Consider the following 108780-nt stretch of genomic DNA (forward strand, 5'->3'; position numbering starts at 1 on the left):
CGCCAAATCCAGTGAATACTCAGTTGTGGGGCGGGCGTTGACCCATGATCGCACTGCCGACGCGCACGCTGGTCGAACCCCATCGTATCGCTTCGCTCATATCGGCGCTCATCCCCGAAGAGATCTTCCACGCCTGCGGATATGTCTGCCGAAGTTTGACGCTCAGCCCCCACAGCTTCTCGAAGGCCCTCGCCGGGTCCTCGCCGAGTGGTGCAACGGCCATCAGGCCGCCGAGCACGAGCCCATCGGTCGCCGCAATGCGGTCGGCGATTGCTTCGAGGTCCTGCGGGTCGGCACCGCCACGGGCTCCCTGAGCCGCAGCTCCCGGGGTTGCTGCGGCATCGTCGAGGCCCACTTGGACCAAACATTCGAGGCCACCGCGCGAGGCCGCCGCCGGTGCCGGCCCTTCCTCCGCTTCGAACCGCTCCGTCGCGGTGCGATAGGCCTTCCCCAAAGCGTTGACCAGTGAGATCCGATCGATTGATTGCACGCTCGAGGCATATTTGACCACGGACTTGGCCTTATTGGACTGCAACTGCCCTATATAGTGCCAAGCCGGCGGATCTTCTGACGTGTACTGGCTGAGCTCGAAAGCTTTGGCGGAGGCCTCCTGGTCACGGTTCTCCCCGAAAGAGCGCACCCCGGAGTCGTAGAGCGCGGCCGCATCCGATGCCGGAAAAAATTTGGTCACCACAATGAGCTCGACGTCCCGTGAGGACGAGCGGACATCATCGGGCGCCTCCGCGGCCAATCTTTCAACATCAGCTTGAACGCGAGCATATGCATCGGCTAGCTCGTGACAGCGTTCGGGCGAGTACGCCAGACTATCCATCAGCTCTGAATCCTTCCGTGTCCTGGAATTCCGATGATAGTTGAGGGGGTCCGGCTCGCTCAGGTTCCGGGAGTCCAGACGAGCCCCGCGATACGGCCTCGACCCGGGGCGCGTCGGTGAGAATACAGACCTTCGTCCTCGTAAGTGCACTCGTTCAGGACTTCCCGATGCACCTCGACTCCCAAACCTTCAAGCTGGGCTTGCGCCGCAGCAGGCAGGTCCAGCCCCGGCGTATTCCATCGCGTCGTTGCGGCGATGCCGGGATGCCCGGGAGCCGAAGCCTCGAGCATCTGACGAGGGACTTCGTAACACCGACCACAAATCGCGGGGCCCACCCAGGCGTGAATCTGACGCATGCCCAGTTCGTGGAGGGCCTCCACTACGTTCGGAAGCACGCCGGCCAACAACCCCTTGCGGCCGGCATGAGCGACACCGAAGGTCGAGTCATGTTCGGTCGTCAGGACGATGGGCAGGCAGTCTGCCGTCATGATCGCCAGAGGACGGCCAGTCGCCGTGACGGCCGCGTCGGCCACCGGAGCGAGCTCACGTTCTTGGTGCGGAGTCAGGCCGGGTGGTATTACGGGCGCGTCGTCGGCTCGGGCCACATGCGTTCCGTGGACCTGCTCCAGGAACAACAAGCTGCCGGAGCGGACCGCCATGGCCCGTTCCAGGCCACGGCGATTGTCTTGCGGGTCGGAGGACCCCTGGACATGTAATCCCAGGTTGCCGGCCTCGACGCCAGTGAATCCCACACAGACGCCGTGGGCAAGGCGGACACGATGACGAAGCGGTGCCACGAACCGGTCCTTCGCCGTTTCGGTCTTCTCGGTAGTGCGGTCGTTGCTCATGCGTTCCCCTCGGCCCCGTCGACGGATCCACCAACGAAGAACGGGACGGGACGAATTGACCGTCCCGCCCCGCTGGCTTCACACGCGCGTTGTTATTGAGTTACTTCAGGAAGTCGGGGACGTCCAGCGAGTCCTTCCCCGATTTCTTGGAGGTGGACTCGCCGTCGGTGCCCACGACCGGGGGCAGGTCGACGTCGAAGCCGGCGTTCGCCGGGACATCCGAATCGTCCTGCCACTGTGAGGCCGAACCGTTGGAGAAGGAGTTGCTCGAGTAGGAGCTGCTCCCGCGCTGCGGGTTGTTGGCAACCTTGGCCGGCTGGGAAGCGCCGCCACCGAAGGTCTGCTGAGTCCTCTGAGCCTGGTTGGCCGCGGCGTTGTTGTCGTTGCTGTTCGTCTCCGGGTTGAGGGAGTCGAAACCTGCGGCGATCACCGTGACGCGAGCTTCATCACCCAGGGCGTCATCAATGACGGCACCGAAGATGATGTTGGCATCCGGGTGCGCGACCTCTTGGACAAGGCGGGCCGCTTCGTTGATCTCGAACAGACCGAGATCGGATCCGCCTTGGATCGACAGCAGCACGCCGTGCGCACCATCGATCGAGGCTTCGAGCAACGGAGACGCTATTGCCAACTCGGCCGCTTTGACAGCACGGTCCTCGCCCTGCGCCGAGCCGATACCCATCAGCGCCGAGCCGGCTCCCTGCATCACAGACTTGACGTCCGCGAAGTCGAGGTTGATCAGGCCCGGAGTTGTGATCAGATCAGTGATGCCCTGGACACCGGACAGCAGAACCTGGTCGGCCGACTTGAACGCATCCAGCATGGATACGTTGCGATCCGAGATGGAGAGCAGACGATCGTTCGGGATAACGATGAGGGTATCGACCTCGTCGCGCAAGGACTCGATGCCGGTCTCGGCCTGATTCGAGCGCCGACGGCCCTCGAACGTAAACGGACGAGTCACGACACCAATGGTCAGGGCGCCGAGCGAACGGGCGATGCGGGCCACGACGGGGGCGCCACCGGTACCGGTGCCGCCGCCTTCGCCGGCCGTCACGAAGACCATGTCGGCCCCCTTGAGGACCTCTTCGATCTCTTCTTCGTGGTCCTCGGCAGCCTGGCGGCCGACCTCGGGATTGGCTCCCGCGCCGAGACCGCGAGTCATCTCGCGCCCGACGTCGAGTTTGACATCGGCATCCGACATCAGAAGTGCCTGGGCGTCGGTATTGATCGCGATGAATTCAACACCGCGAAGCCCGACCTCGATCATGCGGTTTACCGCGTTGACGCCGCCGCCGCCGATGCCGACGACCTTGATAACGGCGAGGTAATTCTGGGGAGTTGTTACGTCCATGGGGTTCCTCGTTTTAGCGTGTGAAGCCGTAGCGCATGATTCCGCTGATTAAACCTTCACCCGAAGGTTGAGGTTCAATATTCGGCATCTGCACCCAGCCGGTTCCTATACCAAACCTACAGTACCAACGACCGGATACCGTGTCGCACTTATTCGCCGTCTGAAATCTAAGAATTTCCGGCGAATGTTCTCAAGTCCAGAATAAAACATAAACCTTTACTTTAATGTTTAATTCTGTCTCTGGCGGACTATTTGGTGACGGGGTGATCCGGGCTCGAGACGTCGTACACGGATGCGCCACCCGAGTCCTTCAGACCTTGGACCAGACTAGTAAGGACTTCGGCCTTGTACTCGCTCTGATCACCGGTCCCCCAAACCACCTCGGACCCGTCCTTCATGTCCAACCGGATGTTGTTGGACGAGCTGGCTTCGACCTTGTTGAGCTGGCCCAGCAAAGACTGCGGCAGCGTCTGGAGGGCCTGGACGGCCGACTTGAAGGAATCGCCCTTGACCGCATCAGGGCCACCATCCAGCAACGGGACGCCTGCCTCCTCGACCGACTTCTTGGCACCTATCGCAACGCCGTTCTTGTCGACCATGACGTACTGGTCCCCGGACTTGACCACAGCCACTGGCGCTCGTTCGTGGACCGTCACCACGAGTTCGTGCGGAGGGTGCGCCTCGATGCTGACGTCCTGAATCACGACGTCATCTCCGATGCGATCCTTCACGTCCTGCGTCGTGACGCGAGTCAGAGGCTTGCCTTTCAAAGAATCCAACGACTTCTGCAGCGATGTCTTATCAGTCAGATGAGCGCCTTGCACGGTGACACTCTGGGTCGCCAACAGTGGAGAGAAGAAAACGATCCCGAAGAAAAGTACGGCAGCGATCAATACGGCCCCCAGTCCTACGACGACCTTCTTCCGCCGAGAGGCTCGTGGCTTTCCACCAGTCGGGCGTGGCTCTCCAGGAGCGCGTCGTTCGCGAGACGTCGTCTCTCGGTCCCCGCCCTTGGGGCGACGTCCGGGGAAAGCGACGATATTGTCGGCCGCCTCATCGCCGTCTGGACTCGGCTTCTGGTCTCCTCTGGCGGTCCCAGCCTCCCCGTCCCGGTGCCCGTTGTCCGCCGATCTCGTATCGGCATCGTTGTGCTCAAGGTCCGAGTCCGAGAGCACCTGGACTTTCGACTCATCGTTGACTCGCACAGCGGCCGGCCGTGGCTGCGTGCCCTGGGCCGAACTGCGGATGGCCTCCGAGCGCTGGGCATCGGGGCCTGCATCGCCTCGTGCGGTCGCCTCGGCAAGCTTGCTCCGCGGATCAGTCTCGCCCTGGGGCAGGCCGGAGGACTTCCCATTCGACTGCTGCTCCTTGGAGGTCTTCTTGCCTTCCTGACGCCGGGGCAAACGCGGCCGGTGCGCGGGGCTCACGAGGAATCCCGGGCGCCGGTCGGCCCGCCTTCCGACAACTCGCTGAGGATCTTCTCGGCAAAAGTGGTCACGTCTCCCGCGCCGATGGTCATGACGATGTCCCCGCTCGACGCCGCGGAAGCGACCCGGCCTGCCGCCTCGCCCGGGCTCGACGCATAGCGAACCTCGGTGAAGCCCGCCTCCGTGATGAGCCGGCTCGTCACTCCTTCAAGGGGTTCTTCGCGCGCTGGGAAGATATCGACGACGTACGCACGATCGGCCAACGACAATGCCTCAGCGAATTCACCGGCGAATTCCTTGGTGCGCGAAAACAGGTGCGGCTGGAAAATCGCATACACATTGTGACCTTCGGAAACCGTCCGAGCAGCTTCGAGCGCCGCGGCTACTTCCGTGGGATGGTGCGCATAATCGTCGTAGACCTGGACTCCGCGACATTCGCCGCGGAATTCGAACCGGCGGGCGGAACCAGTGAACGAGGTGAGCGCACGCGCCGCGCGAGAGGGATCGAACCCGCCCACGAGAGCGCACGAGACAGCCGCCGAGGCGTTCCGGAGGTTATGTTGGCCCGGCACCGACAGCTCAAGCGTGCATTTGCCGACCAGGTCTTCACCTCGTAACCGGACATCCCACTCGAGCTCGGCACTGCTGCGCGTGCCCTCGCCGCTGATATCTCTGATGAGCACGTCGGCGCCGTCGTCCGAACCGTAGGTCACGACGTTCTTTCCCAGCTTTCGCTGGCTTTCCGCGAGACGACGGGCACCGGAATCGTCCCAGCACGCGACCAACACGCCGTCAGGCATCATCGTGTCCGCAAAACGGTCGAACGCCGCGGTGACGGCCTCAGGGCTTCCGTAGAAGTCCAGGTGGTCCGGTTCAACGTTTGTCACGACGGCGATGGTCGGCTCGTATTTGACGAAGGAGCCGTCTGATTCGTCGGCTTCTGCGACGAACCAGCTCTCCGGCCCGGTGGCGCCCAATGCGGCATTCGATCCCAAAGAAGCGATGGTCGAACCGACCGCGTACGACGGATTCACATTCAGTCCGTCGAGCATGACGGCGATCATCGAACTCGTCGTGGTCTTTCCGTGAGTTCCCGCAACGGCGATCGTCTGGGAGTCGGCCATCGACGCGGCGAGTGCATCCGAGCGGTGCAGGATACGCAACCCGGCGGCCCGAGCAGCGCTCAGTTCAGGGTTGGATTCCTTGATGGCCGTTGAGATGACCACGGTGTCGGCGCCTTCCACATTGGCGGCGTCCTGAGGGACAAAGACCAGAGCACCTTTCTTGCGCAGCACGGCCAAGGCGGCGTTGTCCTTCATATCGGAACCACTGACCTCAAGCCCGCGGGAGACCAGGAGATCAGCGACCGCTGACATACCGGTACCGCCCATCCCAATGAAGTGGACTCTTCCCAGCTCCTCCGTCTTGAGGCGGCGTGGGAACGGTGGGTTCATGAAGTCGGGCAGCAGACTCGACCCGTCGTCTCGGTGATGCACAGAACTCATGGGTTAGGCATTCCCTTCGTGTCGCGCCGATTGGGCTATCAACCGGGCCATTTGCTGGGCCGCATCGCGGATACCGTGTCTATACCCATTCTCCGACATTTCCCGAAGTCGGTCACGGTCCGTGACGGTGGAAAGAACATTGGTCAGGAACCACTCGACGGTGAAATTCTTGTCTTCCACCATAAGTCCGGCCCCTGAATCGACGAGATCCGCCGCGTTCAGAGACTGCTCCCCGTTGCCGATGGGCAGAGGTACGAAAATTGCCGGGCAGCCCACGGCCGCAACCTCGCTCACGGTCGCGGCACCGGAACGAGCGACCAAGAGGTCGCACGCGGCGTAGACGTTTTCCATTCCGTCGATGTATTCGACCTGCTGGTACCCGGGAGCTTCAAGTGGTGCCCCATGGGAATCAAGGAGTTGTTTCCCGCGCCCCGTAATGTGAAGCATTTGAACGGCCGAGTCCCGCCACTCAGGACGGTCGAGAACGCCGGCAATAGTCCGGTTCATGTTCTGGGCCCCGAGCGAGCCACCCGTGACGATGATGGTCGGCCGATCCGCTTGGAGGGAGAGAAGCTGACGGGCCCCTTCGCGTTCAGCGGCCCGGTCGCATCCGGAGATCTGACGGCGCATCGGCATCCCGACGTGCTGCCCCTTGGCTATCGGCGTCCCCGCAAATGCCGTTGCAACAACGGTGGCTCGCCGGGCCCCGACCTTATTCGCCAGGCCTGGCCGCTGGTTGGCTTCGTGGATCACGATCGGCAGCCCTTCTTGCGCAGCCGCCAAGTACATTGGTGTGCACACGTAACCGCCGACACCGACCAAAACGTCGGCTTGGTTCCGGCGGAGGATTTCCCTTCCCTGTCTGACGGCCTTCCGAAGCCTGAAAGGCAATTTGGCCAAATCCAATGTTGGCTTTCGCGGCATGGGCACGCGGTCGACGAACTCGAGATCGTATCCAGCGTCGGGGACCAAACGGGTTTCCATGCCTGAAGCCGTACCCACCGCCACAATACGAGACTCGGGATCGAGCTCCCGTATGGCATCTGCGATAGCGAGCATCGGGGAGATGTGCCCCGCAGTCCCGCCTCCCGCTACAACAACGGACAGTGGCTTGGTCATGGTCGAATCTCCCGGAATGTCAATGGTCTGTGTGCCCGCGCAAGGGTCAACGAGCGATCTCTAGTTTACGTCCGCGTTTTCGTCGTCGAGGGACTTCAAACTGATGGCAGGGTGCGTGGGTGCCTTGGCCAAAGACATCGCGAATCCCGAGGTGAACAGGGACATCATGAGCGATGTGCCTCCGTAGGAGACGAACGGCAGAGGAACGCCGATCACCGGCAGCAAACCGGTCACCATGCCGATATTCACGAAAGCCTGGCCGATGAACCAGGCGAGAATGCATCCAGCGGCCAGCCTGACGAATCGGTCGGTCGAGCGCAGAATGATGCGTGCGAGGCACAGCGCGAGGACGACGAAGAGCGCCACGACAACACAGGTTCCGATGAAACCGAGTTCCTCGCCCAGAATCGCGATGATGAAGTCATTGTGGGCTTCGGGAAGATAGCTGTATTTCTGGCGTGATTGCCCTAAACCCTCGCCCCACCACGACCCCGTGGCCAACGCGGCCATACCGGAATTGGCCTGATAGCACTCCTGCCCTTGCGTGCAGGTCGACGGCACGAGCCAGGTGATCACGCGAGACAAGCGGTGTGGGCGCGCGATGACGACCAACACCATCACGACCAAACCGATGAGGAACGATCGGGTGAAAATCTTGCGCGGGGCACGCGCGAACCATAGGGCGCTCGCGTAAATCAGCACGAAGACGATGCACGTACCGGCGTCTCCGCCGATAATCACCAAACCTGCAACCGCCAAGAAGCCGAGGCTCGACGGCAAAAGGGCATCGTGAGCGCTTTCGGAGACCCGAGTGGATTTGACCAGGGACCATACGACCCACAACATCAACGAGAACTTGGCGATCTCGGAGGGTTGGAAGCTGAAGGCACCCACGGCGAGCCAGTTCTGGTTGCCGTTGACTTCTTTGCCCATCGGAGACAAAACCAGAAGCAGTAGAACAAGGGAAATTCCCATGAGCCAATAGGTGAGCCTCTGGTTCTTCCAAAAAGAGATCTTGATTCGGGATGCCACGAACATCGCGACAATCCCACCGAGTGCAAAGATCCCCTGGCGCAGGAACAGCCCGTAGGGCGAGAGGCCCCGGCTGAGTTGCTCGACTGAGGATGCGGACAACACCATCATGCAGCCGAGGACCGTCAGCCCGATCGAGGACACCGCAATCCCGATCGATGCGCTCGACATCGAACCGGTAGCCACCCATCGGTAAAGTGGTCTGGTCACGTACCGGTAGCCCTCGGCCACTCTGGTCCACAGGGTGTCCTTGCGGCGATTCTGCGGGCGTTCCGGGGCTGGGGTGCTCATGAGGAATGGTCCCCTTCTTCGCTCTCATCGTTCTGGATGCGCTCCACGAGTTCGGTCACCGACTCTATGAATGCGTCTCCCCGTTCGGCGTACGACGTGAATTGGTCCATCGAGGCAGCCGCCGGCGCCATGAGCACGGTGTCGTCGGGCTTCGCGAGCCCGTGCGAGATTCGGACGGCCTGGGCCATGATTGACCGACCGTCGTCCCGGGAGACACCGGTCCCTTCGACTGCGCGAAGCACAGTGACGTTCGGAGCGTGACGGTTCAGGGCCTCCGTCAAGGATTGCGTATCCGTCCCGATGAGCACCACGGCTTTAAGGCGCTCGGCGTGTTTGGCCACCAGGTCGTCGTAAGCCACACCTTTGGACAGACCGCCCGCAATCCAGATCACCGGCGAGAAAGAACTCAGCGAGGCGTCGGCGGCGTGCGGGTTGGTCGCCTTGGAGTCGTTGACCCACAGCACCCCATGCGTGTTGGCAACGGGCTGGATGCGGTGGGCTCCAGGTTCATAGGACCGAAGGCCATCCCGTACGGCAACCGGCTCCACGCCGGCGGCCCGCGCGAGTGCCGCCGCCGCCAAAGCGTTCTCCACGGTGTGTCTGGTCGGCAGCTCACCGGTGTCCTGCACTCCGGCCAACTCCGCGGCAGAGCTTCGGCGTTCTTCGATGAAAGCCCGATCCACGAGCAAGCCGTCCACGACGCCCAACTGGGAAAGGTACGGCGTGTCCGTCGTGAACGAAATCGCGCGGCACCCCTCCTGGACGTCTGCTTCTTCGACCATTTTTTCGGTCAAGGGCACCGACGCATTGTAGACGCAGGCGACCCTCGTGTTTTCGAATACTCGGGCTTTGTCCGCCTGATAGTTTTCGTAACTGCCGTGCCAGTCAATGTGGTCTTCGGCGATGTTGAGAACGGTCGAAGCCAAGGGCGCGACCGAATACGACCAGTGAAGCTGGTAGCTGGACAGTTCGACCGCGAGGACGTCGTACTCGACCGGATCGCGCAGAGCATCCAGGATGGGAGTTCCGACGTTGCCCACGGCGATGGCTTTGAGACCCGCAGCCTGAAGGATCGATGCGGTCATACCGACCGTCGTCGTTTTCCCGTTGGTCCCGGTAATGCATACCCACTCGGCGGTTTTGCGCCCTTCGCGCTTGCGCAAACGCCATGCGAGTTCGACTTCACCCCAGATCTGCACGCCTTCCTGCGCGGCTTGGGCGAGAATGCCCAAGTTAGGGCGCAGGCCGGGTGAGGTGACGACCACATCGGGACGCTCGCCGTCGACGTCGGGCAGTCTCTGCATGGCGCCTTCGCCCAGAACGATTTGCGCAGCGCCCACGATCCCCAAGGTCTGCTGCTTGTAGCGGTTTTCCTCATCGTCCTTGCCGTCCACGACGACGACACGCGCACCAAGCTCGATCAGGGTATCGGCTGCGGCGAATCCCGAAACGCCGATCCCGGCAACGACGACCCGCAGACCGGTCCAATCCGAGTCCCAGCTGGTCAGCGACTCGAGCCGGGGATTGTCGACGAGAGGGTTCTCTTGGGTCGAGCGCATTATACGGTTACACCTCCGTGGCCGATGAGCCAGTCGCCGTAAAAGATTCCGAGAGCAAGGGCCACGAAGAGGCCGGCGATGATCCAGAAACGGACCACCACGGTCACCTCTTTCCAACCTTTGAGTTCGAAGTGGTGCTGCAAAGGCGCCATCTTGAACACACGTTTGCCTCCGGAGAGCTTGAAGTATCCGACCTGAATGATGACCGATGCGGAGATCATGACGAACAGTCCGGCCATCAGGACGAGAAGGATTTCGGTGTGGGTCAGGATCGCGAATGCGGCCAGCGCACCACCGAGACCCAAGGACCCGGTGTCCCCCATGAAAATGGTGGCCGGAGAGGTGTTCCACCATAGGAAACCGATCAGGGCTCCCACGAGCGCGGCGGCAACAATCGAAAGTTGCGCCGGATCGCGCACCTCATAACAGACCGATCCGAGGGTGTGCGGTTCGCACAAGTGGTTCGTCTGCCACATCGAGATCATGAGGTACCCGGAAAAGACCAGGATCGAGGCGCCCGTCGCGAGTCCGTCCAGACCATCCGTCAGGTTAACGGCATTGGTCGTGGCGGTCGAGATCAAATTGGCCCAGACGACGAACAAGATGATGCCCAGCACCGGTATACCGAAAGACAGATCCAGCCAAGGGATGTCCCGAGTCCAGGAGATGTGCGTCGATGCGGGGGTCCAACCGTTCTCGTCCGGAATCGTCAGTGCGAGAACGCCGAAGACGATGCCAACCGTGCCCTGGAGAATGATTTTCCCCTTGGCCGTGAGACCAAGGGACTGCTTCCGGGCAATCTTCTTGAAATCGTCGATGAAGCCCACTCCGGCCATGCCCACCATGAGGAAGAGCAGGAGGAGCGCGGAGACCGACGGTACAGGGTTGCCACCGAAGACGAGACCGTTGATGACAAGTGACAAGAAGAACGAGGCCAAGGTCGCGGCGATGATCACAACGCCACCCATGGTCGGTGTCCCGCGCTTGGTCTGGTGGCTCGTGGGGCCATCCTCGCGTATGAATTGGCCGTACTGTTGCCTGACCAAGAACTTGGTGAACAGTGGCGTCCCGATGAGGGAGAGGATGAGGCCAAAGGCCGCCGCCAACAAGATGGAAATCATGCGGTACTTTGCGCCTTTCTACCTAGATTCGTTTCCGGGCCGATGGACGCCGGTCTGGTCCTGAGCAACTCTATCCCCCAAGAACCGCAAGCCAGCGCCGTTGGAGGATTTGAAGAGGGCGATGTCGCCCTCACGTAGTTCTCGCTGCAGGATTTCGAAGGCCTGGTCGGCAGTCTCGACCCATACCGCTTCTTCGCCCCACGAACCTTCCAGATGAGCGGCGTTGAAGATCGGTGCGGCTTCCTTCCCGATCGCGATCAATTTGGGGATGTTCAGGCGGACGACGTCGCGCCCGAGCTTATCGTGTTCTTCCCTCGAGGACTCACCCAGCTCGAGCATCGGGCCCAGAACAGCCCACGTTCTCCGCGGGGGTCGGGCATCGCGGCCCATCTGGGCGAGCGTTCTCAACGCCGCAGCCATTGATTCGGGGTTCGCGTTGTAGGCGTCGTTGATGATAGTCACTCCGTCCGCACGATCTGTCCGTTCCATGCGGTACCGGCTTCCGGCGGCGAGCGTATTCAGTCCTTTCGCAATGTCGCTGGTCGGAACCTTCGCGAGGAACGCAAGGGTCGCCGCTGCCAATGCGTTGTACACATGGTGCTCACCGATGAGCTTCGACGTGACCTCATACTCATTCCCGTCGGGGAAGCACAGCCGAAACTGAGGACATCCGGTCTCATCGGTACGCAACTGTCGGGCCTCGACGATCGGCGTGTCGGCTTCGCGAACGTGCCGGTCCTCGACGCCGAAGTACATCACGGGCGCCGAAGCTTTGGACGCCATTGCCGCGACTCGTCCGTCGTCGATATTGAGGGCCACTCCCCCAGTTTCCGCGACTCCGTCGGCGAGCTCGGACTTCGTGATGGCGATGTTTTCCACCCCGCCGAATTCCCCGGCGTGCGCCGTTCCGACCTTGAGGATCGCCCCGAAATCGGGAACGACCATGTCGCAGAGGTACCGGATGTTGCCTAGATGATTCGCGCCCATCTCGATCACGAGATAGCGGGTATCGCGGTCCGCTCGGAATACTGTCAGAGGCACCCCGACCTCGCCGTTGTACGACCCGATGGGGGCCACCGTGGGCCCGTGCTGGCTGAAAATACCCCGAAGCAGATCCTTGGTCGTGGTTTTTCCTGCGGATCCGGTGATCCCGACGACGGTCACGTCACCCTCTGCCCGCAGTCGGGAAACGACTTCGTGCGCCAACCGTCCCATGGCGTCGACCACGTTCGGGACGATCACGGACGGATACACTTGGCTGTTTTCGTCAGTGACCTGGCGCTCGGCAAGAACCAGCGGAGAACCGGCTTCCCGAGCGGTTCCGATGAATCGATGGCCATCCGTCACCTCACCCGGTTTCGCAATGAACAGCGACCCGTGGGTCACTTCCCGTGAATCTGTCGTCGCGGAGGTGCAGAGAACCGCGTCGGTGGACGCCTCATCGAGACCAGCAATCGTCCCTCCGACGGCGTCGGCGATTTCTCGGGCTGATAATTCGATCATCGTTTTCCTCCTGCGGCGTCCTGACGGGCTTCCCAAGAGCGAAGCGCACTCCGCAATTCCTCACGGTCGTCGAGAGCATTGTCAACGCCTGCGATATCTTGGCTGACCTCATGGCCTCGACCGGCCACCAGAATTGCGTCTGCCGGATCGGCCAGCTCGACGGCTCGGGCAATCGCTTCGGCCCGAGGCGCGATGTTTTCGACCGACTGGGCGCGGGCGCCCTCGTTGCTGGCTTGTCGAGCTCCTGCGGCCACTGCTTCGCGTATAGGGCCGGGCGCTTCGTTATGAGGGTCGTCGTCCGTCACGATCACGATGTCCGCGTGTCGTGCAGCGACCGCGCCCATGATCGGTCGTTTCGTCTGGTCTCGTTGGCCGGTTGCGCCGAAGACGACGATGACCTTGCCCGGGCCGTCTTCTCCGGGGTCAACGGCCGCGAGGGCACGTTCCAGAGCGTCAGCATTGTGCGCGAAGTCCACGATGGCAACGGGTTTCTGTGCGATTACCTGCATCCGACCGGGCACGAGGGGGGTCAAGGTCGCAACGTGTGACAACGCTTCGGAAAGGGCTTTCTGATCGACGCCCGATTCGGCGACCATCGCCACGGCCAACGCGGCATTCGACACGTTGAAGTCCGCGGGCAGGCCGGTTTTGGCGCGGAACTCTCGCCCGTCACGGTGCCTGAGTTCGAAGCGATGACCGATTCCGTCCGGCTCAACGGACGTGAGTCTCCAATCGGCATCGGGAACAGGCTGGGATCCCCGGTCGCCGGTGCCGTATCCGGTCCAGAGGGTCACAACCGATTCGTCGCCCTGCTCGCCCCGGGCGGTACTGGCCATCCAATGGCCCCAGTCATCATCTATCGTCACAATGCTGCGTCGCGAATGGTCGGGGCTGAAAAGCTGCGCTTTGGAAGCGGCATAAGCTTCCATGGTCCCGTGGAGGTCCAGGTGATCCTGTGTGAGATTGGTGAACCCCGCGACGTCGTACACCAATCCGTCCACGCGCTTGTAGTCCAGGGCGTGAGAGGACACTTCCATAGAAGCTGCGGTGATCCCGTGTTCCCTCATCACGGAAACCAGAGAGTGAACGTGAGTGGATTCCGGCGTCGTGAGTTGGCTCGGGATGGCCTGTCCCCCGGCAAGTATTTCAATTGTTCCGATGAGTCCCGTGGTATGGCCGAGAGCCGCCATGATCGAGTTGATCATGTAGGTGGTCGTGGTCTTGCCGTTGGTTCCGGTGACCGCGAAAAGTCGCTGTACCTCCGGCGATGCTGGTTGGCTGGCATAGATATGCGCCGCCAGCGGACCTACGACGTCACGGACCCGTTCGACGATCACGACGGGCAGGGTCACGGTCAGCGCCCGTATCTTGGACAAGCCGGCCTCGTCCGTCAGGATTGCGACGGCTCCTCGGGCGGCGGCAGCTTCGGCAAAATCTGCGCCGTGTGCGTTGGCGCCGGGCAGCGCAACGTAGAGGTCGCCGGACTGAACTTCCCGAGAATCCATGCTGATTCCGGCCGCTGATACCGCGGGGGTGCCTTCGATCCGGGCCCGCTGGCCGCGGTGCTCGATGGCTCCAACTAGTTCTTCGAGGGTCCGCGGAGCTACATTGCGAGGACGCAGAGTCTGTGCGGTACCGTCCAGGCTGTTTTCGCCCGAACCGGGTTCATGGCCCACGGACTGATCCTCAAGGGGCATGTGAGCGATCCTTCTCTCATGGTTGGGAGTGTGTGATGTGGTTCTTCGGTGTCGTGATCTTTGTCGGGGCACTGAGCCGTCCGATGAGGCTCATCCCCGCGCAATAGCTTAGTATCGCTCTCTATCCTTGTTCCCCATCTGTGAACTTCGGAAGCGCAACAGGCTTGGACGTCGAGTGGGGAACCTTGTAGTACTGCAGAACTTTCTCCATGATCTTAGAGAAGACGGTCGTGCATCCGATCGCGGTCACCTCGCCCTGCGGACGCTGCAGCACGATCCCTACCAAATACTGAGGGTCCTCTATGGGCGCGACGCCGATGAAGGAGGTCGTGTAACCGTCGTACCCACCGCCCTTGTCCGCAGGGGCCTCCGCGGTGCCAGTCTTTCCGCCGACGCGCCATCCTTTGACTGCAGCTTCCTTGGCGCCGCCCGCGGTGATGACGGTTTCCATGATGTCCTTGACCTGTTGGGCGGTCTTCTCTGAGATGATCCGTTTGCCCTCGGACACTGGACGTTTATCCTCGTTGCCCTGGTGATCCACGACCGCGTCCACAATGCGTGGCTTGAGCTGGACCCCGTCGTTGGCCACGGCCTGATAGGCCATCATCGTCTGGAGAGGCGTTTGAGAGACGCCCTGGCCAAACAGAACGGTGTACTGCTGACGGACGTCCCAGTCCTTCGCTTTGGTCAGGATGCCGCGGTTCTCACCCGGAAGCTCAATTCCTGTGAGGCTTCCCACGCCGAATTTCTTGAGCCAATCATGGCGTTGGTCCTTGCTCAATTGCTTGCCGGCCAGGACGGTACCGGTGTTCATGGAGTCAGCGATGATTCCCGCCAAAGTGCGCTTCTCTGGTCCATGGTCGAAGGCGTCCGTGATCGTTTGGCCCTCAATGTGCAGTTCTGCGGGAACGTCGAACCCGGACTTCGGCGTCGAAAGTCCTTCTTCGATCACGGCGGAAGTCGTCAGGATCTTCTCGGTCGAACCCGGCTCCGTGGCCGCGCTCACTGCCCTAGCGGCAAAATCCCCGGTATTCGCCTTTTCGTAATTGTTGGGATCGATCATCGACGAATCGGCCAAGGCCAGGAGGGAACCGTCTTTAATGCGCATGACCACGGCGGTACCCCACTCGGCTCCTAGCTCATCCGCACGGGCTTTGACCTGCTGTTGCGCAAAATATTGGATATCCCGATTGATGGTCAGGCGAATGGTCTTGCCATCCTCAGCGGGCTGGTTGATGTCCTCGCCGACCGGAATCCGGATTCCGTCGGCGCTGATCTCATAGACCCGTTCGCCGTCTTGCCCGGTCAGGTCGGAGTTGAACTGCAACTCGATACCGCCGGCAGCACCTTCGGAATTAAGGAACCCTACAACGGAGCCGCCAATGGATCCGTCCGGGTAACTACGTTTGGACACCGGTTCGGAATAGATGAATTCGGCGCCGATGTCCATGATCGCGTTGTAGACGTCCGGAGTGACTTCCTCGGCGATAACGGCGTACTTGCTGTCACCGTCCAGACTGTCCTTGACCTCGTTGTCCGGCTTCTTGAGGATGTCGGCGAGCTTGTACACGACGTCCTGAACGCTGAGCTCTTCGGCTTTCTTGTCCTTGTTGTACCGCTTAACCGGAGCTACTGCCGTCTGGTCCGCCGTGATCTTGTAACGCTGAATCGATCGCGCCAGAACATTGCCGTCCACATCGTGAATTTCACCCCTCAAGGCAGGAATCTTCTGGGTACGACGACGATCATCCAACGCTTTCTTCGCCCGGCCAGTCGGGTCAATCGCCTGTACGTAGAAAAGGCGCCCCACCAAAAGGGCCAGCATCGCCAGGAAAGCGGAAATTCCGATAAAGCTTCGACGGAGTATTCCCTGTGCCTCAGGGGACTGAGAGTCCTGTGCCCCATCGATGTAGCGGTCATCGCGGGGACCCTCTGGACCAGGGTCGCCCGACCGATCCTCCGTAGAATCCACTGACTCCTCTTCCTGCCCCAATGCCTAGCGGCCGGGGGAAACGTCGCGACGGTTGGTTGGCTCGCGCCTCACTCCACGGTCTGCGGCATTCCTCCGAGGGGAACGCCGTGGCGGAAGTCCTCAGTCTAAGGCCTCGGCCTCACCTGTGTTGCTCAAGCCAACCTATGGGGTCTGCCACGGGCAGACGTCCAATCTTTCGAAAGGGTTAGTTATTTCCCCGGTCCTGGCCGTTATGGGATTGTTGTTCGGAGTCCGACGACGAGCTCGAGCTCTGAGAAGGCTTGGATGAGTCCGAATCCTTCTCCTCGGTCTTCTGCTTCTGCTTCTCCGCCTGCTTCGCGGCATCCGTTTCGCTGTTCAGAGGCGGATCGATCAAGTTGGTCTGACCGTTCTTTTTGGCTTCTTCCTTGTCAGCAGGAGCTTTCTCGGCCGGAGTCGGGGTTCCGGAGACCGAAGAGTTCTTGAGATCCAGTTGCGCTTGATCCGATGCGGAGACCATTCCCAGCTGGGAAGCCCGAATCGCCAGGTTCTGGGGAGCCTGGTGATATTCGATCTCCTGGCTGGCCTTCTGATTCTGTTCGGACAACGAACGCTGCTCATCCCGCAATTGCACCAAATCATACTGGTTCGAAGACATCGAGATGTTCAGCAGCAAGACCACTCCCAACGTGACGCAGACGCCCAGAACCGTGGCGACAACCAAGGACAATCGACGGCGACGACGCGCCACGGGCTGAACCGCGAGCGGTTTCCGACGGCGAGGTTCCCCGCCTTCGGCAAGCTCGTGCTCTTCCTCGTGGACCTCGGTATCGCCGACGACGCGGAGGTTGCGTCGCTCTTTAACCGCGCTCAGGTGGAGGGCGGCGGGTGCATCATTCTCGGTTTCCGAGTCTGTGTACTGCGGTTCTGCACTCATGCTGCCGTCCTAGGTTCACGGATACGTTCTGCGGCGCGCAACTTGGCGGATGCCGCTCGGGGATTGCTTTCTATCTCCTCGTCGGTTGGGCCTTCAGCCCCGCGTGTCAAGATCTTGACTTCGGGCTGGTGCTCTTCCAACTCGACCGGAAAACCTTTTGGAGCTTTGGAGACGGACAGGGCCGTCATTGCTCGCTTCACAATTTTGTCCTCAAGTGAGTGATAGCTCATGGCTACGACACGGCCGCCGAGGCATACAGAATTCAAGGCTTGTGGCACAGCCCTCTCAAGAGCTTCAAGTTCATGATTAACTTCAATACGTAGAGCCTGAAAGGTTCGCTTGGCCGGATGCCCTGAATTTCTCTGGACGGCCATGGGAATCGACTTCTGGATGATGCTCACTAGCTCGCCCGTACTGGTAATCCGGCGATCCTGGCGAACCTCAACCAGAGATTTAGCTATACGCCCGGCAAATCTTTCTTCACCCCAGTCGCGCAAGATCTTGCGCAAGTCACCTTCGTCATATTCGTTAACGATTACCTCAGCGGTCAGCTCGTCGTCCGAGTTCATGCGCATATCGAGGGGAGCATCGTACGAGTAGGCAAAGCCTCGCTCCCTCTCGTCGAGCTGGAGTGAAGATACGCCGAGGTCGAAGAGAACACCGCTGACGGTATTGAGGTTGTTGTCCTCGAGAATTTCGGGGATTTCGTCATAGACGGCCCGAACCGGAATAAACCGATCGCCGAAGCGCTCGAGCCGTTTCCCGGCGAGCGCGTGTGCTTGAGGGTCGCGATCAACGCCCAAGACCGTGAGATCGGGAAATCTGTCGAGCAAGTATTCCGTGTGACCCCCCATGCCGAGGGTCGCATCGATGACGACGGGATGATTACCACGAAGAGCGGGGGCCAAGAGGCTGATGCAGCGTTCCAATAGGACAGGAACGTGTCTTTCATGCGCAGGCCGCGACCCAGGTGAGGTCTCCGCGTCCATCAAGGCCTCCGTTCCATGGTCCGACCAACGCCCGACATTTGACTATTGCTCGCTGGCATTCCATGCCGGTAGCGACCTCTGATACCTGATCCCCATCCAAACAAGCTCGGCCCTCATTCGGCCTGGCTCAGGGGAAGTTGAGCCAGGACGATTCCGAGCTGCCGGCTGGAGATCACGCACCAGAGATCACATCAGGCCGGGAATAACCTCTTCGTCAGTTTCCGAGAATTCCGATTCCTTTTCCTGCAGGTATTCGTCCCAAGCCTGAGCGTCCCAAATCTCGGCCCGGGTTCCGGCACCGATCACGGCGAGCTCCTTCTCGAGTCCTGCATATCCCCTCAGCGAGGACGGGATGGTCACCCGTCCCTGCTTGTCGGGAACTTCATCCGAAGCTCCAGAGAGAAACACACGAATGTAATCTCGGGCCTGCTTGGAGGAAATCGGAGCCTCGCGCATTTGTTCATGCACCCGCTCGAATTCCGCCTGGCTGAAGACGTAAAGGCATCTTTCCTGTCCCCTGGTCAGAACCAAGCCCTCCGAGAGCTCGTCCCGGAACTTGGCAGGCAGGATAAGACGCCCTTTGTCATCAAGGCGAGGCGAGTACGTTCCGAGGAACATTCGCCACCGCCTCCCCTGATTACTTTCAGTGCACCCTCTGCTTCAGATGCGAGGGAAGATAAGGAACCACCCTTGTCTCCCCTGCGTGCCCCACTTTACTCCACTTCCCTCCACACGCAATACTCTCTCGTCAATACTCTGAGTCTCGTTGCACTTTTTCCCCCACATTCCGCGAATTCATGGGGATCGAGGTGGCCTCAAGAATTTGCTGTACATGCTGATTCATCCCGCAGAACTCCCGAAAAAGCGCACAAAAGAGGGCCGATACCGTATTCCGGTACCGGCCCTGGCGTTGAGTGGTGGGAAGTGGGGTGCGAAGTGGAGGGGGTTAGCCCATTCCTCCTCGCTCTTCCCATTTCCGCTCGAGTTTTTGCATCAAAGTGGATTGCCCTTGGTTCGATGTGGAGTGGGACCCAGTGGAGGATTTCGACTTTTGCTTGCCCTTCCGGGATTTCCCTCGCATCGTCGCGATGTAGACGCCAAGACCCATAAGGACAAACCCTACGACTCCGACAATGATCAGTTTGGAAGCTACCCCTACCAGCACACCAGCCAGGCCGACGACGGCGATGACGATGCCCAGGACGAGATGTCGTATAGAAATGCCTCCGGACGTTCGAGGGGATGAAGCCTCTGAATCCATCGACTGAGCGAATGCCGGATCCTCGGCATTGAGCTGCTGTTCCAACTGCTCAAGAAGCTTCTGCTCGTGTTCAGACAGTGGCATGGTCATCTCCTCTTCCCGGGGTGGGGGATGTCAATACGGCCGGGACAACCGTGTTCCATCCGTCTATTAAGAATAGTGCCTATCGCTGACAATTTCATGACGATTTTTTCGGGCCCTCGCGGGCAGACTCGTCTTCCGCTTTCGTCTTCTCAGAACGTGGTGCCCGTTTGTCGTACCGGGGCGAAATACTGCCTCGTACAAGGCTGGCCGGCCGCAATCCTGTGGGCCCGAATTTTTGCCAAATCTGGTCCATCGCGGATTCGGCCTGGTCCCATTCTGCTTCGGCCACGAGCTGGTCCTCCGAGACCGAATCCCATAGGGAGAGTTGGCGTCCCGCATCGTGTGCGTCGAGCTTTTCCACCCGCACGCCGATCAGTCTCATTCGAGACGGCAACGGGCCAAGATCATTGAACAGCCGGACGGCGGCGTCGTAGACCTCTCGGCCCGTAGTCACGCCTTGCTCGAGGGCGCGCGCTCGGCTGACTGTATGAAAGGACTCGTCTCGTACTTTGATCGCTACGCCGTACGCGCGTCTGCCCGAAGCCCGCAGCCTTCGCGCGACATCGTGGCTGAGCTGGAGCATGGCCGATTTGATCTCCCGCACGTCATCCGTGTCGTATTTGAACGTATGTTCGGCACCCATTGATTTCTCGACGCGTTCGGTCACTACCGGGCGATCATCGAGGCCTCGGGACAACTCGTAAAGATGAGCGCCCGCAGCTTTGCCCAGCCTCCTCTGCAAGAAGCTCAGCGAGGCTTGCCGAACCGCCCCAACGGTATTGAAGCCAGCCTCGTGCAGATTCTGAGCGGTCTTCTCCCCCACGCCCCAGAGCTTGCGGACGGGAAGCGGATCAAGGAAATCGTGCACGCGGGCGTCGGGAACTATCCACAAGCCATTCGGTTTGGAGCCGGTGGAGGCCATCTTGGCGAGGAACTTGTTTCCCGCGATCCCGACGGAGGCGACCAACCCGGTTGCCTCATGGATTCGATGTCGAAGGTCCCGGGCGATCGCTACCGGACGGCCCAAACGCCGGATTGCTCCGGTGACGTCCAGGAAGGCTTCGTCCACGCTGACCTGCTCGACCTGATCCGTCACGGATCGAAGAATACTCATGACCTTTTCGGAGTATTCCCGGTATGCGCCGTGGGAGGGGTCGATATACACCGCGTGGGGTGCGAGTTGGCGAGCTCTGGCCGTGGGCATCGCGGAACCGACTCCCAGGGCACGGGCTTCGTAAGAGGCCGAAAGAACCACGGAACGAGGACCCGACCCAGCCACGACGACCTGCCGACCGACAAGCTCGGGCCGCGTCAGCAACTCGACGCCGACGAAAAACGCGTCCATGTCAACGTGCATGATGACACGGCTGCCGAAACCTGGTGATACTTCGGTCATGGCTCCTCCAATCCGATCTCGAACCCGTAAAATAGTAAGCACTCTCCACCCCCTACTATTCCTGGTCGCGAGGCCGTCACCAGGGAGTCAGGAATCGCCGCCGTGAACAACCCCGATCCGAATTCCCCTACCGGGTCGAGTCCTGCCATGGACCCGGCCGGTGTGGACCGTGAGACCGCCGAGCGGGAATACATTCAGGCTGTCGATGAAGCGATCGCGGATTACCTGGGCCGCCAACGACTCGTGATGCTGGAAATCTCCCCTGAAGCCATGACACTGGTGGATCACATCGAGGCTTTGTGTTCGGGCGGAAAGAGAATGAGAGCCCTTCTAGCATATTGGGGGTGGCAAGCCGCAGGGGGTGGTCCGTCGGCTCCCGAAGTCGTCCTGGCCGGAGCTGCCATAGAGCTGTTCCAGTCTGCGGCGTTAATCCACGATGACATCATCGACCACTCCGACACCCGACGAGGGAAACCGTCCGTCCACCGTTCTTTCCAGGCAATGCATCGGGAAGAGCACTGGTCCCTCAGCGGAGAAGAATTCGGGATCATGGGCGGTATCGTCGCCGGGGATCTCTGCCTTTCCTTCTCCGAGGCCGTCTTCGCCTCAATAGGCACCCCGCAGGCCGCAACCGGCAGGGCCCGCCGGATTTTCGACATCATGCGCACCGAGGTCATGGCCGGCCAGTACCTCGACGGTCTTTCCGAAGTCATGGGGACCGAAGATCCAGAAGAAGCCATTGACCGTGCGTCGACCGTCATCCGTTACAAATCCGCCAAATACTCGTGCGAGCATCCGTTGACTTTGGGCGCTGCCCTCGCCGGTGCCGGTGAGCCACTGCTCGGTCAGCTCAGCGATTTCGGCCTGCCTCTGGGCGAAGCATTTCAACTGCGCGACGACGTCCTCGGAGTATTCGGCGAACCACACGTCACGGGAAAACCCGCAGGCGACGACCTGCGAGAGGGAAAACGCACGGTACTCGTCGCTCTGGCGGAAAGAACCGCGTCGGCAGAGCAGGTCGCGTTCCTCGAAGAACGCTTGGGACGGCCCGATCTGGACGAAGAGACGGTCAACAAGATGCGGGATATCATCCGTGAGTCGGGAGCCCTGGACGAAACCGAGCGAATCATCCAGACCACGCAGCGCCAGGTACAGGCTGCCCTGCGGAAAATAGATACGTCCCCAGGGGTCGCAAAAGCCCTGGAAGACGTGGCTTCCAGGGCCTTGCATCGTTCTTCCTGAGGTTCTTCACATCACCTCGGTACGGACTCGCAGAGGGTTACCAAGCCAGGGCCTGGGCCCGACGCCGAATTTCCGTCTTGCGCCCCTCTTGCAGCGCATCGATCGGCCGGCCGGGCAGGGAATCGTCTTCGGTGTAGAGCCACCGAATTGCTTCTTCATCGTCGAAACCCGAGTCTCTCAGAACAGTCAGGGTTCCCTTGAGGGACTCCAGTACACGGTCTTCACGCATGAACAACGCGGGGACGCGCCGAACGCCGTCATCGTCGCGGACGGCAATCAGCTGGCCCTCGGTTATCAGGGCATGGACTCGGGTGACCTTGACGTCCAGGGTCTCGGCTACGTCGGGGATGGTTGTCCATTCCCCTACGAGATCGAACAGATTGGCAACGTTTTCATTGGAACTCACGTGTCCAGGCTAAACCAGAGAAGGCCCTAGCTCCTCATTCGACGCCGATCCCCTAGAATCGATTCAATGAAAAGGACTGCACCGGGACCCTTGACAGGGCGAAAACTCGAGGGCCGATACCTCCTCGGTGACCTCATCGCTCGAGGCGGTATGGGCGTCGTCTACCGCGGACGAGATACTCGTTTGGCCCGACCCGTCGCGGTCAAGGTACTCAAGGAATCCTTGGGGCCCGCGCCGGAGACGAAAGAACGCTTCGTTCACGAGGCCCAGGCTGCGGCCGCCATAGCAGATCCGCACGTCGTGTCAGTGTGGGATCAAGGCGTCGACGAGTCCGGCCCGGACCCGGTCGTCTACTTGGTCATGGAACTCGTCGACGGGGCCACCCTGCGCGATCTCATCAAACGGCGGTCTCCCATGACCGTTCGTGAGGCCCTGAGAGTTGTGATCCCCCTGACCCAGGGCTTGGCCGCGGCACACGGAACCGGCCTGGTGCACCGCGACGTCAAGCCCGAAAATGTCTTGACCTCCCCCGAAGGCTCCGTCAAGGTCACGGATTTCGGCCTGACTCGGCATGTTCAGGCGGAGTCAGCGACCCTCAGCCTCGTGGGGTCGGCGAATTACATTGCCCCCGAGCTCGTCCGCCGCCAGCCTGCGGGCAAACCTGCCGACAACTACTCCGTCGGAATCATTCTGTACGAAATGCTGACTGGCGTGCCCCCATTCCGTGGCGACTCCCCTTACGCGGTGTCCATGGCTCACGTCGATGACGACATGCCTGATCTTCGGCGACGCTTCCCGGAGGTGGATCCCGAAATCGTCGAGATCATCTCATGGTGCTGTGCCAAGGAACCGGAGAACAGGCCTCAGGACGCTGCCGCCCTTCACGGAGAACTCGAACACATCCAACGGCGCCTGACGGACGCAGCGTTGGACCGCCGCCCACCCGGATACCGTGAAGATCCGTCGGATCTCTTCAGCGGACTTGAGACCGCGAGCCACACGCGGCCCGTTCAACTTGCGCCGTTCGGCCAGCAGGACTCGGCGAATACGTCGGAGGGAATCTCTGCCACGCGGTCGCATCCCGAGGATGCGGACGCAGAATCCACAGGGCCCGACTCGTCCACGAGTACTCACATGTCCGAACCGGACGTGACAAGCGTTCACGCCCAAAGGTCTCTCGACGATGCGACGCGTGTCCTCCCGGAGAACTCTCCCGGAGCAACCAGGGCGTCTCGGCCAGCTGCTCACACCGAAGGAAACGGCACAGATCCAGAGACGTCCCGGGACCCGCAGGACCCAAGGATTCCGACGCATGTCCTGGGCTCGGCGGAACCTTACCGGGCGTGGGTGTGGCTCCTCGTGTTCATTCTGTCCGCCTGCATGGTGGCTTATCTGGGTTGGCTCGTCGGCGTGAGCATCCTGTCGGATCATTCGGCGGCCCTGTCCCTGGGAACCGGCATCGCGATGGATGTCCGGCCCGGGCCCGGAACGTGAGTTGGCGGGCGACGCCGTTCGGTGACGTCGTCGCCCGCACGAGGTGTTATCTCTTGGACAAGTACTCTGCGACGAGGAAAGCAACTTCCAGCGACTGCATGTGATTCAAGCGGGGGTCGCACAAGGTCTCGTAGTGGTCCGCGAACGCCGTCTCGTCGACAGCGTCCGAACCGCCCAAGCATTCGGCGACATCGTCGCCCGTCATTTCGACGTGGATGCCGCCCGGAACGGTCCCCAGGGCCTCGTGGACCTCGAAGAAGCCGCGGACCTCGTCCACGACATCATTGAACCGGCGTGTCTTGTACCCCGAAGGGACTGAAATGGTGTTGCCGTGCATTGGATCGGTCACCCATACGACCTTGGCTCCAGAGTCCCGTACACCTTCAACGATCTTCGGGAGGTTCTCCCTGATCTTGGACGCACCCATGCGCGTGATGAACGTGAGACGACCTGGCTGTCGTTCCGGGTCGAGCTTGTCGATCAGACGCAAGGTGTCATCCACGTCAGTAGTCGGGCCGAGCTTGACCCCAATCGGGTTGTGAACCTTCGACAGGAAATTGACGTGCGCGTCCTCCAGACCGCGTGTACGCTCACCGACCCACAGGAAATGACCGCTCGTGTCGTAGGGCAGATGAGTCCGGGAGTCGATACGAGTCAGAGCGCGCTCGTAGTCCAGGAGCAGGGCCTCGTGGCCGGCGTAGAACTCGGTCCCCTTGAGAGCTTCGAAATCGGCTCCGCACGCGTCCATGAATCTGATCGCTCGATCGATTTCCCGTGCCAGCGACTCGTATCGCGCGTTGGCGGGATTCGACACAAACCCCTTGTTCCACTCGTGGACCAGGCGCAAATCGGCGAAACCGCCGGTCGTGAACGCACGGATGAGGTTCAGGGTCGACGCGGAGGTGTGGTATCCGCGCAGCATGCGGTTAGGGTCGTGCTCCCGTGACTCCTCCGTGAAGTCAAAACCATTGACCATCTCGCCCCTGAAGGACGGAAGCGTCGTGTCTCCGCGGGTCTCCATATTCGCGGACCGCGGTTTTGAAAACTGACCGGCCATACGGCCCATTTTGACCACAGGCATCGATGCGCCGTAAGTCAGGACCACGGCCATCTGCAAAAGGGTCCGGACCCGGGCGCTGATCTTGTCGGCCGTGGCATCTACGAAAGTCTCTGCGCAGTCGCCCCCGGTCAGGAAGAATGCCTGGCCTTCGGCGACGGCGGCGAGACGTTGACGCATCTGGTCGACCTCACCCGCAAAAACCAGGGGCGGGACAGTTTCGAGCTCGGAGACGACTTTCTTGAAATCCGGGTGCTCGGCCCAGGTCGGCTGCTGGTCCACAGACAAGTGACGCCACTCGTCCAGACCCGGATAGTTCTTGGCCTCGGGGGCGGGTTGGGTCTGGAATTGAGCGAAATGGGATTGTGTCTGTTCAGCCATGCGCACCAGTTTACGGATACTCGTCAAAACACGCGCGCCGGGCACATATGTGTCGAATATCGAGACACCGGGGAACCGCTGCCGGACAGGCCTCGGGCTCGGTTCGTCGAACGGCCTGAGCCCTCCCGGCTCTACTACTCTGTTTCTCCGTCCGAGGTTTCGTTCGAGGAATCGGGATTGCCGGAACGGCGGTACTGTGCACTCTTGACGCCTTCCTCGACGCGAGCACGGGCTTCGTTGAGCTTTTCCTCGACGCGGTCCAACCCAGGCTGGATTCGTTCCCGGGCCGAGTCCAATCCAGGCTGGATCTTCTCGCGCGCGGATTCGACGCTGGCTTTGGCGGAGTCCACCGAGGCCTGCGTCCGCGACTTCGCGTTCTCCAGAATTTCGGCCACGGCAGCCTTAGCATCCGCAACGCGTTGCTTTTCCATGGCTGCTTTGACTGTGGACGCATACACGTCCACATACTCCTGGCCGGAAAGGTCTTGGATCGCCTGGATGATCTGGTCGGCCACGATCCGTTGCGCCGAGTGCTCAGACTCGCGTCCTGCGTACTGCGAGAAATCCAAGGGTTTGCCGATGACGGTCCTGACGGGAGCGATCCTTCGGCCGTCCGTCGAGGTTCGCCGTGGGAGCTTGTGTCCGGTCGGCTGGACCTTTTCCGTGTTGATCATGGCCACGGGGATGACGGGCACTCCGGTCTGAATCGCCAACCGCGCAACACCAATCTTTGACCTGTACAACCGGCCGTCCGGGGACCGGGTCCCTTCCGGGTAGATTCCGAGCAGTTTTCCGTCGCGGAGGGTCTGAGCTGCCTGTCCCAGAGACTTGGCCGATTTGTTGCCGCCCGACCGATCCATGGGGATCTGGTTGATTCCCTTGAAGAAAGCCGCGGTTGCCCGCCCAACGATTCCCTGGCCGGTGAAGTACTCGGATTTCGCTAGGAAATACACCTGGCGATCCAGGGCGACAGGCAAGAAGACGGAATCCGCGAAGGAAAGATGGTTGGAGGCCAAAATCGCGCCGCCTGTGCGCGGGATGTTCTCAAGGCCCTCAGCTTCGGGGTGAAACACTCGGTTGATCAGTGGCCCGACGACGAACCGCTTGAGGAACATGTAGAGCACGTGGTGTTTTCCTTTCGAGCAGATGCCGCAGGTTCCGTCTCCCGCTGCGTGACGTATATGAGCCTATCCGCTCAACTTGGCGATTCCCACGTTTCAGGATTCGTCGTCGTCTGTGTATTACGTGACACAATGTACTTATGGGCCACATCACAGATCACTTCGGGAAGCGTCGTGCGGAAGACCCCGTGGGACGAGGCTACTCCGGCGATGTCGATGTGTCACCGGCTCAGTGGATGGGAGGTCCCGACGGCGTGCTGGTTCTTCACGGTTTCACAGGATCCCCGCACAGCGTCCGCCCCTTGGCGCAACACCTCGCTGACGCGGGATTCTCCGTGGAAATGCCACTCCTACCCGGCCATGGAACCACGGTCCACGACATGTCCACGAGGACGTGGCGAGAATGGGTTCAAGCAGTCGACGAGGCCTATTGGAACCTCCGGTCCCGTTGCGAGAAAGTCGCCGTCGCAGGCCTTTCGATGGGCGGAGCTCTCGCCCTGCACCTGTCCGCGCGTCGCTCGGTCGAAGGAATTGTTTTGGTCAACCCTGGTGTCGTCGATCCGCAGAAGGGCATGTCGTTTGCCCGGTGGCTCGCGTACGCGATTCCAACCATCCGGGGCGTGGGCGATGACATCGCGAAGCCCGGGAACACCGAGGGCGCATATGCTCAGACGCCCCTGAAGGGGGCAGCGCAATTGCACCTGCTCTTCAAGGAAACACGCAGGGTGCTCCCAGCGGTAACCGCGCCGGTGCAGATATACAGGTCCCTCGTGGACCATGTGGTTTCGGACGCGAGCCATGAATATCTCATGGCCCACCTGCCATCCGAGCCCGACCTCGTTCCTTTGTCGTCGAGCTACCACGTAGCGACGCTCGATTACGACGCCCCCAAAATTTTCAATGGATCAGTTGAATTCTTTGCCCGTTGTGGCCTCCGGGTCTCTGGCTCGGCCTCTGGGCCGGATTCGGTCACAACCCGCGAGGCTTCAGGAAGGACGTCATGAAAGAAACCACGGTTGAACTACGTCAGCAGTTCGATCCTCAAACCAACACGACGGATCTGCTCGAGTCGAAATTCCCCGACTTGGCCGATCAGCCGTTGTTCAAGGTTCAGCGCGCTGAAGGCGAATGGGAAGAAATAGCGGCTCGATCATTCCGACAAGACGTCACAAGCATGGCCAAAGGCCTCATCGCCGCGGGGATCAAACCGCGGGATCGTGTCGGAATCATGTCACGCACACGGTATGAATGGGCCGTCGCAGACTTCGCAATCATGTATGCGGGCGGCGTGACCGTTCCCGTCTACGAAACGTCCTCTCCTTCTCAGGTCTCGTGGAATCTGGGCGATTCGGGGGCCAAGGCAGTGATCGTGGAAACCCGCCAGCACGCTGCTGCGGTTCAAAGGGCCACACAACATGAGGACCTGAAGGTCGAGAATGTGTGGCAGATCGAGGCAAAAGACTCCGAGAAGTCCTCGCTGTCCTCTCTCCGCGCTCTCGGATCGGAAATCGATGATTCGGTCCTCGAAAAAGCCCGAACAGCGAATGGCCTCGAGGACGCGGCCACCATCATCTACACATCCGGAACCACCGGGAGACCCAAAGGCTGCGTCATCACGCATGCCAACTTCGTGAAGCTCTGCGCCTCGGCAAAGCAAGCGATCCCGGAGGTTGCGAGCTCCGAGAACTCGACCCTGATGTTCCTGCCGCTGGCTCACGTCTTCGCTCGATATATTCATGTCCTTTCCATCGACGTCGGTGTCGTGGTGGGGCACAGCCCGGATCTCAAGAACCTCACCCAGGATCTCAAATCATTCGCACCGACCTTCCTCCTCGTGGTGCCGCGTGTATTCGAGAAGATCTACAACGGAGCCCGTGCACAGGCGCACGACGCGAGTTCGATCAAGGGAAAGATCTTCGATATCGCCGAGAAGGTAGGGGTCACATGGTCGGAGACGGTCATGTCAGGTTCCAAGCCCTCCCCCGTGCTGAAGGCCCAGTACGCGTTGGTCAATCGCTTGGTCTTCTCCCAGTTGCGCGCCGCCATGGGCGGCAGGGTCCAGTACGCGGTCTCGGGCGGCGGGCCCTTGGGCCAGCATTTGGCTCACTTCTTCCACGCCGTCGGCATCAAGATTCTGGAAGGATACGGACTCACCGAGACCACCGCGCCGGCTTCCGTTGGGACCGTCAAAGACTTCCACATTGGGACCGTCGGACCGCCGTTGCCGGGAATCGAGATCAAAATCGCCGACGACGGCGAAATCCTGTGCCGCGGGGTCGGGGTCATCGAACGTTATTACAACAACCCCGAGGCCGACCATGAGAGTTTCACGGAGGACGGCTGGTTCCGCACCGGCGACGTCGGCGAGCTGACAGGCCGAGGAATGCTGAAGATCACCGGGCGAAAGAAAGAAATCATCGTGACGGCCGGGGGCAAGAACGTGATCCCAGGGCTCGTCGAGGACGAGATCCGCAAGTCCCCTTTGGTCTCGCAGTGTCTCGTGATCGGCGATCAACGCCCGTTCATCTCGGCTTTGGTGACCCTCGACGAGGAGGCCCTCGAACGAGAGCTGCCTCGTCTCGGCCTCGACGCGAATCTCAGCGTGGAGGAAGCCGCGAGAACGGATGAGGTCCAGGAGGCCATCCAGGATCTCATCGACCGCACCAACAACAACGTCTCCAGAGCGGAGTCGATCCGGGCCTTCCGAATTATCCCTCGGGACTTCACGGAAGAGTCGGGGCATATGACGCCGTCCCTCAAAATCCGCCGCCCACAGGTCCTCAAGGATTATTCGGAGGTCATCGAGGGGATCTACTCACAGAAAAAGCCTTCCTGAGAACCTCGTGGAAGAAACTCGGCATGTGAGAGAGGGCGTGGCACGCAACCATTGGTCCGGGACCGGAGGCTGCGCTCCACGCCTTCGTGCGTTCCGAGCCGACGAGGGTGTCGGCCTACATCAGTTCCCGGGGACCTCCAGCCCCAGCAGCGCATTCTCGACAACCTCGGTCAGTGCGGGGTGGATCCAGAACTGGCCCCGAGCCATGTCGTGAGCAGCGAGCCCGAAACTCATCGCCTGGATCAAGGGCTGAATCAGCATGGACGCCTCGGTGCCGATGATGTGGGCGCCAAGGAGCTCGCCGGTATCTCGGCGGGCAATGAGCTTGACCAGACCGTGCTGGTCCTCCATCGCCCAGCCGTACGCGACGTCGCCGAAGTCCTGAACCTTGACCGTAATCTCGAATCCCTCGGCCCGTGCGGTGTCGCGGGCCTCCGCTTCGCTCAGACCGACCGCCGCGATCTGAGGGTTCGTGAACACGGCGTGCGGGACGTGACGTTGGTCGGTTGTGCGCAGATCCTCGGGATTAAGCAGATTGTGCTGGACGGTTCGCTCCTGAGCATTCGCGAGGTGCTTGAGTTGAATGACCGAGCTGACGTCGCCCAGCGACCAGACGCCCTCGACCGGTTCGCCGCCCGAAAGGACGCGCTGGTACGCGTCCACGGACAGAACGCCGTCTTTCACGTCGAAGCCGGCGCTTTTGGCATCGAGACGATCCACGTTGGACACGCGACCCGTCGCGACCAGGACGACGTCGGCCTGGACGGTCTCTGACTCGCCGTGGGATTCCAGCGTGACCTCAAGCCCGCCCCGGGATTGCTCGATCGAGGTGATGTTGGTATTGAGCCGAAGATCCCACTGGCGGGATGCCTCGCGAACGAATCGGTCAGCGATCTCGGCGTCGTGGTCCCTCAGGAGTCGCTCGGAACGATTCACTTGAGTAACGTGCGAGCCCAATCCGTGGAATATTCCTGCGAACTCCGCAGCCACGAATCCCCCTCCCAGGATCACGACGCGGCGGGGCAGGTCGTTGATCCGCATGACGGTGTCCGAGGTGTGCACGCCTGGCAGCTCGATTCCGGGAATGTTCGGGAGGATAGAGCGGGAGCCGGCGGCCAGGACGAGCTGACGGCCTCGGATCACTTCGCCGGATTCCGTGACCAACGTGTGAGGGTCACGGAGTGTCGCGAACTCGGTGTAGACATCCACGTTTTCCGCATCCTCACGGTAGTCGAGACCGCTCTGCGAGATCGAATCGATCCGTCCGAAGATCCGGTCCCGAATTTCTTGCCACCGCACCTCGGTACGTTGCATGCTCACACCGAGCCGGTCGTCGTCGAGACCGTGGATTGCGGTCGCTGCGGGATACGCGAACATCTTGGTCGGGATGCACCCCTTGTTGAGGCACGTTCCACCGAAGACTCCGCCGTCGACGATTGCGACCTTCTTGTCTTGCCAATGGTGATCGATCAGGCTGTTTCCCGAGCCCGACCCGACCACGATCAAGTCGTATTCACGAATCTGCTGCGCCGAATCCGCCACGTCTACTCCTTATTCCGATTTTCCGGCACCCGCGGCACGGTTCTATGACGACCGTCGGGGCCTCTCAATCCTGCCAACGCCGTGGGCCCCGGCTTCATTCCCAATGAAACCGGGGCCCGCATGAGTGTACGCCTCGCTCTCTGAGGCGAGACCTACTGGTCCTACTTCGTCTCCACCGCGATCACGAGATCTCCGCCGGCGACCTGACGGATGTCGTTGAACATCACCCGGGACACCTTGCCGGAAATCGGGGAGGTGATCGACGCTTCCATCTTCATGGCTTCGATGGTTGCGATCTGATCGCCTTCCTTGACCTCGTCGCCTTCGGAAACCGAGATCGTCACGGCCCCTGCGAAGGGTGCCGCCACGTGTCCTGGATTCGACGTGTCTGCTTTCTCGGCCGCCTTGAAGTCGGACTCAACCGATTCGTCCCGCACCTCAATCGAGCGTTGCTGTCCGTTGAGCGTGCACATGACTGAACGGAAGCCCTTCTCGTTGGGTTCGGAGATCGCCTGCAAGGTTGCGAGCAGGCGAACGCCTTTGCCTAGCGAGATGACGTGCTCGCGCCCCTCCACCATTCCGTACAGGTAATCGCGAGTATGCAGTACCGAGATATCGCCGAATTCCTCGACGGCTTCCTCGAAATCCTTGGTCGGGCCGGGGAACAGCAGACGGTTCAAGGTCGCTCGGCGTGTTTGCGAATCACCGCGGAGCGCCTCCTTGTCCTCCTTGGACAACTCGGTGATTTCAGGCTCGGCTTTGCGCCCTTCGAGCGCTTTGGACCTGAAGGGTTCGGGCCATCCCGCGGGCGGGGTCCCCAGCTCGCCATTGAGGAAGCTGATGACCGACGCCGGAATATCGAACTTTGCCGGGTTCTCCTCGAACTGAGCAGGATCGACCTTCATGCCGACGAGCTGAAGGGCCAAGTCGCCAACGACCTTGGAAGAGGGTGTCACCTTGACGATGTTGCCGAGCATCCGGTTCGCCTGGGTGTACATGTCCTCGATCTCTTCGAAGTGTTCTTCGAGGCCCAAGGCAATAGCTTGCTGACGCAGGTTGGTCAGCTGGCCGCCGGGGATTTCGTGTTGGTACACGCGACCGGTAGGGGCCGTGAGTCCCTTCTCGAACGGCGCATAGATCGAGCGGACGGATTCCCAGTACGGTTCCAACGAGGACATGGCATCGAGGGAGATCCCCGTGTCGCGCTCGGTATTCGCCATGGCCGCGACCAGCGCCGAGGCCGAGGGCTGGCTCGTGGTCCCGGCCATGGCCGCGCAAGCCACGTCGACGGCGTCGACCCCAGCTTCCGAAGCCGCGAGCAAGGTAGCCAGCTGACCACCGGCGGTATCGTGCGTGTGCAGATGGACCGGGATGTCGTGGAACTTCTCCCTCAACGCCGTAACCAGTCGGCGAGCCGCCTCAGGACGCAGCAGCCCAGCCATGTCCTTGATCGCAAGAATGTGCGCCCCCGCATCCACAATCTGCTGGGCCAGATCGAGGTAGTAATCCAGCGTGTAGATCTTCTCGTCCGGGTCCAGCAGATTGCCGGTGTAGCACATGGCGACCTCGGCTACAGCGGTCCCCGTCTCGCGAACTGCCTTGATGGCAGGTTCCATCTGCGAAACGTCGTTGAGCGCATCGAAGATCCTGAAGATATCGACGCCCGTCGCCGCGGCTTCCTGTACAAAGGCATCGGTCACGTCCGTGGGGTACGGCGTGTAACCGACGGTGTTGCGACCGCGCAGAAGCATTTGGATCGGGATATTCGGCATTGCTTCGCGGAGAAGACGAAGGCGCTCCCACGGATCCTCGCCGAGGAAGCGAAGGGCGACGTCGTACGTTGCGCCTCCCCAGGCCTCCATGGAGAACAACTCGGGCGTCACGTGAGCGACGGCGGGAGCCGCGGCCAACATGTCACGCGTGCGAATACGCGTGGCCAGCAGCGACTGATGTGCGTCCCGGAAAGTCGTGTCTGTCACGGCTAGCGGTTTGTACTCGCGCAGGGCCTTGGCGAATCCTTCGGGCCCCACCTCGAGGAGCTTCTGGCGCCAACCGTTCGGAGGAACGTGGTCGGATCCGTCGAAAGGACTGCGGAATGGTTCCTCGACCTTGTCCCCAGGGAAGCGGGGAAGTTTAGTACGAGGATCAATGCCTTCGATGCGCGGACCATGGGGCTGATTGACCGTGACGTTGGCCAAGTAGGTCAGAGCGCGGGTCCCGCGGTCCGATGAATGCTTCTTGGTCAGGAGCTCGGGATGCTCGTCGATGAACGGGGTCGAGACATCGCCCGCTTGGAATACCGGGTCCTCGAGTACGGCCGCTACGAAGGGGATGTTGGTGGCCACGCCGCGGATACGGAATTCAGCGAGCGCACGTTGTGCGCGCTGGACAGCGGTTTGGAAATCCTTGCCTCGACAGGTGACCTTGCAGAGCATCGAGTCGAAGTGGGGCGAGATTTCGGCCCCCGCGTAGACCGTGCCGCCGTCCAGGCGCACCCCGGCGCCACCGGCGGACCGGTACGCATTGATCTTGCCGACATCCGGCCGGAATCCATTGGTCGGATCCTCGGTGGTAATGCGGCATTGCAGGGCTGCGCCGCGAATGCGAAGCGTGTCCTGACTGATTCCGAGATCCTCGAGGGTCTCCCCTGCGGCGATCCGCATCTGGGACTGGACGAGGTCGATATCCGTGATTTCCTCGGTCACGGTGTGCTCGACCTGGATACGCGGATTCATCTCAATGAATACGTGCTGACCGGCCCGTTCGCCCACGGTATCCACGAGGAATTCCACGGTTCCCGCATTGGCGTAGCCAAGTTCCTTCGCGAACTTGACGGCATCTCGGTACAGCGCCTGGCGGATCTCCTCGTCCAGATGGGGCGCCGGCGCGATCTCGACGACTTTTTGATGGCGACGCTGCAGCGAACAATCGCGTTCGAAGAGGTGGACCGTATTCCCGTCACCGTCTGCCAGGATCTGGACCTCGATGTGGCGGGGCCGGAGTACCGCTTGCTCGAGGAATACCGTTGGATCCCCGAAGGCGGTTTCTGCCTCGCGCATTGCTGCCGATAGCGCATCCGGGAGTTCTTCCCGCGAATTCACTCGACGCATACCGCGACCGCCGCCTCCGGCTACGGCCTTGACGAATATTGGGAAGCCGATTTCTTCGGCTTCCTGGATGAGCTTTTCCTTGTCCGCGGAGGGCTCGGTCGAGTCCAGGACGGGAATCCCTGCGCGGCGGGCCGCTTTGAGCGCCTCGACCTTGTTCCCTGCCAGATCCAGGACGTCAGCCGGGGGCCCGATGAAGGTAATGCCTTCTCGTTCGGCCGCTTTGGCCAATTCAGGGTTTTCCGAGAGGAAACCGTATCCCGGGTAGATGGCGTCGACGCCGGCTTCCTTGGCTACGCGGATGATTTCCTCGACATCGAGGTAGGCCCGTACGGGATGCCCTTCTTCACCGATCGGGTAGGCCTCGTCGGCCTGCTGACGATGTATGGAGTGACGGTCTTCGTAGGGAAACACGCCAACCGTCTTGGCCCCGAGCTCATATGCGGCTCGGTATGCGCGGATCGCGATCTCGCCACGGTTGGCGACCAGGATCTTAGAGAACATTGATAACCGTTTCCGTCCGCCTTGAAGGGGTGATTCTGCAAGGATCGGACTTGTCTCGACGATCAGAGCTGTTCAGCTCATGGGTATGTCGTATCTTACGGGCATAAGTGATTCCTCTAACCTAATGGAACGACGCGCCAGCCATAAACTCTGTGACGTCTGAACGTGTCACGAGGATCCGCCGCATACGGGCAACGGTCTGCCGCGTCAGTAATTGCTCCCCGGTGCCGATATGATGGTGAGGCATTTCGTACTCAAAGTCATCGCGAGGTTTGTGTGACGCAGGTTGTCAGTATCAGCTCCCTCAAAGGCGGGGTTGGAAAGACCTCCGTTACCTTGGGCTTGGCCTCTGCCGCGGCCACCCGGGGTCTCAGCACGTTGGTCGTGGACCTGGACCCTCATGGAGACGCCAGTACAGGTTTGGCCGTCTCCACGCACACTTCCGACGGGGCCGACGCTGCCACGGTATTACGCTCCCCCAGGAAGAAATCCGTCGAATCGAGCTGCGTACCCGCCGGATGGCAATCGGACCGCTCATCGGCCGGGAATCCTCGGCTTGATGTGGTCGTCGGTTCTTCCGGCTCGGTAGCATTCGATCATCTGCCTCCGACCCGAAAGAACCTGAGTCGACTGCGGAACGCGCTCTCTCACACCAATCGCTACGATTTGGTGCTGATCGACTGCCCGCCAACACTCAACACCTTGACCATGATTGCCTGGGCCGCGTCCCAGAAGGTTCTGGCCGTGGCAGAACCGAGCCTGTTCTCCGTGGCCGGCACCGAGCGGACTATGCGCGCTATCGCGCGATTCGAGTCGGAGAGCGAGTTCAAAGTTCAGGCGGCGAGCGTGGTGGTGAATAAGGCGCAACGCGATTCCGCAGAACATCAGTACCGCGTCGAAGAGATGCAGGGCATGTTTGGCAAACTCATGGTCGCACCGACCATCGCGGACAGCACCGTGTGGCAGCAAGTTCAAGGGTCCGCATCGCCCATTCACGCATGGACGGCGAATGAGGAAGCCGCGGCGATGGCCGAAGCCTTCGACACGATCCTCGAAGGACTCGTCACAAGCTAGTCGGACTGGCTGAGCCTACAGAAGCAGTCACAAGGCAAGGCGGGCTCAGAAGACGAATACATTCCGGTAGGTGACGAAAATTCCGCTCCTCACGCTGAAGGGAAGAGGAAGCGAGGTCCTCATCTCGAAGTCCGCTGGGGAGAAAGCCTGACGGCTCGGAGCTCCTCGGGTGAGGATCTATTAGGCCGGTTGGGCCGCTCTGCGAGGAGTTCTAGCCCGCAACGTTATTGCGCGCCGCGCGCCGCGCGGACAGCTCGTCCCCAGGAAAATCCTCTTCGGATTCCTCGAGCGGTCCCCGCATATCCTCCCCAGGCATGGTTGAGAGGTTGTTCTCGAGTTCGCGCCAGACCCTTCCCACGGCGATCCCGAAGACCCCCTGGCCTGCCTGTACGAGATCGATCACTTCGTCGGGTGAGGTGCACTCGTAGACGCTCGCACCGTCCGACATCAGCGTGATCTGAGCCAGGTCTTCCACACCGCGGGTACGCAAGTGCTCGACGGACGACCGGATCTGTTGGAGAGATACACCGGTGTCTAGAAGACGTTTGACAATCTTCAGTACCAGGACATCTCGAAAGGAGTAAAGGCGCTGGGTGCCCGACCCCTTGGCCCCCCGGACCGTCGGTTCAACGAGTTTGGTCCGAGCCCAATAATCCAGCTGACGGTACGTGATACCCGCGGCTTTGCAGGCTACGGGGCCTCGGTATCCGATATTCTCATCGAGGGCCACGAGGTCGTCATCGAAAAGCATCCCCTGTCGGCCAGTAGGGGGCGCCGGAACGATCCCTTCCATACCAGGAAGCAACTGCTCGTCGAATTCCGGAGGCTCCGCCGCACGAGGACCCTCAGAGCGCGCGCCTTTGAGACGATCCCGCTGCGGGTCGTTGTGCGATCCATGCTGGCCCACGCGGGTCCTCCTTAAAACCAGTGAGGTCATCGTCCGAATTAGACGTTAGAGGGACAGACCGGACGAATCAAAGACATTCGTCCGTGTCTTGCTGGCTCCCTCGTTCAGTGACACGTCCCGCGCGTTTCCGTGCGAGTGTGCCCTAGTCTACCAAGACTTCTCCACTTGGTCGGCGACCAGCGTGGCGTGAAGATTGGTGCACAGGGCTGAGATTTCACGCGCAGTTTCCGAAGCTTTCTCCCGTGATCGCTCGTCACGACGGCTGGCCATCGGCGCAATAGTCTGCGCGACCAAGGCGACCTCACGATCCGCGGCTGCCCGGAACGGGCGCAAATGCCTGGGCTGGAGCCCATGGGCGGTGAGCTGGGAACACAGGGCCGTGACCCGTGCGGCGTACTCATCGAAGGTCCCGTCAGGCCCTTCTTCGATCAACCCGTAATTGATCAATTCCCGCAGCATCGGCAAGTCCACCGACGTGTGGCGTGACAGCTCCCGGATGGTGTACCGGCGATGCTTCTCCGGCCGGGGCGGAGTATCCGCGACACCGGGCTCCCCAGCTGCGGATGCCTCGCCGTCCCGGGGAAAACCTTGGCGTTCGAGCTCATCGACTTTTTCCTTGATGACTTTCAAGGGAAGATACTGGTCGCGTTGCAGGGTCAGCACGTAACGCAAGCGTTCGATGTCTTCGCTCGAGTACTTGCGGTACCCCGTATTGGTCCGTTGGGGAAACACGAGACCACGATCTTCAAGGAACCGGATTTTGGACGCGCTGAGCCCGGGAAACGAGCCCTCAAGATGGCTGAGCACCTGACCAATAGTCTTGTCCTTGGCCTGCCTCGCGGAGTTTTCTTCGGAAGGCTCCTCAGTAGCTTGCTGTTCGGGTGTCGTCGACATTTCGACGCCGCCCTACTGAGCGTCGCTCGCGTAGTAGATGAAGGCGAATTTTCCGATACGCACCTCATCGCCGTTCTTGAGAGTCACATGATCCACACGGTCCCCGTTGACGTAAGTCCCGTTGAGGGAGCCGACATCGGTGAGGTCGAAACGACCCGCGTTGAACTGAAACAGGGCGTGTCTGCGCGAAACCGTGACGTCGTCCAGGAATATGTCGGCTTCGGGATGCCTGCCTGCGACGATTCCGTCGTCAGCTCCGCCGGACTGGGCCATTCCTGCGTCGAGAAGGAACCGTGCGCTGTGCTGCGGTCCCTCTTGGGCAATCAGGAGCGCAGATTCCGAAGGCAGCGCTTTGATAGCGGCGATCTCTTCCTTGGCAAGCGGACGCTTGTGGCCAGCACTCGCGCTCGTTGAGGTGACGCCGAAGACGGTTGTGTCAGGGCTCGGTTCACGATGATCGGTCATATCTTTCCCCTTTTGTCATGGGCGCGTTCAAGCGCCAATCGAGGCTCGCCCAGAAGAGGCTGAGGGGGCCTCGTTCTGTGAACCTCAAGATTCTTGCGCGGTAGTGCTTCGTGCGAGGCCGCCTCACAACCGCGCACAGGAACCAAGCTTGGACCTGGACCTGAGACTTAAAGTCTAGCCGGCGGACCTGTGAAGGTCGGCCAGCTAGACCTAAAATTAATCCTTAAATCGCTGAGAGCTCAGCTGGTTCAGGCGATTTCGCCTTCATAGGCTGCCGCATCCAGGAGACCCTTGAGCGACTCGGGATCGGATGGGCGGATCCTGACGAGCCAGCCGGCGTCATACGGATCGGAATTCAAACTTTCGGGCTGGTCAGCGAGCGCCTCATTGACGTCAACGATCTCACCTGAAATCGGCATGTAGAGGTCAGAGACGGACTTGGTGGACTCCACTTCTCCAAAGGACTCGCCGGCTTCGAAGGTTGAGCCGTTTTCCGGAAGGTCGACATAGACGACATCGCCCAGAGAATCCTGTGCGTGATCGGTGATGCCTACGGTGACGACACCCTCGGAATCGGCGGCCGAGACCCATTCGTGCTCGGAAGTGTAAGAAAGCTCGGCGGGAATATTGCTCATGAGGCGCCTCTCGACAAGTGATGGAATGCAGTGATGATGCCGGTGCCGAATCGAATCGGCACCGGCATCAATATTACACGGGACACTTAATATCGGGTGCTAGATCACACCGTCGGAGAAGTGGTTGGGGTTGCCAAAGCGGTGGGCCGTGATGGACACTGCTTGCTCGCGGACGAACGGAAGCATCTCGATCCGACCGGCTTCGGTGACCTGGCCGTGATAGACGGCCACGTCCGGGCGGCCATTGAGCGCCTCGAAAACCGATTCGGGATCAGATCCGACGTACCGAATGCGGCAGCCCTCGAATCGCGTTCCGTCGAGATCGGCGGGCTTGATGTCCCGGATCCCGCGCAGAGCAGTGCGCCACGCGTCGTCGGTTTCCACGGTTATGTTGACGCCCGCCGAATCCAGTGCGCCACGAACGTAAACCGGCAGCTGACGAGAGACCGACAACTCGATCGGTGCTTCTGTGGCCAGTCCCGCAGCAACGACACGCAAGGTCTCGGCGAGCGAGGCGTCGTCGTCGGCGCGCACGTGCACCTTTTGCGGAACATAACGAAGAATGTTCCGCTCAATGCCGAGCTGTGACGGGTCGTGCCGGACCCCGAATTCGGTGCCCCATGCCTCCGCGTCGGCCGATGCGGCGCGGGAGAGGAACTCGATTTGCTCGCGCGTCAGGGCGTGGGGTTCCCGTGCACGGTTGAGCAGTTGCTTCACATTGTCATTGGACGGAGAAGCGATTGCCGTCGCCGGTTTGGTCGTCCACTCCCCCAAGGCGACCAGGTAATTCGGTCCGCCCGCCTTAGTTCCCGAGCCAACAGTCGATTTCTTCCACCCGCCGAATGGCTGACGTCGAACGATCGCACCGGTGATCCCGCGATTGACGTACAGGTTGCCGGCCTCGACACGGTCGAGCCAGACCGCCAGTTCGTCCGAATTGAGCGAGTGGAGACCCGCAGTCAGCCCGTACTCGGGAGCGTTCTGCAACTCGATGGCTTCTTCGAGCGTCTTGGCCGTCATGACACCCAGGATCGGGCCGAAGTACTCGGTCATGTGATATTCGCTGCCGGGCTTGACCCCGGCACGGACACCGGGAGACCACAGCTTGCCGGATTCGTCCAGTTGTTTGGGCTCAATGATCCACTGCTCGCCCTCGCCCAAAGTGGTCAGCCCGCGGAGCAGTTTGCCCTCCGGTGCCTTGATGACGGGCCCCATCTCGGAACGAATATCCGTGGGGTATGCAATGTGCAGCGACTTCACGGCGTCGACGAGCTGATTACGGAAACGCTTGGAGCTGGCGGCAGAGCCAACAAGTATCACGGTCGAGCAGGCCGAACACTTCTGTCCCGCGTGGCCGAAGGCCGACGCGACGACGTCTTTGGCAGCCAGGTCCAAGTCCGCGTTCGGTGTGACGATGATCGAGTTCTTTCCTGAGGTCTCGCCGAGAAGCGGGAGATCCTTGCGGAATGAACGGAACAGTTCCGCCGTCTCGTATCCGCCGGTAAGGATCAAACGATCGATATCGGGATGGGAAACCAGCGTGCGCCCCAGATCGCGTTCGGACAACTGCACGAGTTGCAGGACGTCCTTCGGCACCCCCGCTTCCCACAGAGCGTCCGCGATGACGGCACCGCACCTCTTCGACTCGCCGGCCGGTTTGAAGAGCACTGAGGAACCGGACGCGAGCGCGGCCAGGGTCGAGCCGGTCGGAATCGCCACGGGGAAGTTCCACGGAGGGGTCACGACCGTGACCTTGGACGGGTGGTACTGCGCACCATCGACGTTCTCGAGAGCCTCGGCGAGCCCCGCATAGTAGTTGGCGAAGTCGATGGCTTCAGAAACCTCGGGGTCTCCCTGGTCAAGCAATTTGCCCGCCTCGGATGCCATGACCTCGAGCAACTCTGCCCGTTTGGCACCGAGTACACGACCGGCCTTTCGCAAGATTTCTGCGCGCTCATGAGCGGGACGAGCGCCCCATTCCTCACCCGCCTTTTTGGCGCGGGCGATGGCTTCCTCGACCTGTGATTCGCTCGTGAGGACGGAATCCTGAATGAGCTTCTTGCCGAGATCCGAGGTTCTGGCGCGTTCCAGGATCTGGTTGCCCCAGGCCCGGTTGTGCGCGAGCGATGTATCCGTATCCGGGGTGTTGTCGAAGGATTCTCCCGGCGAGAACACGTTGTCCACGTTCTCCTCCGCACGGTTCTGCTGACGGTTCGGCGGAGGAACCTCGCTCGTGACTTTCTCAAGGGAGCGCTCGAAGCGGGCCTTTTCTCGGTCGAACAGGAACTGACTGTCGTTCAGATCGAAGATAGCCGACATGAAGTTCTCACTCGAGGCGTTCTCCTCGAGGCGACGGACCAGATATGAGATGGCGACGTCGAATTCCTCGGGCCGAACGACTGGGGTGTAAAGGAGCAACTGGCCAACGTCACGGCGGACGACCTCGGCTTGCTGGGCGGCCATGCCAATCAGCATCTCGTATTCGACATCGTCGAGGACTCCACGGTGTTGAGCCAACAGCCAGGAGAATGCGATGTCGAACAGATTGTGACCGGCCACGCCCACGCGAATGTTCTTGGTGTGCTCCGGTCGGAGAGCGTAATCGAGAACGCGCTTGTAGTTGGTGTCGGTGGCTTCCTTGGAATCCCACGTTGTCAGCGGCCACTTGTGGACTACGGCTTCGACCATTTCGAGGGACAGGTTGGCTCCCTTGACCAAACGAACCTTGATCCGTGCCCCACCGTTGTCAACGCGTTTTGTGGCCCACTTTTGCAAGCGCTCCATGGCTTCGAGAGTGTCCGGCAGATAGGCCTGAAGGACGATCCCTGCCTCGAGATTCTTGAGCTGGGGCTGATCGAGGATCCGGGTGAAGACCTCCATCGTCATGTCGAGGTCCTTGTACTCCTCCATGTCCATATTGATGAACTTCGGGGTGCCGGATTGAGCAGCGTATTCGTAGAGCGGAGTCAGGCGTTCGACGGCGCGCTCGACCACAGCATCGAAAGACCAGGGAGAGTGGGGGCCGGAAACCGCAGAGACCTTGATCGAGACGTAATCGACGTCGTCCCGACGCAGCAGTCGCTCGGTTTCGCGCAGACGGCGTTCGGCTTCCTCGTTGCCGAGGACTGCTTCGCCCAACAGGTTGATGTTGAGCTTATTTCCGCCGGCCGTTAAGTGCTTGATGGCCGGTCCGAGCTTCTCGTCCCGGGCATCCACGATCAGGTGTCCGACCATGTCCCGCATGGCCTTCCTGGCCAGAGGGATCGTGGGCCAAGAAACCTTGGGGGCGACAACACCGCCCGCTTTCACGGCCGCGCGCAGATGGGGCGGGAGGAATTTGGGAACAATGGGGGCCAGGCGGCCGAGGTTGCGTCCGGCCGCTGCGTCGTCCTCTGGACGTATGACCTCGTCAACGAAGCCAACAGTGAATTCGAGTCCGTGTGGATCTTTGAGAACTCCGGCAAGCTGAGCTGCTGCCTTGTCCTCGGGAACGTCGCGGGAAGCGTTCAGCCACCCTTTGACGATTTTTCCGGCCTCTTGGGCCATCTTCTGGTACTCGACGGAAGCGAATGGGTTCGATGACAAGAATGCCTCCTCTAAGCGAAATCGTGCCGAAGGATTCTTCGGCATCGTGCGTCGTCTTTGACGTGTGCGCATAGCGCGCTTGTTCACCAGTATGTACCATGAATTAGGTAAGAAAAAGTTACGGGAATTTACGATTATCCGTAAGTTCTACTCACGAAATGGGGTCTCATGCTGGACGTCAAAAAACTCCGCGTCCTCCAGGAACTTTCGACTCGGGGAACTCTTGCGGAAACTGCTGACGTCCTGGGCTATACGCCTTCTGCCGTGTCTCAACAGTTGACTGCCTTAGAGCGCGAATGCGGCCACCATCTGCTTCAGAAACAAGGGCGCACGGTAAACCTCACGCCCAAGGCGCGGATCCTCGTCGAACATACGGAGAAGATCCTTCACGAGCTCGAACTCGCGCAAACGGCCCTGGAGTCCACCGACCAGACGCCCGCAGGGACCGTTCGGCTGGCCATTTTCCAGACCGCCGCCATGGCCCTGCTCACCGATACGCTCGAAGCCCTCTCCGGGCGCTACCCCGATCTAAGGGTCGAGGCCTTGCAACGCGAGCCGGAAGCGGCGTTGGAACACACGCACATGAGAGACGTCGATCTCGTGGTCGCGGAACAGTATCCCCACCATGCCGTGCGAGAGTTCCCTGAGCTGGACTCTCGCCCCCTCAACGAGGATCCGGTCATGCTCGCGGTCGCACCGGAATCCGACGTCTATTCGATCGCCGATGCCGCTCGGTCCCCGTGGGTCATGGAATCGAAGTCGAATGCGAGCAGAAGCTGGGCCGAGCACGTGTGCCGCACCGCAGGCTTCGAACCTCACGTCCGATTCGAATTCGACGACGTTCGAGCTCACATCGACCTCGTGGAATGCGGACTGGCGGTGGCGCTCCTTCCTGGCTTCGCCTGGGCCGGCTCGACGCCGCGCGTCAGACTCATCGAATTGCCCAATCTGCCTCACAGACATGTCTTCACGTCTGCTCGTCGAGACATGGCCCGTCGCCCCGCGATCGAGGCGGTTCGTCGCGCCCTGGAAGAGTCCGCCGCGAAGGTCAAGCTCCTATAGAGGTTCAGGGCCGCAATTCGCCGGGACGCCGTCCAGCGAGCTTGTCCAAGAGTATTTTGGCGGTCAAGGAATCGACCACGAGATCCGTTACCGCACGAGCGCGCAACGCCCCCAACAACGCGCCTGCCCGGTGAGGCCCAGAGACCACGCACAGGCGCCTTTCGATACGCGACAGCTCGAACGGCGTCGGCCCCGATGCCCTACGGTTCATTTCGATGTCCTGCCACGTACCGTCCTCCCGCAGAAGAACGGTGCAGATGTCCCCCACAACTTTCTCCGCGGACAGCAGGGCAAAGTCCTCGTCATCGAAATACCCCGAGCTGTAAACGTGTGACGGCACGGGACCGTCAAGTGCTCCCACACCGAAGACCGCGACGTCCGTCTGCGATTGAAGGTGCAAAACACTGCGGATGCTCCGCTCTCGCCACAATGCTTGTTTCGTGTCGGCGTAGTCGAAGAACGCTGGAACAGGAAAATGCACAATTTGCGAGCCGAAGGCCTCCGCGACTGAATTGAGGATCGCCCCCGTGTACGGAATCCCCGAACGCCGCGCGTTGCCCGCCCCATTGAGCTGGACCACCACGGAATCAGGCACCTTTCGCGGGGTCAGATGACGGGAGATTTCTGTGACGGTTGAACCCCACGCCATGCCGAGAACGGTTCCGGGTTCCATCATCGCGTCGAGAGCTGATGCGGCCACACGCGAGACTTGTTCCATCTGGCTAATCGGCGAGGAACTGCCTCTGATCGGGACCACTTGTGCGTTGATGCCAAAGATTTTCTCCAGACGGCCGCCCAGCTCATCCCGTTCGCTGGGAACATCCGCCAGAGTGATGCGAACCAGTCCGGATTCCCGCGCATATTTCAGGAGGCGGGAGACAGTCGCTCTCGAGACCTCGAACTCGCTGGCCACGGCATCCATCGTCTGATCCTGGAGGTAATACATGGTTGCGGCTTTGTGAGCCAAGTCATCACGTTTGTTCATACCCTCATCTCATATCTGCACGTTCGTGCATCAGTGATGATCATTCTTTCACGATTGTGTAGAAATGAAATTAACACGTCATAGGTGCCACCGCGCCTCGGGCGTCATCGGAAATATCCGCCAGTATCTAGGAGGCTCCATGAAAAACGCCGCAACTCATCTGACCGCGGCTTCCCGCCAGAATGCACTGGACGGCATGTCGGACGCCGAAGGCGTAGACGTCCTCGTCATCGGAGGCGGGGTAACTGGAGCCGGAATCGCACTGGACGCCGCAACCCGTGGTCTGCGCACCGCCGTCGTCGACGCCGGCGACTGGGCATCAGGAACGTCCGCATGGTCATCAAAGCTCGTCCACGGCGGCCTTCGCTACCTGTTGAACCTTGATTTCAAGCTGGTTGCCGAGGCTCTCAAGGAGCGCGGCTTGCTCCTGACCAGCTTGGCCCCGCACCTCGTCAAGGCACAACCGTTCTTGTGGCCGCTCAAGATGCCGGTCATCGAGCGCAGCTACTCCGCGATCGGGATCGGCATGTACGACGCCATGGCCATTGCTGGGGCTCGGGGCCACAAGACCGTCCCGACGCAGAAGCATTACTCGAAGAAGGGCGCCAAGCAGATCTTCCCGGACATCAAGGACTCCGAGCTCTCCGGCGCGATCCGCTTTTACGATGCTCGTGTCGACGATGCCCGCTTGGTCATCGATCTCATCCGAACCGCAGCCGGTTATGGGGCACTCGCCGCCAGCCGCACGCAGGTCACAGAGGTGATCAAGTCGGAAACCGGCCGCGTGGTCGGTGCCAAGATCACGGACCTGGAGACCCAAAAGGTACACGAGGTCAAGGCGAAGCACGTCATCAACGCAACCGGCGTTTGGACCGAGGAAACCGAGGCCTTGACCGGTGAGGACCGTGGTCTGCAGGTGCTCGCGTCCAAGGGCGTTCATATCGTCGTGCCGAGGGAGCGCATCAACGCCGAATCCGGCATCTTCCTCCGTACGGAGAAGTCTGTCCTGTTCATCATTCCGTGGCAGCGCTACTGGGTCATCGGTACGACCGACACCCCTTACGATCAGGACGTCGCACGCCCGGTCGCCACTGCGGATGACATTGACTACATTCTCGATCATGCCAACGCGATCCTCGAGAAGCCGTTGACCAGGGACGACATCATCTCTACCTACGCCGGGCTCCGCCCGCTTCTCCAACCCGGCGTCAAGGGCGAGAGCTCGACGCAGTCCACCAAGGTTTCGCGCGAGCACACCGTGGCCGAGGTGGCTCCGGGCATGTCCGCCATCGCCGGGGGCAAGTTGACCACCTATCGGGTCATGGCCAAAGATGCCGTCGACTTCGCCCTGGGATCCGTCGCAGGTGCACGTCCCTCCGTAACGGAAGACATTCCGCTGGTCGGCGCCCAGGGCTACCGAGCTGCTCTGGCACGCGCCAACGACATCGCGGAAGAAAACGGCTGGACGGCCGCCCGAGTGGACAGCCTTCTGGACCGCTACGGATCGGAAATCGATGACTTGCTCGACCTCATCAGCGAGAACCCGGAACTCGGTCAGCCCCTGGCCAAGGCTCCGATGTTCTTGCGCGCGGAGGTCCTGCTGGCCGTCCGGTACGAAGGAGCGCTCCACCTCGAGGACGTTCTGATGCGCCGTGTCCGTTTGGACCTCGAGCAGAAGGACCGCGGTCTTTCCGCTGCACCGGAGATCATCGACGTGATGTCCGCCGAACTCGGCTGGGGCCAGGAAGATCGCCAACGCGAGTTGGACAGCTATGCCCAGCGGGTTCATAACATCGCCCGCGCGGAAGAGGAACGCGACGACGCCGGCGCTGCCGACGTCATCACATCCGACCCCGAGATCATGCCCCGCAAGGTTTTGGGTTCGCGCTAGTCATCCATATCTGGCCGGGCGGAAAGCGCCCTTCAGGCCGACCGCCCGGCCCTAGTTTTCATCCATCAATCATCGACCCGCTGGCTGAACACCGGCGATTGAGAACAATAAGGCACGACGAAGTGCCGGAAAGTGAGCGGTAATGACCGGATCATTACTCGCCGACGGATCCACCGGGATTCTCGGTATCGCACCTCAGCTCATGGATAATGGCGTTCCCACGACACTCGGAATGTTCACGTCCGAGTTCATAGGAACGCTGATCCTCGTGCTCCTCGGTTGCGGCGTCGTCGCCGGCCAGGTCCTTCCGCGAACAAAGAACAACGCAGGCGGCTGGCTCATGGTTGCATTCGGCTGGGGACTTGGCGTCTACGCCGGCGTCTACGCCGCATATGCGACGGGCGGGCATCTGAACCCCGTGGTGACATTATCCTTCTGGGCCGCCCACAAAGACTTGGCAGATGGTATCCCGGCGACCGCGGGCAACGTGTTCGTCTACATCGTCGCTCAACTCCTGGGTGCCATCATCGGCGCGATCATCGTCTATCTGACCCACAAGAAGCACTTCGACTTGGAATCCCCCGCAGCCAACAAGCTCGGCGTCTTCTCGACCGGTCCGGAGATCCGCTCTTATGGCTGGAACTTCCTGACGGAGGTCGTCGCGACCTTCGTGCTGATCGCCTTCATTCTTTTCTCCGACAAAACTCCGAGCGAGATGGGTCCACTTCCGGTCGCGCTCGTGGTTTTGGCCATCGGCATCTCCCTCGGCGGCCCGACAGGTTACGCCATCAACCCCGCTCGTGACCTCGGTCCCCGCATCGCCCACGCTATTCTGCCCATCCGAGGCAAAGGACCGTCCGATTGGGCATATTCTTGGGTACCCGTGCTGGGTCCGATCGTCGGCGGCCTCGTCGCTGCCCTCGTTGTCCCCCTCCTCGTGGCTCTCTAGAAGATTGGGCCGCAAAGAGGCGGCCCCTCAGGAAAGGCAAGCGAAATGACCGACCAGAAAGACGGAAACAGGAACGACGCGCTGTTCTCCAAAACTATGAATACTGACAAAAAATACATTCTCGCCATCGACCAGGGCACCACGAGTTCCCGGGCCATCGTCTTCGACAAAAAGGGCCAGATCATCACGGTCGGCCAGTATGAACACGAGCAGATTTTCCCCAGAGCCGGTTGGGTCGAACACGATCCGCTGGAGATCTGGCGCAACGTCCGGAGATCCGTTGCGGATTGCTTCTCCGACGTCGAAATCAACCACCACGATGTCGCTGCGGTAGGCATCACCAACCAGCGCGAGACCGCCGTGGTCTGGGACAAGAACACCGGAGAACCGGTCTACAACGCGATTGTCTGGCAGGACACCCGTACCCAGAAGATCTGTGACGAATTGGCCGGGGACGAAGGCTACGACAAGTACCACGACCGCGTGGGCCTTTCGCTGAACACCTATTTCGCTGGTCCCAAGGTCAAGTGGATCCTGGACAACGTAGAAGGTGCGCGCGAGCGCGCCGAGAAGGGCGATCTGCTGTTCGGCACAACCGACTCGTGGGTCCTGTGGAACCTCACCGGCGGCACCGAGGGCGGTGTTCACATCACGGACGTGACCAACGCGTCCCGTACGATGCTCATGAATATCCGGACCCTCGAGTGGGAAGAAGACATCGCCAAGGACTTCGGCATTCCGATGTCGATGCTCCCGGAGATCAAGTCCTCGGCTGAGGTCTATGGTCGGGGTCGAGCGCGTGGATTCCTGCGCGGGACTCCCATCGCTGGCATCCTCGGCGACCAGCAGGCGGCAACCTTTGGGCAGGCTTGCTTCAAGGAAGGCCAGTCCAAGAACACCTACGGCACCGGCAACTTCATGTTGATGAACACCGGCGAGGAGCCCGTTTTCTCGGAGAACGGTCTCCTGACCACGGTTGCGTACAAGATCGGCGACGAGAAGCCCGTGTACGCGCTCGAGGGTTCTATCGCCGTTTCGGGGTCGTTGATCCAGTGGTTGCGTGACAACCTCGAGCTCATCGACAACGCCGCAGATTCTGAGGCGCTCGCGACGTCGGTCGAGGATTCGGGCGGGACGTACTTTGTCCCGGCCTTCTCCGGGTTGTTTGCGCCGTATTGGCGTCCGGATGCCCGTGGTGTTCTGGTCGGCATGACGCGCTACGTCAAAAAAGCACACATTGTGCGTGCGGCCCTCGAGGCGACTGCTTTCCAGACTCGCGAGGTTATTGACGCGATGAACGCCGATTCCGGTGTGGACCTGACGGAGTTGCGCGTGGATGGTGGCATGACAGCCAACCAATTCCTGATGCAGTTCCAGGCGGATCTGCTGCGGGTTCCCGTAATCCGGCCGAAGGTTGTTGAGACCACGGCCTTGGGTGCTGCGTACGCCGCCGGCATTGCCGTCGGGTTCTGGGACGGCGAAGAAGACGTCGTCGAGAACTGGCAGGAAGACAAGCGCTGGACTCCCCAGATGGACAATGAGGAGGTCGAACGCCAATACCGGCTTTGGAAGAAGGCCGTTACCCGTTCCTTCGACTGGGTCGACGAGGACACATCCACCGAGTAATCGTCCTCCACGAAGAACCCCGGGCAACCCGGTCCCTCACTCTGATGAGGTGATCGGGGCCCGGGGTTTTTGCGTCGCCGGGTATCGTGTCTCGGCACGGCCCGGGGCGCGTCGGCAAGCCGCGCGAAAAGGAGTTCACTCGGCAGATAATGGCGGAATCATCTCGGCTCGACGCGGGAACAGGTTTCGGCCCCGGCAGGTTGTACGACTCAGGCACATAGACGGTAATTCGTTGTGGGTACACAGGTCGGACAGGTCGGACAGGGCCGGCCTCGGGATATTCGACCGAAAGGAGATCACAATGGCTGAGGACGAGACGGGGCTCTTCTCCGACGACGCCTTCCAGCGGCAGCCGCGGGAAATCGTTGCGGGTGTCGTCCACGTTCCAGGTTGGCTGAGCGCCTACCAGCAACGGTGGATCGCTGGTCAATGGGAACAGTGGGGACGTGGACCGATCCCTCCGCATTCGCCTCTGATCAATGGCCACCCCATGTCGGTCAGACTGACGACTTTGGGATGGCATTGGGAAGCCGGTCGCCTGACCAGGCGGGCCAGAGAATTCGGCGACGCCGCTCCCCTGCCGATACCGGATTGGCTGATTCGCCTCGGCCGCAAGGCCGTAGAAGATGCTTTCTCACCACTGACCGCACAGAGCTGGCCCGGCCTGGGGCAGCAGGAACTCAAGGCGTGGGCAGATTCCTATGAGCCCGACGTGGCCCTCATCAATTATTACGAGCCCAGCGCCAAAATGGGCATGCATCAGGATAAGGATGAGCGTTCCTCCGAGCCCGTTGTCAGCGTGAGTGTTGGGGATACTGCACTTTTTCGCGTGGGAAATCCACGGACCAAGAGCAAGCCATACCAGGACATCCGATTGGCCTCCGGAGACCTGGTAGTTTTCGGTGGACCGAGCCGTTTCATGTTCCACGGCGTGCCCAAGATCCTGCCGAATACAGCGCCGAAGGGATGCCCCGTGGAGACGGGCCGGTTCAACATGACTTTGAGAATGACTGGATGGGACGACCGATGACTCAAATTCACCCCGCGCCGGAAGGCACCGCTTCAGATGCGGTCCTTCAGGAGGCACTCCCGCGCACGGAATGGGCCAACGGCAGCGCCATGATGCGCGACTACTACGACCACGAGTGGGGCTTGCCCGTGATCTCGGAGGCGGGCCTCTACGAGAGAGTGTGTCTGGAAGGTTTCCAGGCCGGTCTGTCATGGGCCACGATCCTCGCGCGCCGAGATGCTTTCAGGAGGGCCTTCGCGGCCTTCGACCCGGAAGCCGTCGCCGAGTTCTCGGACGACGACGTCGAGCGACTCGTCGAGGACGCCAGCATCATCCGCAGCCGACCAAAGATTCTCGCGGCGATCGGCAATGCGCGGGCAACTCTTGAGCTCCGGGGCGCGCCGGACGCGGATCCGTTGACCCGCGGTTTCATTCTGCCGTTGTGGGGCGGAGGAGAACTGGAGATCGCCGATGGCCTTCCGGCCCTGATTTGGTCTCACGCGCCCAAAGTCACCCCTTTGCCAGAGAGCATCGCGGAGGTTCCTACGCAGTCGACCGAGTCGCAGGCCTTGTCCAAGGACCTCAAGGAACGAGGCTTTCGCTTCGTCGGTCCGACAACCGCCTATGCCCTCATGGAAGCGGTGGGAATCGTGGATACCCATTGGGTTGGGAGCCACAAACGCGGCGCCTCCCGGATATATTCACCCGAGGGACAACGCCGAGAGTTCGAGCCCCTCATCTGAGGCATTCCGGGGTCCCTCGCCGGATCGGGCCGCGAGGTCACCGCGTCGCGGGCCGTGTGTTCCAAGATCGGAGCAGGAACAGGACAGCGAGATCACGGTCGGCGGTATGCGCCGCGCACCAAAGAAGGTATGGATACCCAACCGACCACAATCGGGGCGACGAACCCCGCAGTGCCGAAGGCGACAGGAACCGACACCGCGGTGTTGTCGTCCAGCTCCGGGATCGCGTCAATGACCAGAACAGGGCCCCAGAGGAGCACCGCGTACCGGGTGGTTTAAGCATGAAGTAGACGAGTCCCAGACGGAGAACCATAGGATCGTGAGGCACCGAGGCCCAAAGGTCGCTGAGCCTGATTCTGGGAGCCGTCGTTGTGGAACGCACCGGGGGCGGATTGATTTGGCCCCTGCCGCGCTGCGCGCGCCCTGCTCGTACGGCTCCTGGCAGGAGGGGCCCTCGTCGTCGGTCTCAGGGAAACCCACATCCCGCGGGCTGTTGCGCTGCACAAGAAGAAAAGCCGGAAAGGCCACCGTCACGACCACTGCGCCGACGAGAAACGTCCAGCGCCAGGAGTCGAATACCGAGAAGGCGACCCACCCCATGACCGGTACTGCTACGAGGCCGCCGAATGGTCATATGCCGTACGTCGGATGTCGTACAGAGCAGCACCGGGAACGACGTTCAGCAGAAGGGCAGCCACGGGGGCGCTGATCCGAGGGCGATGGACTCTTGGGCGCGGTCGATCACGACGTCAGGGCAAACGTCTTATGGTTGTGACCGCCGCGAGCCGCGACGTCGTCGTTCCGGCCCTCGGACAGGCCGATTTGCTCACAGAATTGGACGGGGTCGTAGCACTCGAGGATGTCGAGGCACCCCAGCCGCACCCCGAGGCTTATCTCACCGCTCTTGAACAGCTGCGCCTGCCCCCCGTCGCAAGCAGTCGCATTCGAGGATTCGCGGACTGGCATCACCGCCGCGCGGGACGCGGGAATAACGCCGACCGCCGTCATCGGCAGCCTTGAAGAGAAGGTACTGCGCGAATTAACCGAATACACGACTCAGGCACTCGTGCCGGAGCTTCTGGGGCGATCGAAAGATAGCCGGGGGCCAACAATAGCCCCCGGCTTCGTGCGTTGATTCGCGGCCAGAATCTGCCTATTGCGATTCTTGAAGGCCGGTCTTCGGCCAGCACCCCGGTTCACCGTCGAACATGACCCACGGGGGCCGGCCGCTGCGCCGCACCTAGTCGGTACCCCGCGTGATGGCCTCGGCCTCGGCTTCCGCGGTCTCATGGGGTCGGGAGACCTGTGCCAAGCGGTGTCCGCCGAACACCAGCACGATGATCGACACGACGAGGGTCACCACAGCCATCCAGTACGGGGCGCCCGCACCGACCGCGTCGGCCACCGGGCCCGCGATGGCCGGGGCGATCGCGCCACCGATGAAACGAACACCGGAGTAGGTCGATGATGCGATCGAACGCGGAAGGCTCGTAGCCTCCATGACGGTCTCAGTCAGGGCAGTGTTCATAACGCCCTGGAAGAGGCCCGCGATCACGATGAAGACGATCAGTCCGACGACGGATTCATGCCAGATGGCCGCGCACGCCATCGTGATCGCCAAAAGTCCGAGCATGCTGTACAGAACCGGACGAAGCCCGAACCGACGAGTCAGCATGGGTGCCAAGAACACCGATGCGATCGCAAGGGCGACGCCCCAGCCAAAGAAGACGAAGCCCAGCTCGTGAGCGCCGAATTCGGTACCGTTCTTGGCCGCGGCGGCCTCCAACGGGTACGGGCTGTACGCGAGAAGGACGAAGAAGGCGAAATTGTAGAAGAGAGCCGTAAATGCCAGAACCCGGAGGGCCGGGTCCTTGAGGGCTTTGAAGCCGGCGGTGAACGCGTGCTTCTCAACCGGCTGAGCAGAATCCTTCTTCGGGTTGCGGAGCAAGGAGACGATGGCGATGAAACCGACGGCCATGAGCGCGGCGGTACCGAAGAACGGCCCGCGCCAAGACACGGAACCGAGCAGCCCGCCGACCAGCGGCCCGATGGCCATACCGATCCCCAATGCCGCCTCGTAGAGCATCACGGCCTGGCCGCTGCCGCCGGCCGCTGCACCGACGATCGCGGACAGTGCCGTTGAAATGAAGAGGGCATTGCCGAGTCCCCAACCAGCTCGGAACCCGATGATTTCCCCGACGCTGCCCGATGCGCCAGCGAACGCGGCGAAAGCGATGATCAGGACCAGCCCGACGAGCAAAGTCGTCTTTATACCGATACGGCTGGATACCCAACCGGTGAAGAACATCGCGATGCCGGTGATGAAGAGATAGCTCGTGAAGAGCAACATCGTCTGACCGGCCGTAGCGTTGAGTTCGCTACTGATGGCCGGCAGAATCGGGTCGACCAGTCCGATGCCCATGAAAGAAACCATGCACGCGAACGCAATGGCCCAAACCGCGATGGGCTGACGCAGAATCGACTGTTTTTTCTGAGGTGAAGAATCAGGAGAGCTTTCCCTGCTCTCCACCACGGGATGAGTTCCGGTGGGTGTACTTGTGCTCATGCGGTGCTAATGCCTCCAATAGGTGCGGCGTCCTCTGAACGAACCACACATTGCTTCACTATATATCTGGGTAAAAACATGGGCGCCAGGCACAAACGGGATGAAACGTCGCTTATCTGGCGCCAATCCGAGCGAGGCGGATGAGGTAGACGCATCCTCCGGCGCTCATACCTGCTTCTACAAGTCGTCAAGATCCTTGTTGATGGACCCCAGGATCTCCGAAGCCCGCCACAAGATCTTCCGCTCTTCGCTGGTCAGCCGCGCAACCGCGGGCTGAATTCGCTGTGTCGCCTTCTTGCGGAAGTCATTGAGTTCTTTCTTCCCCGATGGGGTAATTTCAATGAGCTGAGCCCGACCGTCGTACGGGTCCGCCTGACGCTTCACGAGCCCTTCGACTTCCAGGCGTTTTAGCACGCCGGTCATCGTGGGCTGCGTAATGTGCTCCGCCGAGGCGAGATCGCCGATCCTCATGGGACCCACCAAACTGAGGTTGGAAAGGGTCCGGAGAACGATCGTCGATCGCTCCCTGCCACTGTGGCGGGACGCGGCACGAACAAATCGGCTGGCCACCACGATCAATTCCGTGGCGTGCCGAGATTCGGCAGAGGAGAGAGCCCCTTGTGCCGAAGAGCTGTTTTTCAGGTGCGAGTCTGACATAGCCCCAGTGTACCTCAAAGTATATAGCTTTGCTATTTATCTGCGTGGCGGCCCTTCGTTTTTCGCAAGATGCGGCGCAATGACGGTCTTCCAGATGGCAGCGCTTGCCGCTCTGAAAGGACCCATGTGCCCAATCGAGTCAACCCCGAGGTCTCGGGGCGAGTACCGAAAATGCAGCCTTCGGGCCCCCGAGTAGAACGAGAGCAACATGCGCAACGCCGACTTGGACATCACCACATCGTCCGTGAAGGAGATTGCCGTGATCGGCGACTCGACGGCCGCGTACTCCGGTGCCAACCAAGGACGCTCCCCCAGGATATAACGCGGATAAGCCACCCATCGCGTCCATTGGCTCATGACTCCGGAAGGAAGGTTGCCGAAGAACCTCAGTTTTCGGCCCGGATAATAGCCGCAGATTTTTTGTGCCACAGGGCCGACAAGGAAGAACATTGCCATGCCCGGCACAGCGGTCTGCCATGGCGACTTCCAACCCGACCCGACGCCACTGGCCACAAAAATACTTTTTGTTACGCCCCGATCACCCGCCAGCCCCAGGAGTTGCCCACCCAGGCTGTGCCCGATCCAGGTCACGGGCAAGGTGGGTCCCTGCTCCCCGATCCAGTCGATGACGGTGCGGGCGTCGTCGGCCCAGTTCAGGATGTTCACGTCCGAATCCTTGAGGCTGCCGACCAACGATTCACCGAACCCCGAGTAGTCGAAGGAAACCGCGACAAGTCCTTGGTCAGCCAGCCAGCGAGCAAACCCGTTGTAGTGCCTCGCCCGGGTTGCGATCGCGGGAACAATGAGAGCCACTCCCTGAGCCGTTTCCCAGTCACCCCAGGACGTCACCGAAATGGGCAGCCCCTGAACGCTTCGAAGCTCGACGGCCTGAGGCACGATCTTACGATCGGACTTGTTTGCCGTTTCCGGAAACATCGTGACGCCTCCCGCCCTGTCGATACGTGTTCGACAATTAGTCTTGCCGGGGTGAGTTTCAGCTCACCATCACGTTTACGGTACCGCGCGTACCGGATACTTACCACTCCGGGGTCCGTAACGGGTTCCGCAGGAGAAATGGGGATGTCCATGTTCTTGCCGTTCCACCAGGTCGACGTTTTTGCGCCCGGGCCGCTGCCGGGTAACCCACTCGCGGTCGTTCACGACGCCGACGCCCTTAGCGATCGGCAGATGCAGGCCTTCGCGAATTGGACCAATCTGTCCGAGACCACGTTCCTCCTGGCCCCTACCTCCGGCGAGGCCGATTACCGTCTCCGCATATTCACGCCGACCCGTGAGCTTCCTTTCGCGGGGCACCCGACCTTGGGATCGGCTCATGCTTGGCTCGAGGCCGGAGGGCGTCCGGCTCACCGTGAGACCATCACCCAGGAATCCGCGTCGGGGCTGGTCGCGCTCCGGCGGTCTGCGGACAGGATCTCATTCGCCGCCCCGCCCCTCGTACGTGACGAGCAAGCAGATGAGAAGACCCTTTGTTCCATCACCGAACTTCTCGGCGCGGACGCGTCAAGGATCGAGGCCGCCCGTTGGATCGACAACGGCCCTGGTTGGGTCGGCATCGTGTTCAAGTCCGCTGATGACGTGCTCGGCCTGAAACCCCAAATGGCCGAGATTGCCAAGAGTGGGTTCAAGATCGGTGTCGCCGGATTTTTCGACCACTCTGGTGCCCCCGCAGACCTGGAAGTCCGCGCTTTCGGGTCGGGCGATGGAAGCAGCGAGGATCCCGTGACGGGGAGCCTCAACGCAGGCTTTGCACAATGGCTGATTCGAGACGGGCGAGCCCCTCGGAGCTATGTCGCCCGTCAAGGAACCGTATTGGGTCGCGGTGGCATGATCCACGTTGAGAAGAAGGGCGAAGACGTGTGGATCGGCGGAGCGACCCGAACCATCATCTCCGGCACAATGAGGCCGCTGGCCTGAAGCCTCAACGAACCTGGTCGGCTCATTCCGCATACGCAGAAGGCCCTGGCCCACCGACACGGCGGAGCCAGGGCCCTTGACGCTGAGGACATTACTCCTCGATACGAACGACCATCTTGCCCTTGTTGGCGCCTTCCATCATGGAGATGAATGCGTCGGTAGCGTTGTCCAGGCCGTCGACGACAGTCTCGTCGTACTGGACTTTCCCGTCCTGAAGCCAGTTGCTCATCTTCTCCTGGAACTCACCCGCATACTCCATGTAGTCGCCCACGATGAATCCCTTGAAAGCCAGCGACTGCTTGACGAAATTCGCCATATTGTCCGGTCCCGGGGTCGCTTCCGTCGCGTTGTACTGGCTGATGGCCCCGCACAGCGCCGCGCGGCCGTAACGGTTGAGAACGTCGATCGCCGCCTCCAAGTGGTCGCCGCCCACGTTGTCGAAATATACGTCGATTCCGTCCGGAGCCGCTTTCGGGAGCTGTTCGCGAATCGGAGCGGCCTTGTAGTTGAGGGCGACGTCGTAGCCGTACTTCTTCTCCAACAGTTCGGTTTTCTCGTCGCTTCCGGCGGAACCGATGACCTTCGAAGCTCCCAGTAACCGCGCAATCTGCCCGACGGCAGAACCCACAGCTCCTGCGGCACCCGAGACGAAAACGACGTCACCTTCCTTGAACTTCGCGACCTGAGTCAGACCGACATAGGCCGTCAGACCCGTCAATCCCAACATGCCAAGGTACAAAGACGCGGGCACACCGGGGGTCTCTGAGACCCGGTTGAACTGATCGGCGGAGGCCTGGGCGACGTCGCGCCAGCCGAACTGGTGAAGCACCAGGGATCCTTCGGGCAGATCGTCGCTGCGGGACTCTACGACCTTTCCCACGGCGCCACCCGTCATGGTCTCCCCTACTTCGAAAGGCGCGACGTAGCTCTTGCCTGCCGACATGCGGCCCCGCATGTAAGGATCCACTGACATGAACTGGTTCTTGACTCGCACCTCACCATCGGAGAGGTCCGGAAGGTCAACCGTCACGGTGGAGAAATTCTCCTCCGTGGGCCACCCCTCGGGCCGCGACGCGAGCTGAATTTGCTTGCTGACTTGAGTAGTCATGGTTGCTTTTTCCTCTCCACGGGATTCGGAACCGACTATACTTCCAGACACTGATGTCCCCGACCCGAATAAGCTCTCAATGAACCCCACCAAACAGGACCTCAGGTCTACCCTTCAGCGACTGGACGGCAACGGATACGGTGCCTACAAACGCATCAAAGGCACCTATGATTTCGGAGCATTCGACCTCGTCGTGGATCACGTTCAATCCGATCCGTACGCGCCACCGAGCGCCGTCCGGGCGGTTCTACCTCTTGAAGGGACCTCCATGTCAGGGCGACTGGAGGGAAAGCCCGAACAGCGCATCGCTGCCGCGGATTTCGTGGCACGCAATCTGAGCAAGGCCCTTTGCGGCTGCGCGTATCGAGGAATCAACATCACCAAGCCCGGCCAGGAGGTTCTCGAACGAACGAGTGTCGTGGTGGGGCGCGAAGAGATTCAGGTTCGCCTGAACATCGCGTTACCGGCCGGAGGGCGCCGGATCAAGGGGCGGGCCGCTGCGCATCTGCTAGCCGATGATCTTCCGGAGCTCCTTCAGAATTCCGCACTTCTGGACGGGCTGGACGTCGATGCGCTGGAAGAGCACATCAAGTTGTACCTCGACCAGCTGGCCATTCAGTCCGAGTTGCGCGAGCGCGATCTGGTTTCCTTCGTGGGGGAAGGCGCTGTGCTGCCCCGGGCGTCGGGCGATTCCGACCTGCCGTTGCGCGACGCCGTTCGGTTCCGTTCCCCCGAAGGACTGCGTCAGGAGTTCTACCTACCGAGCGGCCGCACCGTGACAGGCATGGGCGTACCGCGAGGCATCACCGTGATCGTGGGCGGTGGGTACCACGGCAAATCGACTCTCCTGCGCGCGATGGAACGCGGCGTGTACCCTCACGTCGCCGGGGACGGCCGGGAATGGGTCCTGACCGTTCCGGACGCGATGAGTATCCGTGCCGAGGACGGTCGCGCCGTCACGGGGGTGGATATTTCCCCGTTCATATCCAATTTGCCGTCGGGAACCGACACCTCGCGGTTCACGACCACGAATGCATCGGGTTCGACGTCGCAGGCGGCGAATCTCGCCGAGTCCTTGGAGATCGGCACGTCCTTGTTGCTCATCGACGAAGACACCTCGGCCACCAACTTCATGATCCGGGATCCGGCGATGCGTGAACTGATTCCTGCGGGATCCGAACCGATCACCCCGTTCGTCGAACGCGTCCGGCCGCTCCTGGCGGAGCGCGATACCTCGACGATTTTGGTTGCCGGCGGCACAGGTGCTTTTTTCGGCGTCGCGGATCACGTGATCGCCATGGACGCGTATGTTCCGTCGGACGTCACGGACAAAGCGCACAGGATCGCCTCGGATTTCACGCCAGACAACGATGAGGATCACGCGCCGCAGCGAGGGGTTTTCGCTCGCTCTGCGGGCCGCGTACCTGCCTCCGGAACACTCAACCCTGCGGACAAGAAGAAAAGTGCACGAGGTCGGGGACTTGGTTCGATCCAGCTGGGTCGTGAGGACATCGATGTCGCCTACCTCGGGCAGCTGGTCGATCCGTCGCAGACCAATGCGATCGCACAGTGCATCGAGTCAGTGTCCCGAGAGCTCGACGGAACCCTCGAGATGAACCAGGTGGTCGAACGTATTTGGCGCCGTCTTCGCGAGCGCGGGCTGGACGTTCTGACAGGAAAGGACCGACCGCGCGGCGACCTGGCGATGCCTCGTCCGCAGGAGATACACGGCGCGATCAGCCGGTATCGCAAGCTCAAATTGCAGTGAACACACCGGTCCGACCGAGCTCTACCGGGAAAGGTAGTGCCTGCCCCACTGTGCGGAGTGCGCTGTCTTTTTTACCGTAGAGGCATGGCACTTAAGAGATCACGCAATCACAAAATCATCGCGGGCGTCTGCGGAGGAATTGCCGAGGCACTCGATTGGAGTCCCAGTTGGGTACGTTTCCTCTTCCTCCTGTCCTTCCTCATTCCGGGGCCGCAGGCGATCTTCTACCTGGTCGCTTGGATCATCATTCCGAAGGATGACAGGATCTAGGCCTTCTTCCGCAACAGCAGGACCGAATCCTCCAGGATGGCCGGATTGCCCTCGGGGTCCTTGACCTCGCGTTTCCGCGTCTCCTGGAGGTCGGTCTCCCATTCCTGGCCCAGCGCCAAAGCGCGGACGTCTTCCGCGGGATCCGGGAAATCATGCTGCTGATGGCCGGTGGCCCACGGCGGCGGGGCCGCGTGCGAAATGATGCACATCCGGCCGCCCGGCGCGACGAGTTCGCTGGCCTTCCGAAGAATCGCGATGCGGTCAAGTTCCACCGGCGACTGCAAAAAGCTGCCCGTGACCAGATCGAACTCCTCCTCGGGGTTCCACTGCGAAAGGTCTTCGGCGAGGAAGGTCGCGTGGTCCTGCAGGCCGGCGGCCAGGGCCGCATCTTGAGCGCGACGTACGGCCGTATCGGAAATGTCGATGCCGGTCGCGTGCCAGCCCTGCTCAGCCAGCCACAGCACGTCGGCTCCTTCCCCACACCCCAGATCCACGGCGCGGCCGGGCGGGAGGCCCCCAACGGCGTCGACGAGTGTCGCATTGGGGTTCCCGGACCAGATCTTGTCCTCGGACGAGTATCGGTTCTCCCAGAATTTCTTTGGTTGGGCAAGAAGCGCGTCATCGAAGTCCTGGCCGACCAAGTACATATTGACCATGCCACCGGTCAGCGCGCCTGCGCCCATGCAGCCCGGAACGGTCAGGGCTGGGCTCACGACGTTTCCGATAGCCCACATCCCCGGCAGGCTCGTGGCCCCGAACTGATCGACGGTCAGGAAAGAACCCATAGGCCCCTCCGAACGGTCGAGTCCGAGCGGCGCCAGGAAATCGTCGTGGGGGTCCATTTTTCCTCCCGCGAACAGAGCGTCGATGAGGTGGACGCCTTGATCGGTGCGAACCTCGGAAATGCTCTGCCCTGGGCCGTCGATTCCGAGAACCGGGTCCTCGATCAGGCTGATTCCTCGTGATTCCAGACGAATCCGAGTCGCCGCATCGATCTCCGAGATTCCTGCGCTGAATACGGTGAGGTCCTCCGACCACTGCCGCACCAGCTCAGCTCGGTGCAGATCCATGGGGCTCATCGCGAGCAGGCCGAGCCGGCGATCACCGAATTCCCAGCCGTGGCAATAGGGACAGTGGAGGACGCTGACACCCCACCGCTCGGCAAGTCCCGGGATTTCCGGGAGAACGTCCGTCACTCCGGTGGCCACGATGACGCCACGGGCCGTGCGCTGCGCCCCTTCGGCGTCGGTCACTAGGTAACCGCGCTGCATTTCTTCGACCTGTGTCACTCGGGCGTCCTCGAATACGACGCCGTAGCCTGCCGCTTCTGATCTACCCTCACGGATGAGATCGGCCGGGTCTTTTCCTTCGTGCCCGAGTACTCCGTGCATGTGTGCCGCGAATCGGCTGCGCGGCAGCGCGTCGTCGATAACGAGAGTACGGCGGCGTGCTCTCCCCAGCATGAGCGCTGCACTCAGGCCCGCCGTTCCTCCACCGACAATGATGACATCCCAATTATTTTCCATGTCATAGACGCTAGATCCTCAGCATTAATTATGGCAAACTAATTTGCAGAAATGGCAAGGAGGGGCATGGTGAACGAACAATTGTCGCAGGTCGGTCCTCGTTTGCGGGCAGCGCGCCAGCGGCTGAACTGGACTTTGGAAGAGCTGGCCGAGCGAGCGGGCATGTCGGTGAGTACTCTTTCCCGGCTGGAATCGGGAAAGCGTCAATCTAGTCTGGAACTGTTGTTGCCGCTCACACGGCAGCTCGGCATCAGCATCGACGAGCTCGTGAGGGAGCGTGCACCGGATCCGCGGGTTCGTCGGCAGGCCTACCGGCGAAACGGCATCCTGATCGTGCCCCTTGCCCCGGAGTCCTCCCCCGTTCACACCTATAAAATGACATACCCTCCGCGCAAGAAGGCGCCCGAGCAAGGGGTTCACCCCGGTTTCGAATGGCTGTACGTGGTCTCCGGCAAGATCCAATTGCTTCTCGGCGATGAAGAGTTGGTCCTCGCTTCGGGGGAGGCCGCCGAATTCGACACAACGATCCCGCACAGCGTCTCTGCGGCCGGCTCCCGGCCAGCCGAGGTCATCAGCATTTTCAACCGCGAAGGGGCCAAATTCCACACTCACGGCGCGGAGCAGGCTGACGAAAGCGACCATGAATAGAGCTCATCCTCTCAGGGGCTCACTGGAGAGGAACCAGGTCTGGGTATACCTTCTCAGCGCGGCCGCAGGCTTGGGAATCGGCAGTGCCCTGCCGAGTGGTGCGGCGGTCACGGAGGCGCTCGTATGGCCGGCGCTGGCGCTCTTGATGTACGCGACGTTTACTCAGGTGCCGCTCGCGGCGATACCCAAAACGTTTCGGAACCGCGGGTTCCTGATTGCGTCGTTGATCGGGAATTTTCTGGTAATACCGCTCGTGGCGTGGGGCCTCGTGCAGTGGGCCCCGGACTCCCCGGCGATTCGCCTGGGTATCCTCATGACTCTGGTCGCCCCATGCACGGACTGGTTCATCACTTTCACGCATTTGGGGCGGGGCGACACGGCGAAGGCAACGGCACTGGCGCCGCTGAATATGGTGGTCCAGTTGGTGCTTCTGCCGGTATATCTGCGAGTCTTCGCGGATCACACATTCGGCGCCTCGGTGGGTGCGCGCCACATGGTGCCAGCAGCGGCGCTGATCCTTGTCCCGCTCGCTTTGGCGGCAACCACGGACTCCTGGCTCACGCGCCACCGACGTCATGGCCTTGCGGCGAATGGATCCTCACGTTGGGTCGAGATTCTCGGCTGGTTCCCCGTACCTACTCTGGGGCTGGTGATTCTCCTGGTCATGACGTCTCATGCGGGTGCCGTCGTACGTTCCCTTGAGCTATTGCCGCGAGTCGGCGGGATATATGTCCTGTACTTGGCTATCGCACTCGCTCTCGCCAAGTGCATGTCGGTGCTCTTCAAACTGCCGAAGGAGCCCGCGCGAACGTTGGCTTTCACCTACGGCACGCGGAACTCCTTCGTGGTTCTGCCACTCGCGCTGGCCCTACCCTCCGGCTGGGAGCTGACGGCTGTCGTCGTGATCATGCAGTCCATGATCGAGCTGCTGGGAATGATCGGCTATCTCTGGTTGGTGCCGAGGGGCATGTTCCCCGACCGTCAATTGCGGGCCTAACGTGCGGCGTCCGAGAGCGGTTGGAAGACCGGGACCTTTCCCGTTTCAGGCACCTCGGTCCCGCGCAAGGAAGCTCCCTTAGTCTCCTTCATGAACAGCGTCGCGATCAAACCGATGAGGCAGGCTCCCATCATGTAGAACGCCGGGACAAGGTCATTGCCCGTTGCACCGATCAAAGCCTCGTTGACCATGGGTGATGTGCCACCGAAGATCATCGTGGACACGTTGTACGAGATCGCGAATCCCGCGTAGCGGACCGGCGCCGGGAACATGGCCGGGAAAGTCGCGGAGATCGTACTCAGCTGCGGGATGTACAACAGACCCAGGACGGCGAATCCGAGCAGAGCAAACCAGAAGCCCTTGGCCATCAGCATGTACATCGGAACCGAAAGAACGAAGAGAGCGATCATCGAGGTGAACCACATGGGTTTTCTGCCCACTTTGTCGGACAGCGCACCGCCCAGAGGCATCACCAGCATCATCGCGAACTGGGCTATGAACATGACCGTGAGCGTTGTGGAGCTTTCCATTCCCACTGTGCTCTCGAGATACGTCGGCATGTACGTCAGCAACGTGTAGTTGACGACGTTCACCGCGACCACGAGACCGAACACGATGGCCATTTGGCCGAAGTGGTTCGCAAAGAGATCTCGGATACCGCCGCCGACGCTGCTCTCTCGTTGGGTGTCTTCGAGTTCCTCGAAGATCGGAGACTCCGAGAGTTTGGACCGCAGGTACCACCCAATCAGACCGAGCGGACCGGCGACGAGAAACGGAATGCGCCAACCCCAAGCCATCATGGCTTCGTTGCCAAGAGTCAGCTCGCCGATCAGGACGATCAGGGAACCGAACGCGAAACCGGCGAGAGTGCCGAATTCGAGAAAGCTTCCGTAGAAGCCGCGGCGTTTGTCCGGGGCGTACTCGGCCATGAAGGTTGCGGCGCCGCCGTATTCACCGCCGGATGAGAAGCCCTGCACCACACGGAGGAACGCCAGCAGGATTGGGGCAAATACGCCGATGGTGTTGACGTCAGGTAGCACGCCGATGAAGAACGTCGCGCCGGCCATGAGCACGATCGTGATGGCCAGAACGCCCTTGCGTCCGAGCTTGTCACCGATCGGGCCCCACACCATGCCGCCGATGGGACGCATGATGAAGGACAATGCCAGAAGCGAAAGCGTCCACAGTTGCCCGTTGTCCCCGGGGAAGAAGTGTTGACTCAGGTAAGCCGTCGATACCGCGTAGAGCCCGTAGTCGAACCACTCCGTGGCATTCCCGATCGCGGATGCACCCACCGCTTTGCGAACAGTCTTCAGGTCCGGCTCCACGGGCGCAGGAGCAGTCGAAGGATCACTGACGCTAGTACGGCTTGCGTGAATATGATTCGTCGGTTCATGTGCCATTTTTGTCCGATGCTTTGTCATAGAGCATTTCCGCTCTCGGGCGGCTTTCAATGTCCCTGTAGACGGTAGATTGGGGGGTTGTGACAGTCAACACGAAAAAGCGCCAGAAAGCTCGGGATTCGGCGGTATATATGGGAAGCAGGCTGATCAAAATTTTTTTCGCATTCAGCCTCACTTCCAACCGATGAGACGCGACTACTGAGTGATGAAACAAAAAACACCGTTCGAAGCGATTGTCCAGCGGCACGGCCCTACCGTGTGGCGGATGTGTCGAGCCGTCCTCGGCGCCGGGCCCGACGCGGAAGATGCTTGGGCGGAGACTTTTGTGGCGGTCCTCGAGGGATGGGACGCTCTTGCAGAGGACACCAACGTTGAGGCTTGGCTCGTTCGGGTCGCGCAGCGCAAGTCGATCGACGTTCTCCGGTCGGCCGCGCGTCGCGCCGAACCTATGGCCAGCACCCCAGAAGCGACCAGTCCACACAATACTGCGGTCGGACCCGAGACGGCCCCAGACCCCGCCGATCTTGCGTTGGCCAGGGAGCGCAACGCCATGGTGTGGAAGGCCGTGGACGACCTGCCGGAGCGCCAGCGACTCGCGGTGGCCTATCACCACCTCGGTGGGCTGCCCCACGATGAGGTCGCACGTGTCATCGGCGGGACACCGGAGGCAGTGCGCAGAGCGTCATCGGACGGGATACGAAAACTTCGGCTCAGGATATTGAGCAGAGACGGGGATGGCCCTGTTCCCCAGGAATAACGTGCGGGAGGCACACCATGAAATCGACAGAGATACCGAACCGCGAATACTTTCCGGTCAGCAGAAAGAAGATGACGGAATTGCACCGGCGCTTTGAGCAAAAGGCATCAGAAAATGAGGCCCGGGACATTTCCTACCGAACGCTGGACACGCCCTTGGGGAAGCTGATGCTCGCCTCGACAAATACTGGGTTGATACGCATAGCTTTTGAGCGTGAGGATTTCGATGCCGTTCTCCAACAGCTCGCCGACAGCATCAGCCCCAGGATTATCGAATCCCCCGACGAGTTGGACACCGCTGCGCGGGAACTCGAAGAATACTTCTCGGGGCACCGCACGAGCTTCGGACTGCCGCTGGATCGGCGTCTTTCCCGAGGTTTCCGCGGTTCTGTCCAGGAATATCTGCCGAAGATCGGATTCGGGCAGACCGTCAGTTACAAGGAATTGGCGGAACAGGTCGGTAATCCCCATGCGGTCCGAGCGGTGGGGTCGGCCTGCGCGACCAACCCGTTGCCCGTCGTCGTGCCGTGCCACCGGGTTCTCCGCACGGACGGTTCCCTGGGTGGTTACGTCGGCGGGCTTGACGCGAAGGCGGCCTTGCTGGAACTAGAGGCAACCGTGTAGGCACCTCATCGCGCTGACTTGCAAAAATGGCCACGATTCGGCCCTAAGCCGGCAACGCTGAGGGCTTCCGGCCGCCTGAGAGCCGCGGACGGAAGCGCGGGTTAGGCGAATCGTTGTTGGAGGTTTCCAACGGTCACAGCGATCTTCTCCGGGTCGACGACAGGGAAGCCCTTGTCTTCGAGAACCTTGGGGTCGGTGATATCCGACCAGTCGCAGTAATTGGTAACCCGCGTGCCGCGATCGGCGTTCTCGAAGCGCCACCCCCAGCGCCAGCCCTGAGGCTCATTGCCGTAGTCGGCGACCAGCCATTCAATGCCGTCGTCGCCAATGCGCGTTACCGTGTTTTCGACCTGGTACTGGGTCGTGCCATCGGTCCAGAGCATATCCATCACGAAGAGCTGTCCCTCTGCCTCCAGCGGCCCCTGTGTGGCATTGCCAGATGAACCGTGGTCGTGACTGGCTGCTCGGATCATGCCGGAACCGTCCAGTGCGGCTTGGTTTTGCGGGTCGCGGAGGAATTCGTAGAGTTCGTGCGACGAGGCGCTAACGATCGCGATAGCGGCGACGGACTTCTCGTGGGTCTGGGTCTGTACTTGTGATTCGCTCATGTGTTCATCGTCGCAGTCGGGGCATCGCCAGTCCAGGGCTGGAGCAGCGGACCAGCCACCGGTCAGGCGTTGCGAACTACGGTGAGGACCGCGTCACCGTAGCGTTCCAGCTTCTTCTCACCGATCCCGCTCACTCCGCGAAGCTCACCTTGGGACTGCGGCGAGAGCCGAGCAATTTCAATCAGCGTGGCGTCCGGGAAGATCACGTAGGCAGGTACTTGCTGTTCCTTGGACTGGTCCGTTCTCCAAGAGCGCAGTGCTTCGAAAGTCGCGCGCTGGAGGTCGTCGAGCTCGGTCACAGCGAGAGAAGCTCCTCGAGTCTTCTTTCCGGACGAGCGGCGGCTTGACGTGCTTTCGGGCGCCGAACGCAGAGTCACCGTGTCCTCGCCGCGAAGAATCGGTCCGGAAGCGGGGGCCAGTACCAGCGTGCCGTACTCCCCCGTCGTCGTGATGATTCCACGGGCCAACAGCTGTCGTACGACCGTGCGCCACGCCGATTCGCTCATGTCCGACCCAATACCCCATACGGACAATTCATCGTGTCGGGAGCGGGTGGATCTCTCGTTTTCCTTTCCGCGCAGAATGTCGATGATCTGTCCCGCGCCGAACCGTTGGTCGCGTTCCCGGTCAAGACGTACCACCGTGGAAAGAAGCTTTTGCACGGGTACGGTCGCGTCCCAGGAAGCCGGCGGGTTGAGACAGGTGTCGCAGTTAGCGCAGGCTTCGGAGTCCTGACCGAAGTAGCGCAGGATCTGAACGCGGCGGCAATCCGTGGTCTCGCAGAGAGCAAGCATCGCGTCCAGGTGACCACGCTGGATCCTGCGGAACTCGTCGCTTCCTTCCGAATCGTCGATCATCCGGCGCAGTTGAACGACGTCCTGAAGGCCATAGGCCAACCACGCCGTTGCCGGGAGACCGTCTCGACCCGCTCGACCGGTTTCTTGGTAGTAGCCTTCGACCGATTTGGGCAGGTCGAGGTGGGCGACGAAGCGCACGTCGGGCTTGTCGATGCCCATACCGAAAGCGATCGTTGCGACCACCACCACGCTGTCCTCCCGGAGAAAGCGGCGTTGCCCCTGGGCGCGTTCCGACTCGCTGAGCCCGGCATGGTAAGCAACCGCATCGACACCTTGATCCCGCAACCACTTGGCTGTTTGCTCGACACGTTTGCGAGATAGGCAATAGACAATGCCTGCATCGCCGTCATGCTCTGCACGGATCATGTCCAGAAGCTGTTGGCGGGCGTTGTTTTTCTCCGTGATCCGATACTGAATATTCGGCCGGTCGAAACTGGACACGAAATGCCGAGCGTCATTGAGGTTGAGGTTCTGGGTCAGCTCGCGGTGTGTTGATTCAGTGGCTGTCGCGGTGAGGGCGATCCGAGGGACTTCGGGAAATCTCTCGGCCAAAATGCTGAGACCGAGGTAATCCTTGCGGAAATCGTGGCCCCACTGGGAAACACAATGAGCCTCGTCGATGGCGAAGAGCCCGACGTCGACGCGGCCGAGGAGGCCCAGCGTCCGAGGTTGAAGCAATCGTTCCGGAGCCATGTAGACGAGGTCGTATTCTCCGTTGACCAAGCCGTTTTCGACGGTTTTGGCTTCTTCCGGACCCAGGGTCGAGTTCAGGTATGCGGCTTGGACGCCAACCGCGGCCAGTGCGTCGACTTGGTCCTGCATCAACGCGATCAGAGGTGAAACCACAATTCCGGTGCCTTGACGAACGATTGCGGGGATCTGATAGCACAACGACTTCCCGCCGCCGGTGGGCATCAGGACGACGGCATCGCCGCCGCTCGTCACGTGCTCGATGATCGCCGCCTGATTCCCTCGGAATTCGTCGTATCCGAAGGTTTTCCGAAGGATGTCGAGCGGTGTGGGAAGAGTTGTATCGACGGTTTGTGTCTGACAGTTCTGGGGCGCGGAAGTCACAGTTCCACGATATCGGTTCGGTCTATGGTGATGACCTTTGTCCACAGAATTGGAAAAACCATCGGCAACCGTAGCCCGAAGGGTCGATATGTCGTCGAGACCCTATCGACCGGGTACGTCCTGCTCGTGCCCCAACGCTGACAAGCGAGTATTCACGAACCGGCATTTCACTCCCCCTCCCGAACGGGAGGCAGCCGTCCAATAGCCGGTTGATGAAGGTGGGTTACGGCCTCGGTGTCACAGGTTCCGAAGGTCCTCGAGGAGGCTCGGGTGCTGCGGTTCCCAGCCGAGCGCGGCACGTGTCTTTTCGCTCGAAGCTGGCTGATCTTGGGAGAAGATCATTCCGAGGGGACCGAAATTCTCCGGTGGAACCGACTTCACTGAAAGTCCCAGTTGCTCCCCGATCACGGTCACGATGTCCACGACTCGGTCGCCCTCGTCCCCGACCGCATGCCAGGCAGTGCCGCCGGGCGCATTCTCGAGTGCGATTCGGAACAGGGCGGCCGCGTCCTTCGCATGAACCGCTGGCCAACGCTGCTTACCGTCCCCCGGATAACCTGCGATCCCGGAGTCGCGTGCAGCCTGGACAAGTATTCCGGCAAATCCTCCGTGGCCTTCATTGTGAACCGTGCGCGGAAGTCGTATGGATATGCTGCGAAGCCCCTGGTCAGAAAGAGCAATAAGTTTATTCACCGTTTGTCCGCGTCCGGAGACGGGCCCTTCTGCGGGCAGGGGGTCGTCCTCAGTCGATGGTCTTCCTGGGAAAGCCGGGGTTCCCGCGGTGGTTACCAACGGTTTATTTGACGCAAGCATCGCGTTCGCCATGCTTTTCAGTGCGGCAGTTTCCTCAGCGACCCCCTGCGCAATCGACTCGCCGCTCGAGAAGTCGTTGCTGAAGGCCAGGTGGACCACGCCGTCTGTCTCTTTCGCGGCCTGACGCAAGATATCCAAGTCCGTGAGTTCACCGCGGACGACGTCTGCGCCGGCCTGGGTCAGCTTTTCTGCGGATCGGTCAGAGCGCGCCAGACCGAGAACTCTTACACCGTGGCTCACGAGTTCCGGTACGACGGCCGATCCGATCAATCCGGTTCCACCGGTAACGAAGATGTGCATGGTAATTCCCATCGAGTCTGGTTCAACCGCGCGAGTTCAGGGTTAAACCTACTCCGGATGCGAGTTTTCCGTCGGGGCCTGTATGTGCGCCGACGTTCCAGCGCACTATTCTGCGTTACACCCCAGCACAGCCCGCAACGTGGTTTGCTCCGGATAGCTGTCACGGAACCCGCCTCGACGACGCAGCTGCGGAACCACGTCGTGTACGAAGCGCCGGAATTGTTCCCGGTCGCTGACTTGCAGAATGAATCCGTCCACGGCGCCGGCATCGCCCCAGCTCATCAGCTCGTCGGCAACAGTCCCCGGTGTTCCCGCGACGATCAACTGGGTCTGCCGCATCAGGGACATGACGATGTCCTCCATCGCGGCCCCGTCCTGTACCGCCTGCCGCATCGGTTCCGCTAACCATGTCCCTTCATAGGCTGTAGCCTGTTCGACCTCTGCCACAGATATTGGGGTAGCGAATTCTTCGACTGACCGGCCCGTCGCACGCGAAACCCGTTCACGCATCCGCGCAGTTGCGCCGTGCCAGTCGAGGTACTCGGAACGAGCGGTGTCGGCGTCGTCATCATCATCGGTAACCAGAACGATCACTCGGGCAAGGATGAGAGGTTCGGGGCGACTGGCGGACTTTTGCGGCCTAGCTTGGGCGAGGCGTTTTCGGTAGGCGAGCGCCGCCTGGGGCGAGGTCGGCATGACGAAGACCGCGTCCGCGCTGCCTGCGGCGAGCGCTAGCCCTTGCGGTGACTGGCCTGCCTGGAAGATGACTGGATCGCCTTGGGGCGAGGACTCGATGTTCAGTGGCCCGGCGACGTCGAAGAATTCGCCACGGTGATGGAGCGCATGCAGCTTGCTCTTGTCGAGGTAAGTGCCGCTCCCCCTGTCCCGGGGAAGCGCCTTCGGATCGTAGCTGCGCCACAGTCCCCGCACGACGTCGATCGCTTCCGAAGCCTTGGCGTACCGGGTCTCATGATCGATCTGGGCCGGCAGGCCGAAGTTGCGCGCTGCGCGGTCGCTCAGTGAGGTCACGACGTTCCATCCGGCACGGCCTCCGCTCAGGTGGTCGAGAGACAGCATCATGCGCGCGATGTTATACGGGTGCTGATACGAAGTCGAAACGGTTCCGACCAGACCGATGTGGGAGGTTGCCGCGGCGATATAGGACAGCAGCGTCAGGGGCTCGAAACGAGAAAGGTAGTGTGGTGGGCCGTCCGGATCCACGAAAACCGCGTCCGCAACGAACAGAAAATCCAGGGCACCTTCCTCAGCCGTTGCCGCAACCTGCCGGTACCATTCGGGATTAATGGATGCGTCGGTGGGTTCGGCGGGGTTCAGCCAGGCCCGTTCATCGTCGGGGGCCCCCGACGCCGTCAGCATCGCTCCCAAGTGCAAGGGGCGCGATGATTTGGCGAAGGATCCCGTGTTGCTGTTTTCTGTCACGGCTGTTTCCTCTGGTGCAATCTGCAGGCTAGTGGCTTTATCGTTGCGTTTTCGGTTCGACGACGACCCAGTCCGGATATTTCGCCGCACGGCCGTCCCCTGATGAACGCTTCGTGAGCCGCCGCTGGACCCACGGGCCTACATACTGGCGGTAGTAGCGGATGCCTGTGGTGCGTTGGGGGTCGTCTCCGGGGAGGTCCCACCATTCGGGATGGGGCGTATATCCCAGACCATCGAGAGTCAGTGCCGCGACACGGTGGTGTCCACGGGTGTTGAGGTGAAGGCGGTCATCCGACCAGAACCGCGGATTCTGCAGGACCACGTCCTGCCACGGCATGACGGTTGTGACGTCCTCGGCCTCAGCGAGCCTCTGTTGGACGCCCTTGAGCAAGGAGTCGCCTCTGGCCTGGAACAGTCTCCCGGCTGGGAGGAGTCTCGTGGGGTTAGCACCCGAGATGACCAGCAGGTCCGACCCCGTCTCCCTGCAACGAGCGAGGACGTCCAGGTACAGGTCGGAGATGACCTCGATGTCGGCACGCGGACGCATGATGTCGTTGCCGCCGCCGTTGAAGCTGATGAGCGTGGGGGCGAGGGCGAGCGCGGCGTCGAGCTGCTCCTCGATGATCGGGCCGATGAGGCGACCCCTGATGGCAAGGTTCGCGTATTCGATGGGTTCGCCGAGAACGTCCGCGATGCCTTGGGCAACCAGGTCCGCCCATCCCCTCGCGGTTCCGTCCGGAAGCTCGTCGCCGATTCCTTCGGTGTAGGAGTCACCAATAGCCACGTATCGCATTCGTTGATTAGTCACGCTCTCTATTGTGCGTCTGTGGCGGCTGAAGTCGGAATCGGGCGGCTCGATTCGTCGTCTGCGGAAGCTTGCCCAGAAACATTGGTCTGAGTCACCTGATCCCGACCAGCCGCCGCGGAGTTTCCCACAGGAGGTTTCTCATCCACTCTTCGCCAAGATCCCACTGATACAGGACCTCAATTTGATGGCTGTACGAGTACGGAATCGATGGGAAATCTGTCCCCAACACGATTTTCCCATCCAGTGCAGCCAGCGTCTTGCCATAATCGGCTGGGCTCGGGGCAATGCGCTCCATGAACGAGGTCCCGACCATGGTCGTGTCCAAATAAACGTTGGGATTGCGCAGAGCCAGCTCGGCGAACTCGTCGTACTCCGGCAGACCGGCGTGAGCGATGATCAGTATCAGGTCCGGGTGGCGCTTCACCAGTTCCCGGATTGGCCCCACCCCGGTGTACTTCCCCTGATGGGGTCCGTGACCACAATGAATCACGACCGGCGCACCGGCCTCAGCGACCATGCCCCAGGCCGGGTTCACGTACGGATCGAGCGCAGAAAACCCGCCAACTTGGATGTGAATTTTGAAAATACGAGCGCCGCTGTCGAGGCTTTCCCGCACCACCGATTCCACGTCAGGCTCGGGGTAAAAGGTTCCCGAGTGGATGGCGTCATCGTGTGTGGATGCGAACTGCGCGGAGTACTCGTTGAGCCACTGCGCCATTCCTGGCCGGTGGGCATAATTGAGCGTGGTGTACGAGGTGACGCCTATGTCGCGAAGGATCCGTACACGCTCGTCATCGTCATACCGGTAATTGATCGGCCACGCTGGCCCGCCGTCGTGGCCGACGTGATCGAAGAAGGACCAAACCTTCTGTTGGACGCGATCGGGCATGAAATGAACGTGCAGATCGATCAGGCCCGACAACCCGAGTTCCGCCAGGTAAGGCTGGACCCCCGCATCTGACAGGGGCGCTTCCACATTATTCGACATGTGATTCACACTACGATGTCGTTCCCGTCGTACTGAAAAGTGAAGTGCCCTGACTTCCTCGGTTCCGGAGGCAGCCAAGGGTCCGCACTTCCGTGTTTGCACCGAGCTTCCCGGCAACCCACGTCAATTCCGGCGGTGAGTACGCGGGGGCTTCACAGCATACGTCCTACAACGCATTGAAGTACGCTTTGACGGCTTCGTTCGCGACCTTTTGTCCTTCTTCGAAGGATTCGAACCCTGTCGAAACTACGGCAACCGAATATGTCGCATCCTCGGCAAAGACCACTCCCATGGATGTGATGTTCCAGGTTCCGTCATCGTTCGGCAGCCAACCGTTTTTGACGTCCACGTCGTTGACGTGTTTGTCTCCGGCTTTGGCGGACTGCATCGATCCAACTCCCCATCCCTGGGACTCGTCCACGGGAGTCATCAGAGAAGTCAGAAATTCCAGGTCGTCGCTGTCAACCCAGTCCACTCGATTCACGAGGCCCTTTGCGATCTGGACCTGGTCCTCGGCATAGGTCTCGTTGTCTCCCCACGTCTTGTTGGTTCGCGTCCGCTGGACACCCAACTTTTCGTAGGTCTCATTGATCGCGCCCGAGGAAGCAGTATCTGCTTCATCGCTACCAGGTTCTTGCCCCTGGGCTAAGGAGGCGAAGAGAGCGGCTGTCGCGTCGTTGTCGGACTGCCCCACGGACCGTTGAACCAGGTCCCGCTGTTCTTGATCGAGCTTTCCGCCGTGGTCCTTGGCAACCCGCATCACGGTGAGAGCGATCGGGACCTTGACTACGCTGGCTTCGTAACTCTTGACGTCTCCATGGTAATTGAAGCTCTTGTTCCGAGAATGGTCGTAGACGGACAAGCCGATCTTGGCCTCGTACTCCTTGCTGAGAGCATCCAAGGTGACTTCGGGATTGTTTTTCGCATCGGACCCTGCGGCGCATGCGTTCAGAAGACTGATTGAGGCGACGCCGCCGACGAGGCCGAAGAAAGAGCGCCGCCGAATCGAGACACCGCTACCGAGGTGGTCGGAGTCGACCCCTCTTCCCCTGGGGGAGATTGTGCGCCCGGACGAGACAGGTCCAGACGAGTCATCATGAAAAGTCTGTGACTGCTCGGCGAGACCGTTTCGCCTAGTGAAAGCCATGTTTAAAATTCTAGGCGCATTCCCCGGACGCCTGTTCGGATATCGCCGAGCGAGGATATGTCCTTACGCACACCCGTCGATGAGGAGACCAACATTCTGCCGACGCAGCCCCGCTGCAGCCCCGGCACCGCGTAAGGCACGGAAGGTTCCGCCATCGTGGATATATTCGGGCCGAGCGCATAATGTGATTGAATCCGTGACTTAACCGTGACTCTTACCGTGTTAAACGAAAAAAATCCCCGGAACACCAACGCTACTTCGTTGGTATTCCGGGGCTTGTCCGTCGGGTTGACAGGATTTGAACCTGCGACCCCTTGACCCCCAGTCAAGTGCGCTACCAAGCTGCGCCACAACCCGAATTTTTACCCGGAACAACGCCCGGGCACTCGATACATCATACAGGACCGAGCGCCCGAACGCACATCCAGTATCGGTCCACACGAGAAAGCATCAGCGGTATTGACCACCGGCAGTACATCCCGCAGGGAACCTACCGGCGTCCTCCGCCTTTGCTGTCCCGGCCCAGCGACCGGCGCTCGCGCACGCGCATCGAAATCTCCAGCGGCGTGCCTTCGAAATCGAAGGTTTCGCGCAGGCGGCGGATGATGAACCGACGGTACCCCGGGTCCAAGAACCCGGTCGTGAACAGGACGAACTTCGGCGGCCGCGAGGATACCTGGGTTCCAAAGAGAATGCGCGGCTGCTTGCCCCCACGCAACGGGTGCGGGTGCGCAGCAACGATCTCGCCGAGGAAAGCGTTCAGCCGGCCGGTCGGAATACGTGAGTCCCACGCATCCAGCGACTTGAGCAGAGCCGGAACCATCTTGTCCTTGTGCCAGCCCGTCTTCGCCGAAATATTGACCCGCGGAGCCCAGGCAACGTGGGCGAGGTCGCGGTCGATCTCGCGTTCCAGTTCGTCACGGCGGTCCTCGTCCAAAGTGTCCCATTTGTTGAAGACCAGAACCATCGCACGTCCCGAATCGATCGCGAGCTGAAGAATCCGTACATCCTGCTCAGAGAGTGGTTCGGAAACATCCAGCATGACCAGCGCGACCTCGGAACGCTCCAACGCCGTCTGCGTGCGCAACGACGCGTAGAATTCCGCACCCTTGGCCATGTGCTGACGACGTCGAATGCCCGCGGTGTCCACGAACCGGAACGGATGTCCGCCCAACTCGATCATTTCGTCCACCGGATCACGGGTCGTCCCCGCGATGTCGTTGACGACCGCCCGAACCTCCCCCGCGAGCTTGTTCAGCAACGACGACTTGCCCACGTTGGGTCGACCAATGATCGCCACGCGCCGCGGGCCCTCGTAATCTTCGGGTTGGGCATATTTCGAGTGCTCCGGCATGATCTTGAGCAGCTCGTCCAGCATGTCCGCAATCCCGCGACCGTGCACGCCGGAGATCGGGTGCGGCTCCCCCAGGCCGAGGCTCCACAACGCAGCGGCCTCGGGCTCCTGATAGGAATCGTCAATCTTGTTGGCGGCAAGCAGGATCGGCTTCTTGACGCGCCGGAGCATCTGCACAATCGCCTCGTCCATGTTGGTGATGCCCACCAGGGCGTCCACCACCAGGACGACGACGTCGGCATGCGCCACGGCGATCTCCGCCTGAGCGGCGACCTGGGCATCAATTCCCTTGGCGTCGGACTCCCACCCACCGGTATCGACCAGGGTGAAGTTCTTGCCACTCCACTCGGCCTTGTAGGACACGCGGTCGCGTGTCACCCCCGGCTTGTCCTCGACGACGGCCTCGCGCCTTCCGAGGATGCGGTTGATCACCGTGGACTTGCCCACATTGGGGCGGCCCACGATGGCAACCACCGGATCGGGTTCGCTGCTAGGCTCCACACCGACGTCGAAACCCCAATCGAGCAGCAGGTTTCGGTCTTCTTCCTCAAGTTCGTATTCTTCGAGGCCGGCTCGGAGCGCTTCCGCGCGCTTCTCGGCTTCGTCGTCGTCCAGATTGGCGAGGTATTCCTCGACCTGATCGTCTTCACCCGAGCCGCCGAGATACTTCTCCTCGTACTCATCGTGCATCTCAGTCATTGTTGTCGCTCTTGTCGTTCTCTTCGTGGTGCTGCTCTGCCGTCGTCCGGATGACGTCGATGACTGCCTGCACCGTCTGGTCGAAGTTCAGCTCCGTCGAGTCCACCAGGGTGACTCCGTCGGCTGCTTCGGTGAAATTATTGACCTTGGAGTCCGCCACATCGCGCTGGACAACCTCAAGCTTCAACCGGTCCTCGTCCCCACTGGCACCGATCTGTTTGCCACGGCGTTGCATACGGACGTCCTCGCTCGCGGTCAACAGGATCCGCACCGAGGCATCGGGGGCAACGACGGTCGTGATGTCCCGCCCCTCGGCAACGATCCGACGCCCGTTGGCCACGATCTCCATGCGCTGGCGCGCGATCAGTGCGTGGCGCGCTTTCTGGTTCTTGGCCACCGCGGATACTTTGTCGGTCACCCTCGATTCCCGGATGGACTCCCTGATGTCTGTGCCGCCAACCATAATGGTCTCGACGATCGGGTCGGTGCCCATCTGCAGCTGGAAGTCGCTCGCGGCCTCCGCAACGGCATCTTCATCGTCCAAATCCACGCCGGCTTCGAGGCACCACCACGTCAACGCGCGATACATCGCGCCGGTATCCAAATACGCCAGTCCCAAGCGATTGGCGACCTCGCGAGAGACCGAAGACTTACCTGACCCGGAAGGGCCGTCCACGGCCACGACGAGTTCGGACTTCCATGCCTCTGTCTGGTCCTCGTGCTTGAACTGGGACGCCGCGGGCTCGGCGGGTACTGCGGCCTCCTCGAGGGCCTCCTGATTATCTTGGCTCACGGTGTCCTCCATGGGTTGTCATCGGCCCGGGCCCGGGCACTGCAATCTTCACTCTGCGATCTTCCAGCCACGCTCTGTCAACTCCTGAACGAGGTTTTCGCGCACATTGGGAATCACGGATATCTCGACCATACCCACCGGTTGGCCTTGTGAATGCTCCATTCGCATATCTTCGACGTTCACGCCGATTTCGCCGATCTCCGCGAGCAACCGAGCAATCTGGCCCGGGGTGTCATCGACGAGCACCGTAAGAGCCGAAAACGCCTTGGGTGCGCCGCCGTGCTTGCCGGGAATCCGCGCCACACCGTCGTTGCCTTCGGTCATCAGCTCCGCAATGTCCAAGCGCGCGCCCTCGGCCGTCGGCGCCTCAAGGGTCAAGATGAGCCGGTTGAGGTCTTCCCGGACGCCGTACAGGGTCTCGACGACCGGGCGAGCATTCGCAGACAGGATCTGAACCCAGAGGCTGGGGTCCGAACCGGCGATGCGCGTGGTGTCCCGGAGGCCCTGCCCGGCGAGGCTCAGCGACTCCAGAGGTGTCTCACGCAGTCGAGAGGCCAATAGCGAGGACATGACCTGCGGTACGTGGGATATCAGCGCAACCGTCGAGTCGTGCTCTCGAACGTCCATGTAGGCGATATTCGATCCCAGGTCCATGGCCAGCCCCCGAGCCAGGCGCACGGTTTCCTGGGCGACATCGTCGTGTTCGCAAATGACCCACGGTCGGGACATGAACAGCTCACCACGCGCCGCGACCGGACCGGACTTCTCCCGCCCGGACATCGGATGCGTGCCGATATAACGGCTCAAGTCCGCACCCGTGTCCTTCAGCGCCAGAAGAATCGGTTCCTTGACGGAAGCAATATCTGCGACCACGGCATTCGGGTAATCTGCGAGAGCTCGGGCCACGGTCGACGCCGTGACATCGGGCGGGGTCGCGACGATGACCAGTTGCGGGTTGATCTCCTCACGCGCTGCGGCCTCCCCCAGGTGAGCGACCAGGCGGCCCAGCGAGCGGCCGGCGCCGATGTCCTCGGCGACGGCCTCCGTGGTCGGCGAGATATCGGAAACCCATGTCTCGATGCCCTGCAAGGAAAGGCCCAGGCCTACGGAAGCTCCGAGCAAACCGGACCCGATCACCAGGACCGGCCCGGAGACCGTGGCAGACGAGTTCTGCCCCATGGTTACAGGCCTACCGAGGAAAGGAGTGCACCGATTTCGACCTTGGACAGGTTGCGGATGGTGCCTTGCTTCTGGGAGCCGATGCGTACGGGCCCCATTTCGGTGCGGACGAGCTTCTCCACGGGGTGGCCGACGGCGTCGAACAAACGGCGCACAATGCGGTTCTTTCCCGAGTGAATCGTGACCTCGACTAGCAGGTGGCCGGGTGTGGAATCCACGAGCGCGAAGTCGTCCACGCGGGCGACGCCGTCCTCGAGGCGAATGCCTTTCTTCATTTCTTGGCCGACGCCATGTTCCATGGGGCCTCGCACCTGAACGAGGTACTTCTTCGGTACTTCGTAGGAGGGGTGTGTCAGCCGGTTGGCGAGCTCTCCGTCGTTGGTCAGCAGCAGCAGGCCCTCGGTCGCGACGTCAAGGCGCCCGACATGGAAAATGCGTTCCTTGCGCTGCGGATTGAGGTAATCCGAAATACACGGCCGTCCCTCCGGATCCTCCATGGTTGCGATGACGCCTTCGGGCTTGTTGAAGGCGTAGTAGACCTTGGAGTCGTCGGTCTGAATGGTCACCCCGTCGACCTGGATGTGCGACTTGCGCGGATCCACCCGGACGCCGAGCTCCGTAATGACCTCGTCGTCAACCACGACGCGGCCCTCAGTGATCATCATTTCGCACACGCGCCGGGAAGCGACGCCGGCCTGAGCCATGAGCTTCTGGAGGCGAACACCTTCGCGGTCGTACACGTCCAAACGGTCGACCGGCGCTGCGCGGGGACGACGGGGACGGTGCGGACCCTTGTACTCGTGGTCGGGACGGTACTCGCCTCGCTCACGCGCGAAGATCTTCCCAGCCTGACCCTTGCGCGGCTTGAACTTCTTGGAGTCCGACTTGTTGGCGCCCGATTTCACGGTCGGCTTCTGCGAGCGACCTGCGGCACCGGGCCGGCCGAGGCTCTTGGGGCCCTTGTTGTTCTTGGGGTTCTTGGACGCACCACCGCGCGCAGAGGGCTTCCCCTGCTGTCCTCGCGAGGTTCCGCGCGAGGAATTGCTGCCGGTGTTCTGACGTCCCGTCGATCGATTGGCCATAATTCATACTTTCGGTGGTGGTTATGCAGTTCTTAGCTTCGCGCCGCAACCGGTGGATTCCGGCGGCGCCGCTGGTCAACGGCCCTTCAGCCGCTGCTCGTACTCTCCGATGTCTTCCACGTCCGGAAGATATGGTGAGATCTTGGGCAGGTCCTCCAAGGACTCCAACCCTATTTTCTCGAGAAACATCGGAGTCGTCACGTATAAAATGGAACCGGATTCCCCCCGTTCCTCATCTTCCGTGACGAGCCCCCTGGTTTTGAGGGTCCGCACGACGCCGTCCACGTTCACTCCTCGAATCGATGAGACCCTGGCGCGTGAAACCGGTTGGCGATATGCGATGACCGCAAGGGTCTCCAAAGCCGCTTGCGACAGTTTGGAGGTTTGTCCCTCGAGGATAAAACGCGATACCCACGGCGCGAATTCCGTGCGGGCGTAGAGGCGCCAGCCTCCGCCCACGCGCCGCAGTTCCATGCCGCGCGGTTCCCTCGGTCGGAGACTTCCGGTTGAGGGGGCTTGCTCGTCGGCCTGGTCATCGGAGGATCCGGCGACATCGGCCACGAACGTATCAGTATACCCGTCGTAATCGCGGGCGAGCTCGTCCAGGGCCCGTTCGACGCTTTTTACGGGGACAAGCAGTGCTTCGGCCAGTTCGAATTCGTTGACGGAAGACTCCGCGACCATGAGGATCGCCTCGACCGCTGCCTTGATTCCGCCCGGCATAAGGTCCACCCGGCCGGGTTCAGGGGCATCCGTGGGCGGCGTCGCAGGGTCGTGATCTGTGAGTTCGCTCATGAGGTCTCCTCTCCGGTGTATTCGTCTTCCGCGAGTCGGGCCGCGCTCCATTCAGAGTCGGTTCCGACCCAGCTCACGGTAAGTTCCTCGAGTGGCCCCTCTTGGGCGAAGCCGACGACGCGGTCACGGTACATTTCCAGAAGTGCCAGGAATCTGACCACCACCACAAGCATGTCCTCGGCGTCCGCGACGAGGTGCGTGAAGGTTGCCGGGGTTCCGTCCATGATGTGCGCTGCGATGTGTTCGGCTTCTTCGCGCACCGTGACTCGCGCACCGTGAAGGTGGTCCAGACCGACTTCGGTCGATTCTTCGGTTTTGGGACGCATCGCTTTTTCGGCGATTTCCGCGAGCCGCTCAGGCGTCGTCGTGAAAATGAGCTCCGGAAGCAGATTCGCGAATTCGGGTTGGAGTCCCCCTGGCCGAGGAAAACGGCTGCTCTCGGCCTCCATACGTTCGGCCAGTATGTGCGAGACGTCCTTGAAAGCCTTGTACTGCAGGAGCCGGGCGAAGAGAAGGTCCCGTGCCTCGAGCATCGCGATGTCTTCTTCGTCCTCGACCTCTCCAGCGGGAAGGAGTCGCGCGGCTTTGAGATCGAGGAGGGTCGCCGCGATCACGAGGAATTCGCTCGCCTCGTCGAGGGCTTTCTCCAACCCGGTATCCCGAAGGGCACGAACATAACCAATGAACTCGTCCGTCACGGCAGCGATCGCGACCTCGGTGATGTCCATTTCGCGCTTCGAAATCATCGAGAGCAGAACCTCGAAAGGACCTGCGAAATTCTCCAGGGACACCGCGAACCCGGTGCCCGTTGATGTTTCGGGCACCGGGTCCTGAACGACGTCGCCGGATTTTCCCTCCGGAAGAACGTCGCGCTGTTCCGTCTCGGGGTCGGTCTGAACCCTCGAGGGGGCCGGTCTCAGCGAGATCCTCCTCGACTGATGAGCTCCTTGGCGAGCTCGCGGTAGGCGATCGACCCGGTGTGCGTCGGGGCGTAACTGAGAATCGGCTCCGCGGAAACCGTCGCGTCCGGGAACTTCACGGTCCGCTTGATCACGGTGTCGAAGACCTTGTCGCCAAAGGCATCGATGATGCGGGCGATGACCTCTTTGGAATGCAGCGTGCGCGAATCGAACATCGTGGCCAGCACACCGTCGATCTGAAGATTCGGATTCAAACGGTCTTGGACCTTCTCGATCGAGTCGACGAGTAGAGCCACGGCGCGCAGCGCGAAGAATTCGCAGATCAGCGGAATGATCACGCCGTCGGCCGCGGTCAGCGCGTTGACGGTCAAAAGACCCAGCGAGGGCTGGCAGTCGATCAGGATGACGTCGTAGTCGTCCTTGAGCTTCGTGAGCGCGCTCGAGAGGACTTGCTCGCGGGCGACCTCGTTGACGAGCTGAACCTCCGCGGCCGACAAGTCGATGTTGGCCGGCAGCAGGTCGATGTTCTCGAAGTCCGTGGTGCGCACGGCCTCGTGCACCTCGACCTTGCGGTCCATCATCACGTTGTAGATGGTCGTGTCCAGCTCGTGCGGGTTCACGCCGAATCCCGCGGACAGCGCGCCTTGGGGGTCGAAATCGACCATGAGGACGCGACGGCCCAATTCTGCCAACGCCGCACCCAAGTTGATGGTCGACGTGGTCTTCCCGACACCGCCCTTCTGATTGACCATCGCGATGACGCGGGCCGGACCGTGTGAATCCAAGACGGCGGGTTCCGGGAACTGGCGGACGGGCCGCCCCGTGGGGCCAAGTTCTGGTTCGGAGTTCTGAGTACTCACGCACACCTTTTCGAGATCGTTGGGCGGATAATAACTGCCCTTAACCCTACAACCCGCGTCCGTCCGTGGGCACGACGTACGACTCCGGTTGGCACAAAGAGTCGAGGTGGCACTCACGCGCGGTCCGGAATGCAGATACCGTGCGTCAGTGCCACCTCGTCAGGAGCGGACCCCTGGAACCTTATTGTTCCTGAATCGTCGTGCGCGGGGAATCCTCCGGGACGGTCTGCATCTGCTTAGTGGGAGACTTTTGGGCGACCGCATGGTCCACGTGCTGGTCCCCGTGGAGTTCCCCACCCATGGTGGACTCGTCGAATTTGAGCTCGCCGTTGAGGACCTTGTGCACTCGTTCCATGTCGATTTCGCGCGACCATTTTCCCATCAGCAACGCGGCCACGGCGTTACCGGTGAAGTTGGTCAGTGCGCGCGCCTCGGACATGAAGCGGTCGATGCCGACGATCATGCCGACGCCGTCCACCAGGTCGGGACGGTGGGACTGGAGCCCTCCGGCGAGGGTTGCAATGCCGGCGCCGGAAACGCCCGCTGCACCCTTGGACGCGATGATCATGAAGATCAGCAGGGAAATCTGCTCGCCCAGCTGAAGAGGCTTGCCCATCGCGTCGGACACGAATATCGAGGCCATGGTCAGGTAGATCGCGGTGCCGTCCAGGTTGAAGGAATAACCGGTCGGGACCACGATGCCGACGACGGGCTTGGATACGCCGACGTGTTCCATCTTGGCGATCAGGCGAGGCAATGCGGCCTCGGAGGACGAGGTCGAGAAGATCAGCAAGTACTCGCGAGCGAGGTACTTGATGAGCTTGAGGATGTTGACTCCGGTCGCGAACTTCAAGAGTGCGCCCAGGATGACGACGATGAACAGAATGCAGGTCACATAGAAGCCCAGCATCAGGATGGCCATCTGTCCCACCGCTTGGAGGCCGGTGGCTCCGACGACGGCCGCGATCGCTCCGAAGGCGCCCAGCGGGGCAACCCACATGATCATCATGAGCAGACGGAATACGAGAGCCTGCATGTAGGTGATGAATTTGAGGATCGGCTTGCCCGTGTCCCCCATCCGTTGCAACGCGAAGCCGACCAAGAGGGCGACCATGAGTGTCTGAAGGATGTTGCCGGAGGTCAGTGACGAAAGAAGGGACTTCGGGATAATGCCGAGAATGAATCCGGCCGTGCCGCCTCCGGTGCCCTCCCCCGTACCCGCTGCGTCGGCCGGGGGCTTGTATCCGGTGGGCTGATAGTTGAGTCCCTCGCCCGGGTGCAGGATGTTGCCCACGATCAGACCGATGGCAAGGGCGAAAGTGGACATGATCAAGAAGTAGACGATCGCCAGGCCACCGACTTTGCCGACCGTCGCGGCTTTGGCGATCGAACCGACGCCGAGCACGATCGTGCAGAAGATGACCGGCGAGATCATCATCGTGATGAGGGAGACGAATCCCGTTCCAATGGGTTTCAGAGCCTTCCCGAATTCAGGGGCTATGAGACCGACGAGGGCTCCGGCAATTACCGCCACGACGACGGAGACGTAGAGCATGTGCGTGCCGTCTTTGTACCACGGCTTCTTCGCTGCGGACTGGGCCATGACGCTCTCCTTCCAGGTGTAAGTCATTGATGCTTCGCGTGCCGCGCATGTGCCACGGCCGGTAGAAGGTATTCAAGAAGTATGGTGGTCTGAGCCACAATCCAATATTTGTGGTCATTAAGTTCTTGAATTGTGCGAGACGGCGGATTCGCGCACTCGCAGGGCCCGCCCCCGCTCGGAACTGCCACCTCGTCCAAGTTTTGCGCTAAGGAGAAGTTGTGTCTGCGAAAGATCCCGGGCTGGGATCGCGGTCGATGCCCCGCGGGCCTGGCGTCGTCTCGGGCGTAAAATCTTCCTGGGCCATTGCACGGATCTTCCTCCTGACCCAAATGGCGATAGTGCTGGTTGTCTGCACCGTCGTGGGTGCCTTGTTGTACTGGCAGATTCAGGACGCCGCCCGGGACCAGGCCTCGGAAATCACCCGCGCGGAAAGTGCAACCCTCGCCCGCGATCCATTCGTCGTCGAACAGATCCAATCCGGAACACCGACGGAGCACCTTCAGCCGTATGTGAGAGATATTCTGACCAACTCGTCGGTCAGTTTCATCACGATCATGTCCCCGGATGGAATTCGCTTCACCCACCCCAACGACGGATTGATTGGGGAGCACTACATGGGTGACATCTCCCGCGCCCAACACGGCGAGACCATGACCGTCGAGGAAGAAGGCAGCTTGGGCGTGTCCATGCGAACCATCACTCCGGTTCGAAACGGTCAGGGCGAGATCATCGGTTTGGTCTCGACCGGAGTCACTGTCAGTGAGATTTCCGAGGTCGCGCACAACGGTTTGCCGGCCGTCGCCCTGATCGCGGGCCTCTTGCTCGTCGCAACCACCATCACCACACTGATGCTCTACAGGTACCTGAACCGTGCGACTCTCGGCTACAGCCGGGACGACATCCTCAAATCCGAAGCAACACGTTCCATGGCTGCACTCCTCCGAACCCAGAATCATGAACACCGAAATCGAATGCACACCGTTCTTTCTCTGCTCGATCTCGAACGAATCGACGAGGCCCGGAAATTCGCTCGGGAAGACCTCAAGTCCTCCGAGCACAAGGCGTACCAGTGGGGCAGCTACGATCAGCTGCCGGCCGTCACCGCTCTCCTGGCCGGCAAGAAGTCAGAGGCCGGCGAGCGCCGCATCGATCTGACTACCCGGGTTGCAGGAGACTGGGCGAAGGTTCCTCTGAGCGAGATCGAGCTCGTCTCGGTCGTGAGCAACCTGATCGACAACGCCATGGACTCGGTTGGGCCTATGCCCGGACCCCGCGAAGTCGAGATCGACATGTCCGAGACCGACGACGGCTGGGAGATCGTCGTCGCCGACTCTGGGCCCGGGCTGAGGGCAGGAACCGAGAATTCGGTCTTCGAATGGGGCTACAGCACCAAACCGTCAGGACCCGAGGGCCGGGGCGTCGGGCTCGCTCTCGTGCAGGACACTCTGGTCCGCCACGGAGGGAGCATCAGGGCCATGAACGATGCGGGAGCCGTATTCACCGTCCATATCCCCAACACACGGAACGGAAGTCACCTATGAGTCTCCATGTGATCGTCGTCGACGACGAAGAGGTCACCGCTTCGGCTCACGCCCAGTACATCAGGTCGAGGCCAGGATTCGACGTCTCGGCAACTGCATATAACGCCCAGGGCGCGATTGCCGCAATCAAGTCATCGTTCTCGAACAGCGTTCCGCTCGATCTGGTGCTCCTGGACATCAACCTGCCGGATCGTTCAGGCCATGAAGTGGCCAAGTTTCTGCGTGCGGAGGGCCTACCGGTCGACGTCATCATGGTGACTGCCGATCGGGAGGCGACGAGTCTGCGCATCGCTTCCCTCCATGGAGCCTTCGGGTACCTCGTCAAACCTTTCACCTTGGACCAGCTCGGAAAGAAGCTGGATGCTTACGCGGCATACCGCAATCGGGTCCCGGAAAGCGGTGAGCTCGATCAGGAGGCCATTGATCGGATCTTCCATCGGGGCCAGGACCAGGTCCCGGACCTGCCCAAAGGCTTATCCAAAGAAACTCTGGAGGAGATCGTGCACACCCTGTCGGAGAGTGGATCCACGTTCTCTGCCCGGGAGATCGCCGACCGTATGACCCTTTCTCGCGTCACGGCCCGGAGATACCTGGAATATCTGCACACGGCGCGTCAGGTCGAACGCAGACCGCGCCACGGCACTCCGGGGCGCCCTGAACTGGAGTACACGTGGCGCGGTTGATGCGGAGGGTACGTCAGTTGCCCGAGCCCTCGTGGGTCAGGATTCCGCGGAGGTCGTCCAGAACTGCCATGTCCTCGATAGTCGACGGAACCTTGTAGTCCTCCTGGTCCGCGATCTGCCGCATGGTCTTGCGAAGGATCTTCCCGGAGCGTGTCTTCGGCAGAGCCTCGACCACCCGAACTTCTTTAAAGTCCGCGACCGCACCGATCTTGGTCCGGACCATGCCGACCAACTCTCGGGCGAGTTCTTCCTCGGAAATGTCCTCGCCCTGTTTGAGGACCACGTAACCGGACGGTCTTTGCCCCTTGAGGGGATCTGCGACGCCGATCACGGCACATTCGGCGACTGCCGGATGCGCTCCGAGGACCTGCTCCATGGCCCCGGTCGAGAGCCTGTGTCCGGAAACGTTGATGACGTCGTCGGTTCTTCCCATCACGAAGACGTAGCCGTCTTCGTCGAGGTATCCCGAGTCACCGGTCGCGTAGTATCCGTCGAAAGCCGTCAGGTAAGAGGAGATGAAACGGTCGTCGTCGCCCCAGAGGGTCGGCAGAGTGCCCGGAGGCAGAGGCAAGCGCAAGGCGATATTGCCTTCGACTCCGGCTTCCACGGGTTCGCCGGCCGGGTCAAGCACGGCAATGTTGTAGCCCGGGACCGGAACGCTCGGTGAGCCCGACTTGAGGGGCAGTGGTTCCAGGCCGCGAGGATTCGCTGCGATCGGCCAACCGGTTTCGGTCTGCCACCAGTTGTCGACGACCGGGATGCCGAGCAGTTCGCTCGCCCACCGGTACGTTTCCGGGTCGAGCCTCTCGCCTGCTACGAACAGAGTTTCCAGGGATGAAAGGTCGTAGTTGTCGGCCAATTCGCCCGCGGGATCCGCTTTCCGGATCGCTCGAATAGCCGTCGGAGCGGTGAACAGCACCTTGGCGCCCGATTCTTCCACGACGCGCCAGAACGCCCCCGCATCCGGGGTCCCTATCGGTTTCCCTTCGTAGAGGACCGTGGTCGCCCCCGTGAGCAACGGCGCGTAGACAATATAGGAATGGCCCACGACCCATCCGACGTCGGAGGCCGTGAACATGACTTCCCCCGGGCCGACGTCGTAAATGTTCTGCATGGACCACCGGAGGGCCACGGCGTGGGAGCCGTTGTCCCGGACGACCCCTTTCGGCGAACCAGTGGTTCCCGAGGTGTAGAGGATGTACAACGGGTCGGTCGCCGTGACGGTCACGCAATCAGTGGGATCGGCCGCCCTGACCGCCTCGTCCCAGTCGACCCATGTCGGCTGGCTGCCTTTGGATTCCTCGGCACGTTGACCTGCGTCCTGAACCGACGTTTCGAAGCCCTCGCGTTTCTTGACGATCACCGTCCCCACACAATGCTCAGCGAGATCCAAGGCCTCCTCGACCGCAGGTATGTACTCGACGCGACGTTTCGGCTCGACTCCGCCGCTCGTCGTCACGATGGCTTTGGGCTCGCAGTCGTCGATGCGCGTGGCGAGTTCTGCGGGAGCGAATCCACCGAAAACCACGGAATGGACTGCACCGATCCGAGCACAGGCGAGCATGGCGACGAGCGATTCCGGGATCATGGGCAGGTACAGCAGAACCCTGTCGCCTTTGGAAACGCCTCTGGCGGTCAGCGCTCCCGCGAAATTGCTGACGCGTTCCAACAAATCGCCGTAGGTGATGTCTTGTTGCGCATCCGCGACGGGCGAGTCGTAGCGGATAGCGACCTGATTTCCTCGGCCCGCGTCAACGTGGCGGTCCACGGCGTTGAAACACGTGTTGAGTTCACCATCGGGGAACCACCGATAGATCGGAGGCCGGGACTCGTCGAGGGCACGAGTCGGAGTGGTCACCCAGTCGATACCCCTGGCCGCTTCAAGCCAGAATTCTTCGGGCTGTTCAACGCTTTGTTCGAAGGTTTCACGGTAGGTCGTGCTCATCTCACCGGTTTCCTCACGTTTGCTCCGTTGCAGTTGAGAGTTCAGCACCCCGGGGTCACCCCACGAGTCGCGGAACATTGCCACCAACATAGTGTCCTGACTCACACATGACAAGCTTATGTATACAAAATCCTGGAAATCTCGAAAAATTATGCGGAAACTTCTCGAATATTGCACCTAACCACCTGGTTCTGTATACATTGAGGGAAGAGGTCAACCAGTCACTGGTCAGGGAGATGAGTTCATGAGGGCTTCCGAACGGGCGTATCAATTCCTGCGCACCGACATCATCGAATGGCATCTGGAACCGGGGACCACCCTGAATGAGGTCGAGCAGGCCGAGCGTCTGGGGGTCTCCCGCACGCCCGTCCGCGAGGCCTTTTCCCGGCTGATGTCCGACGGCCTGGTCGAACCCGGTCCCGGACGGGGCGTCATTGTCACACCGGTGTCCGTGACCAACGTCCGCGCGATGTTCGAGCTACGGACCGCACTGGAAACGCGAGCCGCAGCCCTCGCTGCCGTTAAAGGCGATCCAGGGACCTTCGATGCGCTCGCATATCGCCTCGAGGAAGCCGCTGTATTCCTCGTCGACGACGACGCCGACCGCAGCTCTTACTATCTCCTCGTCGAGGAGATGGACGCCGAGATAGACAGGGCCGCGCAGAACACGTACCTTGCCCAAGCCCAAAGACAACTGCGCACCCATCTGGGACGCGTACGGAAATTGTCGAAGGGCAACGAAGGCCGCCTCATGGCCGCCGCCCACGAACACGCTGCCATCGCACGCGCCATCGCCGCGGGCGATGTAGAACTGGCCCAGGCCGCAATCCGTGTCCACCTGTCCAACGCGTTGAAGGCAATCCTCGACGCGGTGCCCGAACAAGAGGGCGAACGCGACAGCGCCGCCTGAACCGAAACCCAACACAAGACCTAGACCGAGGAAGAGAGAGGACATTTTCGTGACCGTCAACCAACACGTCCGTGTATACCGAAGCGAAGAGAATTTGGCCCGTGAGGATCAACTGGCCCACAAGATCGCGAGCGTCGCTTCCGATCCGGTGGCGATCGACCCCGAGGTCGAGGACATGGTCATCAACCGAATCCTCGACAACGCCTCGGTGGCTATCGCATCGCTAAACCGGGGTCCTATCATCGCCGCTCGTGACCAGGCGCTGACCCATCGACCCGGTCCCAACGGCTCCGGGTCAACGATCTACGGAATCGATCCTTCTCGGTCCAAGGTCTCCCCCGAATGGGCGGCCTGGGCTAATGGTGTAGCCGTGCGCGAGCTGGATTATCACGACACGTTCTTGGCGGCAGAATATTCTCACCCCGGTGACAACATTCCCCCTATCCTCGCGGTGGCCCAGCACGCCAATCGTTCCGGCAGCGACCTTATTCGAGGTATCGCGACCGGTTACGAAATCCAAATCGACCTGACCAAGGCAATCTGTCTGCACAAGCACAAGATCGACCACGTGGCCCACCTGGGTCCGTCTGCCGCGGCCGGAATCGGAACGCTGCTGGGGCTGGATACGGAAACGATCTTCCAGGCTGTCGGACAGGCCCTTCATACGACGACTGCGACCCGGCAGTCGCGCAAGGGCGAGATTTCGACGTGGAAGTCCCACGCCCCGGCCTTCGCCGGGAAGATGGCCGTCGAGTCGGTGGACCGTGCGATGCGCGGACAGACCTCGCCCGTACCGATCTACGAGGGCGAAGACGGTGTCATCGCCTGGTTGCTCGACGGTCCGGATGCTTCCTACGAAGTCCCCCTTCCCGAACGGGGCGAGGCGAAGCGTGCGATTCTGGACTCCTACACCAAAGAACATTCGGCCGAGTACCAGGCCCAGGCGTGGATCGACATGGCTCGTAAGCTGCACCGAGAGCATCCCGAGATCGCAGATCCGGAGAGGGTCCAATCGATCGTTCTGCACACCTCGCACCACACGCATTACGTGATCGGTTCGGGGGCCAACGACCCCCAGAAATACGATCCGAAGGCTTCCCGCGAGACCCTGGACCATTCGATCCCCTACATCTTCACGGTGGCCCTCCAGGACGGCGAATGGGACCACAACCGTTCCTACGATTCCGAGCGTGCCGGCCGTCGAGAGACCGTCGCTCTGTGGAACAAAGTCACCACGGAAGAAGACCAGGAGTGGACGCGCCGCTATCACTCGCTGGATCCGGAAGAGAAGGCCTTCGGCGGCCGCGCCGAGATCACGTTGACTGACGGAACCGTACTGACCGAAGAGATCGCCGTCGCCGATGCCCACCCACTGGGTGCCCGCCCCTTCGCCCGCGAACAATACATCGGCAAACTGCGGGCACTCGCGGAAGGTTCAGTCACGGACGCCGAGCTCGACCGCTTCATTCAAGCCGCGGAAAACCTCTCGAGTCTCGACGCCGGAGATTTGGACGCCCTGAACGTCACCGCTTCCGTGGATCTCAAAACCGGTTCGAAAGGACTGTTCTGAATGTTGTACCCCTCAACCACTGCCGCCCAGAAACGCGTCAACCTGCGCAAGACCTTGGCGGAGGGCCCGCGCAACGGCGGAACCATCAAGCAATTTCCCGGTGCTTACACCCCGATCTCGGCCAGATTGATCGAAGAAAAGGGCTTCGACGGCGTCTACATTTCCGGAGCGGTTCTCGCCAATGAGCTGGGCTTCCCGGATATCGGGCTGACGACCCTCAGCGAGGTTGCCCATCGGGCGGGCCAGATCGCTCGCATGACCAATCTGCCGGCCATCGTCGACGCCGATACCGGCTTTGGAGAACCCATGAACGTCGCTCGGACAGTCCAGGAACTCGAGGACGCGGGCCTGGCGGGTTGCCACATCGAGGACCAGTTCAACCCCAAGCGATGCGGGCACCTCGACAACAAGAACATCGTCGACGAGGACACCGCGGTCAAGCGCATTCGTGCCGCCGCGGAAGCACGCCGGGATGAGAACTTCCTGATCATGGCCAGAACCGATCTTCGCGGGGTGGAAGGTCTGGATGCTGCGATCGATCGTATGAAAGCTCTCGTCAACGCCGGTGCGGACGCGATCTTCCCTGAAGCCATGAAGGACCTTGGCGAATTTGAGGCCGTGCGGAACGCCGTGGACGTACCGGTCCTGGCGAATATGACGGAGTTCGGCAAGTCCAAGTTGTATACGACGGAAGAACTCGGCAATGCGGGTGTCGATCTGATCATTTACCCCGTGACGCTGCTCCGCAGTTCTTTGGGCGCGATGGAGCGGGTCCTCGAGGATATCGACCGTCATGGTACCCAAGAGGCTTCCGTCGATGAGATGCTGACCAGACAACGGCTCTACGATCTGGTCGACTATGAGGCCTACAACACATTCGACACTGGCATTTTCAATTTCGAGGTGCCTGAACGGTTCCAGTAGCCGTAACGCACCTGCACATCACAGGCGATCCGATTCGAAGGAGAATCACATGACCACTCAGGACGACATCAAGAAGGGTCTGGCCGGCGTCGTCGCGGACGTAACCGCGATTTCCAAGGTCAACCCGGATTCCAATTCGCTCTTGTACCGGGGCTACCCGGTGCAGGAACTTGCCGAGAAATGCTCTTTCGAAGAGGTTGCTCTGCTCCTGTGGACCGGAGAGTTGCCGGGCGCCGAAGAGCTCGAGGAATTCAAGAAATTCGAAACCTCCCACCGGGAGCTCTCCCCCGAGCTCAAAGCCGTGATAGACGCACTGCCCACGAATTGTCATCCCATGGACGTCTGCCGCACCGCGGTGTCCGTGATGGGCGCACAGGATCCTGTCTCGGAAGAGGATTCCAAGGAAGCCAATCTTGAGAAGTCGAAAAAGCTTTTCGCCGTCATGCCAGCCGTCGTCGCATACGATCAGCGGCGCCGACGCGGAGAAGAGCTCATCGCGCCGCGCGCAGACCTGGATTACTGTGACAACTTCCTTTACATGACCTTCGGCGAAGTCCCCGCCGCGGAAGTCAAGAAGGCGTTCCAGGTATCCATGGTCTTGTACGCCGAGCACTCGTTCAATTGCTCGACGTTCACCGCGCGGACGATCGCCTCGTCGCTGTCCGACCTCCACTCGGCCATCACCGGAGCGATCGGCGCCCTCAAGGGACCGTTGCACGGCGGTGCGAACGAGGCGGTCATGCACACCTTCGACGAGATCGGCATTCGCAAGGACGAGTCCGAAGAGGACGCCGAGAAGCGCGCGAAGGAATGGATGGACGACGCACTGGCCCAGAAGAAGAAGGTCATGGGATTCGGCCACCGCGTGTACAAGAACGGCGATTCTCGCGTTCCCACGATGCAGGACGCCATGACCGACATGATCAAGTACTTCGGTCGAGAGGAAATGCTCGGCTTGTACAACGGTCTCGCCCACTCCATGGACGAGGCCAAAGGCATCAAACCCAATCTTGACTACCCGGCTGGGCCGACCTACCACCTCATGGGTTTTGATACCCAGACCTTCACCCCACTTTTCGTGGCGGCTCGCATGACAGGCTGGACGGCACATGTGATGGAACAGCTGGCCGACAACTCGTTGATTCGCCCGCTGTCCAATTACAACGGCCCGAACGAACGCCACGTCGAGAAGTGATGGGCTGAACCGCACGACCGGGTGTGAAGAGAGCCGTGGCGCGCATGCGAGATCTTCGTGTCTTGCGTGCGCACCGCGGCTTATTGCATCGTCGACCGCCCGCGGACTGGGCGTTGATCAAGGTCAGGCGGGGTTTTGATCGAGGGTTCGACCCCAACGGGTTTAGAGTGAGGGCACACACAGTGAGGAGAGTGATCCGTTCATGGTGACCCAGAAAATCGTCGCCCGGCCGCCCAAAACCGCGATCTTTCTGACCCTGACCATCAATCGCGGCTCGGAAGACGCCGTACGGGACCTTCTACCTGAGATTTCCGGGCTGACAAGATCGGTAGGTTTCCGGTATCCGGACAAGGATCTTCTCAACGTCGTCGGTATCGGATCGCGCGCTTGGGATCGTCTTTTCCCCGGTGCTTCCAGACCCGCGCATCTTCATCCTTTCGAAGCGCTCGACGGTGACCCGCATCAGGCGCCCTCCACACCCGGTGATCTCTTGTTCCATATTCGTGGAGCGACACCGGATATGTGCTTCGAACTAGCTCGGCTACTCATGAATCGGTTGGGGAATCACACCGTGATCGAAGACGAGGTCCAGTCCTTCAAGTACTTCGATGAGCGGGATCTGCTGGGATTCGTAGACGGCACCGAAAACCCGGAAGGCCGAGACGCGTACGACGCGGTCCTCATCGACGACGACCCCCAGTTCAACGGCGGAAGTTACGTCCACGTCCAGAAGTACCTGCACGACTTGCAGGCCTGGAATTCGATCAGCGTCGAAGAACAGGAACGGGTCATCGGGCGCACCAAATCGGACGACGTCGAGTTCTCGGACGACGTCAAGCCCACCAACTCCCACCTGGCTTTGAACGATGTGAGCGACGAGGACGGCAACGACCTGGACATTCTCCGATTCAATATGGCGTTCGGGGATTTCACCAGCGGGAACATGGGGACCTATTTCATTGGCTATGCCAAGGACCCGGCTGTGACGGAGCAGATGCTGCAGAATATGTTTCTCGGTGACCCTCCCGGAAACTACGACAGAATCCTCGACTTCTCCACCGCCGAGACGGGCGCTTTGTTCTTCATTCCGAGCATCGACCTGCTCGACGAGATAGATTCCCTCGCCGAAGCGGCTGGCGAGGAACAGCAGGACTACGTCGAGGAGCCCGCCCCTGAATCCGGCACTGAATTTTCGGAAGACAACGCACCCGCGAGCCTGAATATCGGGAGCCTCAAAGACTGACCACCTCATCGCACCCTCGAACGCCTGCCGAAGGGCGGGTGCTGCACCGGAAGGAACCGGTGCTGGAAGGAGAAGTCATGACCGTCAACAATCTTCACCGCGAACTCGCACCCGTCTCCTCGGCGGCCTGGGCCGAAATCGAGGAAGAGGCCGCCCGCACGTTCAAACGCAATATCGCCGGCCGCCGCGTCGTCGACATGCCCGAGGCTAAAGGAGCCGAGTTTTCTTCGCTTGGGACGGGGCATCTCAAGCACAGCCGTGACATTGTTCCCGGGGCCCAGACCGTCAGCCGGGAGATCATTCCCGTTCTCGAGGTCAAGGTTCCGTTCACGGTCACGCGTTCCGCGGTCGACGACGTCCTCCGTGGCTCCGTCGATTCCGACTGGCAGCCGGTCAAGGACGCCGCGACCACGGTTGCCGCGGCCGAGGATACCGTGGTGTTCCACGGCAACGATTCCTTGGGGATGACGGGCCTGGTCGATTCCAGTTCCAACGAATCGATCTCAATTCCTGACGAAGTCCGGGAGTTCCCCGAAGCGGTTGCGCAGGCCTTGACGAGGTTGCGATTGGTCGGCGTCGAAGGCCCGTACACCCTGGTCGTTTCCGCTGAGCTGTACACCAAAATTTCCGAGACAACGGACCACGGTTACCCAATCCTCGAACACATTCAGCGCGTGCTCAAGGACGAGGGCAAAATCATCTGGGCTCCCGCTCTGAATGGAGCACTCGTGCTCAGCGAGCGCGGCGGAGACTTCGAACTGCACCTGGGAGTCGACCTGTCGATCGGTTATGACTCTCACGATTCGGAGAACGTCAATCTGTACCTGAAAGAGTCCTTCGCCTTCCGGGTGGCCTCGGATGAGGCGTCCGTTCCGCTCTCCCGCTGAAGTACCGACGGCAGCAACGGCCCCTGAGCGATCTCACTCGCCTAGAGGCCGTTTGGCGTAGCCCCTAGCCGAGTGCGCGCGGATGGCTCGTGAGGAATACCTCGCGGAGGGTGTCGGCGGTGACCTTGGTATATATCTGCGTGGTGGTCAGCGATGAGTGGCCGAGCAACTCTTGGACTACCCGAATGTCCGCGCCGCCTTCGATCAGGTGCGTCGCGAAGGAGTGCCGAAGCGTGTGAGGGGACAGCTCGGCGGTGATATGTGCACGTTCGGCGGCCTTCTTGAGAACGAGCCAGGCTCCTTGCCTGGTCAGGCGCCCTCCGCGCGCGTTGAGGAAGAGCGCGGGAGTGCCCTTTCCTTTGGAAGCAAAGAGCGGACGGGCTCGCACAAGGTAAGCGGATATGGCCTCGTGCGCGTAGGAGCCCACCGGCACAAGACGCTCTTTTCCCCCTTTGCCGAGCAAGCGCACGACGCCGCCCGCCACAGGGTCGCCGTTCGGATCCCTCCGGACATCGCGGCCGTCCGGGCCGAAATCTGAGGACAGGTCGTCCCGGTCGACGCCGATGCTCTCCGAGATTCGTGCGCCCGTCGAGTACAGGAATTCCAGGAGTGCGGCGTCGCGAAGCCCAGCAGGCGTTTCCCGGTCGGGGGCCTCAAGTATTCTGGTCACGGTTTCGACCGGCAATGCCTTGGGAAGGCGCTCCCCTGCACTGGGCGGTGTGACGGTATCGGCGGGGTCGTGCTCCGCAAGGCCCTCGATTAACCAGAATTTGTGCATGCCCCTGGCCGAGACGACGCCACGTGCAACGCTGCGGGTCGAAAGACCGCATCCGCCGTCGGTCTTGGGGCGGGCCAGGTATTGGACGTAATCCCGCACGTCCTCCGTGGTGATGTCACGAGGTTCCCTCACGTGCCGCTGACTGACGAGGAAGCTCAGGTACCGGTCGAGGTCACGGCGGTACGAGGTCAGCGTGTTGTCTGACAGCCCGCGTTCCACGGTGAGATGTTGGAGATAGCGACGGACGGGACGATCGAGGCCCGTTGGGAGTTCCTGCTCACTCACCGGAATTCGACTCACGCAGGTTTTTGTGTGCCGGCCAGGGCTCTTCCGGGTCACGCAGATCGGCGTGGTCGCGTTGAATACTCGCCCAGGCCGCGAGGATTGCGATATTGGCCGTCGGTGAGTGCAGACCAGTGGACAGTACGGCGCTGGCGGCTTCTTCTATGGGAAACCATCTCTTCACGATCTCTGCCTCCTCGTCTGTGCGCTCGGTCAGGTCCTTTTCCGCGACGTCGTCGATTCCGCGGGCTAGGAAAATACGGTTCGCTTCGGTGGAACATCCCGGCGAATTGTTGAATTCGGCAAGAGTGTGCCAGGTCGATGCTTTGAGGTCGGTCTCTTCCGCGAGCTCGCGCTGGGCCGCGGCGAAAGGAGATTCGCCCTCGACGTCGAGGAGGCCCGCGGGGATCTCCCACATGTTCATTTCCACCGGCTGGCGGTACTGGTTGATCAAGAGGATTTCGTTGTCCTCGTTGAGGGCGGCAATCGCGACGGCGCCGGGGTGCCGCATGTAATCGCGGACGAGCTCGTGGCCGCCTTCGGTGAGTGCGAATCTCTCGCGGACGACGTCGAAGATCTGGCCCTCGAATGCGGTCTCGCGGGAAATGAGCTTGCGCGGATTGACCCTGTCCTGAGGCAGCCCGATGGTCGAAAGGTTAGGGGTCTTGGTCTCGTCGTGGGATGCAGTCATGCCCCAAGGCTACCGCCGGAGCGAGGGCGCCCCGGAGTTGCCTTCCGAGGGACACCACCGGGGGCAGGAGAAAACCTTTTGCTGACCTGGGGATTTAACGCAAAAGAATAGTTTATGTAATTATTTCCGAAACAACTTTCCGTACACTCGCCAGAAAAGTGTCATCGGCGATGCCGTGTCATGTATTACAATCATGCCGCCGCTTTGATATTACATATGAAAGGTGTCCCATTGTGAAACAAACCCTATGCTCAATCGGCGCGGCCCTTCTCATTACCGTCGGATCGCTCACGCAGGCAAGCGCGTGGCAGTGGGCAGGGGGCGGGAAATGGGAGAACGGAGTCGACATTCACCACGTGTGGTCGGATTATTTCCACGCCAGCCGTTGTCACGGCGCTACGGCCGTGGGGCAGTGGAGGGACCACAAGACCGCACCCAAAGGCGTGTGGGCCAAGGCCTCAGCAAAACGCAAGTTTTGGGGAGGCAATAAGGCCTACTACGACCATTGCTGAACATCATGCGTTCTCTGGCCCCGGTTTTCGCTAACATGAATTTTCCGAGAAAATTCTTCGTGTTTCTTTCCGTCCCGCTCATGGCCGCGATTTTCGCTTTCGCCGCGTTGTGGAGCATTGAGACAGATTCCCCGATCCGGTCGAATCAAGTCCTGTGGATCGCAACGAACCTCGGCGACACCGCGGCCTCGACTCCGAAATCCGATCCTGAGCTTTCGCAAAAACTCGAGGAAGAAGCCCGGATTAGGCACCTGAATATTGCCAAGGTCCAGGACAACCGTCGGTCGCCCGTCAGCGGGGCGGAACTGCAGCTACTCGTCACCAACCCGGATGATTCCTCGCGCCGGCTACTCGAGGATGGGTACCGTTCTTTCAACCCTGACTACCGAGTCGACGTGACGGAGTGGAAGTCCCGGGCAGAGGATCCGCGCGCATACTATTTGCTTTTCGGCGACCGCGCCTCGATCCGAGGGCTGGCCGACTCCTTGCAAAGACCCGAGTACACGATCACCCAATTCGCGCTGTATTCGCCGTCGAATATTGTCAGGGTCTACGGGCTCTCGCCCTTGACTCTTGCACTCTTATCGTCCTTGGTCGCGGTATTCTGTACAACTTTCGCGGCATCAATCGCCCAGTCCAAGAAGAATGCTCGATTCAGACTCGCGGGATGGCCCGTGTGGCACATAGTCATTCAAGATATTCGCGACGGGGTCCTTCCGTGCGGGGTGGGCGCCCTCGGCGTCTTTGGCGCCGCCGGCATTGCACTCTGGTTCTACAACGAGCTCGCCTCATTCGACATCTATCTTGCCGTGAGTGCCGCGCTTATGGCTGTCTACCTGACCGGCATCATCGCATCGCGACTCCTCGCTCTCGCTCTGCTTTCTCTTTTACCGGTGCCCGAGGCACTCAAAGGAAGAAAGCCCACACGGTTGATTTACACGCTGTTGTTTCTTCTCCAGGTATCGTGCATTTTCTTGGTCATCGGATCGGTCAGCGCATGGTTCACTGACTACGGGCTCGTGACATCGCATGTCCGGGCTCACAACGAGTGGGACAAGACCCCCCACGCCGCCTTTATCCCCGTGACCGGTTCGACATCTGGAGGCGGATCGGAAGAGTCCATAGGAACATGGTTGGCCTCAGAAGCCTCCCGCTCGAACCTGATTGTCAGCCAGGCCGACGTGTATCAGCAGGATATGGACGAGAATGGAATTCCGAAATCGAGCGTTCCCATCCATTACATCAACTCTGAATACTTGAGACATCACACTATTCAGGGGATCTCGGAACAAATCGAATCCGGTAAAAGAAACGGCAATGAAACCATTTTGGCATTCGTCCCGGAAGGAATAGACCCCCGCTATTTGGCTACAACGTCTTTGCTCCCCGTTGGAGTCCCTGAAAATTCGGTCGAAAACGCGAGGGTTCTGCCCGCGGGGGAGGTTGGAGACGTTTTCACCTATGGAGATGTGCAAAGTATCACCGAGCAATTCGTTAAAAATCCCATTGTGGTGTATATCCCGGATGAGGTACTGATTAAAAGTCCGAATACTCTGTATTCATGGGCCACCGGAGGGGGTCTCTTACTGTTGAATGGGGACGAGGCGATTCCCCGTTTGCATTCTTCCCCAGCGGATCACTATGTTGCCTCGGTCCTTCCCGGACAGGCGCTGCAATCCCATGGGCTCACAGTATCGCTTTCCCAGCTGAACCTTACGGGTTTCGCGATTCTGGTCTATTCGGCCGTGGCCGCATTTGCTTGTATCGCTTTCGCCGCTGCCTATTGCACGGCGCGAAAGGATCGCCTGCTGCGTCGTGAACTTTCGGGTTGGCGACGGTTCTCTGCGGCAAGAACGGCTCTGATCGCCGAGTCGCTCGCGTGGTGCTCGGTACCCGTATTCACCGGGGCCCTCATCATGCGTGCCGAGGATCCGATGGTTCTTGTCAGGATGTCTTCGGCGACCAACGATTCCTACATCAGGTTCATGACATTCGCAGGGTGCCTGTGGGGTTCCATGCTCTTTGCCCTGTCCTGCGGCGCCATCAGCTACTTCGCCCGCCGCGTCATCCAAGAACAAGGGAGAATTCAGTGAATTCGTATCTCCGCTTAGACTCTGGACGCTTCACCGTCGGAGGCCACACCATTTGGAGCGACCTCAACTTCTCTGCCGAATCCGGTGAGATCGTTGCAGTCGTCGGCAGATCCGGGTCGGGGAAAACATCGCTACTGAACTGTCTCGGAGCCCTATCGCGTCTCAACGCGGGCAGCCTCACCATCAGTGGCGATGTGGTCTACCCCGCGTCGGCAGCAGTCCGCCGCCGGTTCCGGAGGGATCACCTCGGATACTTATTCCAGAATTTCGCCCTCGTAGAGACCGAGACCGTGCAGCGGAATATTTGGGATCCTCTCCGGGCCCTACCGCGGAAACGACGGCCTGACAAGGAAACGATCGCACAGGCGCTCAGCGATGTTGGCTTGAAAGGTCGGGAGGAGGAGAAAATCTACCGCCTGTCCGGGGGCGAACAGCAGAGGGTTGCTCTGGCAGCGGTCCTGGTCAAGAGGCCTTCGCTGATCCTTGCGGATGAGCCCACAGGCTCCCTGGACTCGGCGAACGGACACGTGATCTTGAGGTGCATCCGTCGGCTGACAGACCAGGGGTCGTGTGCCGTTATCGCAACCCATGACCCTACGGTCGCTGAGTTCTGTGACCGCATCGTGGACGTGGAACAGTTCGCGGCCCTCAACCAAGCCTGAAACTGCACGAGGAAGGACCGCCGTCATCCCGTGCCCGGGAGACGGCGGTTCTTTGCTTTTGCGGGCCGGCCTACTTGGTTCGTTCGAGGGCCGCCGCAACGAGCCCCCTGAACAGCGGGTGGGAACGCGTCGGACGAGAAAGCAGCTCGGGGTGGGCCTGCGTCGAGACATAAAACGGATGTTCGGAAGCGGGAAGCTCAACGAACTCGACCAGACGCCCGTCCGGGCTCGTGCCGGAAATGACCAGGCCGGCTTTCTCGAGGTCTTCGCGATAAGCATTGTTGACCTCGTACCGGTGGCGGTGGCGCTCCTCGACCTCGGTTGCCGCATATGCTCCGGCCGTGACCGAACCCTCAACCAACTTGGCCGGGTAGAGACCCAGACGCATCGTGCCACCCAGGTCTCCGGCACCCTCGACGAACTGCTTCTGTTCTTCCATGGTCGCGATGATCGGCGTCGACGTTTCCGGATCGAATTCCGTTGAGGAAGCGTCCTCGAGCCCGACCACATTCCGCGCGTACTCAATGACCATGCACTGTAGCCCGAGGCAAAGACCCAGCGCGGGGATTGAATTTTCCCGGGCATACTTCAGTGCACCGAGTTTGCCTTCCAAACCTCGAATCCCGAAGCCTCCGGGAACGCAGATCGCGTCGACGTCTCCCAACTGGTGGGCCGCCCCTTCGGGCTGCGAGCACAGATCCGAAGCGATCCACTTGAGTTTGACCTTGGCGTCATTGGCAAAACCGCCCGCTCGCAAAGCCTCGGATACCGAAAGGTAGGCGTCCGGGAGGTCGATGTATTTTCCGACAAGACCGATCGTGACCTCGTGGGTCGGCTCGTGAACGACCTTCAGGAGCTTGTCCCACTCCTCGAAATCGGCTTCGGCGCACTCCAGACCGAGGTAATCGAGAACGTAAGAATCCAAACCCTGGTTGAACAGGGTTTTGGGGATGTCATAGATACTCGGTGCGTCCGGGCACGAAATCACGGCCTCGGTATCGACGTCGCACGCGCCGCCGACCTTGGCCTTGAGCGGCTCCGGGATGTCCTGGACGCAACGCAGCACCAGAGCGTCGGGAATGATGCCCAGTCCGCGCAGCGCCGCAACCGAATGTTGGGTCGGCTTTGTCTTGAGCTCCCCCGAGGGCCCGATGTACGGGATCAAAGAAACGTGCAGGAAGAAAACGTTCTTGCGTCCGACGTCCCTGCGTACCTGACGGGCCGCTTCGAGGAAGGGCTGGGATTCGATGTCGCCGACGGTGCCACCGATCTCAGTGATGATGACGTCGGGAGCCTCGGGCGTACCCGTGGCTCGGCGCCGCATACGAGATTTGATCTCATCCGTGATGTGAGGGATGACCTGAACCGTGTCCCCAAGGTATTCGCCGCGGCGCTCCTTGGCAATCACGGTCGAGTAGACCTGACCCGTGGTCACGTTGGCGGAAGCGTCCAGGTTTTCGTCGAGGAACCGCTCATAATGCCCAATGTCCAAGTCCGTCTCGGCGCCATCGTCGGTGACGAAGACCTCGCCGTGCTGGAAGGGATTCATGGTTCCCGGATCCACGTTGAGATAAGGATCCAGTTTCTGCATGGTCACGGAAAGACCACGGGACCGCAGGAGGCGACCAAGGCTTGATGCCGTCAGGCCCTTTCCCAAGGACGATGCGACACCGCCCGTCACGAAGATCTGGCGGGTTATTTTTTCGTCGTTTTGGGAAGTTGCCGGGGATGTCTGAGTATCGTTCACCACGGAATTCAAGCCTATCACGAGAGGGTCGCCGCGAACCGTGGAATCTTGTCCGCCGGCCGCCTGCGCATGAGCGGGTTTGGGTTATGACAGCTGCTCGGCGTCCTGCAGAAGTTCCTTCGCATGAGCCCTCGCCGCCTCCGAATCCTCGTGGCCGGCCAGCATACGAGCCAACTCGATGGTCCGCTCTTCAGCATTCAGCACGTTGACTTCACTCACAGTTGAGTCTTTGGATTTCAGGACGAGTACGTGACGATCCGCATAGGCCGCAACCTGCGGCAAGTGCGTGACCACCAAGACTTGAACGTGTTGAGCAAGGTGCGAGAGCCGCTTTCCGATCTCCACCGCCGCTTTGCCACCAACGCCGGCGTCGACCTCGTCGAAAATGAAAGTCGGGACGGGGTCGACCTCGGCCAGGACGACCTCGAGAGCGAGCATCACACGAGAAAGCTCGCCGCCTGAAGCTCCCTTACCGAGCGGCCTGGGGCTGGCACCTTCATGAGGAGCCAGCTTGAAGGCGATGACGTCTTTGCCGTCGGGGCCGAATTTCTCCGCCTCGGAAACCTCCACGACGAGGGACGCGTTCGGCATGGCCAAAGCTTTCAGCTCGGAAGAGACCGCCTTGGCCAGTTTCTTGGCCGCACCCCGTCTCAATTCCATGAGTTCGAGCGACTGCTGCTCCATATCCCGGCGGAGGGTCCTGAGCTTCTCCTCTAGGGCCTCCGAGCGCGCGGGATCATCGGTCAGCTGTTCCAAACGTGCCCTGTTGGTCTCGGCCCACTGAAGAACCTCTGCGATGTCGGCCCCATACTTGCGGGTCAGCTTCTTCAGCGCGGAGCGCCTCGACTCTACCTCTCCCAGTCGCCCCGGGCCCTCGGCGTTCAGGTCCGATAGATACCCCGAAAGCTCTTCGCCGATGTCCGCGGCCTGAATCATGAGTTCACGGACTCTTTTGGTCAAGGCCGCGAGGGCCGCATCCTCGTCCGCCTCCTGGGCCAGCGCTCGATGAGCGGAGTCCAAAAGGACGGAGACCGTGACAGCTTCGAGGTCAGCATCGTGTCCGCCGACCAGAGCGGATTGAGCAGTCTCGGCGGCGGTCCGCAGTTGCTCGACGTTGGTCAGCCTGGCAGATTCCGCGTCGAGGGCTTCTTCTTCCCCGGGCCGGGGTTTGACGCTGTCGATCTCCTTGAGAGCCTGACTCAGACTTTGCGCCTCGAAGGCTCGAGCACGAGCATTTTCCCTGACCTCCCGGAGCTCTCGCGCCGAGGACCGGTACTCCTCGTAATTCGAACGATACGTCTCGAGAGCCTCGGCAAGTTTGGGCCCGGCGTAGGAATCCAGCGCGGTGCGTTGTGCCTCGGCAGATCGAAGACGTAACTGGTCCGTCTGACCGTGTACGGCCACCAAGGTCTCGCCCACACGGGACAACACCCCGATCGGCGCGGCGGCCCCTCCAATGGTCGCCCGAGAACGACCTGAGGCATTGACCGTCCGGGAAAGGATTAGTTCGTGAGGCAATTTGTCGGCGAACGCATCCGCCTCGATGGTGTGGGCCTCTCCCCCCGCGTCCTCGGTGAGGGCGAGCGCCGCGTGTCCGACCGGAAGTCTCACGACGGCCTGGGACAACGCTGATTTGGCTCCCGAGCGTACCGCTGCGGCGTCGGAGCGCGCGCCCAGTAGCATGCCGAGGGCCGTGACGACCATGGTCTTGCCTGCGCCGGTCTCGCCGGTCAGAACCGTCAGGCCCGGGCCCAGGGGCAAGGTCGCATCGGTAATGACGCCCAGATCGCGAATGTGAATCTCTTCGATCATGATCCTTGAGCCTCCTCCTGCTCGGGGTATGTGCCGTGACGCCGTACCGGTCCCCGCCAACCGCGGGTCGGAAGATCGAATTTCTTGACCAAACGTTCCGAGAACGGTGCCGGGTGAATCCGGGCCAGCCGAACGGGCTTCTCCGAACGACGGACCTCGATCCGGGATCCCGGAGGAAGCTCGGTCGTGCGACGGCCGTCACACCACAGGACCCCGAAATGTCCGTTGGTCGGCAAGAGTTCCACGGCCATGGTCGATGAAGGAGCCGTCACGAGCGGCCGAGCGAACAGGGCATGGGCGCTCAAAGGAACCATCAGCATGGCCTCGACCTCGGGCCAGACGATCGGTCCGCCTCCGGAGAACGCGTACGCTGTCGAGCCCGTGGGAGTGGCCAGCACGACACCGTCACACCCGAAGGTGCTCAAGGGACGACCGTCGACTTCGATCACCACCTCAACCATTTTCTCGCGGTTGCCCTTTTCGATCGAGGCTTCGTTGAGGGCCCAGGTATGGGTCAGAACCTGGCCTCGGCTCCACACCAGGACGTCGATCGCCATGCGTTCTTCAACCGTATAGGTCCTGTTGACAATGTGGTCCACGGCCTCATCGAGGTCGCTGCGCTCGGATTCCGCCAGAAAACCAACGTGTCCCAGGTTCACGCCAATCAGTGGGATATTCGTGTGCCGAATGATTTCTGCGGCGCGCAGAATGGAACCGTCTCCGCCCAGAACCACGCCGAGCTCGATGTCATCGAGGGCGACGTTCTCATTGATGACCTGGACCCCCACGGATTCGGCCTCGGTCCCCCGAAGGATTTCCAGGTCCCTGCGGCTCATCACCGGTATCAGACCCGCCTCCCTGAGCCGAACACATGCCTGAGTCGCTGCGGCGGTGGCTTCCGCGCGGCCTGTGTGCGCGAATAAGAGGATCTTGCGACTCATATATTGTGTGCCTTCCGATCGAGACGGGTATGGCTCTCGTGGGAGAATCCGTAGTTCTACATTAGGCGACGGACCTGACACTTTAAGCTCATATCGGCCCCAGCACTCAGATTCGTCCCAGAGACTCCCCGGGCCTTCTCCCCCAAGGCTGGCTTCCTCAGATGCAAGAAATATTCGCGGTTGCCGTCCTGGCCGGGCAATTGCGAGGGCTGCTCACCGGCAATATCCAACCCCGCTTCGAGCGCGCAGTCACGCACTTTCTGGATCGCGGCCGCACGATCCGTGTCGTTGCGGACGACACCGCCTTTGCCGAGTTTCGATTTGCCGACCTCGAATTGCGGTTTGACCATCAGGATCAATTCACCGCCCCAAACGGTTGCATCGGCCAATGGCTGGATGACCAGGGTCAATGAGATGAAAGAGAGATCACCCACGGTCAGATCGACTTGACCTCCGATGTGCTCGGGCCGCAAATTCCGGACGTTCAGGCCTTCGATGGGCTCCACCCGCGGGTCATCCCGAATGAGCGGATTCAGCTGGCCGTGCCCTACGTCGACCGCGGCTACGTGGCTCGCGCCCGCTTCCAACAGGACCTGCGTGAATCCGCCGGTCGAAGCACCCGCATCAAGACACCGACGTCCCTGGACAACGATGCTTGGAAACGCCGCGAGCGCACCGGCCAGTTTGTGCCCGGCACGGCTCACGTATTGAGGGCCGGCGCCCAGGGCCACGAGGACTTCATCTTCGGGCCGGACGTCGTGCGAAGCTTTGACGACGACCGTTCCGTTGACCGAAACCCGTCCCTCTGCGATCAACCTCGCGGCCACCGTGCGCGAGTGTGCGTCTCCCCGGTCAACGAGCTGGCGATCCAGTCTCACGCGAACTTTTCCGAGGCGTCGTCTTCTTCCGTATCGGAATCCCGAGCGGAAAAATTGTCGACCAAACCCTGCGGCAAGGCCGACGGGTCCTGATCGAGGAGTCGCCGGAGTTCATTGTGCAACCGATCGAAGATCACGGCGTGTTCCTCTGCCGGGGCATCGTCGAGCGCATCCAGGATCGCCCCCAGGTTTTCCGGGGTCCCGTTCCGAGCGAATGCATCAAGGGAGGCGGTCTGCTGCTCGAGTCTCTCTGCGCTTCGTTGATCGGCCCCGGATTCGCGCTCCTGCTCCCCTACGGAATCGTGAGGGTCGGAATCCGTCCCTTCGGGGTTCTCCGGGTTCGTCTGCTCGGTCCACTCGCTCATGCCCACTGGATCTCCGCGCGGGTTGCGGTTGCCTCGTCCGGGTGCGCGGTCCACCACGCGGCCATGGCGGTTCGCCAGGCAAGGAGCTGAGTTGAACCCGCGGTCGTCTCGATACGCAGGGTCGCCCCCTCCGCGACGGCACGTGCGACGTCGTCGATCACGGCGACCGCGCTGTGGCCTCGTACCTCGATCTGGGGGTTGCGGTATTCCTCGAACAGTTCACGAAGGTTGCTCAGCACATAGGTAGGCCGCTCCGCGGTACGGGCGTTGACCAGGTCTTCCATGCTTTGGACTCCGGTCATCACCGCAATGCTGGGCAACCCTGCCTGGTGGGCCCCGAAAATATCCGTATCCAGCCGGTCCCCGACCACGACGGGTCGCTCGACTCCCAGCCGATCGACGATAGTTTGGAAAATCTTCGCCCCCGGCTTGCCTGCGACGAAAGGCTCCCGACGAGTGGCCACGGAAACAGCGTGAACCAAAGTCCCGTTGCCTGGTGCAATCCCACGCTCCTTCGGAATCGTCATGTCCGTATTGGACACAATCCACAGAACCTCGTCAGAAGCCAACGCATAAGCGGCATTCGCGAGGTCTTGCCATCCGAGGCCGGGGTCGAAACCCTGCAGGACAGCCTGGGGCGACTCGTCCAACCCAACGACTTTCAGCCCCGCAGTCCGCGCGCACTCGGCCAGAGCCTCGGAACCACAGATACCTACGGTGGCTCCGTCGGGCAATTGATCAACGGCCAACTGGGCCGCCGACTGAGCCGAACTCACCACGTGTTCGCCATCGGTCGTTAACCCGAGCGAGTTCAGATGTTCGGCCACGGCCTCGACGGAGCGAGACGCATTGTTGGTCACGTAGGCGACGGACACCCCCTCGGTCTCAGCGCGGTTAAGGGAATCCACAGCGCCGTCGATCGGATGGGGGCCGGCATAGACCACACCGTCCAAGTCGGACAGGATGGCGTCAAAACTGGAAATCAGTGCACTCATGGACAGGCTAGTCATCCTCTCCTCGGCGTTCCTGAACGGCTTCGGTCTCCGGGTCCTGTCCGGTCACGTCTTCCTCGACGACGTCCCCGTCCTCAACGGATTCGTCTCTGACCTCTTCCACCGCCTCCGGATCGCGGTTGGGCCCACCCGCGGGGGTCAGTTCCTCGTGGTCCGGGGAGGACAACTCGTCGCTGGGGCCCGGTGCCGAGGTCTCGTTCTGCTCGATCATGGCTTCGGCCAGGTCAACGCCTTCCTCATCCGAGCGAGGATCTTGCGCAGCGGGTTCTTCGTCCGGCAGGACCTCAATCTCGTAGATTTCGGGTTCTTCGAACTGGCCTTGGCCCAAGGCCGCTTCGGCGATGGTGGCCAGACGGGCCCACGAGTTGGCTTCCTTGGCCTGCCCCATCTCCTCCAGAAGGTCGGCGTATGCGCTGAACAGGCGGGGGCTGTAGGAAAAAGCTTTCTTGCGGTTGAGCTCGGGAATCTCGAGGGCGGCCTTGGCCTTCTGCAGCTCGCCCTTGTCCCGATAGATTCCGGAGACAACCATGGCCAGTTCCGCCTTCTGCGCCCCCGTCAGGTCCGTCAGGCTGGGGTCCTGCGATGTTTCGAGCGCTTTGTCGATCCGGCCCAGAGCGCGCTCGGCGTCGACAATCAATGCGATGTGCTCGTTGGATCCGGTCATGCGCCGGTGAGTCCGCAATTCGCGCAGCGCAACGTCGAACTGTTCCGCTACGTAGGCTGCGATCGCTGCGGCTTCACGCACCGCGGCCACACGCCCTCCGCGACGAACCGCGGCCTGCGCATGTTCGAGAGCGAATTCGGGGTCCACCTCGAGGTACTGACTTGCCATCACCAAGTGCTTGCCCACGGTTTCGGCGTTGTCCTTCTCAAGGACGTGCAGTTCGCGGAGAACGGCTTTGTCGAGTTCGCGCCCGGTGACTTCTTCATCGATTTCCGGGGCCTTGGGACGGGCGGGGCGGTAACCCTCACGTGCCGGTTTCTGATCCCTTTGGTCCCGCTCGAAGCGGCCACGAGGATCCTGATCTCGACGGCGCGGGTCCCGATCGGAGCGGTCGTAGGGCTTGCGATCGTTGAAGCGACGTTCGCGGTCACCGTCTCGTCCGCCGTCGCGACCGCGATAGTTGTTGCCGCCCTTGCGATCAAAGCTGCCGCGCTCGGACCCTCGGTTCCGGTTGCGGCTATCCCCGCGATATGAATCCCTGCGGTCGTCCTCAGCCAAGCTCGTTCTCCTCTATTAGCGTTGTGCGGGCGGTTCGTCGTAGCGCCGACGCCTCGCGGTCCTGAGGGAAAGTTTACGCACCTTGAGCGGTGTTGAGCGTATCGGATGGCCGGACTTCGCGCATGACGTACGCCTCCAAGGCCTACCGGAAAGCGCTCTGGCCGGTGAGCTTCTGTCCCAGGATCAAGGTGTGCACCTCGTCCGTCCCCTCATAGGTACGCACCGATTCGAGGTTGTTGGCGTGCCTGAGCGGCGGGTAATCTCCCGTGATCCCGTTGCCTCCCAGGATGGTCCTGGCTTCACGGCAGATCTCGATCGCGGCCCGTGCATTGTTGAGTTTTCCCACAGAAATCATGTGGTTTTCCAAAGACCCTTCGTCCTTGGCCCGCCCGATTCTCAGGGCCAGCAATTGCCCCTTGCTGATCTCGAGCGACATGTCCACGAGCTTTTTCTGCGTGAGCTGATAGGAGCTCAGGGGGCGGTCGAACTGCAACCGTTCCTGCGAGTAGGACAGAGCGGCTTCGACCGAGTCCCGGGCGGAGCCCATGGCTCCCCAAATAATTCCGTATCTCGCCTCGGTCAGGCACGCGAAGGGGCCGCGCAGCCCCGGATTCTCGGGCAGAATAGCATCCGCGGGAAGACGAACGTTATCGAAGTCGATCGTGCATTGCAGAGATGCCCGCATTGAAAGCTTCTGTGTGATAGGAACCGCATTGAATCCTGGGGTGTCGGTCGGAACGATGAAACCGCGCACAACCTGACCATCTTTCCCATGCCCGGAAGTTCCCGAGTCCTCTTCCGGAACCTTCGCCCACACGATTGCAACCCCGGCTATAGTCGCCAAACCGATCCAGCGTTTGTGTCCGTTGAGGACCCACTCGTCGCCTTCTTTGTGGGCGTTGGTCAGCATGGACCCCGGGTCCGAACCCGCCGTGGGTTCCGTCAAGCCAAAACAGCCGATGACCTCGCCCGACGCCATCTTGGGCAACCACTTGTGTTTCTGCTCCTCCGACCCATTCTTGTAGATCGCCGACATCGCAAGTGAACCCTGGACGGAGACGACCGTCCGCAGACCTGCGTCACCGGCTTCCATTTCCTGCATGGCAAGGCCATATTCAACAGCGGAACGCCCAGCACAGCCATAACCCTTGAGATGCATCCCGAACAGGCCGAGCTCAGCCATCTCAGGCAGCAACTCGGTCGGCAGAACGGCTTGGTCGAACCAATCGGCAATGTTGGGACGGATCCGACGGTCGACGAAGTCGGCCACGCGATCCCGCACCTCGAGTTCGGAATCGCTGAATTGGGATTCGATATTGAGTAGATCGGTAGGGTGTTTCGGCATGACGAAGCTCCTTTATTCTGCTGAAGTCTGCGGGTTACCAGCGACATCACTGGCTTCTTGACGCCGGGCCAACCAGTCCAGAACGGCGTCTCGGTCTTGGTCCAATCGAGGCGGGGCCTTGTCGTAGCTCGGTCCGGTCCGGCTGAAACCGATCGGGCTTTTGATCGTGGGCACGGCATCGTCGTCCGTGCCCGCGTCCACTACGGGCGAGAGTCCCAGCTCCTCGGCGAAGCGGATACCGCCTGCGACGTCGAGAATCGGCGAGCACGGCAAACCGGCCTGACGCAGCTGCTGGAACCACACATCGCTGGTCTGCTCGGCGAGCACATCCTCAATGAGTCTTCTCAGCTCCGACCGGTTTCTATTGCGCTGGGGCATTGTTGCATAACGGGGGTCGTCGGCAAGTTCGTCCCGTCCGAGCGCATGGGCGAGGACGCGGAATTGGGCGTCGTTGCCGATGCAAATCACGAGTTGACCGTCTTGGGTCGCAAAAGGTCCGTAGGGGAACAGACTGGGATGATCGTTGCCCATTCGGTGCGGAACATTGCCGGCTGCCACGAAGCCTGACGTTTGATTGGAGAGGCCCGACAAGGCCGAAGACAACAGGTCCAACCCCAGGTGCTGTCCCTTTCCCGAACGCTCGCGCTCGTGGAGGGCCGCAAGAATGCCGACGGCCGCGTGCAATCCTGTCACGACGTCGAATAGGGCCACGCCCATACGTTGCGGAGGCCCGTCGGAAGAGCCCGTGAGGTCCATCATGCCTGAGACCGCCTGTGCCAGGAGGTCATAACCGGGAAGGGCCGCCCCACCCTTGGTACCGAACCCCGTGATGCTGACGTGCACGAGCCGGGGCCACCGCCGTGCGACGGATTCTTCGTCAAGCCCAAATTTTTCGAGGCCACCTGGCTTGTAGTTCTCGATGAACACGTCAGACGCCTCGATGAGGCTGTAGGCGGTATTGAGATCTTCCTCGTCCTTGAGGTTCAGCTGCAACCCGTATTTTCCGCGATTGACGCCGAGGTAATAGGTGCTCTCTCCGTCCCGTTCCGGCGGTTGCCATTGACGGGTGTCGTCACCGTTGGGGCCTTCGATCTTGATGACAGTTGCACCCAGGTCGGCCAAAAGCATGGTGCAATACGGACCGGCCAGGACGCGCGAGAAATCCGCGATGACAACGCCCGATAGAGGTCCACTAGATCTCCGGTCGAGTCCTGACTTCTGGTCGGACATCTGCAGCCTCCTCGCATCATTGTGCCAGGCACCACATAATCACTCGTGCGAGGTCAACCACAAATCATGGTTCTACAGACAAGTCACATGCGCCCATAACGACGACCGCACCCGCAGGCTCAGTCCTCAGTATTCAGCCAGGACAAACCCAAACGAAAGACCACCCTGACAAAAAGAAAAAAAGGGGGGGCCACACATTAAACACAAAAAAGGTGCAGCACGATGCACACCACCCACCCCCACACAGAGGACAAGCAATGCACACCGCACCACACCACAAAAATATTTCGGCGGCGACCTACTCTCCCACAC

92 protein-coding genes and 1 tRNA gene are annotated in these 108780 nt (G+C 61.0%); 30 read left to right on the plus strand and 63 right to left on the minus strand.

Going from position 1 to position 108780, the window contains the following annotated elements:
- Window positions 1–19 precede the first annotated feature (19 nt).
- The 17 genes from EWR20_RS12140 to dinB form a co-directional block, all read right to left on the minus strand.
- Window positions 20–832 (minus strand): YggS family pyridoxal phosphate-dependent enzyme, encoded by an 813-nt coding sequence (locus EWR20_RS12140; RefSeq protein WP_129360950.1) that lies wholly within the window; start codon window positions 830–832, stop codon window positions 20–22.
- Between the two features lie 59 nt (window positions 833–891).
- On the minus strand, window positions 892–1680 hold the full coding sequence (locus EWR20_RS12145) for a polyphenol oxidase family protein (protein WP_129360951.1): 789 nt from the start codon (window positions 1678–1680) through the stop codon (window positions 892–894).
- A gap of 100 nt (window positions 1681–1780) precedes the next feature.
- A complete protein-coding gene (gene ftsZ / locus EWR20_RS12150) occupies window positions 1781–3034 on the minus strand; it encodes a cell division protein FtsZ (RefSeq protein WP_129360952.1) in 1254 nt (417 codons plus the stop codon).
- A 248-nt stretch (window positions 3035–3282) separates the two neighbouring features.
- The gene (locus EWR20_RS12155; RefSeq protein ID WP_129360953.1) at window positions 3283–4461 is read right to left on the minus strand and encodes a cell division protein FtsQ/DivIB; all 1179 of its coding nucleotides are present in this window, start codon (window positions 4459–4461) and stop codon (window positions 3283–3285) included.
- Window positions 4458–5966: a UDP-N-acetylmuramate--L-alanine ligase gene (gene murC, locus EWR20_RS12160; protein WP_129360954.1), complete on the minus strand. Its 1509-nt coding sequence runs from the start codon at window positions 5964–5966 to the stop codon at window positions 4458–4460. Before murC ends, EWR20_RS12155 begins: the two co-directional genes overlap by 4 nt.
- Before the next feature lie 3 nt (window positions 5967–5969).
- Window positions 5970–7085 carry an undecaprenyldiphospho-muramoylpentapeptide beta-N-acetylglucosaminyltransferase gene (murG, locus tag EWR20_RS12165; RefSeq protein ID WP_129360955.1) on the minus strand — a complete coding sequence of 372 codons (1116 nt, stop codon included), beginning with the start codon at window positions 7083–7085 and terminating at the stop codon, window positions 5970–5972.
- Between the two features lie 60 nt (window positions 7086–7145).
- The gene (ftsW, locus tag EWR20_RS12170; RefSeq protein WP_129360956.1) at window positions 7146–8408 is read right to left on the minus strand and encodes a putative lipid II flippase FtsW; all 1263 of its coding nucleotides are present in this window, start codon (window positions 8406–8408) and stop codon (window positions 7146–7148) included.
- The gene (murD, locus tag EWR20_RS12175; RefSeq protein ID WP_129360957.1) at window positions 8405–9967 is read right to left on the minus strand and encodes a UDP-N-acetylmuramoyl-L-alanine--D-glutamate ligase; all 1563 of its coding nucleotides are present in this window, start codon (window positions 9965–9967) and stop codon (window positions 8405–8407) included. Before murD ends, ftsW begins: the two co-directional genes overlap by 4 nt.
- Window positions 9967–11088, minus strand: coding sequence for a phospho-N-acetylmuramoyl-pentapeptide-transferase (gene mraY, locus EWR20_RS12180; protein ID WP_129360958.1), 1122 nt, complete (start codon window positions 11086–11088; stop codon window positions 9967–9969). Before mraY ends, murD begins: the two co-directional genes overlap by 1 nt.
- An 18-nt stretch (window positions 11089–11106) precedes the next feature.
- Window positions 11107–12591 carry a UDP-N-acetylmuramoyl-tripeptide--D-alanyl-D-alanine ligase gene (locus EWR20_RS12185; RefSeq protein WP_129360959.1) on the minus strand — a complete coding sequence of 495 codons (1485 nt, stop codon included), beginning with the start codon at window positions 12589–12591 and terminating at the stop codon, window positions 11107–11109.
- Window positions 12588–14288, minus strand: a complete 1701-nt coding sequence (locus EWR20_RS12190; protein ID WP_129360960.1) for a UDP-N-acetylmuramoyl-L-alanyl-D-glutamate--2,6-diaminopimelate ligase — start codon at window positions 14286–14288, stop codon at window positions 12588–12590. Before EWR20_RS12190 ends, EWR20_RS12185 begins: the two co-directional genes overlap by 4 nt.
- Window positions 14289–14409: 121 nt before the next feature.
- Complete coding sequence (locus tag EWR20_RS12195) at window positions 14410–16260, minus strand: peptidoglycan D,D-transpeptidase FtsI family protein (protein ID WP_238147747.1); 1851 nt, start codon at window positions 16258–16260, stop codon at window positions 14410–14412.
- Between the two features lie 205 nt (window positions 16261–16465).
- Entirely contained in the window at window positions 16466–17176 is a 711-nt protein-coding gene (locus EWR20_RS12200; protein ID WP_129360961.1) for a hypothetical protein, read from the minus strand.
- Complete coding sequence (rsmH, locus tag EWR20_RS12205) at window positions 17173–18165, minus strand: 16S rRNA (cytosine(1402)-N(4))-methyltransferase RsmH (protein ID WP_129360962.1); 993 nt, start codon at window positions 18163–18165, stop codon at window positions 17173–17175. Before rsmH ends, EWR20_RS12200 begins: the two co-directional genes overlap by 4 nt.
- A gap of 186 nt (window positions 18166–18351) precedes the next feature.
- Entirely contained in the window at window positions 18352–18783 is a 432-nt protein-coding gene (gene mraZ, locus EWR20_RS12210) for a division/cell wall cluster transcriptional repressor MraZ (RefSeq protein ID WP_129360963.1), read from the minus strand.
- A 328-nt stretch (window positions 18784–19111) separates the two neighbouring features.
- On the minus strand, window positions 19112–19510 hold the full coding sequence (locus tag EWR20_RS12215; protein WP_129360964.1) for a DUF3040 domain-containing protein: 399 nt from the start codon (window positions 19508–19510) through the stop codon (window positions 19112–19114).
- A 94-nt stretch (window positions 19511–19604) separates the two neighbouring features.
- Window positions 19605–20906, minus strand: coding sequence for a DNA polymerase IV (gene dinB, locus EWR20_RS12220; protein WP_129360965.1), 1302 nt, complete (start codon window positions 20904–20906; stop codon window positions 19605–19607).
- A gap of 102 nt (window positions 20907–21008) precedes the next feature.
- On the opposite strand from dinB, the gene EWR20_RS12225 reads away from it, so the two are divergent.
- Window positions 21009–22148, plus strand: a complete 1140-nt coding sequence (locus tag EWR20_RS12225) for a polyprenyl synthetase family protein (protein WP_238147748.1) — start codon at window positions 21009–21011, stop codon at window positions 22146–22148.
- Between the two features lie 37 nt (window positions 22149–22185).
- Here EWR20_RS12225 and EWR20_RS12230 read toward each other — a convergent pair whose 3' ends face one another.
- On the minus strand, window positions 22186–22554 hold the full coding sequence (locus EWR20_RS12230; RefSeq protein ID WP_129360966.1) for an Rv2175c family DNA-binding protein: 369 nt from the start codon (window positions 22552–22554) through the stop codon (window positions 22186–22188).
- 66 nt (window positions 22555–22620) lie between these two features.
- Here EWR20_RS12230 and EWR20_RS12235 point away from each other — a divergent pair, with 66 nt between their 5' ends.
- On the plus strand, window positions 22621–24048 hold the full coding sequence (locus EWR20_RS12235; RefSeq protein ID WP_129360967.1) for a protein kinase domain-containing protein: 1428 nt from the start codon (window positions 22621–22623) through the stop codon (window positions 24046–24048).
- Between the two features lie 46 nt (window positions 24049–24094).
- Here EWR20_RS12235 and EWR20_RS12240 read toward each other — a convergent pair whose 3' ends face one another.
- Both EWR20_RS12240 and EWR20_RS12245 read right to left on the minus strand, forming a co-directional pair.
- Complete coding sequence (locus EWR20_RS12240; RefSeq protein ID WP_129360968.1) at window positions 24095–25486, minus strand: class II 3-deoxy-7-phosphoheptulonate synthase; 1392 nt, start codon at window positions 25484–25486, stop codon at window positions 24095–24097.
- 134 nt (window positions 25487–25620) lie between these two features.
- Window positions 25621–26601, minus strand: coding sequence for a 1-acyl-sn-glycerol-3-phosphate acyltransferase (locus tag EWR20_RS12245; protein WP_238147754.1), 981 nt, complete (start codon window positions 26599–26601; stop codon window positions 25621–25623).
- Window positions 26602–26747: 146 nt separating this feature from the next.
- Between EWR20_RS12245 and EWR20_RS12250 the strand changes: the two genes are divergently transcribed.
- Both EWR20_RS12250 and EWR20_RS12255 read left to right on the plus strand, forming a co-directional pair.
- Window positions 26748–27611 (plus strand): alpha/beta hydrolase, encoded by an 864-nt coding sequence (locus EWR20_RS12250; RefSeq protein WP_129360970.1) that lies wholly within the window; start codon window positions 26748–26750, stop codon window positions 27609–27611.
- On the plus strand, window positions 27608–29443 hold the full coding sequence (locus EWR20_RS12255) for an AMP-dependent synthetase/ligase (RefSeq protein WP_129360971.1): 1836 nt from the start codon (window positions 27608–27610) through the stop codon (window positions 29441–29443). The genes EWR20_RS12250 and EWR20_RS12255 overlap by 4 nt, the downstream gene beginning before the upstream one ends.
- 120 nt (window positions 29444–29563) lie before the next feature.
- Here the strand turns inward: EWR20_RS12255 and EWR20_RS12260 are convergent, their stop codons facing one another.
- Together EWR20_RS12260 and EWR20_RS12265 are read right to left on the minus strand one after the other, a co-directional pair.
- Window positions 29564–30985 (minus strand): mycothione reductase, encoded by a 1422-nt coding sequence (locus EWR20_RS12260; RefSeq protein WP_238147749.1) that lies wholly within the window; start codon window positions 30983–30985, stop codon window positions 29564–29566.
- A 161-nt stretch (window positions 30986–31146) separates the two neighbouring features.
- Window positions 31147–34596, minus strand: coding sequence for a pyruvate carboxylase (locus tag EWR20_RS12265; protein ID WP_129360972.1), 3450 nt, complete (start codon window positions 34594–34596; stop codon window positions 31147–31149).
- Window positions 34597–34872: 276 nt separating this feature from the next.
- Here EWR20_RS12265 and EWR20_RS12270 point away from each other — a divergent pair, with 276 nt between their 5' ends.
- The gene (locus tag EWR20_RS12270; RefSeq protein WP_129360973.1) at window positions 34873–35670 is read left to right on the plus strand and encodes a ParA family protein; all 798 of its coding nucleotides are present in this window, start codon (window positions 34873–34875) and stop codon (window positions 35668–35670) included.
- A gap of 211 nt (window positions 35671–35881) precedes the next feature.
- Here the strand turns inward: EWR20_RS12270 and EWR20_RS12275 are convergent, their stop codons facing one another.
- The 5 genes from EWR20_RS12275 to EWR20_RS12295 form a co-directional block, all read right to left on the minus strand.
- On the minus strand, window positions 35882–36463 hold the full coding sequence (locus EWR20_RS12275) for a MerR family transcriptional regulator (RefSeq protein ID WP_129361037.1): 582 nt from the start codon (window positions 36461–36463) through the stop codon (window positions 35882–35884).
- A gap of 261 nt (window positions 36464–36724) precedes the next feature.
- Window positions 36725–37471 carry a transcriptional regulator FtsR gene (ftsR, locus tag EWR20_RS12280; RefSeq protein ID WP_129360974.1) on the minus strand — a complete coding sequence of 249 codons (747 nt, stop codon included), beginning with the start codon at window positions 37469–37471 and terminating at the stop codon, window positions 36725–36727.
- 12 nt (window positions 37472–37483) lie between these two features.
- Complete coding sequence (locus EWR20_RS12285) at window positions 37484–37936, minus strand: FHA domain-containing protein (protein WP_129360975.1); 453 nt, start codon at window positions 37934–37936, stop codon at window positions 37484–37486.
- A 248-nt stretch (window positions 37937–38184) separates the two neighbouring features.
- The gene (gene gcvH, locus EWR20_RS12290) at window positions 38185–38571 is read right to left on the minus strand and encodes a glycine cleavage system protein GcvH (RefSeq protein WP_129360976.1); all 387 of its coding nucleotides are present in this window, start codon (window positions 38569–38571) and stop codon (window positions 38185–38187) included.
- 99 nt (window positions 38572–38670) lie between these two features.
- Window positions 38671–42117 (minus strand): bifunctional proline dehydrogenase/L-glutamate gamma-semialdehyde dehydrogenase, encoded by a 3447-nt coding sequence (locus EWR20_RS12295; protein ID WP_238147756.1) that lies wholly within the window; start codon window positions 42115–42117, stop codon window positions 38671–38673.
- 207 nt (window positions 42118–42324) lie between these two features.
- Here EWR20_RS12295 and EWR20_RS12300 point away from each other — a divergent pair, with 207 nt between their 5' ends.
- Window positions 42325–43218 (plus strand): LysR substrate-binding domain-containing protein, encoded by an 894-nt coding sequence (locus EWR20_RS12300; RefSeq protein ID WP_129360978.1) that lies wholly within the window; start codon window positions 42325–42327, stop codon window positions 43216–43218.
- Between the two features lie 4 nt (window positions 43219–43222).
- Here EWR20_RS12300 and EWR20_RS12305 read toward each other — a convergent pair whose 3' ends face one another.
- Window positions 43223–44203 (minus strand): sugar-binding transcriptional regulator, encoded by a 981-nt coding sequence (locus EWR20_RS12305; RefSeq protein WP_129360979.1) that lies wholly within the window; start codon window positions 44201–44203, stop codon window positions 43223–43225.
- Window positions 44204–44342: 139 nt separating this feature from the next.
- Between EWR20_RS12305 and EWR20_RS12310 the strand changes: the two genes are divergently transcribed.
- The 5 genes from EWR20_RS12310 to EWR20_RS12330 all read left to right on the plus strand — a co-directional run bounded on the left by EWR20_RS12310 (window position 44343) and on the right by EWR20_RS12330 (window position 50421).
- Window positions 44343–46094, plus strand: a complete 1752-nt coding sequence (locus tag EWR20_RS12310) for a glycerol-3-phosphate dehydrogenase/oxidase (protein ID WP_129360980.1) — start codon at window positions 44343–44345, stop codon at window positions 46092–46094.
- Window positions 46095–46296: 202 nt separating this feature from the next.
- Window positions 46297–47043 carry an MIP/aquaporin family protein gene (locus EWR20_RS12315; protein ID WP_129361038.1) on the plus strand — a complete coding sequence of 249 codons (747 nt, stop codon included), beginning with the start codon at window positions 46297–46299 and terminating at the stop codon, window positions 47041–47043.
- A gap of 96 nt (window positions 47044–47139) precedes the next feature.
- Entirely contained in the window at window positions 47140–48669 is a 1530-nt protein-coding gene (gene glpK, locus EWR20_RS12320; RefSeq protein ID WP_129361039.1) for a glycerol kinase GlpK, read from the plus strand.
- 301 nt (window positions 48670–48970) lie between these two features.
- Window positions 48971–49699 (plus strand): alpha-ketoglutarate-dependent dioxygenase AlkB, encoded by a 729-nt coding sequence (locus tag EWR20_RS12325; protein WP_129360981.1) that lies wholly within the window; start codon window positions 48971–48973, stop codon window positions 49697–49699.
- Window positions 49696–50421, plus strand: coding sequence for a DNA-3-methyladenine glycosylase I (locus EWR20_RS12330; protein ID WP_129360982.1), 726 nt, complete (start codon window positions 49696–49698; stop codon window positions 50419–50421). The genes EWR20_RS12325 and EWR20_RS12330 overlap by 4 nt, the downstream gene beginning before the upstream one ends.
- Before the next feature lie 92 nt (window positions 50422–50513).
- Here the strand turns inward: EWR20_RS12330 and EWR20_RS12725 are convergent, their stop codons facing one another.
- A complete protein-coding gene (locus tag EWR20_RS12725; protein ID WP_165001044.1) occupies window positions 50514–50681 on the minus strand; it encodes a hypothetical protein in 168 nt (55 codons plus the stop codon).
- A 388-nt stretch (window positions 50682–51069) separates the two neighbouring features.
- Here EWR20_RS12725 and EWR20_RS12335 point away from each other — a divergent pair, with 388 nt between their 5' ends.
- Window positions 51070–51441, plus strand: coding sequence for an HAD hydrolase-like protein (locus EWR20_RS12335; RefSeq protein WP_129360983.1), 372 nt, complete (start codon window positions 51070–51072; stop codon window positions 51439–51441).
- A gap of 220 nt (window positions 51442–51661) precedes the next feature.
- Here the strand turns inward: EWR20_RS12335 and EWR20_RS12340 are convergent, their stop codons facing one another.
- From EWR20_RS12340 to EWR20_RS12350, 3 genes are all read right to left on the minus strand, one after another.
- Window positions 51662–52987 (minus strand): MFS transporter, encoded by a 1326-nt coding sequence (locus EWR20_RS12340; protein ID WP_129360984.1) that lies wholly within the window; start codon window positions 52985–52987, stop codon window positions 51662–51664.
- Window positions 52988–53164: 177 nt separating this feature from the next.
- Complete coding sequence (locus tag EWR20_RS12345) at window positions 53165–53644, minus strand: MarR family winged helix-turn-helix transcriptional regulator (RefSeq protein ID WP_129360985.1); 480 nt, start codon at window positions 53642–53644, stop codon at window positions 53165–53167.
- 36 nt (window positions 53645–53680) lie between these two features.
- A complete protein-coding gene (locus EWR20_RS12350) occupies window positions 53681–54580 on the minus strand; it encodes an alpha/beta hydrolase family protein (RefSeq protein ID WP_129360986.1) in 900 nt (299 codons plus the stop codon).
- A gap of 144 nt (window positions 54581–54724) precedes the next feature.
- Here EWR20_RS12350 and EWR20_RS12355 point away from each other — a divergent pair, with 144 nt between their 5' ends.
- Complete coding sequence (locus EWR20_RS12355; RefSeq protein WP_202864809.1) at window positions 54725–55579, plus strand: PhzF family phenazine biosynthesis protein; 855 nt, start codon at window positions 54725–54727, stop codon at window positions 55577–55579.
- Between the two features lie 91 nt (window positions 55580–55670).
- On the opposite strand, the gene EWR20_RS12360 is transcribed toward EWR20_RS12355, so the two are convergent.
- Window positions 55671–56687 carry an NADP-dependent oxidoreductase gene (locus EWR20_RS12360; protein WP_129360987.1) on the minus strand — a complete coding sequence of 339 codons (1017 nt, stop codon included), beginning with the start codon at window positions 56685–56687 and terminating at the stop codon, window positions 55671–55673.
- Window positions 56688–56766: 79 nt separating this feature from the next.
- Between EWR20_RS12360 and EWR20_RS12365 the strand changes: the two genes are divergently transcribed.
- Complete coding sequence (locus EWR20_RS12365) at window positions 56767–58455, plus strand: ABC-ATPase domain-containing protein (RefSeq protein ID WP_129360988.1); 1689 nt, start codon at window positions 56767–56769, stop codon at window positions 58453–58455.
- Window positions 58456–58539: 84 nt separating this feature from the next.
- Window positions 58540–58725, plus strand: coding sequence for a PspC domain-containing protein (locus tag EWR20_RS12370; protein ID WP_129360989.1), 186 nt, complete (start codon window positions 58540–58542; stop codon window positions 58723–58725).
- On the opposite strand, the gene EWR20_RS12375 is transcribed toward EWR20_RS12370, so the two are convergent.
- The gene (locus EWR20_RS12375; protein WP_129360990.1) at window positions 58722–60251 is read right to left on the minus strand and encodes a bifunctional NAD(P)/FAD-dependent oxidoreductase/class I SAM-dependent methyltransferase; all 1530 of its coding nucleotides are present in this window, start codon (window positions 60249–60251) and stop codon (window positions 58722–58724) included. The genes EWR20_RS12370 and EWR20_RS12375 overlap by 4 nt on opposite strands.
- 66 nt (window positions 60252–60317) lie before the next feature.
- Here EWR20_RS12375 and EWR20_RS12380 point away from each other — a divergent pair, with 66 nt between their 5' ends.
- Together EWR20_RS12380 and EWR20_RS12385 are read left to right on the plus strand one after the other, a co-directional pair.
- A complete protein-coding gene (locus EWR20_RS12380; RefSeq protein ID WP_371811890.1) occupies window positions 60318–60899 on the plus strand; it encodes a helix-turn-helix domain-containing protein in 582 nt (193 codons plus the stop codon).
- Window positions 60892–61896: an arsenic resistance protein gene (locus tag EWR20_RS12385; protein WP_129360991.1), complete on the plus strand. Its 1005-nt coding sequence runs from the start codon at window positions 60892–60894 to the stop codon at window positions 61894–61896. Before EWR20_RS12380 ends, EWR20_RS12385 begins: the two co-directional genes overlap by 8 nt.
- On the opposite strand, the gene EWR20_RS12390 is transcribed toward EWR20_RS12385, so the two are convergent.
- Window positions 61893–63224 carry an MFS transporter gene (locus tag EWR20_RS12390; protein ID WP_371811891.1) on the minus strand — a complete coding sequence of 444 codons (1332 nt, stop codon included), beginning with the start codon at window positions 63222–63224 and terminating at the stop codon, window positions 61893–61895. The genes EWR20_RS12385 and EWR20_RS12390 overlap by 4 nt on opposite strands.
- Window positions 63225–63504: 280 nt before the next feature.
- On the opposite strand from EWR20_RS12390, the gene EWR20_RS12395 reads away from it, so the two are divergent.
- Together EWR20_RS12395 and EWR20_RS12400 are read left to right on the plus strand one after the other, a co-directional pair.
- Window positions 63505–64056 (plus strand): RNA polymerase sigma factor, encoded by a 552-nt coding sequence (locus EWR20_RS12395; protein ID WP_129360993.1) that lies wholly within the window; start codon window positions 63505–63507, stop codon window positions 64054–64056.
- Between the two features lie 17 nt (window positions 64057–64073).
- Window positions 64074–64679 carry a methylated-DNA--[protein]-cysteine S-methyltransferase gene (locus tag EWR20_RS12400; RefSeq protein ID WP_129360994.1) on the plus strand — a complete coding sequence of 202 codons (606 nt, stop codon included), beginning with the start codon at window positions 64074–64076 and terminating at the stop codon, window positions 64677–64679.
- Window positions 64680–64780: 101 nt separating this feature from the next.
- Here the strand turns inward: EWR20_RS12400 and EWR20_RS12405 are convergent, their stop codons facing one another.
- The 16 genes from EWR20_RS12405 to EWR20_RS12480 all read right to left on the minus strand — a co-directional run bounded on the left by EWR20_RS12405 (window position 64781) and on the right by EWR20_RS12480 (window position 81999).
- The gene (locus EWR20_RS12405; RefSeq protein ID WP_129360995.1) at window positions 64781–65287 is read right to left on the minus strand and encodes an SRPBCC family protein; all 507 of its coding nucleotides are present in this window, start codon (window positions 65285–65287) and stop codon (window positions 64781–64783) included.
- 62 nt (window positions 65288–65349) lie between these two features.
- Complete coding sequence (gene recQ, locus EWR20_RS12410; RefSeq protein WP_129360996.1) at window positions 65350–67218, minus strand: DNA helicase RecQ; 1869 nt, start codon at window positions 67216–67218, stop codon at window positions 65350–65352.
- Window positions 67219–67455: 237 nt separating this feature from the next.
- Entirely contained in the window at window positions 67456–68331 is an 876-nt protein-coding gene (locus EWR20_RS12415; RefSeq protein WP_129360997.1) for an SDR family oxidoreductase, read from the minus strand.
- Between the two features lie 105 nt (window positions 68332–68436).
- Window positions 68437–69771: an NtaA/DmoA family FMN-dependent monooxygenase gene (locus EWR20_RS12420; RefSeq protein WP_129360998.1), complete on the minus strand. Its 1335-nt coding sequence runs from the start codon at window positions 69769–69771 to the stop codon at window positions 68437–68439.
- Window positions 69772–69808: 37 nt separating this feature from the next.
- Entirely contained in the window at window positions 69809–70564 is a 756-nt protein-coding gene (locus tag EWR20_RS12425) for an SGNH/GDSL hydrolase family protein (protein ID WP_129361042.1), read from the minus strand.
- 106 nt (window positions 70565–70670) lie between these two features.
- Window positions 70671–71567, minus strand: coding sequence for an amidohydrolase family protein (locus EWR20_RS12430; protein WP_129360999.1), 897 nt, complete (start codon window positions 71565–71567; stop codon window positions 70671–70673).
- A gap of 166 nt (window positions 71568–71733) precedes the next feature.
- Window positions 71734–72714 carry a serine hydrolase gene (locus EWR20_RS12435; protein ID WP_129361000.1) on the minus strand — a complete coding sequence of 327 codons (981 nt, stop codon included), beginning with the start codon at window positions 72712–72714 and terminating at the stop codon, window positions 71734–71736.
- A 283-nt stretch (window positions 72715–72997) separates the two neighbouring features.
- Window positions 72998–73071 (minus strand) — tRNA-Pro (locus EWR20_RS12440).
- A 133-nt stretch (window positions 73072–73204) separates the two neighbouring features.
- Window positions 73205–74767: a ribosome biogenesis GTPase Der gene (gene der / locus EWR20_RS12445; RefSeq protein WP_129361001.1), complete on the minus strand. Its 1563-nt coding sequence runs from the start codon at window positions 74765–74767 to the stop codon at window positions 73205–73207.
- Window positions 74760–75560, minus strand: coding sequence for a (d)CMP kinase (gene cmk, locus EWR20_RS12450; RefSeq protein ID WP_366150745.1), 801 nt, complete (start codon window positions 75558–75560; stop codon window positions 74760–74762). The genes der and cmk overlap by 8 nt, the downstream gene beginning before the upstream one ends.
- A 48-nt stretch (window positions 75561–75608) precedes the next feature.
- Window positions 75609–76739 (minus strand): prephenate dehydrogenase, encoded by a 1131-nt coding sequence (locus tag EWR20_RS12455; protein WP_129361003.1) that lies wholly within the window; start codon window positions 76737–76739, stop codon window positions 75609–75611.
- Window positions 76740–76741: 2 nt separating this feature from the next.
- Window positions 76742–77821, minus strand: a complete 1080-nt coding sequence (locus EWR20_RS12460; RefSeq protein WP_129361004.1) for a pseudouridine synthase — start codon at window positions 77819–77821, stop codon at window positions 76742–76744.
- Window positions 77822–77896: 75 nt separating this feature from the next.
- Window positions 77897–78616 carry an SMC-Scp complex subunit ScpB gene (scpB, locus tag EWR20_RS12465; protein WP_129361005.1) on the minus strand — a complete coding sequence of 240 codons (720 nt, stop codon included), beginning with the start codon at window positions 78614–78616 and terminating at the stop codon, window positions 77897–77899.
- Window positions 78613–79440 carry a segregation and condensation protein A gene (locus EWR20_RS12470; protein ID WP_238147750.1) on the minus strand — a complete coding sequence of 276 codons (828 nt, stop codon included), beginning with the start codon at window positions 79438–79440 and terminating at the stop codon, window positions 78613–78615. The genes scpB and EWR20_RS12470 overlap by 4 nt, the downstream gene beginning before the upstream one ends.
- Window positions 79441–79532: 92 nt before the next feature.
- Window positions 79533–80396 carry a ParA family protein gene (locus EWR20_RS12475; protein ID WP_366150746.1) on the minus strand — a complete coding sequence of 288 codons (864 nt, stop codon included), beginning with the start codon at window positions 80394–80396 and terminating at the stop codon, window positions 79533–79535.
- 181 nt (window positions 80397–80577) lie between these two features.
- Window positions 80578–81999 (minus strand): cation:dicarboxylate symporter family transporter, encoded by a 1422-nt coding sequence (locus tag EWR20_RS12480; protein ID WP_129361007.1) that lies wholly within the window; start codon window positions 81997–81999, stop codon window positions 80578–80580.
- A gap of 218 nt (window positions 82000–82217) precedes the next feature.
- Between EWR20_RS12480 and EWR20_RS12485 the strand changes: the two genes are divergently transcribed.
- Both EWR20_RS12485 and EWR20_RS12490 read left to right on the plus strand, forming a co-directional pair.
- Window positions 82218–83540 (plus strand): sensor histidine kinase, encoded by a 1323-nt coding sequence (locus EWR20_RS12485; RefSeq protein WP_129361008.1) that lies wholly within the window; start codon window positions 82218–82220, stop codon window positions 83538–83540.
- Complete coding sequence (locus tag EWR20_RS12490; protein WP_129361009.1) at window positions 83537–84223, plus strand: response regulator; 687 nt, start codon at window positions 83537–83539, stop codon at window positions 84221–84223. The genes EWR20_RS12485 and EWR20_RS12490 overlap by 4 nt, the downstream gene beginning before the upstream one ends.
- 13 nt (window positions 84224–84236) lie before the next feature.
- Here EWR20_RS12490 and EWR20_RS12495 read toward each other — a convergent pair whose 3' ends face one another.
- The gene (locus EWR20_RS12495) at window positions 84237–86168 is read right to left on the minus strand and encodes a propionyl-CoA synthetase (protein WP_129361044.1); all 1932 of its coding nucleotides are present in this window, start codon (window positions 86166–86168) and stop codon (window positions 84237–84239) included.
- A gap of 244 nt (window positions 86169–86412) precedes the next feature.
- Here EWR20_RS12495 and EWR20_RS12500 point away from each other — a divergent pair, with 244 nt between their 5' ends.
- The 6 genes from EWR20_RS12500 (at window position 86413) to EWR20_RS12525 (ending at window position 92897) form a co-directional block, all read left to right on the plus strand.
- Window positions 86413–87078: a GntR family transcriptional regulator gene (locus EWR20_RS12500; protein ID WP_129361010.1), complete on the plus strand. Its 666-nt coding sequence runs from the start codon at window positions 86413–86415 to the stop codon at window positions 87076–87078.
- A 49-nt stretch (window positions 87079–87127) separates the two neighbouring features.
- The gene (locus EWR20_RS12505; protein ID WP_129361011.1) at window positions 87128–88648 is read left to right on the plus strand and encodes an MmgE/PrpD family protein; all 1521 of its coding nucleotides are present in this window, start codon (window positions 87128–87130) and stop codon (window positions 88646–88648) included.
- Complete coding sequence (gene prpB / locus EWR20_RS12510) at window positions 88649–89572, plus strand: methylisocitrate lyase (protein WP_129361012.1); 924 nt, start codon at window positions 88649–88651, stop codon at window positions 89570–89572. It abuts the gene before it with no gap.
- A gap of 49 nt (window positions 89573–89621) precedes the next feature.
- A complete protein-coding gene (locus tag EWR20_RS12515) occupies window positions 89622–90767 on the plus strand; it encodes a bifunctional 2-methylcitrate synthase/citrate synthase (protein ID WP_129361013.1) in 1146 nt (381 codons plus the stop codon).
- A gap of 202 nt (window positions 90768–90969) precedes the next feature.
- Window positions 90970–92010 (plus strand): Dyp-type peroxidase, encoded by a 1041-nt coding sequence (locus EWR20_RS12520; protein ID WP_129361014.1) that lies wholly within the window; start codon window positions 90970–90972, stop codon window positions 92008–92010.
- A 77-nt stretch (window positions 92011–92087) separates the two neighbouring features.
- Window positions 92088–92897 (plus strand): family 1 encapsulin nanocompartment shell protein, encoded by an 810-nt coding sequence (locus EWR20_RS12525; protein WP_129361015.1) that lies wholly within the window; start codon window positions 92088–92090, stop codon window positions 92895–92897.
- Between the two features lie 64 nt (window positions 92898–92961).
- Here EWR20_RS12525 and EWR20_RS12530 read toward each other — a convergent pair whose 3' ends face one another.
- Window positions 92962–93975, minus strand: a complete 1014-nt coding sequence (locus EWR20_RS12530) for a site-specific tyrosine recombinase XerD (RefSeq protein ID WP_304999909.1) — start codon at window positions 93973–93975, stop codon at window positions 92962–92964.
- Window positions 93953–94648: an NUDIX domain-containing protein gene (locus EWR20_RS12535; RefSeq protein WP_129361017.1), complete on the minus strand. Its 696-nt coding sequence runs from the start codon at window positions 94646–94648 to the stop codon at window positions 93953–93955. Before EWR20_RS12535 ends, EWR20_RS12530 begins: the two co-directional genes overlap by 23 nt.
- A gap of 233 nt (window positions 94649–94881) precedes the next feature.
- On the opposite strand from EWR20_RS12535, the gene EWR20_RS12540 reads away from it, so the two are divergent.
- Genes EWR20_RS12540 through EWR20_RS12550 form a run of 3 tightly spaced genes read left to right on the plus strand, consistent with a single transcriptional unit; the run spans window position 94882 to window position 97915 of the window.
- Window positions 94882–95160, plus strand: coding sequence for a lactococcin 972 family bacteriocin (locus tag EWR20_RS12540; RefSeq protein ID WP_165001046.1), 279 nt, complete (start codon window positions 94882–94884; stop codon window positions 95158–95160).
- Window positions 95161–95219: 59 nt separating this feature from the next.
- Complete coding sequence (locus tag EWR20_RS12545; protein ID WP_129361019.1) at window positions 95220–97253, plus strand: hypothetical protein; 2034 nt, start codon at window positions 95220–95222, stop codon at window positions 97251–97253.
- Window positions 97250–97915, plus strand: coding sequence for an ABC transporter ATP-binding protein (locus tag EWR20_RS12550; RefSeq protein ID WP_129361020.1), 666 nt, complete (start codon window positions 97250–97252; stop codon window positions 97913–97915). The genes EWR20_RS12545 and EWR20_RS12550 overlap by 4 nt, the downstream gene beginning before the upstream one ends.
- A gap of 70 nt (window positions 97916–97985) precedes the next feature.
- Here EWR20_RS12550 and EWR20_RS12555 read toward each other — a convergent pair whose 3' ends face one another.
- The 9 genes from EWR20_RS12555 to EWR20_RS12595 all read right to left on the minus strand — a co-directional run bounded on the left by EWR20_RS12555 (window position 97986) and on the right by EWR20_RS12595 (window position 108468).
- Window positions 97986–99683 (minus strand): CTP synthase, encoded by a 1698-nt coding sequence (locus EWR20_RS12555; protein WP_129361021.1) that lies wholly within the window; start codon window positions 99681–99683, stop codon window positions 97986–97988.
- A gap of 63 nt (window positions 99684–99746) precedes the next feature.
- Window positions 99747–101474 carry a DNA repair protein RecN gene (gene recN / locus EWR20_RS12560; protein ID WP_129361022.1) on the minus strand — a complete coding sequence of 576 codons (1728 nt, stop codon included), beginning with the start codon at window positions 101472–101474 and terminating at the stop codon, window positions 99747–99749.
- A complete protein-coding gene (locus EWR20_RS12565) occupies window positions 101471–102415 on the minus strand; it encodes an NAD kinase (RefSeq protein WP_129361023.1) in 945 nt (314 codons plus the stop codon). Before EWR20_RS12565 ends, recN begins: the two co-directional genes overlap by 4 nt.
- Before the next feature lie 56 nt (window positions 102416–102471).
- Window positions 102472–103293, minus strand: coding sequence for a TlyA family RNA methyltransferase (locus EWR20_RS12570; RefSeq protein ID WP_129361024.1), 822 nt, complete (start codon window positions 103291–103293; stop codon window positions 102472–102474).
- The gene (locus EWR20_RS12575; RefSeq protein ID WP_129361025.1) at window positions 103290–103658 is read right to left on the minus strand and encodes a hypothetical protein; all 369 of its coding nucleotides are present in this window, start codon (window positions 103656–103658) and stop codon (window positions 103290–103292) included. Before EWR20_RS12575 ends, EWR20_RS12570 begins: the two co-directional genes overlap by 4 nt.
- Window positions 103655–104668, minus strand: a complete 1014-nt coding sequence (locus EWR20_RS12580) for an HAD-IIA family hydrolase (RefSeq protein WP_366150747.1) — start codon at window positions 104666–104668, stop codon at window positions 103655–103657. The genes EWR20_RS12575 and EWR20_RS12580 overlap by 4 nt, the downstream gene beginning before the upstream one ends.
- Window positions 104661–105893, minus strand: coding sequence for a hypothetical protein (locus EWR20_RS12585; protein ID WP_129361026.1), 1233 nt, complete (start codon window positions 105891–105893; stop codon window positions 104661–104663). Before EWR20_RS12585 ends, EWR20_RS12580 begins: the two co-directional genes overlap by 8 nt.
- A 142-nt stretch (window positions 105894–106035) precedes the next feature.
- A complete protein-coding gene (locus EWR20_RS12590; protein WP_129361027.1) occupies window positions 106036–107238 on the minus strand; it encodes an acyl-CoA dehydrogenase family protein in 1203 nt (400 codons plus the stop codon).
- 12 nt (window positions 107239–107250) lie between these two features.
- On the minus strand, window positions 107251–108468 hold the full coding sequence (locus tag EWR20_RS12595; RefSeq protein WP_129361028.1) for a CaiB/BaiF CoA transferase family protein: 1218 nt from the start codon (window positions 108466–108468) through the stop codon (window positions 107251–107253).
- Window positions 108469–108780: the final 312 nt, after the last annotated feature.

It is taken from the genome of Rothia uropygioeca, from assembly GCF_004136585.1.
Taxonomy (GTDB): Bacteria; Actinomycetota; Actinomycetes; order Actinomycetales; family Micrococcaceae; genus Rothia.

Bases quoted from the DNA above. Each gene is read 5' to 3' on its own strand.
- EWR20_RS12140 (WP_129360950.1), bottom strand. From the start codon at position 832: ATGGATAGTCTGGCGTACTCGCCCGAACGCTGTCACGAGCTAGCCGAT.
- EWR20_RS12145 (WP_129360951.1), bottom strand. From the start codon at position 1,680: ATGAGCAACGACCGCACTACCGAGAAGACCGAAACGGCGAAGGACCGG.
- ftsZ (WP_129360952.1), bottom strand. From the start codon at position 3,034: ATGGACGTAACAACTCCCCAGAATTACCTCGCCGTTATCAAGGTCGTC.
- murC (WP_129360954.1), bottom strand. From the start codon at position 5,966: ATGAGTTCTGTGCATCACCGAGACGACGGGTCGAGTCTGCTGCCCGAC.
- murG (WP_129360955.1), bottom strand. From the start codon at position 7,085: ATGACCAAGCCACTGTCCGTTGTTGTAGCGGGAGGCGGGACTGCGGGG.
- ftsW (WP_129360956.1), bottom strand. From the start codon at position 8,408: ATGAGCACCCCAGCCCCGGAACGCCCGCAGAATCGCCGCAAGGACACC.
- murD (WP_129360957.1), bottom strand. From the start codon at position 9,967: ATGCGCTCGACCCAAGAGAACCCTCTCGTCGACAATCCCCGGCTCGAG.
- mraY (WP_129360958.1), bottom strand. From the start codon at position 11,088: ATGATTTCCATCTTGTTGGCGGCGGCCTTTGGCCTCATCCTCTCCCTC.
- EWR20_RS12185 (WP_129360959.1), bottom strand. From the start codon at position 12,591: ATGATCGAATTATCAGCCCGAGAAATCGCCGACGCCGTCGGAGGGACG.
- EWR20_RS12190 (WP_129360960.1), bottom strand. From the start codon at position 14,288: ATGCCCCTTGAGGATCAGTCCGTGGGCCATGAACCCGGTTCGGGCGAA.
- EWR20_RS12200 (WP_129360961.1), bottom strand. From the start codon at position 17,176: ATGAGTGCAGAACCGCAGTACACAGACTCGGAAACCGAGAATGATGCA.
- rsmH (WP_129360962.1), bottom strand. From the start codon at position 18,165: ATGGACGCGGAGACCTCACCTGGGTCGCGGCCTGCGCATGAAAGACAC.
- mraZ (WP_129360963.1), bottom strand. From the start codon at position 18,783: ATGTTCCTCGGAACGTACTCGCCTCGCCTTGATGACAAAGGGCGTCTT.
- EWR20_RS12215 (WP_129360964.1), bottom strand. From the start codon at position 19,510: ATGCCACTGTCTGAACACGAGCAGAAGCTTCTTGAGCAGTTGGAACAG.
- dinB (WP_129360965.1), bottom strand. From the start codon at position 20,906: ATGACCGAAGTATCACCAGGTTTCGGCAGCCGTGTCATCATGCACGTT.
- EWR20_RS12235 (WP_129360967.1), top strand. From the start codon at position 22,621: ATGAAAAGGACTGCACCGGGACCCTTGACAGGGCGAAAACTCGAGGGC.
- EWR20_RS12240 (WP_129360968.1), bottom strand. From the start codon at position 25,486: ATGGCTGAACAGACACAATCCCATTTCGCTCAATTCCAGACCCAACCC.
- EWR20_RS12245 (WP_238147754.1), bottom strand. From the start codon at position 26,601: ATGTTCCTCAAGCGGTTCGTCGTCGGGCCACTGATCAACCGAGTGTTT.
- EWR20_RS12250 (WP_129360970.1), top strand. From the start codon at position 26,748: ATGGGCCACATCACAGATCACTTCGGGAAGCGTCGTGCGGAAGACCCC.
- EWR20_RS12255 (WP_129360971.1), top strand. From the start codon at position 27,608: ATGAAAGAAACCACGGTTGAACTACGTCAGCAGTTCGATCCTCAAACC.
- EWR20_RS12265 (WP_129360972.1), bottom strand. From the start codon at position 34,596: ATGTTCTCTAAGATCCTGGTCGCCAACCGTGGCGAGATCGCGATCCGC.
- EWR20_RS12275 (WP_129361037.1), bottom strand. From the start codon at position 36,463: ATGGAAGGGATCGTTCCGGCGCCCCCTACTGGCCGACAGGGGATGCTT.
- ftsR (WP_129360974.1), bottom strand. From the start codon at position 37,471: ATGTCGACGACACCCGAACAGCAAGCTACTGAGGAGCCTTCCGAAGAA.
- EWR20_RS12285 (WP_129360975.1), bottom strand. From the start codon at position 37,936: ATGACCGATCATCGTGAACCGAGCCCTGACACAACCGTCTTCGGCGTC.
- gcvH (WP_129360976.1), bottom strand. From the start codon at position 38,571: ATGAGCAATATTCCCGCCGAGCTTTCTTACACTTCCGAGCACGAATGG.
- EWR20_RS12295 (WP_238147756.1), bottom strand. From the start codon at position 42,117: ATGGCCCAAGAGGCCGGAAAAATCGTCAAAGGGTGGCTGAACGCTTCC.
- EWR20_RS12300 (WP_129360978.1), top strand. From the start codon at position 42,325: ATGCTGGACGTCAAAAAACTCCGCGTCCTCCAGGAACTTTCGACTCGG.
- EWR20_RS12305 (WP_129360979.1), bottom strand. From the start codon at position 44,203: ATGAACAAACGTGATGACTTGGCTCACAAAGCCGCAACCATGTATTAC.
- EWR20_RS12310 (WP_129360980.1), top strand. From the start codon at position 44,343: ATGAAAAACGCCGCAACTCATCTGACCGCGGCTTCCCGCCAGAATGCA.
- EWR20_RS12315 (WP_129361038.1), top strand. From the start codon at position 46,297: ATGGATAATGGCGTTCCCACGACACTCGGAATGTTCACGTCCGAGTTC.
- glpK (WP_129361039.1), top strand. From the start codon at position 47,140: ATGAATACTGACAAAAAATACATTCTCGCCATCGACCAGGGCACCACG.
- EWR20_RS12325 (WP_129360981.1), top strand. From the start codon at position 48,971: ATGGCTGAGGACGAGACGGGGCTCTTCTCCGACGACGCCTTCCAGCGG.
- EWR20_RS12330 (WP_129360982.1), top strand. From the start codon at position 49,696: ATGACTCAAATTCACCCCGCGCCGGAAGGCACCGCTTCAGATGCGGTC.
- EWR20_RS12335 (WP_129360983.1), top strand. From the start codon at position 51,070: ATGTCGTACAGAGCAGCACCGGGAACGACGTTCAGCAGAAGGGCAGCC.
- EWR20_RS12340 (WP_129360984.1), bottom strand. From the start codon at position 52,987: ATGAGCACAAGTACACCCACCGGAACTCATCCCGTGGTGGAGAGCAGG.
- EWR20_RS12345 (WP_129360985.1), bottom strand. From the start codon at position 53,644: ATGTCAGACTCGCACCTGAAAAACAGCTCTTCGGCACAAGGGGCTCTC.
- EWR20_RS12350 (WP_129360986.1), bottom strand. From the start codon at position 54,580: ATGTTTCCGGAAACGGCAAACAAGTCCGATCGTAAGATCGTGCCTCAG.
- EWR20_RS12355 (WP_202864809.1), top strand. From the start codon at position 54,725: ATGTCCATGTTCTTGCCGTTCCACCAGGTCGACGTTTTTGCGCCCGGG.
- EWR20_RS12360 (WP_129360987.1), bottom strand. From the start codon at position 56,687: ATGACTACTCAAGTCAGCAAGCAAATTCAGCTCGCGTCGCGGCCCGAG.
- EWR20_RS12365 (WP_129360988.1), top strand. From the start codon at position 56,767: ATGAACCCCACCAAACAGGACCTCAGGTCTACCCTTCAGCGACTGGAC.
- EWR20_RS12370 (WP_129360989.1), top strand. From the start codon at position 58,540: ATGGCACTTAAGAGATCACGCAATCACAAAATCATCGCGGGCGTCTGC.
- EWR20_RS12375 (WP_129360990.1), bottom strand. From the start codon at position 60,251: ATGGAAAATAATTGGGATGTCATCATTGTCGGTGGAGGAACGGCGGGC.
- EWR20_RS12380 (WP_371811890.1), top strand. From the start codon at position 60,318: ATGGTGAACGAACAATTGTCGCAGGTCGGTCCTCGTTTGCGGGCAGCG.
- EWR20_RS12385 (WP_129360991.1), top strand. From the start codon at position 60,892: ATGAATAGAGCTCATCCTCTCAGGGGCTCACTGGAGAGGAACCAGGTC.
- EWR20_RS12395 (WP_129360993.1), top strand. From the start codon at position 63,505: ATGAAACAAAAAACACCGTTCGAAGCGATTGTCCAGCGGCACGGCCCT.
- EWR20_RS12400 (WP_129360994.1), top strand. From the start codon at position 64,074: ATGAAATCGACAGAGATACCGAACCGCGAATACTTTCCGGTCAGCAGA.
- EWR20_RS12405 (WP_129360995.1), bottom strand. From the start codon at position 65,287: ATGAGCGAATCACAAGTACAGACCCAGACCCACGAGAAGTCCGTCGCC.
- EWR20_RS12415 (WP_129360997.1), bottom strand. From the start codon at position 68,331: ATGCACATCTTCGTTACCGGTGGAACCGGATTGATCGGATCGGCCGTC.
- EWR20_RS12425 (WP_129361042.1), bottom strand. From the start codon at position 70,564: ATGCGATACGTGGCTATTGGTGACTCCTACACCGAAGGAATCGGCGAC.
- EWR20_RS12430 (WP_129360999.1), bottom strand. From the start codon at position 71,567: ATGTCGAATAATGTGGAAGCGCCCCTGTCAGATGCGGGGGTCCAGCCT.
- EWR20_RS12435 (WP_129361000.1), bottom strand. From the start codon at position 72,714: ATGGCTTTCACTAGGCGAAACGGTCTCGCCGAGCAGTCACAGACTTTT.
- der (WP_129361001.1), bottom strand. From the start codon at position 74,767: ATGACTGAGATGCACGATGAGTACGAGGAGAAGTATCTCGGCGGCTCG.
- EWR20_RS12455 (WP_129361003.1), bottom strand. From the start codon at position 76,739: ATGGGGCAGAACTCGTCTGCCACGGTCTCCGGGCCGGTCCTGGTGATC.
- EWR20_RS12460 (WP_129361004.1), bottom strand. From the start codon at position 77,821: ATGGCCAATCGATCGACGGGACGTCAGAACACCGGCAGCAATTCCTCG.
- scpB (WP_129361005.1), bottom strand. From the start codon at position 78,616: ATGAGCGAACTCACAGATCACGACCCTGCGACGCCGCCCACGGATGCC.
- EWR20_RS12480 (WP_129361007.1), bottom strand. From the start codon at position 81,999: ATGGCCCAGTCCGCAGCGAAGAAGCCGTGGTACAAAGACGGCACGCAC.
- EWR20_RS12490 (WP_129361009.1), top strand. From the start codon at position 83,537: ATGAGTCTCCATGTGATCGTCGTCGACGACGAAGAGGTCACCGCTTCG.
- EWR20_RS12495 (WP_129361044.1), bottom strand. From the start codon at position 86,168: ATGAGCACGACCTACCGTGAAACCTTCGAACAAAGCGTTGAACAGCCC.
- EWR20_RS12500 (WP_129361010.1), top strand. From the start codon at position 86,413: ATGAGGGCTTCCGAACGGGCGTATCAATTCCTGCGCACCGACATCATC.
- prpB (WP_129361012.1), top strand. From the start codon at position 88,649: ATGTTGTACCCCTCAACCACTGCCGCCCAGAAACGCGTCAACCTGCGC.
- EWR20_RS12515 (WP_129361013.1), top strand. From the start codon at position 89,622: ATGACCACTCAGGACGACATCAAGAAGGGTCTGGCCGGCGTCGTCGCG.
- EWR20_RS12520 (WP_129361014.1), top strand. From the start codon at position 90,970: ATGGTGACCCAGAAAATCGTCGCCCGGCCGCCCAAAACCGCGATCTTT.
- EWR20_RS12525 (WP_129361015.1), top strand. From the start codon at position 92,088: ATGACCGTCAACAATCTTCACCGCGAACTCGCACCCGTCTCCTCGGCG.
- EWR20_RS12535 (WP_129361017.1), bottom strand. From the start codon at position 94,648: ATGACTGCATCCCACGACGAGACCAAGACCCCTAACCTTTCGACCATC.
- recN (WP_129361022.1), bottom strand. From the start codon at position 101,474: ATGATCGAAGAGATTCACATTCGCGATCTGGGCGTCATTACCGATGCG.
- EWR20_RS12565 (WP_129361023.1), bottom strand. From the start codon at position 102,415: ATGAGTCGCAAGATCCTCTTATTCGCGCACACAGGCCGCGCGGAAGCC.
- EWR20_RS12575 (WP_129361025.1), bottom strand. From the start codon at position 103,658: ATGAGCGAGTGGACCGAGCAGACGAACCCGGAGAACCCCGAAGGGACG.
- EWR20_RS12580 (WP_366150747.1), bottom strand. From the start codon at position 104,668: ATGACTAGCCTGTCCATGAGTGCACTGATTTCCAGTTTTGACGCCATC.
- EWR20_RS12590 (WP_129361027.1), bottom strand. From the start codon at position 107,238: ATGCCGAAACACCCTACCGATCTACTCAATATCGAATCCCAATTCAGC.
- EWR20_RS12595 (WP_129361028.1), bottom strand. From the start codon at position 108,468: ATGTCCGACCAGAAGTCAGGACTCGACCGGAGATCTAGTGGACCTCTA.